Origin of the sequence: Streptomyces sp. V1I1 (genome assembly GCF_030817355.1) — a bacterium.
Lineage (GTDB): Bacteria > Actinomycetota > Actinomycetes > Streptomycetales > Streptomycetaceae > Streptomyces.
This window is the reverse complement of sequence record NZ_JAUSZH010000001.1, coordinates 1,530,000-1,643,692: the sequence shown is the minus strand read 5'-3', so window position 1 is coordinate 1,643,692 and position 113,693 is coordinate 1,530,000. Positions and strand designations below refer to the sequence as shown.

Genomic DNA, 113,693 nt, shown 5'->3' with positions numbered 1-113,693 from the left:
GACCGCGGGATACGTCGTCGCCGGCGTCTACGCGGTCGGCTGGCTGCGGGGCCGCAGAGACCGCTACCACCGGCTGGGTTTCACCCTTCCCTTCACCGTTGCCGCGGTGTTCACCCCGGTGCAGCTCATGCTGGGAGACTCCATCGCACGGTCGGTCTTCCACAAGCAGCCGGTGAAGTTCGCCGCGACGGAGATCGTCTGGAAGACCGACACCCATGTGCCGGAGTACTTGTTCGGACGCCTTCACCCGGACGGAACCATCTCCGGCGGCATCAAGATCCCCCAACTCGACTCCATCCTGGCCGGGTTCAGTCCCGGCACCAAGGTGACGGGGCTGACATCCGTTCCGGCGAGCCACCGGCCGACGGCAACTCAGGCCACCATCGCCCACTGGGCCTTCGACCTCATGGTCGTGATCGGCTCGCTGCTGGTGCTCATCGCCCTCTGGTACGGCCTGGTCTGGCTGCAGCACCGCCGGCTGCCCGCCTCCCCGTGGTTCTTCCGCAGCGCGGCCTGTGCGGGAGTCGCCTCGGTCGTCGCCGTCGAATGCGGCTGGATCACGACCGAAGTGGGCCGCCAGCCCTGGATCGTCTACCAGAACATGCGGGTCGCCGAAGCAGTGACGTCGACCCGGTCCACCAGCCTGTGGATCATGCTTGGTGTGGTGATCGTGGTGTACGTGCTGATCTTCGGCTCACTGCTCGCCGTACTGCTCAAGATGCGTACCCGCTGGAGGCTTGCCGACGAGCGCCGGGAGGCCGGGGAACCGGGCGAGGAACCCGAGACGGACACGCCGTACGGGCCCCGCTCCCGGCCGCCCGCCGCCGACGTACTCGCCTCCCGTGGCGCCGGGTCCGGAGCGGACGAGGACTGGCTCTCATGACCGCGAACCTCATCGCCGTCGTACTGCTGCTCGCGGTGGCCGCCTACGCCTGCGCCGGCGGCACCGACTACGGGGCCGGGTTCTGGGACCTGACCGCCGGCGGTGCGGAACGCGGCAAGCGCCCCAGATGGCTGATCGACCACGCCATGGCACCCGTCTGGGAGGTCAACAACGTCTGGCTGATCTTCGTCTTCATCATCATGTGGACCGGATTCCCGACGCTGTTCCAGACCGTGTTCTCCGCGATGTGGCTGCCGCTGGCGCTCGCCGCCATCGGCATGGTCCTGCGCGGCGCCGGGTTCGCGCTGCGCAAACCCGCCCGGCGTCTGGCCCGTCGGCGCATCTTCGGGGCGGTGTTCGCCGTCGCCTCGCTGCTCACCCCGTTCTTCCTCGGCGCGGCCGTCGGCGGCATCGCCTCGGGCCGGGTGGTGCCGGGAACCGAAGCCTCGGCGGAGGCCTGGTCCAACCCCACTTCCGTCCTCTTCGGGCTGCTCACCGTCGCATCGACGGCCTTCCTCGCAGCGGTGTTCCTGGCCAGAGACGCGGCACGCTTCGGCGCGCCCGACCTCGTCGGCTACTTCCGGCTGCGGGCCCTCGGCAGCCTCGCCGTCGTAGCCGTGCTGGGATTGGCAGCGCTCGCCGTCACTCACGGCGACGCCCCCTATGTGTGGAACGGGCTCACGGGCGGCCTCGGCCTCGCATTCGTCGTTCTGGCCGCAGTGTGCGCCGCCGCCACGGTCTGGCTCCTGCTCCGGGCGTCCGGTGCCTGGTCCCGCATCACTGCCGTCGGCGTGGTCGCGGCGGCCGTCATCGCTTGGGGGGCCGCCCAGCGTCCCTACCTCATCCCCACGTCCCTGACTGTGACGGAAGCCGCCGGCGCTCCCACGACGCTGCGCTGGCTCGGCGTCGTCACGCTCATCGCCGTGCTGCTCATCGGACCTGCCGTCGTCCTGCTCTACTGGCTGGACACCCACGGCGAGCTGGAACCCCTCACCGATGCCGACCTTCAGCGGAGCGCGCCCGGCCTCGGTGGCACGGCCGACGGCGACTGACCATCCGGCTGGTGTCATGCGGGGGCGGCGGCCACCCGGCCGGTCTGTACCGCGTCGACCAGGGACCGGTGGTCGCGCTCGTTCTGGTCCGCGTAACTCTCCGCGAACTCCGTCAGCGCACGGTCGAAACCGTCGCCGCCGCCCAGGTACGCGGCGATGGCGATCCGGTCCCCGGAGCGGGCGTGAGCACGGGCCAGGGTGGCACCGCAGAGCTCGCCGAACACCCGCATATCGTTCGGCACCATGATCTGGGGCACTGCGATGCCCTTCCAGTCGTGCAACTGGCGGATGTAGAAGTCCCGTCGGCGGCCGTCGATTCCCACGACCCGGTCCCAGCCCAGAAAGATGTCGCTGGCGGCCTGCATGAGGCGCTGTCCCGCGACCACGCGCTGCCCCTGGTTGTCGTGCCTGCTCTCGCCGACGTGCGCGGCGAGCACCGACCGGTCGGCCTCCTTGGCCTGCAGGATCAGCGGATCCTCGTCGTCCTTGCCCAGCAGCAGGAGGATCCAGCAACGGGTCCCGACGCTCCCGACGCCGACCACCTTGCGTGCGATGTCGACCACCCGGAACTGCCGGAGCAGGTGCCTCCGGTCGGTTTCCAGGGTACGGGCGTACCGGTCGACGAGCTCGCGGAGCTGCTGTTCGATCCGGTCGCGCTCGGTGCCGGGCATCATGTCCTCGATCGGTACGACCAACGGCGGATCGGCGGCGAACCGGCGTTCACCACCGACGATCCGGGTGAGCTTCTCGTACGCCTTGAGGTTGTCCCGGGTCCGCGCCTTCGTCATGGCCGCCGACAGACGTCCACGGGTGCTCTTGTCGAGCCTCTGGTCCACCACAGCCTGGATCTGTTCCATGTCGGCGCGGGCGTACCACACTTCGAGGTTGCCCATGCCGGCGAAGAGGCGCATCCGCTCGCGGTACGACAGTACGGCGGCCCGGACGATCGTCGCACGCTCCTCGTCGGTGTAGCCGTTCTCCCGGCCCGCGATGACCAGGCTCGCTGCCAGCCGCTTGACGTCCCATTCCCAGGGGCCGGGCAGTGTCTCGTCGAAGTCGTTGATGTCGAACATCAGCCGCCGTTCGGGGGAGGCGAGCAGCCGGAAGTTCAACAGATGGGCGTCTCCGCACAGTTGGGCCGTGATTCCCGAGCGTGGGGTGGAGGCCAGGTCGCCGGCCATGATCGCGGCAGCACCCCGGTAGAAGCGGAACGGCGACTCCGTCATGCGTCCGTAGCGGATGGGAACCAGTTCGGGCACCCGCGTGGCCGACTGCTCCTCGATCACGTCCACCGGGTCCGGCCGCCCCGCGGCGGGGGAGAAGCCGGCATGGCTCGATCTCGGCACCTGCTTGCGGGCCGCCTTGCCCCTGTCCGCCCGCTCCCGGGGCGACAGGTGCGCTACGTCGTCGGAGGTCCGGCTGCCCTTGCTCATCGCATGCACTTCCTGTCCGGCGGGGTCAGGCCAATTGTCCGTGACCAGGTACGTCTCGCATCTCGGGGGACTGCCGGAACGGGTGAAGGCGCGTGAGCCGACCGGGTGGCCGGACCGGTGTCCGCCCGACGGAGTCGCGTGCTGCCCGCCCGAAGCCGGTTCAATCCCCAAGGCGCCCCCGAATCCGAGGAGAGAACCCGCTCTGACTGACGACGAGATCCTTCTCGGCATCGGCTTGACCGTGGTACTCGCGGTCGGCTCCCAGATCCTGGCGAGCCGTCTGCGTGTCCCCGCGCTGATCGTGCTGCTGCCGGTCGGCTTCGCCGCGGGCGCCCTGACCGACGTCATCCATCCGGACCGGCTGGTGGGGCCGGACTTCTCCGCCCTGGTGTCGCTCTCCGTGGCGGTGATTCTCTACGACGCCGGTCTCGGACTGGATTTCCGCCATCTCACCGGCCCTGTCCGCAGTGTCGTGGCCAGGCTGCTGCTGCTCGGTGTGGTGCTCACCTGGGCGGCCACCGCAGGTCTCGGCCCGGCGCTCTTCGGCGTTCCGCTTGCGGTGGCCGTGATGCTGGGCGTGATTCTCGTCGTGTCGGGGCCGACGGTCGTCGGTCCGCTGCTCGACTACGTACGCCCGACGGACGAGATGCGCCGCATCCTGATCTGGGAGGGGTCGCTGATCGACCCGGTCGGCGGCATCCTCGGGGCCCTCGTCTTCCACTCCCTCGTCGCGAGCAACTTCGAAGTCGGCAAGGGATTCCACTTCGGCGCGCTCTTCCTCAGCATCGCCGTCGGTCTTGCGGGCGGCGCGGTAGGAGCCGCGTTGCTGTGGCTGACGCTGCGCACCCTCCGGCTCGGCGAGACGCTCGGCACGCTGGCGCAGCTCGCCACTGTGATCGCCGTGTCGGCAGGATGCGACATCGTGATCGACGACACGGGGCTCATCGCCGGCCCACGCGGTCACGCCGCGCGTCGGTGACACCGTCGTGCTGCTCGGCCCCGCGCCGCCGGGCCCGTGAGGCCGGTCCGACTCGCCCTGGACGGCTGATCCGTCGTACCCCGCGGCACCTACGTCCCGTTGCTGCCGGCCCGGTTCAGCGTCGCGTCCAGGGTGATGGCCGCGTCGATAAAGGCCAGATGGGTGAATGCCTGGGGAAAGTTCCCCAGTTGCCGCCCCGTCAGGCCGATCTCCTCGGAGTACAGGCCCAGATGGTTGGCGTACGTCAGCATCTTTTCCAGTACGAGTCTGGCCTGATCGGGCCGCCCGGCCCGCGCGAGCGCGTCGACGTACATGAACGTGCACAGGGAGAAGGTGCCTTCGGAGCCGCGCAGCCCGTCTGGCGAGGCCTCGGGGTTGTACCGGTAGACCAGGCTGTCTGAGACCAGCTCCCGGTCCATCGCGTCCAGCGTGGACTTCCATATTGGGTCGTCGGGGGTGATGAAGCCCACTGTCGGCATGCGCAGCAGCGCGGAGTCGAGCACATCGCTGCCGTAGTGCTGGACGAAGGTATTGCGCCCGGCATCCCAGCCCTGTGTCAGAACCTGCTCGTAGATCTTGTTCCGCTCACGGCTCCAGCGCTCGACGGCGGCGGGCCGGCCGCTGGCGGCAGCCAGCCGCAACGCGCGGTCGAAGGCGACCCAGGACATCACCCGGCCGTAGGTGAAGTCCTTGCGGCCGCCCCGGGTCTCCCACAGGCCCTCCTCGGCCTGGTCCCAGTGATCGGTGAGCCAGTCGAGGAGAGTGTGCAGCGAGGTCCAGCCCCCGTGGTCCAGCTGGATCCCGTGCTGGTGGGCGAAGTAGATGCTGTCCAACGCCTCGCCGTAGATGTCCAGTTGCAGCTGGTCCGCGGCGCCGTTGCCGATGCGCACCGGGGCAGAGCCCTGGTACCCCTCCCAGTGCTCCAGGGTCTCTTCGACGAGGTCGGACGAGCCGTCGACCCGGTACATGATGTTCAGCGGCCCCGTATCACTGGCATTGCCCGCCCTCTCTTTCACGCGGTCGCGCAGCCAGCCGATGAAGGAGGTCGCCTCCTCCTTGAACCCCAGTCCCAGCAGGGCGTAGACGGAGAACGAGGCGTCGCGGATCCAGGTGAAGCGGTAGTCCCAGTTGCGCTCGCCGCCCAGTTGTTCCGGCAGCCCCGCCGTCGGGGCCGCGACCAGAGCGCCGCTGGGTGCGTACGTCATCAGCTTCAGCGTCACGGCGGAGCGCTCCACCGCCTCCCTCCACCGGCCCGAGTAGCGGGACTGGCCGAGCCAGGACCGCCAGTAGCGGACGGTGTCGTCGAAAAGCCCCTGGAATTCGGTGAGGCGGATCTCGCGCGGCGGTCCGTCGGCGGACGACTCCATGACCAGACCCCGCTCCTGACCCGCCTGCAGGGTCAGCGAGAAGTGCAGGTCCTGTTCGCCTGTGAGGGAGTTCACCAGTCGCTCGTCCCCCGGTTCCCGGACCGCGTGCACGGTCAGCTCCAGTCCCTCCGAGGCGAACACCGCACCGTGGTCGGTGATGTGCAGCTTGTGGGGCTTACGGCCGTAGTCGAACCGGGGGGCGATCTCGATCTCGAAGGACATGCTGCCGCGCACGCACCGCAGCATGCGGACCAGACGATGGCGAGGGGTGGCCGTCCGCCCGGTCACCGGCATGAAGTCGACCACCTCGCCGGCGCCCGCCTCGGTCATGAACCGGGTCACGAGAACCGCGGTGTCGGGAAAGTACAACTGCTTGGTCGCGTAGGTCTTGTGGGCCGGGGCGACCGTGAAATGCCCGCCCTTTTCACGGTCCAGCAAAGCGCCGAAAACGCTTGGCGAGTCGAAGCGTGGACAACAGAACCAGTCGATCGTCCCATCGGTGGTAACCAGCGCCGCGGTCTGCAAATCACCGATCAGGCCGTGATTCTCGATCAGCGGGTAGTCGTCCATCGTGAGCCCCTTTCGGCTCGTGCCGAAAAACGCACCGCGTACGCAACCCTCAGTACGGCTCGCTCGCGTCGCGGATGTAGATCACCCATTTGCCGCCGCGCCGACTCGGTGTCACCCGGACAGCTTAAGCAAGTAATTCACCATGGGCCTGTCGAGCCGGCAGCGGCTCCTTTGAACGGCGACTGAACGGCGACTGAACGGCGACGGCTTCCTGTCTCTGCGCCCGCCGAGGAGCGGCATTACCGTGGACGCGAAGGCCTGACTTCAGAACTGAACCCGGAGGGTGTCCGTGCTGTCGAGCCTTGCGCCTGTGATCAGCAGGGGAAGGGTCCGCGGGTGCGGACGATGATGTCCTGGGCGACCGCGTTCCGGCTGCGGCAATACGCCAAGGCCAGCCTGTGGATCGTCCCGCTGTTCGGATTCGTACTCGGCGTGATTCTCGCGGAGTACGCCGTGGCCGTGGACGTAACGGATTGGCTGCCGACAAGCTGGCGCTATTCCGCGACAACGGCGAGCGGTGTGCTGAGTGCCATCGTCGGGGCCATGGTCGCCCTGCTCGGATTCGTCGTGACCATCGGTGTTCTCGTCGTCCAGCAGGCCACGGGAACGCTGTCCCCGCGGTACATGCGCCTGTGGTACCGGGACCGTCTGCAGAAGGCCGTTCTGGCCACCTTCACCGGGACGTTCGCGTTCGCCTTCTCCCTGCTGCGCAGCATCGAGTCGGACTCCGTCCCCGACCTGGGAGTCACCCTGGCCGGGCTGGCTGTCGCTGTCAGCCTGCTGCTTCTGCTGGTCTACCTCAGCCGGTTCACCCACAACCTCCGGCCGGTGGCAATCGCCGACCTGGTCGGACGGATGGGGGAGAAGATCCTCATCCGCCGGGCGGCCAAGACCGGCGGCTCCGCACTCCTCGACGATGAACACGCACTGCCGGGCGGCCCGGTGAAGCGCATCCGGTCCGAACGCGGCGGAGCCATCCAGGCGTTGGACATGGCCGGGCTGACGGTCGCCGCGGTCCGCCACGACTGCACCTTCGTGGTCACCCACCCCGTCGGGGACTTCGTACCGCCCGGCGCCACGGTCGTCGAAGTCCACGGCGGGACCTCGACGCCCGATCCGCGGCGGGTGACCGGACTCATCGCCCTCGGCCCCGAGCGGACCATCGAGCAGGACCCCGCCTTCGCCCTGCGCGTTCTCGTCGACATCGCCATCCGCGCCCTCTCCCCGGCCGTGAACGACCCCACGACCGCCGTCCAGGTGCTGAATCACATCGAGGCGTTCTTGTACACCGTCGGCAGGACGGAAATCCGCCGCCGCTACGTGTTCGGCGACGACCGTGGCCGGCCGCGACTGGTGGTGCCGAGCCGGGGCTGGGAGGACTACCTCCAGCTCGCCGTCACCGAAATCCGTGAGTACGGGGCGGGGTCCACCCAGATCTGCCGGCGGCTCCGTGTGCTGCTGGAGGGCCTGCTGGACACCCTGTCGGCCGAACACCTGCCGGCGGTCCGCACGGAGCTGGGGCTCCTGGACGAGGCGGTCGAGCGGGAGTTCACCGACCCTGTCCGCCGCGCCATGGCGAGGACGGGCGACCGTCAGGGCATCGGCGGCGGGCACCGACCGGAGACCGCACCGCCCGGCTGAGCGGGCCGCCGCATCCGGAGCGCCACGCCAAGACCGTGCACGTACCCGTGTGGCCCTGGACAGCTCGCGTGTGCCCGGTCCGCGGGGTCTGCTGGTATCCACCCATCCGTGCTGGGAGGACCTGCAATGCCCGACAACGGAGCGACCGGCCCGGACGGAGGCGCGGAGCACCCCGGGGCGCCGGGCGCGGACGACGCGCGCGCCGGAGTGGAGCAGCTGCGCACCCGCGTCGCGGCACTGGAGGCCGATCTGGCGTCCCGGGTCCCCCGGCACCGGTGGAGGTCCTTCCTCGCGGCGCTGCTCATCGTGATCGGCTGCGTCTTCGCACCGCTCGGCGCCGTTGCCGCGTGGACGGCGGACGAGGTCGGCAACACGAACCGGTACGTCGACACGGTCGCACCTCTCGCCTCCGACCCGGACATCCAGGCGGCCGCGGCGAACCGGGTCACCAACGCGGTGATGGAACACATCGACCTGGCGACCCTGCTGGAGGGTGCGAGCCCTGCGGACCGGCCCCTCCTGCAGAAGGCGCTCGGCAAGCTGGGCGGCGCCCTGGAGAACGCCGTCCGCAGCTTCGTCCACGACAAGGCGCAGGACATCGTCGCCTCCGACACCTTCAAGAAGATCTGGATCGACGCCAACCGCCGGATCCACGCGGCTGTGGACAAAGCCCTGACAGGCAGCGCCGACAGCGCAGTGAAGATCAACAACGACTCGGTGACCGTCGACCTCGGCCCGGTCGTCGACCAGGTCAAGCAACGCCTCGTCGACGAAGGAATGACGGTGGCCGCAAAGATCCCCGAAGTGCACACCGACTTCACGGTCCTGCGAGCCGACAACATCGGCAAGGTCAAGACCGCCTTCCAGGTCCTTGAGGTCGCCGGGTTCTGGCTGCCGGTGATCGCGGTCGTGCTGATCGCCGCCGGCGTTCTGCTCTCCGTCCACCGTCGGCGAACGCTCGTGATTTCCGCACTCGCCTTCGCCTTCGCGATGCTGATCCTCGGCCTTGTCCTGAGCGTGTTCCGCGTGGTGTATCTGAACGCACTGCCGGACAACGTCTCGCAGCCCGCCGCCGGGGCCGTCTACGACACACTGACGCGCTACCTGCGCACCACGGTCCGGATGACCGTGGTGCTCGGCGTAGTGATCGCGCTGGCCGCCTGGCTGACCGGCCACGGCCGACGGGCAACGTTCGTACGGCAGTCGTGGAATGCGGGCATCGGAGCGGTCCGTTCCACCGCCGGCCGCGCGGGTCTGCGGACCGGGCCGGTCGGCCCGTTCGTTCACCGCTACCGGGCTTGGATCACCTGGGTGCTGGTTGCCGCGGCTGTCCTGACGTACCTCCTGTGGAGCTACCCCACGGGCTGGGTCGTCGTCGGCATCGCGCTCGTGCTGCTCATCGCGCTGGCAGTGGTGGAATTCCTGGCAGAGGACGAGGCAGAGGGAAGCACACCGGAGACGGCACGACATGCATAGGAGGGATGTATGACCAGCCTTGAGGACATCAAGGCGCTGCTCGGGGAGCCGCGGTTCGCCTGGTCCGACCCGGAGCCCTGGTCGCAACTCGAGGGAGAGCTCGGGATTGTGTTTCCCGAGGACTTTCGTGAGTTCTGCGACGCGTACGGGCCGGTGCTGATCAACAATCAGGTCGCGACCAGTCACCCGGGCGTGGAGCGTGGGAAACTGGGGGACTGGATCAGAGGCGATATCGAGGCCTGGGCCGTCGCGCCGGAGAACGAGGCGTCCTATTCGGTGGGAACGGGGCCAGGGGAGATCTTTGCCTGGGGATCGGCCGCTTCAGGCGAGACGATGTTCCTCCGGGTTCCCAAGGACATGTCAGAGAACTGGGAGACTGTCGTCTATCAGAGCGGCGACGGAATCTTCGAGGAGCATCCGATGTCGTTCAGCGACTGGATGCTGTCGTATCTGAGGGGCGAGGACGTGACTGTCTGTTCTCGTGACTTCGCTCCCGACGGGCCCTTCTACGAGCCGATCGTCTGACCGCGATCATTCATGACGGCCTGGAAGTCGGTGGTCGCCGTGGGTGATCGTGGGGCAGTGTCCGCGAGACGGCGGGGGGTGCTCCCCACGCGGCGGGGTCAGCGGTCGGCGATGTCCTCGCGGAGGCCGTCGGAGAACTCCCACCACGACAGCGGAAGCCAGTCGCCGTTGACGAAGGCATCGACAGTCGCGCCGCGACCGCGGACAGTCACCGTCGTTCCGGGCGGGTACGTAGTGCCGGACAGGCCGGGTACGGGGACGAGCAGGGTCCCGAGCCGTTGTGCTGCCACTCCTCGCCCTCCCTTCCTTCCTTTTCCCGGCACGACACCAGGGAAGATATTCCTCTCGAGATTACCGGGTTGTCTGTCGGCGCAGGCCGGAGAATCATGAGAGATGGGTCACGCGAAATAGCGCGGGCGGGGAGGGAATCATACGTGCACGCCGAGCGGAGGTGGCAGCCATGAAAGCTGTCGTATACAAGGGACCGTTCACCGTTGCGGTAGAAGATGTTGAAAAGCCCAAAATTCAGCACCCGAACGACGTCGTCGTACGGGTCACCTCCACCGCGATCTGCGGCTCCGACCTGCACATGTACGAGGGCCGTACCGCGGCCGAGCCCGGCATAGTCTTCGGCCACGAGAACATGGGAATCATCGAGGAAATCGGCCAGGGCGTCACCTCGCTCAAGAAAGGCGACCGCGTGGTGATGCCCTTCAATGTCGCCTGCGGGTTCTGCACCAATTGTGTCGAGGGATTTACCGGATTCTGTCAGACCGTCAATCCCGGCTTCGCGGGCGGCGCTTACGGCTATGTCGCCATGGGGCCCTGGCCGGGCGGCCAGGCGGAATACCTGCGCGTTCCCTACGCCGACTTCAACTGCCTGAAGCTGCCGGAGGGAAACGAGAACGAGACCGACTTCATGCTGCTCGCCGACATCTTCCCCACCGGCTATCACGGCTGTGAACTCGCCCAGGTCCGCCCGGGCGAGAGCGTTGCCGTGTACGGTGGCGGGCCGGTCGGGCTCATGGCCGCCTACTCGGCCATGCTGCGCGGCGCGAAGAAGGTGTTCGTCGTGGACCGGGTTCCCGAGCGGCTGGAGAAGGCCCGGGAGATCGGCGCGGTTCCGATCAACTTCGCCGAGGGCGATCCCGTGGAGCAGATCAAGGATCAGACCGAGGGTGTCGGCACGGACAAGGGTGTGGACGCCGTCGGCTACCAGGCGATGGCGCACGGCACTGACCGCGAGGAGCCGGCGACCGTCCTGAACTCGCTCGTCGGCACGGTCCGGCCCACCGGAATGCTCGGGGTGCCGGGCCTCTACGTCCCGGCCGACCCCGGAGGCCCTGACGAGCAGGCCAAGCACGGCATGCTCCTTGTCTCGATCGGCAAGCTCTTCGAGAAGGGCCTGAAGATGGGGACGGGGCAGTGCAACGTGAAGCGCTACAACCGGTACCTGCGCGACATGATCATCGAGGGCCGGGCGAAGCCGAGCTTCGTCGTCTCGCATGAACTGCCGCTGGACCAGGCGCCGTCGGCGTACGACAAGTTCGACAAGCGGATCGAGGGCTACACGAAGGTCGTGCTGCACCCGTAGCGGCCTTACCGCCGCCGATGAACCAGCGCGCCGCGCCATTCGGGTCATGCGGCGCGCTGTCGGCAGTCCGCTCGTCCCTCCAGATCTAGAGCCAGTCGCGACGCTTGAAAATGAAGTACAGGCTCACACACACGACCGCCATCAGGCAGATCGCGAACGGGTAGCCGAAGTCCCAGCTCAGCTCCGGCATCGTCTCGAAGTTCATGCCGTAGATCGTGCCGACCAGCGTCGGGGCGAAGAGAATGGCCGCCCAGCTCGAGATCTTCTTGATTTCCTCGTTCTGCTCGAAGCCCGCCTCCGCCAGCGCCCGCATCTCCGCGTTCTGCTGCTGCGTCACCAGCGTCGCGTTCACCGTGAGGATTTCCGTGAGCGCCTGGCGGAAGCCGTCCACGCGCTCGCTCGTGTGCGTGACGTGGTCGGCGACGTCACGGAGATAGCGCTGCAGCTCCTCGTCCGTGTCGTACTTGGCGAAGCCCGCCATCAGGGCGTGCAGCATGCCGACCAGGGGACGGGTGGCGCGCTGGAACTCGACCATTTCGCGCGAGAGTTCGTAGATACGGCGGGACACCGCGGGGTCGCCGCTGAAGACCTCGGTCTCGATCTCGTCGATGTCGTTCTGCACGCCCGCCACCACCGGGGCGTAGCCGTCGACCACGGCGTCCAGGATCGCGTACAGCACCGCCTCCGGGCCGAGGGCCAGCAGCTCCGGCGTCTCCTCCATGCGGCGGCGTACCGCGGACAGGTCGGGGGCCGCGCCGTGGCGGACCGTGATCAGGAAGTCCTTGCCCAGGAAGACGTGCAGCTCGCCGAACTCGACCTCCTCCTGGGCGTCGAGATAGCGGGCGGCGCGCAGCACCACGAACAGGGTGTCGCCGTACCGTTCGAGCTTCGGGCGCTGGTGGGCCTCCAGGGCGTCCTCGACGGCGAGTTCATGCAGGTCGAACTCGGCGGCGAGCGAATGGACTTCGGCCTCGGTGGGGCGGTGCAGCCCGATCCACGCCATGCCGTCGGGGAACTCGCGCAGCTTGCGGAAGGTCTCGGCGAGCGAGTCGGGCGTCGCGACGCGGTTGCCCTCGCGGTAGAGCGCGGCCTGGACGACGCTGCCCTGGTCCTTGTGTACGGGGGCGGGGGCGGCAGGCTCGGCGGTCGCGGGGTCCTTTGACGGCGGGCTCGTGGGCGGCAGGGGCCGGCGGCGCCATTGGTGCTTCTTGGGGGACAGCGGCATCGCGGGTCTCACCTCCACATCGAACCCGTACCGTGCGCCCTTGCGGCCTCGGAGCAGGATATCCGCGTCGAATTGCCCCGGCATGACGGGGCAGCGAAAGGGCCCCCTCATTGCGGACAGGAGTTGTCCGCAAGCCTGAGTAGCGTGTGGCGCATGGCCTCGAAGACGACGTATCCCGTACTCGGCAACCGCGCCCTCAACCGCGCAACGCTTCAGCGTCAGCTCCTGCTGCGCCGCGCCCCCAAGTCCGCGATGTCCGTCAAGGGCGCCGTCGAGCACCTCGTCGGCCTCCAGGCGCAGAACGTGAAGCCGCCGTACTACGCCCTCGCCGCCCGGCTGGACGGCTTCGACCCCGCAGCGCTCTCCGCGCTGATGGCATCCCGCGAGGTCGCGCGATTGGTCACCATGCGTTCCACCATCCATACGCACACCGCCGAGGACTGCCTCACCCTGCGGCCGCTGGTCCAGGCCGCACGCGACAGGGAGCTCAAGCAGTTCCGGGCGGGCCTGGCCGGGGTCGATCTGGCCCGGCTCGGCGCCCTCAGCCGTGAGCTGGTCGAGGAGCAGCCCCGGACCATGAAGGAACTGCGCGAGGCGCTGCTGAAACAGTGGCCGGACGCCGATCCGTTCGCCCTGTCCGTCGCCGCCCGCTGCGTACTGCCACTGGTGCAGGTCACCCCGCGCGGCCTGTGGGGCAGTAGCGGCCAGGTCACGCTCACCACCGCCGAGCACTGGTTCGGCCGGAGGGCGGAGCCCGCGCCCGCGCCCGACGCCACCGTGCTCCGCTACCTCGCGGCCTTCGGCCCCGCCTCCGTCAAGGACATGCAGATCTGGGCCGGGCTGACCCGGATGCGGGAGGTCTTCGAGCGGCTGCGGCCGCAGCTGGCCGTCTTCCAGGACGAGCACGGCGTCGAGCTCTTCGACCTCCCCGACGGGCCCCGGCCGGACCCCGGGACCCCGGCGCCGCCCCGCTTCCTGCCCGAGTTCGACAATCTGCTGCTCTCGCACGCGGACCGCAGCCGCCTCGTGCCCGAGGAGTACAGGACGAGCACCTGGAAGGGCAACCAGGCGTACTCGACCCTCCTCGTCGACGGCTACCTCGCCGGGATCTGGCGGCTGACCGAGACCGACGAGACCGCGACCGTTACCGTCCAGGCCTTCGGGACGCTGACCCGTGCGCAGCAGGGCGCCGTGGCCGAGGAGGGGGAGCGGATGCTCACCGCCATGTCCTCGGCCGGAGCGCACGACATCCGCTTCGGGACCTTCAGCGAGTAGCGGGAATCAGCGGGAAGCGGGAGTCAGTCCGCGCGGCCCGTCGCCGCCACCGTCACGCCCAGGCCGATCATCGCGAACCCGCCCGCGCCGCCCACCATCGACAGCCGGCGCTCGGAGCGGGCGAACCAGGTGCGCGTCGACGCCCAGCGCGACGGCCACGACGAGGATGTACGAGCCGAAGACATTGCCCAGGGCGGTGGCCACCGCAGTCCGGCGGCCGTGGGCGAGAGCCCGGCCGATCACGAAGAGCACGCTCGGGCCCGGGATCACGATCACCAGGAGCGACATCGCGGCGAATGCGAGGAAACGGTCTGTCGACACCATGGGCTCATTCAACCTGACTGTTTGGGGGCGCGCCCAGAGCGGGGCGGCGGTTTGTTCCCCTCCCCGCCAGACCCGCCCCCTACGCCCTGCGGGCGTGGGGGGACCCCCAGTACGCCCTTCGGGCGTTGTCCTCAATCGCCGGACGGGCTTGAGAATCAAGCCCCCTCCGGCGATTGAGGAGCGGGGCCCGGGGCGGAGACCCGAGAACAAGCCGCGCCGGCGTTTGAGGCGTGGAAGCCCCGCGCCCGCCAGGGCGTAGTGGGGAGGGTCCGGGGCGGAGCCCCGGTTTCGGGAAGGGGCGGGGGCAAGCCCCCGGAGGCGGCTACGGCAGCAGCCGCGCGCGCCGCGCCGCCACCACCGCCTCCAGTCGGGTGTGCGCCCCCAACTTCCGCATCGCGGACCGCAGATAGCCCTTCACCGTCTCCGGCTTCAGACCGAGCCGCTCGGCCGCTGCCGCGTTCGTCGAGCCCGCCGCGACGCACGCCACCACGTCCAGCTCGCGCGGCGTCAGCGTGACCGTGTGCTCGCGCGGCCGGCCTCCCGCCGCGGTCGCCAGCCGGCCGCAGACCGACAGCAGCGTCTCCCGCAGCGCCTGGTCGACGATCCGCGGGGCCAGCGCCCGCAGCTCGCCGTGCGCCTCGCGGACCTCCTCCCACGCCCCGGCACCCGCCACCGGCTCCCGCGCCGCCGCCAGCAGCCGCTGCACCTCGTCCCGTACGACCAGCGCCTGCTCCACATCGCGCGCCGCCGCCACCGCGGCATCGAAGGTCCGGTCGCCGATCGCCGTCGGCTCACGCAGCGCGCCGTAGAGCACGCCCCGTACCTTGCGCCGTACGACCACGGTCACCGCGCACGGCCGGGACAGCGCCATGGACTTGCCGCCGAGGCCGTTGCCCGCGCAGATCCCGAGGCCCCGCAGTGCGCCAGTCGCCGCGCCGCTCAGTTCGGCGATCCGCAGCCGGCGTGCGTCGTGCAGCAGACCGCCGAAGGCGACCGGCAGCCCGGTCGTCCGGCGCAGCCGCAGCAGCGCCGCTCGCATCTCCACCGCATCGGCCGGCTCGTGCACGTCCTCTTCCTCCGTGCGGGGTCACCCCCGTACGGGGGTAGTGAGACCTGAGTCACTGATTACACGATGTCGGTAGCCGGTCCCGCAATAAGGAGGACCTCGCCGACGTGTCCATACCCAGCGATTCAGTTCGCGCATCCCAATGAGTGGCCGAGTCGTCGCGGGGCTCCGGGCGGCCAGTCCTCCTGAGCCACAAGCGGCAGCCACATGACAGCCACACCCAGAGCCCCTGGGCTTCCCGATCTTACGAATGACCGGAAACGAACCCACCAAGAAAGGTATGGACACATGACTTCAGGCAGCGCGGCGGAAGGTTTCCGGGCAGCCCGGGACTTTCTGCTGGAGCACCGGGAGGACTACGCGACGGCGTACGCAGGCTTCGCCTGGCCGCGGCCCGAGCGCTTCAACTGGGCGCTGGACTGGTTCGACGAGATCGCCACCGGCAACGACAGGACCGCGCTGCACATCGTCGAGGAGGACGGCAGCGAGATCACCGTCTCGTTCAGTGAGATGTCCGTACGCTCGAACCAGGTCGCCAACTGGCTGCGGGCCCAGGGCGTACGAGCCGGGGACCGGATCCTCGTGATGCTCGGCAACCAGCAGGAACTGTGGATGATCGCGCTTGCCGCGATGAAGCTGCGGGCGGTCGTCATCCCGGCTACCCCGCTGCTCGGCCCGCTGGACCTCAGTGACCGCATCGAACGCGGACGCGCCCGGCACGTCATCGTGCGGGAGGCGGACACCGCCAAATTCGCCGAGGTGCCGGGGGACTACACCAGAATCGCGGTGGCGGAGCGGGGCGCGGCCGGCGTGCCGGGCTGGCTCGAATTCGACGGGGCGTTCTCCACGCCGGATGACTTCGAGCCCGACGGTGTCACACACGCCCACGACCCGCTGATGCTCTACTTCACCTCCGGCACGACCGCCCGCCCCAAACTGGTCGAGCACACCCATCTCTCGTACCCCGTCGGCCACTTGGCGACCATGTACTGGATCGGGCTCAAGCCCGGCGATGTGCATCTGAACATCTCCTCGCCCGGCTGGGCCAAGCACGCCTGGTCCAATCTCTTCGCGCCCTGGAACGCCGAGGCGACCGTCTTCATCCACAACTACACGCGCTTCGACGCGGCCCGGCTGATGGCGGAGATGGACCGCGCGGGAGTGACCAGCTTCTGCGCCCCGCCCACCGTGTGGCGGATGCTGATCCAGGCGGACCTCGGCCAACTGCGTACGCCGCCGCGCGAGGTGGTCGCGGCCGGAGAACCGCTCAACCCCGAGGTCATCGAGACCGTACGACGCGAGTGGGGCGTCACCGTCCGGGACGGGTTCGGGCAGACGGAGACGGCCGTGCAGGTCTCCAACAGCCCAGGTCAGCTGCTGAAGGCTGGCTCCATGGGCCGTCCGAGCCCCGGCTACCGGGTGGTGCTCCTGGACCCGGTGACGGGCGAGCCGGGCGCCACGGAGGGTGAGATCTCGCTGGACCTGTCCGGTCATCCTGTCGGCCTGATGACCGGGTACCACGGGGACCCGGAGCGTACGGCCGAGGCGATGGCCGGCGGCTTCTACCGCACCGGCGACATCGGCGCGCGTGACGCCGACGGATACATCACCTACGTCGGGCGCTCCGACGACGTCTTCAAGGCGTCCGACTACAAGATCTCGCCGTTCGAGCTGGAGAGCGCGCTGCTGGAGCACGAGGCGGTGGCGGAGGCGGCGGTGGTGCCCGCACCCGACCCGGTGCGGCTCGCCGTGCCGAAGGCGTACATCGTGCTGGCGGAGGGCTGGGAGCCGGGCCCCGGCACGGCGAAGCTGCTCTTCGAGCACTCGCGCTCCGTCCTCGCCCCGTACAAGCGCATCCGCCGTCTTGAGTTCGCGGAGCTGCCCAAGACCGTCTCGGGGAAGATCCGCCGGATCGAGCTGCGGGAGCGTACGGCGGACGGCTCGGCGGCCGAGTACGACGAGGGGGACCTGCGGTGACGCTCTCCTACGCGCACGGCACCGGCACGACGGCGCTGCTCGGTGACACCATCGGCCAGAACCTCGACCGGGCGATCGCCGCGTACCCCGACCGCGAGGCGCTGGTCGACGTGCCCGCGGGCACCCGCTGGACGTACGCCGAATTCGGCTCGGCGGTGGACCAACTGGCGCGCGGGCTGCTCGGGACCGGGGTCGCCAAGGGCGACCGGGTCGGGATCTGGGCGGTCAACTGCACCGAGTGGGTGCTCGTGCAGTACGCCACCGCCCGGATCGGCGCGATCATGGTGAACATCAATCCGGCGTACCGGGCACACGAGCTCGAGTACGTACTGAAACAGGCCGGGATCTCGGTGCTGTGCGCCTCGCAGCAGCACAAGACCAGCGACTACCGGGCACTGGTGGAGCAGGTGCGCCCACGCTGCCCCGAGCTGCGGGCCGTCCACTACATCGAGGACGGCTCCTGGGACGTCCTCCTGGACGCGGCCGGTACGGTCACCGACGAGCAACTGGCCGCCCGCGAGGCCGAGTTGTCCTGCGACGACCCGGTCAACATCCAGTACACCTCGGGCACCACCGGCTTCCCCAAGGGCGCGACGCTCTCCCACCACAACATCCTCAACAACGGCTATTTCGTGGGGGAGATGATCGCCTACACCGAGCAGGACCGGATCTGTCTGCCGGTGCCCTTCTATCACTGCTTCGGCATGGTCATGGGCAATCTCGCCGCCACTTCGCACGGCGCGTGCATGGTCATCCCGGCTCCCTCGTTCGATCCGACGGCCACCCTCAGCGCGGTCGCCGACGAGCGCTGCACCTCGCTCTACGGCGTCCCGACGATGTTCATCGCCGAGCTGAACCTCGCGGACTTCGCCTCGTACGACCTGTCCACCCTGCGCACCGGCATCATGGCGGGCTCGCCCTGCCCGGTGGAGGTGATGAAGCGGGTCGTCGCAGAGATGAACATGGCGGAGGTGTCGATCTGTTACGGCATGACGGAGACCTCGCCGGTCTCCACCCAGACCCGGCGCGACGACGATCTGGAGCGCCGCACCGGCACGGTGGGCCGGGTGCTGCCCCATGTCGAGGTCAAGATCGTCGACCCGGTCACCGGTGTGACCCTGTCCCGCGGCGAGGCCGGTGAGCTGCGTACCCGCGGCTACAGCGTGATGCTCGGCTACTGGAACGAGCCGGAGAAGACCGCCGAGGCCATCGACGCGGGCCGCTGGATGCACACCGGCGACCTGGCGGTGATGCGCGAGGACGGCTACGTCCAGATCGTCGGCCGGATCAAGGACATGATCATCAGGGGCGGTGAGAACGTCTATCCGCGTGAGATCGAGGAGTTTCTGTACGGCCACGCCAAGATCGCGGACGTCCAGGTGGTCGGCGTCCCCGACGAGCGCTACGGCGAGGAGATCCTGGCCTGCGTCGTCCCCCGCGATCCGGGGGACCCGCCGACCCTGGACGAGATCGCCGCGTTCTGCCGGGAACAGCTCGCGCACTACAAGATCCCGCGCCGTCTCGAGATCCTCGCCGACTTCCCGATGACGGTGAGCGGGAAGGTCAGAAAGGTGGAGCTGCGCCGGCGGTACGGCTCCGCGGAGGAGCGCCGGCGAGCTCCCGGCGCATACACACCCGCGGCCAGTGGTCCAGGCCGTGCCGGGCCTCCGCGCGTCTGATCTCCCGCAGTCCTTCGGTGAGTTCGGCATCGGCCAGCGAGCGGAAGCCCAGGCGTGTGTAGTACGGCGCGTTCCACGGGACCTCGGCGAAGGTGGTGAGGGTGAGAGCCGTCAGCCCGTCGGCGGCCGCACAAGCGGCGAGGTGGTCGATCAGGGCGCTGCCGAGCCCCCGGCGGGCGGCGGCCGGGTGGACCGAGACCTGCTCGATATGGGCAGCGCCGTCGATCGTGTCGGAGATCAGATACGCGACCGGACGGTCGGCGGCGTCGGCCGACACCCAGGCGTGGCCCAGGCGGCGGTAGCGCTCCAGCAGGTCGAGTGCCGGGGGCTCGTCGTCGGCGATCACCGCCATGCCGAGGCCGCGGAAGGGCTCGCCGGCCGCCCTCTCGATGTCCTGGAGCAGGGGGAGTTCGGCAAGTGCGGCCGGTCGGATACGCATATGGGGAGTATGGCCCAGCCGTTTCAGGCGCCGCAGCCCGCGCCCCTGAGGCGTCGTGGCGTCGTGGCGAGAGCCGTGTCAGACGCCGGTGGAGACGAGTTCGTCCGCCGGGCCGTTGACCGGCTGCGGGCTGCCCGTGAGGTCCATGACGAAGAGCGGGATGCCGAGATCGTCCGCGCGGGACCTGGCGTCGTCCGCGTACCCCGCGAGTGAGAAGAAGACGCTCGACGCCGAGATGCTCAGCCCGTTCAGCCACAGGCACTCGACATCGCGCAGCGTGGCGGGGCGGGTGGACGGGTCGACCTGGGCGACCAGGCCAGGGCCGCGCAGATCTATTCCGGACGAGGGCCGGACCTCCGGCTGCACGACGTCCCGGAACCCCAGCCACTTCAGATAGAGCGCGGCCGCGGTCACCGCGTCCCGCGCGGTGCGGATCGTGACCGGGCGGAAAGAGGGGCGCACCACGGCTGTCGCGGTGCTCGGCAGCCGGATGTGCGACGGGCGTGCCGCCAATGACGCCGTCGAGTCGGGCGCGGCCGGGGCGGGGGCGCTCACCGGGCGGACCGGGACGCGCAGCACCGTGCCGCACAGGCAGCCGAGCTCCGGCTGGGGCCACTGGTCCTGGCGGCCGCACTCCTGGCAGCGGACCGTCACCCAGTCGTCCGTCCAGGTGCGGTGTGTGATCGGCTCCGCGGGGGCGGCGCGCAGCAGCGGCGGGGCGATCGGGGCGCCGCACGCGCACGGATAGACCTGCGCTGCGTACAGATGGTCGCGCCGGCAGGACGGACAGCGCACCCGCACGGTCTCGGCCACCGCGGGTCCCCCTTCCCCTCGTACTGGCGTACATCGTCCACCAAGCGCAAGGCCTTGGGGAGGGACTTCGGCCATCCCTTGACGCCGTTCCGTACGCATCCTACATTGCTTCCGTATAGCAGAACTATACTTCCGCATTACGGAATCAAAGCTCTCGAGTGACGCGAAAGAGTCCGACTCCGCCTGGCCGAAGCAGGAGCATCCATGCCTCGTATGACCGCTGCCCGAGCGGCAGTTGAGATCCTCAAGCGCGAAGGCGTCACGAACGCGTTCGGTGTGCCGGGCGCGGCCATCAACCCCTTCTACAAGGCCCTCCAGGCCGCCGGCGGCATCGACCACACGCTTGCCCGCCATGTCGAAGGCGCCTCCCACATGGCGGAGGGTTACACCCGCGCGGGCGCCGGCAACATCGGTGTCTGCATCGGCACGTCGGGCCCGGCGGGCACCGACATGATCACCGGCCTGTACTCCGCCATCGGTGACTCGGTCCCGATCCTGTGCATCACCGGCCAGGCGCCGACCTCCGTGATCCACAAGGAGGACTTCCAGGCCGTCGACATCGCCTCGATCGCGGGACCGGTCACCAAGGCCGCGACGACAGTCCTGGAGGCCGCGCAGGTCCCCGGCGTCTTCCAGCAGGCCTTCCACCTGATGCGCTCGGGCCGTCCGGGACCGGTCCTCATCGACCTGCCGATCGACGTCCAGCTGACCGAGATCGAGTTCGACCCGGAGACGTACGAGCCGCTGCCCGTCTACAAGCCGTCCGCCAGCCGCGCCCAGATCGAGAAGGCGATCTCCTTCCTCCTGGAGTCGGAGCGCCCGCTGATCGTCGCCGGCGGCGGCATCATCAACGCCGACGCCTCCGACCTGCTGGTCGAGTTCGCCGAGCTCACCGGCACGCCGGTCATCCCGACCCTGATGGGCTGGGGCACCATCCCGGACGACCACGAGCTCAACGCCGGCATGGTCGGCCTGCAGACCTCGCACCGCTACGGCAACGCGAACTTCCTGGAGTCCGACTTCGTCCTGGGCATCGGCAACCGCTGGGCCAACCGCCACACCGGCTACAAGCTCGACGTCTACACCAAGGGCCGCAAGTTCGTCCATGTGGACATCGAGCCGACCCAGATCGGCAGGATCTTCGCCCCGGACTACGGGATCGCCTCCGACGCCAAGGCCGCGCTGGAGCTCTTCGTCGAGGTGGCTCGCGAGCTGAAGGCCGCGGGCAAGCTCCCCGAACGCGCCGAGTGGGTCGCCGCCACGCAGGAGCGCAAGGCCACGCTGCACCGCCGTACGCACTTCGACAATGTGCCGCTGAAGCCGCAGCGCGTGTACGAGGAGATGAACAGGGCCTTCGGCCCGGAGACCCGGTACGTCACCACCATCGGCCTCTCCCAGATCGCCGGCGCGCAGATGCTGCACGTCTACAAGCCGCGCCACTGGATCAACTGCGGTCAGGCGGGCCCGCTCGGCTGGACGATCCCGGCCGCGCTCGGCGTCGCCACCGCGGACCCGGAGTCGCCGGTCGTCGCCCTGTCCGGCGACTACGACTTCCAGTTCATGATTGAGGAGCTGGCGGTCGGCGCGCAGCACCGGATCCCGTACGTCCATGTTCTGGTGAACAACTCCTACCTGGGCCTGATCCGGCAGGCGCAGATCGGCCTGGACATCAACTTCCAGGTCAACCTGGAGTTCGAGAACATCAACGCCCCGGAGCTGGGTGTCTACGGCGTCGACCACGTCAAGGTCGTCGAGGGCCTGGGCTGCAAGGCGATCCGGGTCACCGAGCCGGACCAGCTGCTGCCGGCCTTCGAGGAGGCCAAGAAGCTGGCCGCGGAGTTCCGGGTGCCGGTCGTCGTGGAGGCGATCCTGGAGAGGATCACCAACATCTCGATGAGCACGACGGCGGACATCAGCAATGTCGTCGAGTTCGAGGAACTGGCCACGGAGCCGGGCCACGCGCCGACGGCGATCAAGCCGCTGAAGGTCTGACGTACCTGACGTCGGGGGATGAACGGCCCCCGCCCTGACACACAGTCGGGGCGGGGGCCGTCTCGCATGCCCGGCCCGGGGACGCTGCGTGCGAGGGTGACCGCCCTGCTGGAGGCGGCGAGAACAGTCAAGGCCTGACCTTCTTTGTGAAGGTCAGGCCTTGGAGGAGGAGTTGTGGCCGCCCGACGGTGCGAGGCTGCCGAGACAGGTCGTTCGCACGGCCGGGCGGAGACTGCGTGGCGGAATTGCGTCACGACGGACGGAGTCCGGCGCAGCCGCTCGCTGTGACATGAGCGGCTCCGCCGCGTGCGAGAGGCCCCCCAGTGGCCGAGCGGTGCGAGGGCGGCACGTAGAAATGGTCTGCGTGGGGCGCTTCGGGCTGGGACCGCGGCGGCGGAGATTGCTCCCCGGGCTCCCTTCCTTCAGGTCAGAAAGAGAACCCGCGGACCTTCACCACCGCACTGGCATCGCCTGCCGCCGCGGTCCTCGCCTCCGCCCGCTCCACGTGACCACCCCTCATCCGGGTCCGCGGCGCGGGCTCGCGCCCGGGCATGATTTCCCGTCATGTCCCGGACGCAGCTCAGGTGTTGCCGTTCGCTCAGTCCTCGCGCAGGGCGCGGACCGCCTCCTCGACACGCTTGCCGTAGTCGGCGTCGGCGGCGTGGAAGTGGGCGAGGTTCTTCTCGATCACGTCGTCGCGGGTGACCTGCGAGAGGCCGCCCGCGATGTTGGCGATCAGGCGGGACTTCTCCTCCTCGGACATCAGCCGGTACAGCTCGCCCGCCTGGAAGAAGTCGTCGTCCTTGACGTGGATCGGGGTCGCGTGGGTGCCCGTCCAGCCCTGGACGGCGAGCGGGGCCGACAGGGCGGCGTCCGTCTGCGCGGGACCGGCGTACGAGTTGGGCTCGTAGTTCTTGTCGTGGCGCGAGCCGTTGCGCGTGGCCATCAGACCGTCGCGGCCGTAGTTGTCGGCAGACCCCCCAGGCACAGCCTTCGGTGCGTTCACCGCCAGCTGCGTGTGGTTGACGCCCAGGCGGTAGCGGTGCGCGTCCGCGTAGGCGAACAGCCGGCCCTGGAGCATCCTGTCCGGCGAAGGACCGATGCCGGGCACGAAGTTGTTCGGCGAGAACGCCGCCTGCTCGACCTCGGCGAAGACGTTGTCGGGGTTGCGGTCCAGGACCAGGCGGCCCACGCGCTGCAGCGGATAGTCGCTGTGCGGCCACACCTTGGTGAGGTCGAACGGGTTGAAGCGGTACTCAGCCGCCTCGGCGGCCGGCATGAGCTGGACGTACAGGGTCCAGGACGGGTTCACACCGCGCTCGATCGCCTGCAGCAGGTCCGTCTGGTGGCTGTTGCCGTCCTTGCCCGCGGTCTCTGCGGCCTGCTCGGACGATAGGCAGCGGATGCCCTGGTTCGTCTTGAAGTGGTACTTGACGAAGAAGGCCTCGCCGGCGGCGTTCGTCCACTGGTAGGTGTGCGAGCCGTAGCCGTTCATGTGGCGGTACGAGGCGGGGATGCCGCGGTCGCCCATCAGCCAGGTCACCTGGTGCGTCGCCTCGGGGGCGTGCGCCCAGAAGTCCCAGACGTTGTCCGGCTCCTGCTTGCCCGTGAACGGGTCGCGCTTCTGCGAGTGGATGAAGTCCGGGAACTTGACCGGGTCCTTGATGAAGAACACCGGGGTGTTGTTGCCGACGAGGTCGTAGTTCCCGTCCTCGGTGTAGAACTTCAGCGCGAAGCCGCGCGGGTCACGGACCGCGTCCGCGCCACCCAGCGAATCGGCGACGGTGGAGAAGCGGATGAACGTCTCTGTGCGCTTGCCGACCTCGGACAGGAAGTCCGCCTTGGTGAAGCCGGTGACGTCGTCCGTGACCTCGAAGTAGCCGTACGCGCCGGAGCCGCGGGCGTGCACGACGCGCTCCGGGATGCGCTCCCGGTTGAAGCGGGCGAGCTTCTCCAGCAGGTGCTGGTCCTGGAGGAGGAGGGGGCCACCGACGCCGGCGGTGGCGGAGTTCTGGTTGTCGGCGACCGGGGCGCCTGACTCGGTCGTAAGCACACGCTGCGTCATGGTGGCGGGATTGACCTTCCGTGCTGGAGCTGCTGGCGGTGCGAGGAGCGTAAATTCGACTCGAAGATCACGTCAACAGTTTGTTGAAAATGAAGGGTGGTGTTCCGGGCGGCGCCGGCGCCTGGGCGCGACAGGACAGGTGTCAGCGCCAACGCCGCCCGGAAATCTGGGAGTCAGACCTGCTGGCCGGAGAGACGCTCGACGGAGCGCAGCAGGGCGGAGTGGTCGAGGCCGCCGTCGCCCTGGGCGCGCAGCGAGCCGACCAGCTGGGCGACCACCGAGCCGACGGGCAGTGCGGCGCCGACATTGCGGGCGGCGTCGGTGACGATGCCCATGTCCTTGTGGTGCAGCTCGATCCGGAAGCCGGGCTTGAAGTCCCGGTTGAGGAAGTTGTCCTTCTTGCGGGTCAGCACGGTCGAGCCGGCCAGACCGCCATTGAGGACGTCCAGGGCCGCCTGGAGGTTCACGCCGGACTTCTCGAGGAAGACCACGGCCTCGGCGCAGGCCTGGATGTTGACCGCGACGATCAGCTGGTTGGCGGCCTTCACCGTCTGGCCGGAGCCGTGCGGGCCGCACAGCACGATGGTCTTGCCGAGGGCCTCGAGGATCGGCCTGGCGCTGTCGAAGTCGGCCTGCTCGCCGCCGACCATGATCGACAGTACGGCCTCGATCGCGCCGGCCTCGCCGCCGGAGACCGGGGCGTCCAGCACGCGGATGCCCTTCTCCGTACCGGCCTTGCCCAGGTCCACCGAGGTCTGCGGGGTGATCGAGGACATGTCGATCAGCAGGGCGCCCGGCCTCGCGTTCTCCAGGATGCCGTCGGGGCCGTACGCGATGGCCTCGACCTGCGGGGACGCGGGCACCATCGTGATGACGACGTCGGCGTCCTTGACGGCCTCGGCGATCGAGGACGCGGCGCTGCCGCCGGCCGCGGCCAGCCGGTCCAGCTTGTCCCGCTCCAGCGTGAAGCCGGTGACGTCGTAACCCGCCTTCAGGAGGTTCTCGGACATGGGGGAGCCCATGATGCCGAGGCCGATCCAGGCAATCGCAGGGCGGGCCGGGCGGGAGGAGCCAGCGCGGGCCGGGCGGGAGGAGCCAGCGCGGGCCGGGCTGGAGGAGCCAGCGGGGGCAGGGCGGGAGGAATCAGCGAGAGTGCTCATGAGGGTGCCTTCCTGAAAGCTTGTTGCGTCTGCGAGTTCAGCGGGCCGCTCGGGCCTCGGCCGGGAGCCAGTCGAAGGACTCCGCGCTCGGGCGGTCGCCGGCCTTGTACTCCAGGCCGATCCAGCCGTCGTAACCGGCCTTCGTCAGCTCGTCGAGCAGCTGTTCCAGCGGCAGCGAGCCGGTGCCCGGGGCGCCGCGGCCCGGGTTGTCCGCGATCTGGACGTGGCCGGTCTTGTCGGCGTACGCCGTGATGACCTGGCTGACGTCCTCGCCATTCATCGACAGGTGGTAGATGTCGAGGAGGAACTTCGCGTTGCCGAGGCCCGTCGCCACGTTCACCTTGTCGACGATCGCCATCGCGGCCGGGGCGCTCACCAGCGGGTAGAGCGGGGACTCGGGCTTGTTCAGGGTCTCGACCAGCAGGATCGCGCCTACCCGGTCGGCGGCGCGGGCGGCGAGCACCAGGTTCTCCAGGGCGAATGCGTCCTGGATCTGCGGGTCGATGCCCTCGACGCGGTTGCCGTACAGAGCGTTGAGGGCCTTGCAGCCGACCGAGGCGGCGAATTCCGCGGCCACGTCGATGTTGGCGCGGAAGCGGTCGGACTCCTTGCCGGGCACGGAGAGCGCGCCGCGGTCGGGGCCCGGCAGCTGCCCGGCGTAGAAGTTCAGGCCCACGAGCTGGGTGCCGGCGTCGTCGAGCGCCTTCTTGAGGGCGTCGAGCTCGGCCTGCGGCGGGACGGGGGCCTCGATCCACGGCCACCACAGCTCGACCGCGGTGAAGCCGGCGGCGGCCGCGGCCGCCGGGCGCTCCAGGAGCGGGAGTTCCGTGAAGAGGATCGAAAGGTTCACATCGAAGCGCTGGTCCGTGTATCCCATAAGGGGTGCGCTCCTTCCGTATTGCGGAAGTAAGTTTCTGCTTAACGGAAGATTGCCTGGCGGGCGGGAGTGCTGTCAAGGGCGGGCCCACAAAAAGAGCCTCCCGAGCGGGGGCGGAAGGCCTGTTCAGGCTTCCGCCGTCCCGGCTCGGGAGGCACTGGTGGATCTCGGGTGGGTACGGCCCGCGCGGCGGGGCGCGTACGGGCGCTACAGAGCGTCGACCGCGCTCACCTTCCAGCCCCCGGAGGTGAGCGTGAGGGTCATCCGTACCCGGTTCAGGTCCACGCGGGGGCCGGAAATCTGGGTGCTGCTGGTGACCTGGTTGACGAAGAGCAGCACGACGGCCCGGTCCGGTGAGGCCGACACCACCGATGCCGCCGGCGCGCCGCCGCCCGCAGGTTTCACCACCGTCGCCTTGACCACGCCCTTGTACTTCTTGGCGGTCGGGGCCACCACCTTCGTGGTCGTCCGCCGGTACTCGTCACGGAAGGAACCCGTGAGGTGGGCGCGCGCCGCGTCGAAATCCCGGTCCAGATGCCGGTGGTCGTACGACAGGATCACGGGAGCCGCCTTCTGCGCGGTCGCCAGTGCCTGTGCCCGCGCCCGTTCCGTCTGCCGGGCGTCCCCGTACTTCCACCCGAGCACCGTGACTGCGACCAGCCCCGCCACGACCAGGACGGCGAGCACAGCGGTTACGAGTCCGCGCCGCCGCCCCCCAGGGCGTTCCTCAACGGGGTCCTCCGTCTGCAGGACCCGTCCGACGCCCACCAGGGCCGGGACCTGCATGTCGTCGAGACCGGAGTCAGGAGCGGAGTCGCGACGAGAGTCGAGACCGGAGTCAGGACCTGAGCCGGGAGCGGATTCAGGACCTGAGTCGGGAGCGGATTCAGGACCTGAGTCGGGGCCGGTGCGCTCGGCGCGTCTGGCTGCGGCGCGGGCGGCCGCGGCCAAGGACCGGCTTCCGGGTGAGCCGGCGCGGCGGCTCCGCGTGCTGGGGTTCGCCACGGTGTCTCTCCTCACTGGTGGTACGGGGTGTGTCCGGGCGACGCGGTCAGCCGACGAACTCGACGTTGGACGTCAGCCAGCGACCGTTCTCGAGTACAAGGTCGAGCTGCAGCCGGTAGGTGCGAGCCTGCCCCTGGGGGGCGGCGGTGTTGGTCACCTTGCTGTCGGCGACCACCAGGACCCGGGCGGTTTTCTCGTCGGCCCGGGTGATGCCCGCTTCGAGCACCTGGCCCTCGGAGACCGACTTGTTCGCGGCCACCAGCTTCGTGAGCTCCGCGGTCTGCGCCGCGAACTGTTCCTTGAAGTCGCCGGAGGAGCCCTTCAGCACGGTCTGACTGTCCCGTGCGTAGTGCCGGTAGTCGAGCGAGGTGAAGTTCAGCGCCGACTGGCGTGCCGCGGCCAGAATGGCCTGATGCCGCTGCTCCTCCGCGCGCTGCTCGTACACCTGGACAGCCAGCCACACGCTCAGCACCGTTGTCACGGCCGTCGCCGCTGCGAGCGTCGCGGGCAGTGCCCTCCCGCGCCGTGCGGCCTCGACCAGTCTGATACCCAGTTCGCGCAGCCGCCGTGTCGCGTGCGCGACGCGACCGCCGGTCATGCCATCGGTCCGACGAGCAGCCATTGCCACGAGTCCTTTCCGAACACATTCTGTTCTCCGCCCGTCGAGCCGATCTCGACGAACGATCCGTCCGGGCCGGCTGCGGCGCCGGTCTCCGGGTCGTAGGGGGTGATGAACGCGGCCGGGCCGGCCCCGCTGGAACCCGAGGCTCCGGGCGCGTTCTGTGCGCCGCGGACCGAGGTCTTGCCGCCGCGCGGGGCCGTGCAGCGTGCGGCGGTGTTCGCCGGACGCTCGCTCGTGTCCGCGGGGTCGCGGCGCTGTGTCCCGTAGCCCTGCCGGCACGCCGGCGGCTCGTCGGCATTGACGACCATGCCGAAGTGGGTGGTGCCGTCGCCCGGGATCACGGTGAAGCTGCCCGCGACCACCACGGGAAAGGTGACGAGCGACTGCTCGACGCCCGGCAGCCGCGCCACCGTGATCTGGCCGCCGCTGATGAGATTGCCCAACAGCACCGGAAGATGCGTCCGGTTGGCCTTCAGCAGCGAGTTCAGCTCGTTCGCCGCGGGCGCGCCCGCGCCGGTCAGCCTGCGGATGTCACCGTCACTGGACTTCAACTCGGCGGTGAGGTCCGCCAGGTCGCGGGAGAACGACTTGATGGCCGAGCCCTTGTCGGACTGCGTCTTGAGGGCCACGCGCGAGTCCTCGATCAGCGTGATGGTCTGCGGGAGCGAGTCGGACGCCGACTCGATCAGCCGGTTGCCCGAGTCCACCAGCCGGCTCAGGTGCGGGCCGGTGCCCGCGAAGGCCTTGCCCAGCTCGTCGACCGTGATCCGCAGATCTTCCTTGCCGACGGATTTCACCAGGCGGTCCACACTCAGGACGAGGTCCGTGGACGGCAGCGGCACCCGCGTGTCACCGCGGGCGATCCTGCTGCCGTCCTTCAGATAGGGGCCGCTGGAAACGCGTGGCTGCAGATCGACGTACTGCTCGCCGACAGCCGAACGGTGCGCAACCACGGCCAGGGTGTCCGCCGGTATCCGCTGTCCGTCCTCGATGTCCAGCGCCACCGACACGCCGTCCGAGCCGGTCAGCCGCAGCTCGCCGACCCGGCCCACCGGCACTCCGCGATAGGTGACCTCGGCACCCTTGAAGATGCCGCCGGACGCGGCGAAGTCGGCCCGCACGGTGTACCCGCGGTCGAGGACCGCTTCGGACAGCCCCGTGTACTGGGCGCCGACGTAGGACACGCCGACGGCGGTGACGACGGCGAAGGCGACCAACTGCGCCTTGACGCTGCGTGTGATCACGGCTGCATCCCCTTCAGCATGAGCTCCGCGAGAGCGAAATCGACTCCGGGCGGGTAGCCGTCGGCGTTTTCGGTGTTTTCGGTGGGTTCGTCGTACGAGGCGTAGCCGCTGGTGCACACCGGTGGGCACAGCGGATCGCCGGGGGCCGACGGGTCGTTCGGAGTGCCCGGAACACCTGGCCCGGACGTCGGTGTGGAGGGTCGGGGCAGGCCGGGAACTCCTGGCACCTCGGGCACCTCCGGGACGCCCGGCACTTCCGGAACTCCGGGCTTCGCCGGGGGTTTGGGCTTCCCGTTCCCGTTCCCGTCGCCGAGGTTGCCGTAGATGCTCGCGAGATCCAGATCGGCGGTGATCTTGAGATTGACGTAGTCGCCCTTGATGGCATTCGTCGCACTGCGCGGGAACGGATACGTCGTCATGAGTTCCAGGGCGTTGGGCAGGTCGTTGCCCGCCTTGTTCAACTGCTCCAGGATCGGCCGCAGGCTCGTCAGATTCGCGACCACATCGTCCCGCGAGGCCTTGATCACCCGGGTGCCCGTCGTGCCCAGCTTCGACAGGGACGTGAGCATCCGTGTCAGGTTCTTGCGCTGGTCGGCCAGCACCTTCAGCGCGGGCGGCATGGTGTCGACGGCCTGGGCGACCGTCGTCTTCTCCTTGGCGAGTCGCTTGGACAGCCGGTCGATGCCGTTCAGCGCGCGGATGATCTCCGCGCGCTGGCTGTCGAGACCGCCGAGGAAGGTGTCCAGCTCGGTGAGCAGGGACTTGACCCGGTTCTCCCGGCCCGCCAGGGCCTCGTTCAGCTCCACGGTGATGGTTTTGAGCTGCGCCACTCCGCCGCCGTTGAGCAGAGCCGACAACGCGGCCAGCACCTCTTCGATCTCCGGGTTGCGGCCGCTGCGGGACAGCGGGATCCGGGCGCCGTCGGCGAGCTTGCCGACCGGCGCGGTACCCGCCGGGGCGGACAGCGCCACGTACTTCTCACCGAGCATGCTGGTCTGCCGCAGCTCGGCCACCGCGTTGGCGGGCAGTTTCACCGAATCGGCGACCCGCAGCCGCACCCTGGCGTGCCAGCCGGCCAGTTCCACCTTCTCGACGGCGCCCACCGTGACGTTGTTGACCTTCACGGACGACTGCGGAACCAGATCGAGGACGTCCCTGAACTCCACGGTGACCTTGAAGGCATTGCCGTCCGAGGCGGCGCCGCCGGGCAGGTCGACGTCGTACCACCCGTTGATGTCGCAGCCGGAAATCAACAGCGAGCCGACGGCCGCCCAGGCGGCTGCCCTCCCCTTGCGCAGCGCGCTCATGCACGGGCCTCCAGGATTCCGCCGAGGGTCTTGTCCACCGGTCCCGTGCCCGCGGTCGGCACGTTCGGCGACAGCTTCGGAAGGGAGTCGAACAGCTTCTCCAGATCCCGGCAGTCGGGGTTCTTCCCACCGGAGTCGCCGGTCGTCTTCAGGACCGAGCACAGCAGCGCGGCCGGGTCCTGGGGGTGGTCCGGGTTGTTACGGGTGTCGAGGGTGCCGGAGGACGGGTTGTAGGCGTTCTGCAGATTGGACAGCCCGGTGGGGGCGACCTCCAGCAGTTCGGCCAGCGCCGCCCGCTGGGTGACGAGCACCTTGGTGACCTTGCTCAGGCCCTTCACATCGGCCGTCAGCGACTTCTTGTTCGCCTTGACGAACTCCGTCACATCGCGCAGCGCCACGCCCAGGTGCCGCAGCGCCGCCGCGAGGTCCTTGCGCTCCCCGGCCAGCTGGTCGGCCACCTTGGCGAGGCTGTCGTTGAAGGAACGGACACTGTCGTCGTCGGCCGCCAGAACAGCCGTGAACACCTGAAGATTCCGTACGGTGCCGAACAGGTCCTTCCGGCCGTCGGACAGCGTGCCGACCGCCAGCGACAGATCCTCCACCGTCTGGTGCATCTGCTTCCCCTGGCCCTGGAGGTTGTCCGCGCTCACCCCGAGGAGCCGGGACAGCGAACCGTCCGTGTTGGCCCCGCGCGGACCGAGCGCCTCGGCCGTCGTGTGGAGGCTGTCGAAGACGCGGTCCAGCTCGACCGGGACGGCCGTCCGGTCCTCGGGGATGACGGCACCGTCCTTCAGCGCCGGCCCGCTCCGGTACACCGGCAGCAGCTGTACGTAACGGTCGCTGACCACCGAGGAGTTGATGATCGCGGCCTTGGCGTCGGCGGGGACCTTGCGCCCGGCCTCGTACTCCAGCTCCACCCGCACCCGGTTGCCGCTCGGCGTGATCTTCTTGACCTCGCCGATCCGGACACCGAGGACGCGTACGTCCGAGCCGGGGTAGATGCCCACCGTGCGCGGGAAGTACGCCGTGACCTGGACCTTCTCCGGACGCGGCCAGAGCGCGACGACCGAGGCGGCCACCAGTACCAGCGCGACGAGCAGCGCGACCCGGCGCAGGCGTGACTCGGGCAGCCGGACCCTGCGCAGGCGCCCCGCCGACAGCCGGACCCTCGCCGACTCCCGGATCCGGCGCAGGCGTGACGCGGGCGGCTCGATCCGGTGCACGTGCCCGGGCACACGCCCTCTCAGGCGGACGTTCATCGTGAGCCTCCCGTCCGCGGCTCCACCGGAGCGGCGACCATGTTCTGGATGTAGCTGTCGAACCAGCGGCCGTTGCCGAGAGTGTTGGTGAACACCCGTACATAGGGGGCGAGCAGCTTGACACTGCGGTCGAGGGAGGCCTGATTGCGTTCGAGCATGGTGACCACCGTGTTCAGGCCCTTGAGCGCCGGGCCGATCTCCTTGCGGTTGTCCTCGACGAGGCCGGAGAGCTGGATGCCCATCGCGGCCGAACTCTTGAGCAGCGTATGGATCGCCGCACGCCGCCTGGTGATCTCCCGGAACAGCTTGTCGCCGTCCTTGACCACCCGGGAGAAGTCGCCGGAACGTTCGGAGAGAACGCCCGTGACCCCGTTGGCGTGCTTGAGAAGTTCACGCAGGGCTTCGTCGCGGGACGCCACCGTACGGGAGATCCTCGAAAGCCCCTTGATGGATGCCTGCACGTCGGCCGGCGAGTCCTTGAAGGTGGCGGAGATGGTGTCCATGGCCTTCGCCAGCTGGTCCATGTCGACCTTCTCCGTCGTGGTGGTCAGATCACTGAACGCCGTCACGACGTCGTACGCCGGAACCGTACGGTTCAGCGGGATCTCGCTGCCCGGCGGTAGCTGCCCTGCCCCCTTCGGCTGCAGCGCGAGGTACTTGGAGCCCAGGATCGTCTTGATCCGGATGGCCGCGCCGGTCCTCGTGCCGAACTCCGGGTCCCCCTTGACCTTGAAGGTCACCTTCACATGGTCGCCGTCCAGATCGACCTCGTCGACCTTGCCGACCTTGACCCCGGCGATGCGCACCTCGTCGCCGGGTTTGAGGCCGCCCGCTTCCGAGAACGCCGCGCTGTACGTCTCGCCGTTGCCGATCAGCGGGAGGCTGTCGGCGTTGAACGCCGCGACGGCCAGCAGCGCGAGCGTGGAGATGCCGACCGCCCCGATCACCACGGGGTTGCGCTCACGGAAGGGGATCACTGGCCGCACCTCGCCCTCGCGACATGGAGCTCAGGGGTGAGCACCTGCCTGGTCTTCGGCAGCACGATCCGGCCGTCGAAGTCACAGAGGTAGAAGTTGAACCAGGAGCCGTACGACGCCGTCCCCGTCAACTTGTTCAGCTTGTTCGGCAGCCGTTTCAGCACGCCCTCCACGGTCTTCTCGTTCTTGTTCAGCGTTCCGGTGAGGTCGGTCAGCTCGGCGATGTCGTCCTTCAGCGGCGGGCGGGCGTCCTCGATCAGGCCCGAAGTTGCCTCGGTCAGTTGGCCGATGCTGGTCAGCGACTCGCCGATGGGCTTGCGGTCGGCGGACAGCCCGGAGATCAGCCGCTGCAACTGCTTGAGCAGTCCGGAGAAGCGGGCGCCGCGCTTGTCCAGCGTCTTCAGCACCTCGTTGAGGTTGTCGATCACGGACCCGACGAGCTTGTCGCGGTCGGCGAGTGTGGTGGTCAGGGAGGCGGTGTGGGCGAGCAGGCTCTTCACCGTCCCGCCCTCTCCCTGCAGGGTCTTGATGATCTCGGTGGCGAGCTGGTTCATGTCGTCGGGGCTCAGTGCGGCGAAGAGCGGCTTGAATCCGTTCAGCAGCGCGTTGAGATCGAGCGCCGGCTGGGTCCTGGCCAGCGGGATCCGGGCGCCGGGCGGCAGCGGCGTGCCGTTACCGGCGCCCTCCGTCAGCGCGATGTACCGCTGTCCGACCAGATTCCGGTAGCGGATGACGGCGCCGGTGCTGGAGAACAGCGGACGGTTCTGGTCGACCGTGAAGGTGACTTCCGCCAGCGTGCGGTCCTTGATGCTGCCGCCCTTGATCCTGATGTCCTCGACCTCACCGACCCGCACTCCGGCGACCCTGATGTCGTCGCCCTCCTCCAGGCTGGTGACGTCGCTGAACACCGCGCGGTACGTCTCCTGCGGGGTGAAGGAGAGGTTGACGATGGTGGCCGCGAGCATCGCCGTCACCAGCACCGTCACCACGGCGAAGAGAATGAACTTGATCAGCGGGGCCGTGGTCTGGATGGCTCCTGACTTCGTCATGCGACGCTCACCGCCGTTCCGCGGGCCATCGGGCCGAAGAGCAGTGTCGCGACGGCCGGCACCCGGTCGGCCGGAACTCCCATGACGGGCGCCACGAGTGAGCCGACCGCACGCTGCTCGGCCTCGGTGGCGGACACAGCACTATTGGTGCCGCCTCCCGAGCCGTGCGCCGACGTACCGTCATTGAGCTTTGTGTCCGGTGCGGGCACCCGGGGGTTGGGCAGCCCCCTGCAGTCGGGTCCTGAACGTTCTGCATAGCGCGGTTCCTCACCGGGTTTGTACGCGGGCCGAGGGCGGACGAATTCGAGGGTGATGCGCATCTCTCCGCCCCTGAAGGTCTCTTCGGCCGCCGCGTCCTGCTTCACCAGGCCGTCCAGGAGGCAGGGGTAGACCGGCGAGTAGCGGGCGAACAGGGCCAGCGTGGGGCGCGAGACGCGGCCGAGGGTGATCAGCCGTCCTTCGTTCTCGGTGAAGAACCCGTCCGCGGTGCCGGCGGCGTCGGCGGTCGCGGTGAGCGCGGAGGCCAGTTGGTCCCGCTGCTCGACGACAGTGCGGCTGGTGGTGACGGTGTTCCGCAGGATCCTCAGCAGATCGGGTGCCGCGTCCCCGTACACCGCGGTCACATCGGCGAACCGCGAGATGTTTTCCTTGATGGACGGCATGTGCGGGTTGAGCCGGCTGAGATAGCGCTCGAAACGGGTGAGGTTGGCGCCGATTTGGTCGCCGCGCCCGTCGAGCGCGGTGGCGAACGCCGACAGCGTGGCATTGAGTTCGGCGGGCCGAACGGTCCGCAGCAGCGGCAGCAGGTCGTTCATCAGATGCTGGAGCTCGATGCCGGCCTCGGTGCGGTCCTGGGTGATGACGTCCCCGGCGCGGATGTGCCGCCCCGCGGAGCCGCGCGGGGCGACCAGATCGACGTACTTCTCGCCGAACAGCGTCTTGGGCAGCAGCCGCGCGTGCACATCGGCAGGGATGCGGGAGACGTGCTCCGGCTTGAGAGCGATGTCGAGCGTCGCCTTCTCGCCGTCGGCCCGGACCTCGCGTACCTCGCCGACCAGCAGCCCGCGCAGCTTGACGTCGGCCCGCGGGTCCAGCTGGTTGCCCAGGGTGTCGGCCTCCAGCGTGATCCGTACGACGGAGACGAACATCTGCTGGTAGACGGCGACCGACAGCGACAGCAGAAGCGCGATGACCGCGATGAAGACGATGCCGTACAGCCGCAGTCGTGCGCCGCGTGTCGGGACGGGAATGGGAATGCGCATGGATCGTCTACCCCGCTATCCGTACGGTCGTGTTGGCGCCCCAGATCGCCAGGCTGAGGAAGAAGTCCAGGATGTTGATGGCGACGATGGAGGTCCGCACGGCACGGCCGACCGCGACGCCGACGCCGGCCGGGCCGCCGCTCGCGTAGTAGCCGTAGTAGCAGTGGACGAGGATGATCACGACGGCGAAGACGATCACCTTGCCGAAGGACCACAGGACGTCGACCGGCGGCAGATACTGCTGGAAGTAGTGGTCGTAGGTGCCCGCGGACTGCCCGTAGTAGCCGGTCGTGATGGTGCGTGCCGCGAAGTACGAGGACAGCAGCCCGATCACATACAGCGGGATGACGGCGACAAAGCCGGCGATCATGCGCGTGGTCACCAGGAACGGCAGCGAGGGGACGCCCATCACCTCCAGCGCGTCGGTCTCCTCGCTGATCCGCATGGCCCCGAGCTGGGCGGTGAACCCGGCCCCGACCGTCGCCGACAGGGCGAGACCGGCCACCAGCGGGGCGATCTCACGGGTGTTGAAGTACGCGGACAGGAACGCCACGAAGTTGGAGGTGCCCAGCTGGTTGAGCGCGGCGTATCCCTGCAGGCCGACCTCGGTGCCGGTGAAGAAGGACAGGAAGGCGATGACGCCGACCGTCCCGCCGACGACTGCCAGCGCCCCGCGACCGAAGCTCACCTCGGCGAGCAGACGCAGGATCTCCTTCTTGTAGCGGCGCAGGGTGCGGCCGGTCCAGGCCAGCGAGCGTCCGTAGAAGGACAGTTGGCCGCCCAGCTCCTCGAGCCGGTCCAGCAGCAGACGATTCATCAGCGGCATCGGTCAACCCCTCTGCGGAACGACCTGGAAGTACACCGCGGTCATCACGAAGTTCGTCACGAAAAGCAGCATGAAAGTGATCACCACCGACTGGTTCACGGCGTCGCCAACGCCCTTCGACCCGCCCTTCGCGGTCAGTCCCTTGTACGAGGCGACGATCGCCGCGATGGCGCCGAACACCAGGGCCTTAAGCTCGGCCGCCCATAGGTCGGACAGCTGGGCGAGGGTGGTGAAGGAGGCGAGATACGCGCCGGGCGTACCGTTTTGCAGGATCACGTTGAAGAAGTAGCCGCCGGCCACTCCGACCACCGACACAAGGCCGTTGAGGAGCACGGCCACCACCATCGAGGCCAGCACCCGCGGCACGACCAGGCGGTGGATCGGGTCGATGCCCAGCACTTGCATCGCGTCGATCTCCTCACGGATCTTGCGCGCCCCGAGGTCCGCGCAGATCGCGGTGCCGCCCGCTCCCGCGATCAGCAGCGCGGTGACGATCGGCGAGGCCTCCCGCAGCACCGCCAGCACCGAGGCCGCGCCGGAGAACGACTGGGCGCCGAGCTGGCGGGTCAGACTGCCGATCTGCAGGGCGATGACCGCCCCGAAGGGGATGGAGACCAGAGCGGTGGGCAGGATGGTGACGCTCGCGATGAACCAGGCCTGCTGGATGAACTCCCGCACTTGGAACGGACGCCTGGGGAAGGTCCGTACGACGTCCAGGGCCATCGCGAACAGGCTGCCGGAATGTCGCAGGGCGCCTGTGGGGGAAAGGCTCATGCGTCCGCCACCTCCACCTTGTGCAGCGCCGCCTCACGGCGGGCGATCGCCTCCCAGCGGGGCGGCCGGGTGATCCCGGGGCTCGGCAGCAGGCGGGGCGTCATCTCGTCGGCGCCCTTGGGAGCGCGCAGGTCCCTGTCGCCGAGCCGCGCCAGCTCCTGCTCGACCTGGGCGGCGTCCTTCTCCTCCGCCATGCCGATCGGCCCCTGCATCCGGCCGTTCAGGAACTGCCGCACGACCGGCTGGTCGCTGGTAAGCAGCTGTTCCCGGGGGCCGAACATCACCAGCTCGCGACGGAAGAGCAGTCCGATGTTGTCCGGGACCTGCCGGGCCGATGCGATGTCGTGCGTGACGATCAGGAAGGTCGCGTCGATCTGCGCGTTGAGATCGACGATCAGCTGATTGAGATACGCCACGCGAACCGGGTCGAGACCCGAGTCCGGCTCGTCGAAGAGGATGATCTCCGGATCGAGCACCAGGGCCCGCGCCAGCCCGGCCCGTTTGCGCATGCCGCCGGATATCTCGCCGGGCAGCTTCTCCTCGGCGCCGATCAGTCCGACCATGTCCATCTTTTCCAGGACGATCTGCCGGATCGCGCTCTCCGTCTTGCGGGTGTGTTCACGCAGCGGGAAGGCGATGTTGTCGTAGAGGTTCATCGACCCGAACAGCGCGCCGTCCTGGAACAGCACGCCGAACTGCTTCCGCACCTCGTACAGGTCGTGTTCACGCAGCTTGGTGATGTCCGTGCCCGCGATCCGGATCGCGCCCGCCTCCGGCTTCAGCAGGCCGACCAGCGTCTTAAGGAATACGGACTTGCCCGTGCCCGAAGGGCCGAGCATGACCGAAACCTCGCCGGCGGGCAGCGTCAGCGAAACGTCCTGCCAGATGACCTGGTGGCCGAAGGACTTGGTCAGCCCTTCCACACAGATCTCGACACCCATCCGGTTCACCCTTCAGCAGTGGAGCAGCTCCGACATCTGCTCTACGGGGAAGGGCGGCCCGTCCGTCGCGCCGAAGCACGAAATTTTTTACGGGCGCGAAATCAGGAGTGAACTTCGGCGTGCCAGGTGGCCGCGGGCAGCTACGGGCGCGGCAGGGACACCGGGGCGGACGGCGTGGCCAGGGGCACCGAGGCCGACGGCGTGGTCACGGGCACCTCCGGCACGGAGGGCACGGTCACCTCGGGCGCGACCGTCATAAGGGGCACGTCCGGCGCTTCGAGCACATCCGGCACTTCGGGCACGTCAGGTATGTCGGGGACGTTCGGCACTTCAGGGACGTCCGGGGTGGAGAGCGGCGGCAGCGGTGGCAAGGTGACCTCCGGCAGGGACGGCAGCGCGGGCAGTGTGCCTCCGGGCGCGTCCGTCCCGCTCGTGGTGGTCCCCGACGCCGCCTCTGCGGGGGTGCCGGCGGCCGACGGCTCCGCTCGGCCGTGGTCCGGTGTCCGCACGTCCGAGGCCTTCGACGGGGCGGGCCCGGCACCAGGCCCGTCCCAGTCGTGGGCGTACGGCAGGATGAACCCGGCGACGACCAGCGTCGCCGCCGTCGAGGCCACTGCCACCGCCTGCGCGTTCACGCCCGTCCGGGGCCGGTTTCGACCGCACAGCCACAGGGCCAGCGCCAGCGTGCCGGCCAGCGTATTGCGCAGCGTCCGCCGGGCTCGCGCCAGCAGCGACTCGACCGTCCGGTAGCTCAGCCCCATCTCGTGGGCGACCTGGCCGACATCGAGGTCCTCGGACTTCAGCCGGATCGCCTGCGCCTGCCGGGCGGGCAGTTCGTCGGTGCGCACGGCAAGCCACTTGGCCTCGGCCCGGTCACAGACCGCCTCGTCGACGGGCACCGGGCCCGTCGGTACGAGAGTCGCGCTGCCGCGCACCTCGGCCTCGCGGTTGACCTGCCGGTAACGGTCGACGCACAGCCGCATGGTCACTGTCGTCAGCCACGCGCCGAGCCGCTCGTCGTCCAGATGCGGGTTCTCGGCAGCGCGCAGCATGGCCTCGTGTACCGCGTCCTCGGCGTCCTCCATGCTCATGGAGCGGCGGCGGGCCACCTTGAGCAGCTGCTCGCGGTGGCTCCACGCGCGCTGCCACCGCTCGTGGGCAGCCGTGTCCGCCGGCCCGCCCGAGTACGCAGGCATGTCCGTCGCCATGAGGGCCCCTTTGCGCTCACCGCCGGTTCGGTGCTGTCCGGCGGATGGCGACATTACCGCCGGGTATCCGGAGTTGGGGAGGGGGTGGCGCTCATCGAGTCCTTACCGTTGCTGGTCAGCCAACCTGTCCGTTGCCGGCCAGCGAACCTGCGCCGGGCAGGACACTGTCGCCGGGCAGCTCGACACCGCTTGTGGGGACGGGAATCACGGGCTCCGCGGGCTTGGGGCCACCGCCCGGCGCGGTCTTCGACGGTGAGGGTGAGGGCGTGGGCGAGGACGGCCCGGGGGAGGCGTCATGCGGGGCGGCCGGGCGTGCGGGAGCCGTGGAGGCCGACGGCCGCGGCCGAGCCGGACGGGACGGCTCCGGGGCCGGGCGGGTGGCGGATCCGCCGAGGTCCGGCACCATCCGGTGCCCTTCGAGGAAGTACCCGAACCATGCCTTGACCGTGCGCAGATACTCGGCGGAGTGGTTGTAGCCGAGGATCGCGAGGTCCAGGTCGTGCGGGTCGGAGAGATCCCGCCCGCCCGCGCACAGGTAGCGGCCGGCCGAGAGGGCCGCGTCGTAGACGTTGCCCGGATCGCTACGTCCGTCGCCGTTGCCGTCGGAGCCCCAGGTGGCCCACGTGGAGGGGATGAACTGCATCGGACCGACGGCGCGGTCGTACGCCGTGTCCCCGTCGTGCACCCCGCCGTCGGTGTCCCTGATGAGGGCGAACCCGTTGCCGTCCAGCCGCGGGCCGAGAATCGGTGCGACGGTCGTGCCGTCCGCGGTCACCCGGCCGCCACGCGCCTGCCCGGACTCCACCTGGCCGATCGCGGCCAGCAGCTGCCAGCGCAGACGGCAGCCGGGCGCGCTGCCCGCGAGGTCCGACTCGGCCTGCCGGTATGCGGCCAGGACCGTGGCAGGCAGAGCGCCGCCGACCAGTGCGGCGGAGCCGTCGTCCGTGTCCCGTCCCCTCTCGCGGGCCCGCAGCGGCGGAAGCTCGGTGCGGTACGGGGTGTCGCCGGTCACGCTCTGCCCCGGCGGGGGCGTCGGACGCTGAGCCGGGGCCGAGGCGTGTGCCGCCGACCCCGACGCCCGTGAGGCGGTCAGCGCCGCCATGGCCGCCGTCGCGACCGCTGTTGCCTTGACACCCCTGCGCTTGCGCCCGGTCATCTTGCGCCCAGTCATCATGCAGACCCCTCCCAGTGCCGCCGAGCCGGAGATGAGGGCCGGCGCGGCTTCCGTCACCTGCTCTACGCGGGGACATAGCGGGTCCGTCGCGCACAGCTGCGCCTTTTCCCGGTCGGACGGCGACGTGTCCCGGTCGGGCCGGCGCCTTCCCGGTCCGGGACGGCGCCGACGGCGTGGAAGGGCACCGCTAACGTGGGCGCATGGAGCGATTGCGGGTGGAGTTCACCACCGAACCCTTCGACCTCGATGAAGCGCCGGCCCATGCGGTGGTCGCCCGCGAGGTCATCCAGGCGGCCGAGCTGGACGCCGTGGATGTCGGCCCGTTCGGCAATACGGCGGAGGGCGGCGCCGACGTGGTGCTGAGCGCGGTCGACGCGCTGCTGCGCCGGGCTCTGGAGGCCGGCGCCACTCGTGTCTCGTTGCAGATCAATGTGATCGGGGAGGGGGAGAAGTGACCCAGCCGGGAGATCACCCCCTCTTCAGCGCCGTGAAGCCGCTCGTCGATGCGATGGGCGCCGAGATATTGAGCCCCGAGCAGGCCAGTCCCGACGATGTGGTGCTCGCTTGGGAGGGCGAGGACGTGCTCGCCGTGCGGCTGCCGCAGCTGTCGGACTCCCTCGACCACATCCTGGCCGCCATGGAGCGCCGGCACGGGATGCCGCTGTCCGAGCTGGACCGGAAGACGAAGCAGCTGGTCGTACGGACACTGGAGGCGCGCGGCGCCTTCTCCGTACGGCACGGAGTGGAGACGGTGGCGGGCGCCCTGGGCGTCAGCCGCTTCACCGTCTACAACTACCTGAACAGGGAAAACGCCGCGAAGAACGGCTGAGAGCCCGCAGTCGTGAGCCGCCGTCCGGATGTCCGGACGGCGGCTTCCGTGTCGCCGAGTTTTCAACAAAGTGTTGACGTTATGTTGCCCGAGGGCGTTAGCTGTCCGCAGCCCTTCCATGCACAGCGAAAAACAGCCACGGAGGCTCCCGTGACTTCGAGTCCGCTGCCGGGTCTCGCCCGGTTCAACACCTCACAGGACAGCGCGGCCCTGGCCGCCCTGCACGAGGTGTGCGCCAGTTCGGCGTGGGGGAGCAAGCTACTCGCCCAGCGCCCGTACGCCACCGTGGAGGCCCTCTTCGACGCAAGCGACGCCGCCATGGCCGAGCTGAGTGCCGAGGACCTGGCCGAGGCGATGGCGGGGCACCCGCCGATCGGCCGGCCGAAGCCCGGGGACCCCACCTCATCCCGCGAACAGAGCGGGATGGCCGGGGCCGCTGAGGCGCTCAAGGCTGAAATGCTCGAACTGAACCTCGCCTACCAGGAGAGGTTCGGACATGTCTTTCTTATCTGCGCCACCGGCCGCACCGGTGAGCAGATGCGTGACGCGGTCCGCGAGCGGATGAGTAACTCGCCCGAGCAGGAGCGGGAAATCGTCCGCACCGAGCTGGGCAAGATCAACCGCATCCGGCTGACCCGCCTCGTAGCAGAAGGAGAGTGACGTCTTGAGCACCGAGACCACCGCATCGGTGTCCACGCACATCCTGGACACCAGCGTCGGACGCGCCGCCGAGGGCGTCGCCATCTCCCTCGCGGCCCGCAGCGGCCTCGACGCGGAGTGGGTGGCGCTCGGCGGATCGAAGACCGACGCGGACGGGCGCTGCAAGGACCTGCCGGCGCTGCCGGAGACAACGACCCACGTACGTCTCGACTTCGAGACCGAGGCGTACTTCGCCAACCAGCCCACCAAGCAAGCCGAGGCGCAGCAGGACGCCCCCCGCGTAAGGGACAGCGGTGCGTTCTTCCCGGAGGTGGCGATCACTTTCGCCGTCAGGCCGGGCGAGCACTACCACGTACCGCTGCTGCTCAACCCGTTCGGCTACTCCGTTTACCGAGGGAGCTAGCAGACATGCCCACGATTCTCGGCCAGAACCAGTACGGCAAAGCAGAGAACCGCGTCGTCAAGATCACGCGGGACGGCGACACCCACCACATCAAGGACCTGAACGTCTCGGTCGCCCTCTCCGGTGACATGGACGACGTCCACTACTCCGGCTCCAACGCCAACGTCCTGCCGACCGACACCACCAAGAACACGGTGTACGCGTTCGCCAAGGAGTACGGCATCGAGTCCGCCGAGCAGTTCGGCATCCACCTGGCCCGTCACTTCGTGACCAGCCAGGAGCCGATCCATCAGGCGCGCATCCGCATCGAGGAGTACGCCTGGGAGCGCATCGAGACCTCGGACAACAACTCCAAGTTCATCGGAGCCGACGAGGTCAAGCACTCCTTCGTCCGCAAGGGCCAGGAGACCCGCGTCACCCAGATCACCTTCGACGGTGAGAAGTGGCAGGTCATCTCCGGTCTGAAGGACCTCACGGTGATGAACTCGACGAACTCCGAGTTCTGGGGCTACGTCAAGGACAAGTACACGACGCTCCCGGAGGCGTACGACCGCATCCTCGCGACCGAGGTGTCCGCCAAGTGGCGCTACAGCTGGTCGTCCGACGAGGAGCGGATGCCGAGCTGGGAGAAGTCGTACGAGCAGGCGAAGAAGCACATGCTCCAGGCCTTCGCGGAGACGTACTCCCTCTCGCTCCAGCAGACCCTGTACCAAATGGGTTCGCGCATCATCAACAGCCGCAGCGAGATCGACGAGATCCGCTTCTCGCTGCCGAACAAGCACCACTTCCTGGTCGACCTCGAGCCGTTCGGCCTCAAGAACGATACCGCCGACGGAGCTGTCTACTTCGCGGCGGACCGCCCCTACGGCCTGATCGAGGCCACCATCCTGCGGGACGGCGTCGAACCGCAGATCCCGGTCGACATGACCAACCTGTAGTAGTCCTGCTGTATCCCCGACGCGTGCGCCGGCGTCAGGTCCCAGGGGGAGAGCGGGGGCATCTGCGCAACAACAGCACCGCGGACCCGGTCGTCACCCCGCTCGACCCCCGGGTCCGTTCCATCAATGGGAAGAACGAGGACCCGCCATGGCGGCTTCGCGCATCGTCATCGAAAACTGTGCCATCGCGACCGTGGACGCGAACGACACCGAGTACGCCTCCGGCTACGTCGTCGTCGCGGACAACCGGATCGAATCGGTAGGAGGGGGCAAGGCTCCCGCAGACCTGGAGAACGTGGCCCGCCGCATCGACGGCACCGGGCATCTCGTCACGCCCGGCCTGGTCAACACCCACCACCACTTCTACCAGTGGATCACCCGGGGTCTGGCCACCGACCACAACCTCTTCAACTGGCTGGTGGCGCTCTACCCGACGTGGGCGCGCATCGACGAGCCGATGGTGCGCGCGGCGGCACGGGGCTCCCTCGCGATGATGGCCCGCGGCGGTGTCACCACCGCGATGGACCACCACTACGTCTACCCGCAGGGCTCCGGCGACCTGTCCGGCGCGATCATCGGCGCGGCTTCGGACATGGGTGTGCGGTTCACCCTCGCCCGCGGCTCCATGGACCGCGGCAAGTCGGACGGCGGCCTGCCGCCGGACTTCGCCGTCGAGTCCCTCGAAGGCGCGCTCGCCGCCACCGAGGCGACCATCGACAAGCACCACGACGCCTCCTTCGACGCGATGACGCAGATCGCCGTCGCACCCTGCTCACCCTTCTCCGTCTCCACCGAACTGCTGCGCCAGGGCGCCGAGCTGGCCCGCCGCAAGGGCGTCCGGCTGCACACCCACGGCTCGGAAACCGTCGAGGAGGAGGAGTTCTGCAAGGAGCTCTTCGGGATGGGCCCGACCGACTACTTCGAGTCGACCGGCTGGCTCGGCCAGGACGTGTGGATGGCCCACTGCGTCCACATGAACGACTCGGACATCGCCGCCTTCGCCCGTACGGGCACGGGCGTCGCGCACTGCCCGTCGTCCAACGCCCGCCTCGCCGCCGGTATCGCCCGGGTCCCCGACATGCTGAAGGCGGGCGTCCCGGTCGGCCTCGGCGTCGACGGCACCGCCTCCAACGAGTCGGGCGAGCTGCACACCGAACTGCGCAACGCGCTCCTCATCAACCGGCTCGGGGCACACCGCGAAGCCGCCCTGAACGCACGGCAGGCGCTGCGCCTCGGTACGTACGGCGGCGCCCAAGTCCTCGGCCGCGCCGACCAGATCGGCTCCATCGAGGCCGGCAAGCTCGCCGACCTGGTGCTCTGGAAGATGGACACGCTCGCCCACTCCTCCATCGCCGACCCGGTGATCGCGCTCGTCTTCGGCGCGGCCGCCCCCGTCACGCTCTCCCTCGTCAACGGCAAGACCGTCGTCGAGGCGGGCCACCTCACCACGGTGGACGAGGACGCCATCGCCCGCTCCGCGCGGGACGAGGCACAGCGCCTCGCGCGCATCGCCGCGCAGGCCTGACCCGAAGGAAGTCCGGTCGAGGGGGACGGCCCTCGACCGGCGGCCGTGGACCCGAGCGGGGTCCATGGCAGCCGGTCCCGGCGGGGTGCGCACCGCAAATCGGTGCGCACTCCCCGGGACGGTGACTCGTGTCTTCACCACCCCGGAAGGCCTGCACACCTCGCGTTCGCACCACCTCCCTGACCCTCGCGTCACCGCCGACGTGTAACCGACCGGAGGAACCGCAGTGGCCGAACAGCCCAGGTTTCACAACGATGCAGGCGCCGCACCCGACCGGAAGCACCCGGTCGACGAGACGCTTCCGCCAGTCAAGATGTTCACCAGCGGCCTTCAGCATGTGGCCGCGATGTACGCGGGCGTGGTGGCCCCGCCCATGATCGTGGGTCCCGCCGTGGGTCTGAGCGCCAAGGAGACCGCCTTCCTGATGGGGGCGAGCCTCTTCACGGCCGGCATAGCCACCCTGCTGCAGACCCTCGGCTTCTGGAAGGTCGGCGCCCGGCTCCCGTTCGTCAACGGAGTCTCCTTCGCCGGTGTGACCCCGATGATCGCCATTGGCAAGGACCGCGGTGCCGACGGCATCACCGTCATCTTCGGCGCGATCATCGTCGCCAGCGTGCTGGGGTTCGTCCTCACGCCGTACTTCTCGAAACTCGTCCGCTTCTTTCCGCCCGTGGTCACCGGCACCGTCATCACGCTGATCGGTGTCTCGCTGTTGCCGGTCGCCTTCAACTGGTCGCAGGGCGGCAACTCCGCCGCCGCCGACTACGGTTCGATGAAGAACATCGGCATGGCGGCCCTCGCCCTTGTGATCGTGCTCGCCCTGCGCAAACTGCTGCGCGGCTTCCTCCAGCAGATCGCGATCCTGCTCGGTCTCGTCGTCGGCACCGTCATCGCCGTCCCGATGGGGATGACCAGCTTCGACGCCATGAAGAACGCCGACGTGGTCGGCTTCCCGACGCCTTTCCACTTCGGCGCCCCGCAGTTCGAGATCGCCGCGATCGTCTCGATGTGCATCGTGATGCTGGTCTGCATGACCGAGTCCACCGCCGACATGCTCGCTCTCGGCAGGATCGTCGACCGGCCCGCGGACCGGCGGATCATCGAGGGCGGACTGCGCGCCGACACCCTCGGCAGCGCGATCAGCCCGCTCTTCAACGGCTTCATGTGCAGCGCCTTCGCCCAGAACATCGGCCTGGTCGCGATGACGAAGGTGCGCAGCCGGTTCGTCGTCGCCGCGGGCGGCGGCATCCTGATCCTGTTGGGGCTGTGTCCGGTCGCGGCCTCGGTGATCGCACTCGTACCGCTGCCGGTTCTCGGTGGCGCGGGCATCGTGCTCTTCGGCTCGGTCGCCGCCAGCGGCATCCAGACGCTGGCCACCGCCGCCCTGGAGAAGGGCGAGAACGCGCTGATCGTCGCGGCCGCCGTCGGCATCGGGCTGATCCCGATCGCCGCGCCGGAGTTCTACCACGCCTTCCCGAAGGACGCGCTCGTCGTCCTCGACTCGGGCATCTCCACCGGCTGCATCGTGGCGATCGTCCTGAACCTGGCCTTCAACCACCTGGGGAAGAAGCGGAGTTCGGAGCCTTCGGTGGTTACCGCGACCGGCTCGGAGACGGTCGCGGTCCACTGATCCGTGCGCATCGGCGCCGTCTTCTGCGGTATGCGCAGCATCTGAACAACGGCGGAGGGCCGGGTGTCCGCGGCTGCGGGAACACCCGGCCCTGGGGGCCGTGGGCTGTGCCGGCTCTGCTCAGTCGATGTGGAAGCTGTCGCCGTAGACCTTCCAGTCCAGCGGCGTGTTGAGGTTGAAGTTGTTCTTCTTGACGAAGACCCGCTGGGCGGTGTCGACCCGGCTGGTGTCCTCGTGCGCCTCTTCTTGCTTCATCGCCCAGACCCGGGCGTCGAGGAAGGCATTGAGATACGTCTTCTCGTCGCCGCCCTGCGCCGGCGTCTTGGCCTTTGCGAGGGCCTTCTTGCGGATGTTGCTGAAGCTGGTCGAGTCGCCACCGTCGCCGTGCATCACGATGGCGTCGTAGTAGATGAACTGGCCGAGGACACCTATGCCGTCACTCTTGCCGCGCTTGACGGCCGGGTTGAAGTAGACCCGGTCGCGCTCGTCGTTCTGCGCCTTCTTGAACTCCGCGTCCTGGGCCGCCTTCTTCCAGTCCTTGGTGAAGTTCGGGTCGAGGCCCGAGTGCGAGTCGCTGCCGTCGACGTTTCGCAGCGCGGGCAGGTACCTGGCGAGTACGTTGCCGGGCTTGCGCTCGGTGTAGAGCTCGACCAGATCCAGCATGTCGCCGGTGCCGGAACAGAAGCCGATGATGCCGGCGGTGTAGCCGCGGCCGTCGCCGATGTCCTCGATGTACTTGTACTGCGCCTTCCAGTCCAGCGATGAGTTCTCCGCGCTGGACACGAGCTTCATGGCGATCTCCTTCTTCGCCGGGTCGTCAAGGCCGATGGCGGCCGGGGCAGGTGCCGGGGCGGGTGCCGCGGCGGCCGGGGCCTGGCCGGTGTGCTCGGAGGATGTGGCTGCGAAGGCGGTGGCCGGTACCGCGAGCAGGGTCACGCCGAGCAGGACACGGGGAAGGAACTTCAGCGGTCGTGTGGTGCGTGCATGGGGGGTGGGCACCTGTCCTCCAGAGGGAGTTCGACGTTCCGGTGGTCTGTTAGGAAGCTTTCCTATCAGAGTGCCCACGGAGACGTACACCCCTTCTCCATGCCGGAGTTCGGGCGCGCTCCTGCGACGCGAGTCTCAGCCCAGGAGTTCCGCGCTGCTCGCCGGCTCCACCCGCGGCTGCCCGTTGAGGCGGTGCCGCTCGATGGATGAGCGGCGATACACCTCCTCGCGGACCCGCTGGATCTCGCCGATCGGCCGGTGCTCCTCACGAGTGCGCCAGGGCGTGATCGACGTGCCGTCGGCGGCGGCCAGGTTCTCCTCGCCGCCGATGTCCTGCCGCGGGATGGCGATCGTCGCGACCGTCACCCACGGAGACAGCGGCTCGGGCCACTCCACCGAGGTGTTGTCCACCGGCATCCGTGCCAGATCGGCATTGAGCTGCACCTGCAACTCGAAGACGTGGTCCCGCTCGGCGGCCTCCGCCACCAGCGTGTTGCGGAACGCCTCGCCATCCGCCCGGACGTTGACGGTCAGATGCGTGACTGGGGAGGTGGGCACCGTGCGCACCTTCGCGATGTGGTCGCCGTACCGGAAGGCGCCCATGCTGTTGTACGTGTATGAGAAGAGGTTCTGCCGCGGGACCTGAGTGAAGGACAGCATCGCGAACAGCTCGTCCCACAGCCACTCGTCCGAGGTATTCAAGGTCCCCCGCCTGGTGAGGAATTCACCCATCCAGGACTTCCGCCGCGCCGGGTTCACCAGCGCGTCGGGCAGCTCACTGAACAGCTCCTCGATGACCATGTAGTCGTAGGCCGTGTTGGCGAAGAAGACCCGGTTGTTGATCAGGTTGAGGTCGAAGGTCGTCTCCGTGGCCTCGTCGGCGAGCAGGGAGTCGCCGGGCACCCCGAACATCTTGATCCCCATGCCGCATGCCGCGCCGAGCAACGAGTCGGCCCGCAGATGGCCGAGTCCGTTGGAGTACCGGACGACCGCGTCATAGGTGCCGGGCCCGGCGAAGATCCCCTGGTCGTAGGGCTCCGGCACCTCACCGACCGTAACCGTTGCCTTGACCAGTCCGTACGTCTTGCCGTGAGCCGTCCTGACCGAGCGCCCGACCCCCTGCCGCTCGACGGACTCCCGGGTGCGCCGGGCGACATTACGGACGACCTCGTCCAGCTCCTGCTGGTAGGTGGGCCGCTCGGCGGGGGTGTATGTCTCGTACCTGACGAAATCCATGGCGGGGTTCTCCTCTGGCGCGTCCTGCGTGGCCTGTGTCCTACGAGAAAAGTAGCCCGCTATTAAATTGTGCACAACATAACCGCCTGTGACGGTCCCCACTGTGGGATGCCTACCGTTGCGCTCGGCCTCGAGCGGCCGCTGCGCCCGGTGCTCCTGCTGCTACGCAGACGACGTGGGGTCCCACGCCATGAGGTTGCTGAACAGCTCCGCCTGCTCGATCGCGTCGTCCAGAGCGTGGTGGGTGTGCCGCCGCCTGGAGAGCAGCTCGCGCGGCATCGTGCCCTTGGCGACGGCGCGCAGCGGGAGCCGTGCCTTCGTCGCGTACAACGTCTTCATGTCCAGGCATCCGGAGTGCCCGAAGGGGCTCGCCCCGGTGAACCGGATCAGATACCAGTACAGGAAGGTCCAGTCGTACGAGGCGGGGTAGCCGCACATCACCGGCTGGGCGCCCGCGCTCACCTCGCGCACCCAGGTGCTGAACTCCGCCATCGCGGCGGCCGGTTCACTGCCCTCGGCGATCAGCCTGTCCCGGTCGAGTCCGCTGACGGCCAGCGCCTCGGGCACGAAGTCCTCGCTGATGGGCCGCAGTTCACGGTAGAAGGTGTACGCCTCGGGGGCGGCCGGCGCATAGCCGTCCGCATCCTGGCGGCCGGCCACGGCCGCACCGAAGCTGATCATCGAGTACGGGCCGGGGATCGGGCCGTCGGCCTCGATGTCGACGGAGATGCAGAGGCTGGGTTTCACACGACGTGCCATACCGGGAGCATCGCATCGGCGCTGCCCCCGGCACATCCGGATTTGATGAGCGGTCCGCTCACGCCCGGTCCGGCTGGGCGGTGGCAGGGGCGGTGGCGGGGGCCACGGGCGGGGCGGAGGCCGGGGCCTCACGGATGGCCGCCCGGCGGGGCGTCCGCAGCAGCCCCGCGGCCGGCGCCAGAGCAGCCGTCGCCACCGCCGACGCCGTGAAGAAGGCGAGCTGGTAGCCGCCGTTGAGTGCGGGGGTGGCGGAATCGCCCGCCCGCAACAGATCTTCCGTACGCCCAGAGGCGAGCGTCGACAGGACCGCGAGGCCGAGCGCGCCGCCCATCACCTGCGTCGTGTTGAACAGACCCGACGCGACCCCCGCGCGCTGCTCACGCTCATCGAGTGGGCCGACCGTAACCGCGTGCATATCGCGGAGGCGCGGGCCGAGTACGACGAAAAGCGCGGGGTGGCCTGAGCGCGAGGCCGCGCCGGTCGCGGTTCCCGCCCTACTGGCGGTCGGCCATATGCTCGACCGGGCTGGCACCCCCGCACCGGCAGCCCGCGCCGAACGTCTTCCGTCCCGCGCCGGCGGCCCCCGGGTCTCAGTCGCCTGGCTGCCAGTCGGGCCGGCGCCCGCTCAGGCCCACCACCCGGTCAATCAGCGGCGCGTCCTCAGCCACCTTCACCACCGGGCCGAACATCCCGTCCCGGCTCGGGTCGTCACCGGCCGGCTTCAGCAGGTCGTACGACACCCGCAGGCTCGCGTCGCCAGGGGCGTACCCCTGACCCGTCGCCCGGGCCAAATCCCAGCCGTGAATCACGAGTTCGTTCAGGGCGACCCGTCCGGCGACCGCGGCCGGGAAGGTGATGCCGCCCGCCTGGGTGTCGCCGTCCCACGCCCCGGGCTTCTGCCAGGCCTCCGCCAGCTCGTTCAGCCGCTGCGGAAGCACAGCACGCCAGTCGTCGTCGAGGACCGGCAGCACCGACCCCGGGTCGGTACTGGTACTCGGCCCGAAATCCTTCCGCGCGGCGTCCCGGAACGCGGTGGACAGCCCGACGAGATGGCCCAGCAGCTCCCGTACGGCGTACTTCGGGCAGGGCGTCGGGTCCGCGAGCCGTTCGTCGCCGATGGCTTCGAGCAGCTGCGCCACGGCGCGGGCAGCCGGGTGGAGGTCGGGGGAGGAGGTCTGCGTATTGGAATCCATACACACAGGACCGGACCGGTAGCCAAAACTCATCGCTCCCCGCCCAGACACAGGAATGATCGCCTGATCGGGGCATCCGCACGCGGCCGGACCGCCCGAGCCGCCCCGGGGCCCATACGCTCCCCGAGTGACCCGTGCCACTGACCTGAACACTGGACTTGACGACTTCCTCGCCTGGGCAGAAAAAGAACGCGGGGCCCCGGTGCCCGTGCGCGTCGCGGACGCCGTACTGACGCTTCTGGCCGTGCGCGGCGCGGACCGCAGGGCGGGCGTGCCCGAGCCGACCCCGCAGCTCCTGCGCCGCGTACTGCACGAGGACCTGCCCCCACTGCTCTGCGCCACCCCGACGGAACTCGCCGCCGTGCCCGGCGTACTCACCGCTCTCGCCGACTGCGTCCGGGCCGCGGGAAGACTGAACGCCAAGCGCCACACGCGTCTGGTCGCCGCGATCGACGACGCCATGCCGGAGTTCCGGCGGGCGATCGCCGATCCCCGGAACCTGACCTGGCCGGGTTGGTACGCGTCGCTGCTGCGCGCCGACGGTGTCGATCCCGACGACCCCGCCGCCGTACGGGCATGGCTCGCCGCTCATGAACGCGCACCCCACGCCGACCGGCCCGCCCTCCCCGCGCCACTGCACCGGTCCGACGTCGCGGCCCGCACCTTCGCCGTCCGCGTCCAGCTCACCGAGACACTGCTCGCCGCCTTCGCCCACGACGTCGAAGGTCCCTCACCGGCCGGACCGCTCCTGCCCCCTCCGCCGCTGGACGCCGACCGCCCGGACGAGGCGCTGGGGGAGGAGCTGGAGCGGATCGCGGGCGCGCTGATCGACCGCTGGACGGCCGCGGGCCTGAGCGACGCACTCGCAGGACCGTACGCCGGCCTCGCGCCCGGGCCGGAGTCGCTGCCGCACGTTGCCCTCGCTGACCGCCTGCTGGACGAACACCTCGACTACTACGGCGATTCGGGCACCCCGCTGCCACCGCCGCCTGCCCTCCCCGCCCCCGAGGGCATCCGCGGACTGCTGCATCGCGCACCGCTCCCGGCGGCTCTCGCGGCAGGCTCCGACGACCTGCGCGACCTCGCGGAACGGTGCGGATTTCCCGGGCCCGCCGCCGATGTCTGGACCCGGGGAACCCCGCAAGAGCTGACCGAACTGGGCGCGGACATCCTGACGGCGGTCGTGGAGCGCATCGCGGCCGCCGCGCCTGACACGGACAAGGAGCCCGCCCGCGACGACGCCCGCCGCGGCGTCCACGATGACGTCCAGGACTACGCCCTGGACGCGGCGCATCTCCTCTACTCGCTGTACGAGCGCGGCGGCACCGCCGACTCCGTGGCACGGAAGGCCGCCGAACACGGCTCCTGGCAGGTCGACCCGTCGCTCGAGGACGCGCCCGTACCGGTCCCCGACACCGCCCCCGCCGACTACGTGACGCCGTCACCGGACGAGCTGTCCGTCCTGCTCGGCATCCCCGGCCTGGGCGAGGAGGAACGGGCCGAACTCGACGGCCCTGCCCGCGCACTGTCGGACGTGGTCGATCAACTGGCCGAGACGGGCTGCGTCTTCCGCGCCGGCGACTCCTACGGCCTCACCCCGCTCGGCAACGCTGTCCTGCGTCACGTACTGGCCGCGGGCCAGGTCGCCGCGCCGGACGAGGAAACCGTCGCAGCCTGGGATGCCGCCGAGGTCATCACCGCCGTCCAGAACTGGCCGCCGAAGACAGCGGCCCGCACACTCGCGCAGTGGACGGCCGGCCACGGCGGCGGATCCTGGAGCGACCTGCTGAACGCCCTCGACATCGCGAAGCGCACGGACTTCACCGACGTCCGTACATCGACCCTCTTCACGTACCTCGACCTCGCCGCCGTCCCCGCCGAGGCCCTCCGCTCCGCCCTCACCCACCCCGTGACCGGCGCCTACGCACACCGCCTGCTGCACAGCCGCGGCGAGGCCGCTCCCTCGGACGCCGAACGCGTCCCGCAGAGCGCCCGTGCGGTGCTGATCCTCGAAGAACTGGAGGCTCGCTGGACCGAGGATCTGCGTATGTACGCGCGGGCCATGACGGAGGAGGAAGAACCGGACCTGACCGCCGTACCCTGGGCCCTCCCCGACGCCTTCGACGCGGCCGCGTCGACCTGGCCGGGCGGAGCGCTCTCCCTCATCCCGGCTCTCGCGGAAGCCCATCCCCCCACATCGGTAAGGGTGCTGGAGCAACTGGGTGGTGGCCACCCGGACCCCCGGGTGGCGGCACTGGCGTCCCGCACCGCGAAGGCGGCGAAGGCGGCGAAGGCGAAGCCCTGAGGCCTCATGCACAGGGTTCTCGCTGGTGGCGGGAGTCTTCGGCCTCGGGCTTACGCAGTTCCCCCGCCACTGTCCGACCGGTCCTGGAGCAGCCCGAGGACGCGCTCCGCCACGTGCCGGCGGCTGGAGGACCGGGTCAGCCGGCCGCCGGCCGCCAGCTGGCTCGCCAGGGTGGAGCACAGCCGGTCCCGGTCGGCCGCAGTCAGCCCGGGGGCGACGAGTTCGGCCAGAACCAGTGCAGCCGCGCAGGGTCCGTACAAGGTCCAGACGTGCGACGGCGTCGATGTCGTACTGGCGGTAGCCGGCCGGGCTGCGGCCGGTCGGCGCCACGATCCCCGAGTCGGAGTAGAACCGAATGGTCTTGACCGTCAGCCCGGTCCGCCGGGCCAGATCGCCGATCGAATAGAGCGTGTCGCCGTCCATGCACCCACCCTCACATCTCCCCCTACGGGAGACTCAAGCCCCCGCCGAGGTGGGGTGGGCGCCGTCGGCTATGGTGCCGGGCACAAGCACCGGGGAGGGTGGGAGTGGCGATGGCGTCCGAGGGTCCGATCGACCTGATCAGTCTGGAGGGCGAGGGCAACAGCGTGATCGTACGGATCACCGGGAGGCGGTCCGCCCAGGACCCGCCCCGCACCGACGCGCTGGTCGGAGAAATCCTCGTCGACACCGCTTTCGTACGTGGAAGCATCGCAACATGGATCTTCCCGGAGGACCTGACGGAGTGGCAGGAAGCCCTGGACGCGCTCGATTGCGGGGCGGACGTCGTATGGCGTGAGGACGAGCGCACGACCGAGGTGCTCATCAGCCGCGACCCGGACGGTGAGCGGGCCCACGTCACCATCGCGGACCGTTCGATGTCGCTTACGACCGTGACGGTCACTGTCGCTCTGGCCGACGCCTGGTTCGACGACGCCTACCACCGCCTGGACCAGGTTCGGAAGGCCTGGCCGTCGGAAGGCGCCTGAACGGCACTGTCCTTTATTGCCGGCAGAGGTTCGTGGCGATGGTCAGGAAGACGTAGTAGTTCGCGATGTCGCTGACCGTGGCACTGAACCAGGGGCTGGACTCGCCGGTCTTCATGACGTAGACCCTGCCTGCCTTGACGTGGATCTCCTGGACGTCGGGCCAGGGGAGTTGGCTTTTCCCGGTGGTGGCCATGCCGGTGCGGGAGACCGAGAAGCCACCGAAGTTGGTCGTCTGACCCTCCAGGATGGATTCCAGGACCGCCGGGCCCTGGGCGCGGACGATGGCCTCCTGCATCCAGGGTCCCCAGGTTTCGGGACCATCGTAGAATTCCGTGATCGTTGTGCCGGTGACGCCCGGGGCGACGACTGAGTAGGCGTATCTGACGGGGCCGGGGACATCATTGATGATCACCTGGGTGATCTCCTGGTAGAGCCTTATGGAATCCCAGCGGACGGCGATCATTCCGTCGCCGAACTGCCGGTGCACGATCATTCCGTTCTCGAACAGGTAGAGGCGCTTGGCGGCCTGCTTCCGGCTGAAGTTCGGGGTCCGGCGCAGCCACCAGAAGAACACCAGAGCGGGGATCACGAAGGCCACCAGCAGATTGACGAGCGTAAAGATGTAGAGGGCGAAGATCAGTTTGCCTAGACGCTTGGGGGCGAACGTGCCCTCAAGTGCGCCCAGGCGGTGACGGGCGGCCAGTTCGGCGACCTCGGGTGAAAGGGATGTCGTTGCTGTCATGAGCAGCCTCTGCTTCACGCTGGAGTGACGGGTGTCGGGCCGTTCGGGGCGCTGGAGTTCGCGTACGTCGGTCAGGTCAGCGCCGTGTCTGCGTGATGAGTTGAGCGAGCAGGTGGGTGCGGGGTGTCATCTGTGCGACCTCGACGTACTCGGTATCTGCGTGGGCGCCGCTGCCGACGGCACCCAGGCCGTCCAGCGTTGGGCAGCCTGCGCCCGCGGTGTAGTTACCGTCCGAGGCGCCGCCGACGGCGGCCCCCAGCAGCGGCTCCTGGCCCAGCTCCGAGGCGATTTGGGAGGCGAGGCTGAACAGTTCGGCGGAGGACTCCGGTTCCATTGGCGGCCGTTGCTTGCCGCCCAGCACCTTCAGCCGGGCTCCGTGCGTCCGGGCGGTCAGCCCCCGCATGAGATTGTCAATCCGGTCCTGCGTCGCCAGGGTCGGCACCCGCACGTCCACCGATACTTTCGCCAGCGCGGGCACTGTGTTGAGAGTGCTGCCGGCCGACAGCAGGGTGGGTGTGATGGTCGGGGCTCCCAGGACGGAGCAGGTGGTACCGGTTGTATCGGTGCTACAGATGGCACCGGTGGTACCAGTTGCACCGGTGGTACCAGTTGCACCGGTGGTACCAGTTGCACCGGTGGTACCAGTTGCACCGGTGGCACCCATCGAGGCTGCGAGACCGGCGATGGCCAGCACCTGGTGAGCGGCCTCGATCGCGGCGTTGACCCCCTTCTCCGGCTCCAGACCCGCGTGGGCGGCCTTGCCGTACACCACGACCTCATACCGTGAGGTCCCCATACGGGCGGTCTTGAGTGCGCCCTCTTCGTTCGCTGCCGCCTCCAATACGAAGGCGGCCGCGCAACCGCGCGCGGACTCCTCGATCAGCTCCCGGGAGGTCGGGGAGCCGACTTCCTCGTCCCCGTTGATCAGCACGCACACGCCGTCCGGGGACGGCAGGGAGGCCAGCGCGTGGAACATCTGCACCAGCCCCGCCTTCATGTCCAAGACCCCGGGGCCGCGGGCGATCCCGTCGGCCACCGACCAGGGGTGGGTCTGAAGCGAGCCCACGGGCCACACCGTGTCGTGGTGTCCCACCAGCAGCACCCGCGGCGTGCCGAAGGTCCACCGCAGGTGGGTCACACCGTCGATCACGATCGTCTCCGGCACGGCGCCCAGCAGTCTCGCGCCGAGGGCGCCGACAACCTCGGCGCTGCGGGCCAGTGCCGCGTGGTCGGCCGAGAAGGACTCACAGACCACGAGTTCCTCCAGATCGGCCAGCATCGCCGGCAACGCGATCGTGGCCCCCGCAGTCACCGGCCCCGTCCCATCTCAACCTGCTGTAAAGCCGGCACATCTCCTCCTTGGATCTCCTTCTCGGACCATGTGTGCGACGTTAGGAGCCGACAAGACATTCCACCAGCGACTAGATTGCATCGGAGCCATGCCTTGGAGGAATGTGTTTGACATCGACGCGCTGCGCCTGCTGGTGACCGTGGCCGACACCGGGTCGTTCACCAAAGCGGCGGTTCGGCTCAACTACACGCAGTCGGCGGTCTCTCGGCGGATTGCCTCGCTGGAGCAGCAGGCGGGTGGGCCGCTGTTCGAACGGCTCCCCCGGGGCGTACGGCTGAATCCCGCTGGTCGTGCGCTGCATCGTCACGCCGTGGACGTGCTTGAGCGTCTGTCGAGGGCGGAGCAGGAGCTGGCCGTGATCCACGCGGGTCACGGCGGGACACTGCGCGTAGGGGCGTTCGGGACCGCGAACGTCTCCTTGGTGCCCGCTGCCTTGCGGGCATTCAAGCAGGCCAGGCCGGATGTCGAGGTCATCGCGGTCGAGGGCCGGAGCGGTACGTTGATGCAGCGCCTTGCGGATGGGGCACTCGACCTCGCCGTGGTCAGCGACTATCCGTCCGGTCTACCCTCGGCCGACGGTGTCACAACGGCCGTTCTGCTGGAGGACGAGTTGTTCGTCGCCCTCCACCGCGAGCATCCCCTGGCGGGAGCCGGGACGATCGACATGCGCGAACTGCGCGACGAGGCCTGGCTCCAGGACGCGCCTGCGGGGGGCTCTCCCACGCTGCTCACCGATGCCTGCGCCCGGGCGGGCTTCGGGCCCAAGAAGATCATCAAGATCGCGGAGTGGACCGGGAAGTTCGGCTATGCAGCCGCCGGGCTGGGGGTGGCGCTTGTCCCCTCGCTGGCCGCCTGGGCGGTCCCGGCCGAACTCGTCCTTTGCCGACTCGGCGACCTCGCCCTGCGCCGGACCGTACATGTCGCGCTGCCCGCCGCCCCGCTGCCGGCGGCACTGAAGTTGCGGGATCTGCTGCACGACGCGGTTGATTGAACGGTGCCACTGAGTGGCCAGTGCGTCGACGAAGGCCATGCCGCGGCCCGACTCCTCGTCGGAGGGGTGAAGTTGAGGGTCGCAACCGCGCTGCCGACGTCGGGACGTCGTCAGAAAGACGTCTCCCGCACACTGGCCCGGTCCGAGGGAACGGTCGTCGCCGTGATCTCCGAGCGGTGCCGGTCACCCGCGAATGTCAGCGTCAGGGTGTCGGGCGCGCTCTGTGTGGTGCTCGCCGTGAAGCCCTGGTTCGGCACCGCCGAGATGAGGCACACCCCGCCGCTTCCGTAGCGCACGGTGGCCTTCCCACCCTGGGACGAGATGGTGTGCACACCCGAGCCGCCCTGTTCGCAGCCCTCGCCATCCGAGTTCGCTCCGGACGGCTCCTCGGGAGGCCGAGGAGTCGTGCGGGCCGCGGGGGTTGGCGACGCCGTACGGGGTCTGTCGGTCTTCCGGGGCGGCGTCCGCCCGGTCGCGGACGGGCTCGGGGTGGGCTCGGGGCTCGGGGAGGCGCTCGGGCGCGGTGTCACCGAGGCCTGCGGTGAGGCGGCCGCGAAATCCTTCGGCGCCGACTGCGCGACCGGCGCCGTCGGCCGGGTCGAGCCCACCACAAAATGGACCGTGATCATGACGGCCGTAACGCTGGCCGCCGTGCAGGACAGCCAGATGAGCACGTAACGCAGGTACCGGGGCACGACACCATCTTGGCGGACCCGCTAACGTGCCTGCTCATGGCCTCCGTACTTGTCGTCGAGGACGACCCAGTCATCCGGGCCGCGCTGATCGAGGTCCTCACCGGACACGGGTACGCGGTGAAGACCGCTCACCAGGGTTTCGAGGCGCTGCGGCAGATCACCCAGGGCCCGCCCGACATCGTCGTGCTCGACCTCGGACTGCCGGACCTGGATGGTCTCGACGTGCTGCGGATGATCCGCGGTATCTCACGCGTACCCGTACTGGTCGCCACGGCCCGCGACGACGACACGGAGATCATCAGACTCCTCAACGCCGGAGCCGACGACTACATGGTCAAGCCCTTCTCAGGCGGCCAGCTCGCCGCCCGGATCGCCGCCGTACTGCGGCGGTCCGGGCCTGGCGCGGACGACGGCGACCGTCAGCCGGTCCTGCAGGTCGCCGGTCTCAGGATCGACCCGCTCGCCCGGACCGCGCACCTCGACGGCGACGAACTCTCCCTGACCCGGCGGGAGTTCGACCTGCTCGCCTACCTTGCGCGCAACGCCGACCAGGTCATATCCCGGCAGCGCATACTCGCCGAGGTCTGGCAGCAGCCGTATCTTGAGGACCAGACGGTCGATGTCCACCTCTCGGCACTGCGCAGGAAGCTGGGCGAAAAGGCCGCGGATCCGCGCTATTTGCACACTGTGCGCGGTATCGGGATCAAGCTGGTCGCCTCGCCGTCATGAGACGCGCCCTCGCAGGTATCTCCCTCGCCGCGACGCTGATGGTCGCGCTGTCCTTCCTCATCCCGCTCGCCCTGCTCGTACGCGAACAGGCCCGGGACCGGGTGACCACCGCCGCCGAACAGCGTGCGGCCGCCCTCGCGCCGGTACTTGCCCTGACCACCAGACCCGCCGATGTACAGCAGGCCGTCGCGGGCCTGGGCTCGGACGACCAGCTCGCCGTACGGCTCCCGGACGGTCGGCTCGTCGGCACTCTGCATGCGCCGCCGGAGGCGCTGGACCGCGCGGTGCGCAAACGGGAGACGCTGGCGCTCGACACCGCCGAGGGATGGAGCTATCTCCAGCCCGTCGTCCTCGACCGGAACCGGGTGGCGGTCGTCGAGGCATACGTACCCGCCGGGTATTTGACCCGGGGCGTGTGGGCCTCGTGGGGCGTCATGTCGCTGCTCGCGCTCGGTCTGGTGGGCGGCTCGGTGCTGGTCGCCGACCGGCTGGGCGCCCGGGTCGTCCGCTCCACCAGGAGCCTGAAGCGTGCCTCCCTGGCCCTGGGGTCGGGGGACCTCGACGTACGGGTGGAACCGGACGGTCCGCCGGAGTTGCAGGAGGCAGGGGCCGCGTTCAACACCATGGCCGACCGGGTCGTGGAACTGCTCGCCATCGAGCGGGAGATGGTCGCGGACCTCTCGCACCGGCTCAGGACCCCGCTGACCGCGCTGTACCTGGAGGCGGACCTGCTGGGCGGTTCACCGGGCGCCCGGCGGATCACGGAGGCCGTCGCGCAGCTGGAGAGCGAACTGGACTCGATCATCACCGCAGCCCGCACCCCGCTGGCCGCCGGCCCGGCGAACGGGACGATTCCGGCACGCCCGAGCGAGGTGACCGAAGTGGTGGCGATGCGGCTCGACTTCTGGTCGGTGCTCGCCACCCAGCAGGACCGGCTGTACGAACGCTCTTTCACACCGCGCCCGACGCCCGTACGGTTCCCCGAGGACGATCTCGCCGCGGTCGTGGACGCGCTGATCGGAAACGTCTTCCGGCACACTCCGCAGGGCACTGCCTTCGCCGTACGCGTGGAGCGCACCGACCGCCATGTGCTGCTGACGGTGGAGGACGCGGGTCCCGGCGTTGCCGACCCGGACGCCGCACTCACCCGGGGTGTAAGCGTCGGCGGCTCCACGGGCCTCGGCCTGGACATCGTGGCTCGTGCGGCCCGCGCGGCGGGCGGGGAGCTGGAGATCAGCGGCGCGCCGATGGGCGGGGCTCGGGTGCGGGTGTCGTTCGGACTGGCGGGCGACGAGCGGTAGCGGGTCCTACCGGCTTGCGCCGAAGTTCTGCGTCCACCAGGGGCCGCCGTCCCCGAAGTGCACGCCGATGCCTATCTCCTTGAAGGAGCAGTTGAGGATGTTGGCGCGGTGGCCGGGACTGTTCATCCAGGCGTCCATGACGGCGGCCGCATCGGACTGCCCGCGGGCTATGTTCTCGCCCAGCGTGGACCAGAGATACCCGGCGGCGTCGACGCGGCTGCTCATCGTGGACCCGTCGGGCCCGGTGTGGGACATCACGCCACTGCGGGCCATGACATCGCTGTAGTCGTCCGCGGCCTCGGTCAGCTTCGCGTTCGAGGTGAGCGGCGAGCAACCGGCCGACGCGCGCTCCTTGTTGACGAGCGAGAGGACCTGGGCCTCGGCACCGTTCGAGGACCCCGAGCCGGACCCCGACCCGGAACCGGACCCGGAACTGCCGGAGGACGAGGCAGATCCGCCACCACCTCCGGACCCACCCGTTCCGCTCCCGCTCCTCGTCTGGATCCTGGGTTTCGGCGCGGCCTTGGGACTCGCCGTCTGCTTCGGCTTGGCGGAGGCCGGGAGGGAGGCGGACGGGCTCGTCGATGCCGTCGCGTTCGGGCTCCCCGAAGGCGAGGCAAGCGGCGACGCGCTGTCCGCCGCGGCATCGTCCTCGCCCGGCCCGGCCACGTCACCGGCGGCGTTCGTCTCCACCCGGCCGGCCGTTCCGCCATCGTTCCCGCCGACTGTGGCGAGGGTGGCTCCGACACCCGCGGTTACGGTGATCACGCCCAGGGCCAGCACGGCGCTGCGCGCCCGCAGCCCGCCCTTGGGACGGGCGTGAGAACGGGAGTTCGGGCCAGCGGCTCGTCGGGAACCCATACGTGCAACACCTCGGAAGGAAGACGGCTGAGCAAGCGAGATCCCGGCAGACGCAGCCGCGCCCACCGGGATCACGGTGGGGGGTTGACGAGAGCGTAAGCCGGTCCATGCGTCGAAAGACCCCGAGGAAGCGCTTCTTCAAGAAGCCATAAGAAAGCCATCAGGCTCCGGCAAGGTACGCCGGGCAGAGCCGCGGGGCTATGTACGGGTGCACCCCTTGTGAGCCAACACAGCTTGTGGCATACAGGTCTGGACCATTGCCGTCCGCCGCGGAGGTCCGACCGTGCAAAGTCCCCCCACCCTGCCCCCCACACTGCCTGCGTTGGCCTGCGCCGCCGCTCTCCTGCTGACCGCCTGCGGAGGCGAGGGCAAAGACACCGAGAACCCGTCACCCCCCGTCGGCGTGACGGCCCAGGCAGGCAGTGCCACCTCCGTGCATGTCATGTGGGAGCAGGCCACCGACAACAAGGCGGTTACCGGGTACGAGGTGTTCCAGCAGGGCGCCAAGGTCAAGACGCTGCCAGGCACCAAGCACATGGTCGACATCGACCGGCTGTTCCCGTCGACGGCGTACAGCTTCACCGTCCGCGCGCGGGACGCCGCCGGGAACCTCTCGAAGCCCAGCCCCGCGACAGCCGTCACCACCCCGGCCCCCACGCCGGAGGACAAGAAGGCGCCCACGGCGCCGGCCAAGCTGCTGGGCAAGGTCGACGGAGGCCGGGCGGTCACCCTGTCCTGGGCGAAGGCCACCGACAACATCGGGGTCACCTCGTACGACATCTACCAGGAGGACTCCCGTATCCACAGTGTGCCCGGGACCGAGACCACCGCCCGCGTCACCGGCCTGCGGCCCGGCACCGTCTACACCTTCACGGTGCGGGCGCGGGACGCCGCCGAGAACTCGTCGCCGGACAGCAACTCCGTGGATCTCACGACGGCTTCGGCACCGGGCAAGGGCCCCAGCACCGCGCCGACCGATCTCAAAGCGACGGCCCGCAAGGGAAACGTCGATCTCACCTGGACGCCGCCGCAGACTGGCGCGCCGGTCAAGGAGCATCAGCTGTACCTGAACGGGAAGTTGGCCACCACGATCGTCTGGGGCGCCGCGCCGCCGACTGGGACGGCGACGTACACCTTCATGGTCACGGACAAGCCCGGCACCCGTTACAGCGTCAAGCTCCGGGCGAAGCTGCCCGACGGGAAGTGGGGCGACTTCTCCGCGCAGCGCACGGTGGTCGTCGGCGGGCGGTGAGCGCCCCTCCGGTGTGAGCGTTCACGCCTGCTCAAGTGCCGCCCGCTCGACACGGTGTTGGTGGACGCGCAGGTGCAGGGTGGCCAGATCGAGCAGCGGGGTCGCGACCGACAGGGCGCGGGCGCGCCTCACGAGGTCGCCGAACACGTGCTCGACCTCAGTGGGACGACCGGCCACGACGTCGCGGTACATGGAGGGCGCGAACGGTGATTCGGCCCGGGTCACGGTCGAGGTGGTGGCGGCGAGTTCGGCATCCGGGACGGGGAAGCCCGCCGCCGCCGATACCGCGGCGGCCTCGGCCAGGATGGCGGGGCCGAGGCCGGAGCCACCGGGGACCGCGCTGACATCGCCGACCGTGCCGCGCATCAGGCAGGTCAGGGCACTCACGGTGGTGATGAAGACCCACTTGTGCCACATCGCCGCGACGATGTCCGTCGACACACTCGCGTCGATGCCCGCGTCGTCCAGGAGGGCGTGGATGGAGTCCACTCGTGGTGAGGGTCGGCCGTCCTGTTCGCCGATGGTCAGGGTCGCCAGTGGGGCGAGGCGGACGATGTCGCCGTCGTCGTTCACGGTGGTGACGACCTTGGCCACGCCGCCAAGAACCGGTCGGGCGCCGAAGCGTGCGTTGAGCTCTTCGAGATGGGCCATGCCGTTGAGGAAGGGCACGATGGCGGTCTGCGGGCCGATCGCCGGGGCGACATCGTCGATGGCCTGCTTGAGGGTGGTCGCCTTCACCGACAGCAGCACCAGGTCGTAGGGGGAGGAGAGTTCGACGGCGGTGACCAGCCGGGGTGTGATCACCTCATCCTCGCCCAGACCGGTGATGCGCAGACCCCGCTCACGCAGCGTCGCGGCGCGGCGCGGGCGGACCAGGAAGGTGACATCCCGTCCGGCCTGGGCGAGGCGGGCGCCGAAGTAGCCTCCCGTGGCTCCGGCGCCGACGACCAGGATCCTCATGAGCGTTGAACCTTTCGAAGATCCGTCGCGGACACGCCGATGCGTGGTGATCGTCGCAGGGTAGGTCAGAGTACTTCGGTGAGCGAACTGTTTGTGTTGACGGAGCATGAAGACGCCCCAGGTGCCGTGCGGTACCGGGGGCGTCCAGTGCGTTGAAGAGACTCAGCCGACCAGTTGCTCGTACGCAGACAGCGTCAGAAAGTCCTCGTAGTTCTCGTCGAGCGCCACCTTCAGCAGCAGGTCGTGCGCTTGCTGGACGGTGGTCCCTCGCGTCGGGCCGGAGCGTACGCGGGGCGCCTCCTCGCTACTCGCCAGTTGGCCGTCCGGCCCTCAGCCTGCAGCTCACTGTGCAGACGGAACGCCTCATTACCGACCGCACCCAGATCGTCCTGATGGACGACGAGGTCGGCGTTGCTCGCCGGCCCGCGGCTTTGGCCGGTAGGCCCTGCCTGGTTGAGCCGCATCTGCGTGGCTTGCTGCTGTCGTGCTTCCGACACCATCTGCGTCCACTCGGTCCTGAAACGTCATCGCGGACCCTGGCCTGATCATCTCCAACCATGCACGCTATCAACGGTGTTGGCTGGGTAGGTCCACGGCTACCGCACGCTGGCAGAGGTCTACGCCGGCCTCCTGAACAGCGGTGATGCGCTGACTGCTTGAGCCCGCCATGGTTCTTTGAGGATTGCGGGCAGTCGCGACAGGCTGGCTTGGGCTGCGGTAGCCGATGTCGGGCTCGGTGATGAGGTAGCGCGGGCGGGAGGGGTCGGATTCGGGTTTGCGGCGGAGGTTGGCGAGGTGGACGCGCGGGTAGTCGGTCTCCTTCTCATAGCGCGGTCCCCGTACCTGACGCGCCGGCCGCCATGGGGGAGGGGCCGGCGCGCCGCTGTCCGTTCAGGCCTGCTGCTCGCTGATGTTGACCAGCCAGGTGATGCCGAAGCGGTCCGTACACATGCCGAAGACGTCGCCCCACATCTGCTTCTCCAGCGGGACCGAGACCGTGCCGTCGCCGGAGAGTTTGTCCCAGTAGCCGCGCAGTTCGTCGGCGTCATCCCCGCTCACGCTCACGGAGATGTTGTTCCCGGGCTTGTGCTCCATCCCCGGCGGGGTGTCGGCGCCCATGAGCGTGAAGCCGCTGTCAGTCTCGAGCATACTGTGCATGATCTTGTCGGCGGCGTCTCCGGCCTCCTTCTCGCCGAAGTCACCGAATGTGTTCACCGTCAGGGTGCCGCCGAAGATCCCCTTGTAGAATTCCATGGCTTGCCGGGCGTCGCCGTCGAAGCTGATGTACGGGTTGAGTCGAGAAGGCACGGGATGTTCCTTTCGTGATGAGGCGTCAGCTCCGGCAGATTAAGCGGTGTTTTGCCGGAGGTCAGGGCGACTCCCCGGCCGTCGAACGTCGGCCTGATGTCGCCCGCTACGCCGTCCGGTAGCGCAGGAGGACGATCCCCGAGTGGAACGGCCGGGTCTCCACGAGGCACAGCTTCGGGGCCTCGGTCGCGTCCTCGAACAGCCGACAGCCGACAGCCGACAGCCGACAGCCGACAGCCGACAGCCGACAGCCGCGCCCGAGGACGAGGGCGACCGGCCGTGGGTTCGAGTCCCACCCGCCCCGCTGGAAACGGCCTTGACCTGAAGAAACGATCCTTCGCAGGTCGGGGCCGGGAACTTTCCTTCAACTGAGAGAATCCGCTGCTCACGACTTCGGCGCCTGGCATGTCCTCGGTAGGCGAGGTGCGCGTGACCTGCGATGAAGGCACCGATCCCGCCGATTCCAACTCCGGAGGCCCGGACGCCGTGATGTGTGGACACGAGGAATCGCTGGCCATTCAAGAGCCCTGGACGCGCCGATCGGCCCCTGGAGGCCCCTCGATGAGTCGCTCAGCGAGATACGAAACGTCGGCCTTCACAGCCTCAATGGGGGCGTGAAGGCCGACGTCACGCTGTGCGCCCGGAGCCACCGACGGTGTCGGGTGACAGTACGCGGCGTCTTGAGGAACCGGGAGTCCGGGCCGGCGGTCGAGCGGTCAGATCAGGGTGTTGTAGATGTTCCAGCCTGCGCCGATTTTGGTGCGACTGGCGAAGGGGGCGGTGGTACTGCTGGTGCCGCGGTAGAGCCAGAGGGTGCCGGTGGTGTCGCGGGCGATCAGGTCGGGCTTGTTGTCTGCGGTGAGATCGCCGGTGGCTACCAGTTGGTCGTAGATGTTCCAGCCTGCGCCGATCTTGGTGCGACTGGCGAAGGGCGCCGCCGCACTGCCGGTGCCGCGGTAGAGCCAGAGCGTTCCGGCGCTGTCGCGGGCGATCAGGTCGGGCTTGTTGTCGCCGGTGAGGTCGGCGGTTCCGGCGAGCTGGTTGTAGCTGTTCCAGCCGCTGCCGATTTTGGTGCGGGTGGCGAAGGGGGCGGTGGTATTGCCGGTGCCGCGGTAGAGCCAGAGGGTGCCGGTGGTGTCGCGGGCGATCAGGTCGGGCTTGCCGTCGCCGGTGAGCTCACCAGCGCCGGTGAGGGTGTTGTAGCTGTTCCAGCCAGCGCCGACGCGGGCGCGGGGTGCGAACGGGCCGCCGTCTACGTGGCGGTGGTACCACAGGACGCCGGAGGAGTCGCGGGTGACGAGGCCCCCGGCGGGCTTGTCTGCGGACAGCGGTGACAGTTTGGTCAGTGCGTTGTAGCCCTGCCAGCCGCTGCTGATCAGGCTGCGGGTGCGGAAGGGGGCGGTGGCGTTGCCCGTGGGGTGGTAGAGCCACAGTCGGCCAGCACTGTCGCGGCCCAGGAGCGTGTGACGCTCACGCACGGGAAGTCCGTCGACGGCGAAGGCTGCGTCTGCGGTCAGGTAGTCGCTGCCGTAGGAGTAGACCTTGTAGCGGGCGTGGGCGTTGATGTGCCAGCTTTCGGTGTCGGGCGCCGAGGTGAGGGTGTAGGTGATGTCGGTGTCACCGGGCGTCAGATCGCACTGGATCAGGACGATTCCCATGGTGAGCGACTCGGTCTTGTGCGTGCACTGGGCGGACTCGCCGGCCGTCACCGCGGTGACGCGGATGTCGACGTCGTGACTGCTCCAGCCGTACTGGTCCGGCGCGGGGCCGAACCACAGGTCCAAGTGCCCGCCGTCCACCGCGTGGACGTGCAGCGTCTGAGGCGAGGTCTTGCCGGCCTCGATGTCGGGGGTGTTGAACGCCAGGGTGTTCTGGGCGACGTGCTCAGGCGTCTTGACCGTGAACGTGCCCGCGCCGTGGGTACTGTCCGCGGGTGTGGCCCCGGCGGTCTGGGCGGCCTGAACGGCGGCGGTGAGGTCGGAGCCGGCTGGTGCGTAGACCGCGCCGTAGTAGCCCATGGTGTTGTTGGACGTCTCGGGTGAAATCGCGAGGATCGGTGCGGCATGGATGCCGGTGCCGGCGACCCTGCACAGGTAGACGGCCGTGGTCTGCGGGGCGGGCTTGCAGCCGTCCTGTGTCCCGAAGGTGAGACCTGCGGGCAGGCCGGCGCCGTCACCGGCAGGACCGGTCAGCGGCTTGGTGGCGAAGGCGTAGACCACGGTGCCGTCCAGGGACGGCAGGGTGCTGGCAGCGTTGGCCGCCCAGGATCCCCCCGACGGCCGCAGGACGACGTCGTTCACGTGAACGGCGTCGAAGTCCTGAGCGGAGGCCGGTCCAGCTGTGCCGGCCGCGGCTGCGACCAGTGCTCCAAGGGATCCTCCGACGGCCGCTATGCGGCCAAGTCGCTTACGTCTGAGCATGTGTGTCCTCGGGTGAATGGGGCGGCAGGTGTGCTGCCGCGATGAGGCAGTATCGGTGATCAGGCGTGTCGTCCGGCCAGCGGGTGTCTGCAAGACAGCGGCGCTGTGGGCCGATGCATTGTCAGGTGCCCGAGACATGGGGCTCGGGCACAACGCCCGGCGGGGGCGGTTCGGTTCGTCGGCCGGGGGAACTCCTGGCCGGACCAGGAGCCACCCCGTCGCGTGTCATGGCCTGCGGTGGCCGGTGGCGCCGCGGTGCGACGTGGACGTACGCCCCCCTCGCACCGCGGCTGGAGCTCATCTAGAAGATGCCAGTGATGCTGGTGTCCCATGAGCCGAGGCCCACCAGGCGGGGGCTTCGGTGCGTGGTGGGTCCGCCGGGGTAGAACAGGAGGCAGCCGGTGGGGCAGGTGGTCGTCTTGGCTGCGCCGACGTCGTCGACGTAGGGGACGGTCAGGGTGGGGTCGGCCGGTGTGGTGGCCCACACATCGCCATACGTCTCCCCGCTCGTAGGCTGGAACTGACGGTAGGTGATGTCCGTGCCGGCGTCCGGGTCGCTGTAGGTGGCGGTGCTGACCGTTCCCTGGGCGTTGCCGGGGGAGGCCAGGTGGGGGCGCTGCTGCCAGCCGGCGTTTCCGTATGTGGACCGTGTGCCCAGGGAGAAGACTCCGCTGGTGATCTGGCCGGGGTAGAGGTAGAGCTGGCCGGTGCCGGGGTCGCGGGCGACGAGGTCCTTGACGCCGTCGCCGTTCTGGTCACCGACAGCGAGGTTGGTGTAGTCCTTCCAGCCGGCGAGGCCGAGGTTGACACGGTTGTACAGGTCGAACGGCTCGGTCTGGTCCTGCGAATTGTTCTGTGCGTCGCCGATCGTGTTGCCGGTGTAGAGCCACAGGGCAGCGTTGGTGCAGCCATCGTCTTTGCATTCGATGGTGATGAGGTCGTTGCCGCCGACGTGGCCGGCCGTCGTGTTGCCGTCGATGTCGCCGGGAGCGATGATCTGCCGGAGGCGTCTCCAGTCTGTGGCGTCGTCCACGCTCGGGTGGGGCAGTTCGGTGCGGGTGTCGAAGGCGGGGGTGCCGAGGCCGGTGCCGCCGTAGATGTAGAGCTTGTTGTCGCTCAGACGCACCACGAAGTCCTCGTAGCCGTCGGGCTCCGCGGTCGGGCTGGCGAAACCGACGAGGTCGCCGCGGTGCGCGATGAGAGCGCCGCCCCAGCCGCCGATTCCGACCGTTTGGGCGGGGGCGACCTTGCCGGTGCCGTCCCCGGCGTACAGACGCAACTTGTTGGTGTCGTCGGTGGCGACCATGTCGCCGTAGCCGTCGCCGTTCAGGTCCCCGGGCAGGTCCGTGCGGGCAAAGCCGGTGCCCGGGTCCTTCCCCGGGGCGTAGACGAACTCGGACTTGGTCGTGCTGAGGGTGACCGCGTCCTTGATGTTGTCGAGGGGGGAGTGGTTGTCGGCAGTGTCGTAGGCAACCACGTGCAGGGTGCTGTTCGGCCAGCCGGTGGGGATCACGTCGATGGTGGCGGTGTGGCGGTCCGCTCCGACGTTCACCCAGGTACCGTTGTGGCAGCGGACGCTGGAGGCGGACAGATATCCGTCCATTGACCAGCAGAAGCCTGCAATGTCGTTGGCGGAGTTGTAGAGCTTCAGCTGGACGCTCTTGCGGGCCGGGTACTTGTCGGTGGCTTCATTGGCCGCTGTGCCGTCGGTGTTCGTCACGGTCACGGCTTCGGCGGGGCCGACCCGGTCCACGGTGAAGGCGCAAGGGGCCGAGTAGCTGCTGGTGGTTCCCTCTTGGTCCTTGGCGCGGACCTTCCAGGTGTATGACCCGTTGGCCAGCTTGGAGTAGGGCACGGAGACCGAGGCCGTCTGCCCGGTGGACACGGTGTCGGTGGAGGGACTGAAGGACACCGCGCTGCCGCCGGAGGTGGTCACGGAGAACTCGCCGGTGACCGTTCCGCCGTCCTGGTCCTTGAGTAGTGCCGTCAGAGCCAGCCCGCTGTTGCCGATCACGTCACCGCACGGAACCGGCTTGTTGCCGTCGCCACCCGGACTCCAGGACCCCTCATAGGCCTTGGCGCTGCTGACGGTGGGCTTGTAGTTGTAGGTAACTTCCAGAGCAGGGCTGTTGGTGAACCGCTTGAAACTCTCAGTGTTGTACTCGTAGCCACTGGCGGCGCGCATGCCGAAGGCCACGCTTCCCCAGCCGCTGTCGGCCGCCTGCTGGATGTAGTTCGTCAACGCGGTGGAGCTGTAATCGTGCCCCAGGTTCCCCGGGCAGAAGGTGGGGTTGCCGTGGGCGTAGGAGTCGGAGGCGAGCTTGGTGGCCCAGCTCGGCTGATTACTCCAGGTGGGTGTGGTGGTGATGCCGCCGGTTGACCACAGCTCTGTCGGCCCGGCGGCAGTGGCGTTGCAGCCCCAGGAGTGTGTCTCGACCACGGCGAAGGTCGCGTCGAGGATGTCGGCCTGCTCCAGGCCGTTGGTGTTCATCGCGAAGAACGACCGTGTGGCGCCAGTGCCGTTGTAGCCGACCCGCGGCTCGTCGCTGGGCGTGCCGGAGTGCCAGCCGGACCCGTTCGGGTACGCCTCACCTGGTGTCGCCGAATACACGACCGCCCACTTCTCCCGGTACCCACCGGTGAACGGCGGATCCACCACCAGCGGGAACTGGTCCGCGGTGGCTAGCAGCGTGGGGTCCGGGGTCAGCGTCAGCGTGTTGCCGGAGACATCGGCGCTCACCGGCGCGGTCTGCGGCTGGTCGGCGGTGTCCGCAGTGGCCAGGCGCGCCCCGCTGACCCTTGGCTGCTCATCGGTGGCGGCCGGCTGCTCCCACATCTTCGGGCGGGGGGCGCTGAAGACGACATTGCCGTCGGCGTCCTTGGCAGTCAGGTTGTCCCCGGCGTCGTCGGTAAGGGTGACACCCATGGTGGCGATACCGAGCTTGATGCTCTTGACTGCGGGGTTCGCGGCGGCCTGCCGGGTGTTGATGATCAGGTGTTCGGCGAAGCCGTCGACTTCGGCGATGACCTTCAGGTCTATGTCCGGCAGAACCGACTTGTACAGAGCGGTGTTGCCGTCCAGGACCGGCTGCGGAAGCGCGGTCGGCCAGGACAGCGACAGGCTCTTGCCGCCCTTGGTCATGGTCGCCAGCGGGCCGGTACCGCCGCCGGAGAAGGTGATGCCGAAGGCCGGTGAGGCGGGGCCGATCGTGCCGTCGCCGTGCCGGACGATCGTGGCGTCCGCCTTCTTCCACACGCCTTCGTAACGGGACCAAACCGGGGTGGAGTGCTGGCGGCGGGTGGTGGTGCCGTCGGGATTGGCGAAGACCTCCGCGGTCTCCTCCCGCCGGTCGAGGATCTCCACGCGTTGCCCGGTCTTCGCGGCGACATCGAACGCCTCCACCTCGGAGGCGGACGCCTTCGGCGGCGCGCTGGCGGCGGCGGCTCCGGGGGAAGGAAGGACCAGCGTGGTGACGGCCGTCAACGGGAGTCCGAGGGCGAGAAGAAACGCTATAGAGCGTTTTCTTCTGCAGCCCGTCGTGTACGGGTTTGTCATGGGGCGCCTTTCTGGAGCGCACGCGCAGGATGGCTGAGACCCGCAGATTACTCACACCTGTGCCGTATTTCGCAGCGAGGCCGCTGACGCCGCCGTCTACACAAGCGGACCGATGAATTCCTGCCCTTCTATTCTGAATTCTACCTAGTTGATCACTTTCTATTTGCCGTTATGTTCACCCTGGTGAGGACCTTGATCTCGTCTCGAGAACTTTCCTTGTACCGAAACGATCAGGGTCTTGTGTGCGTGCCATCGAGTCGGGTTTTATTTGCGCGTTCGGCACATGATGCGGGTCCTAGGGGTGGGGTTTTTAATGCTGTTCCGCCGTCGCTTTGGCATGCCGTTTTCGATTCACCCGCTATTGCGGTTGCGTCGTACGCAGGCCGCCTCGGTCGGCCTGCTCTACACGGCTCTGATCTTCTCGCTGCTGTCCGCGCCCGCCTGGGCGAAGCCCGGTGGCGAGTTCTCGCTGCGGCCGGTGCAGAAGACCGCATCGGTGCCAGGCAAGGACCTGACCGTCAACCGCTCGGTGATGCGCTCGCCCTCGCAGCGCCACCGCTGGCATCCGCCGAGGAAGATCGCCTGGCCGGCCGCCGGGCAGGCGGACGTCGTGCTGCCCGGCGCCCCGGGCACCATGACCAGGAAGGCCGCCGACCGTCAGCGAGTCCAAGCGGGGTCACTGCCAGTCCGAGTCGGTCGGCCGGCCACCGCCGCTGCCGGAACCAAAGCCGGCACCCGCACCGCGGGTACGGCGAGCCCGGACCGCGTGCGCGTGAGGCTCGCCGACCGCAAGACCACGCAACGGGCCGGGATCCAGGGCCTGCTGCTCTCGATACAACCGACCGCCACCACCACCCCACCCGGTGCGGCCGACGTCCAGGTCGACTACGCGAGCATCGAGTCGGCCTTCGGCGCTGGCTGGTCCTCCCGGCTGCGCCTGGTCCAGCTTCCTGCCTGCGCGCTGACCACCCCGGGCAAGGCCGAGTGCCTCAAGGGCGTGCCGCTGGCGACCAACAACAACACCGCCGCCCGCACGCTCACCGCGACCGTAGCGTTCCCGGCCGCCCAAGGCAGCGGCAAGCAGTCGTCTGCGGCGGCGGGCACCACTGCTGGGAGCAGCATGATGGTGCTGGCGGCCGCGGCCAGCGCGGATGGCGGTGAGGGATCGTTCAAGGCGACCTCGCTGTCCCCGTCCGGGTCGTGGTCGGCCGGCGGGAACTCCGGTGCGTTCGGCTGGAGTGCGCCGCTGGGCGTGCCGTCCGTCCCGGGCGGTCTGCAGCCGAAGGTGGCGCTGTCGTACAGCTCTTCTGCGGTGGACGGCCGCACGTCGTCGACGAACAACCAGACATCGTGGATCGGTGAGGGATGGGACTACTCGCCGGGGTTCATCGAGCGCAGCTATGCCGGTTGTGAGAACGACAAGCAGGGCGGTAACAACACGGAGAAGGTCGGCGATCTGTGCTGGAAGTCGCAGAACGCAACACTCTCCCTGAACGGCACGTCTACCGCCCTGGTGTGGGATGCGGGTAAGAGCGTATGGAAGCTCGCCGACGACGATGGCTCACGCGTCGAGCGGATCCTCGGCAGCTCCCCGAACGATGTCAACGGTGACGAGGACTACGAGTACTGGAAAGTCACCTCGCTGGACGGCACCCAGTACTGGTTCGGCAAGAACCGCCTGCCCGGGTGGACCAACGGCAAGGAGGAGACGAACTCCGTCTTCACTGCTCCGGTCTACGGCAACCACAGCGGCGAGCCCGGCCACGGATCGGACTTCGCCTCGTCCGCGGCAACGCAGGGCTGGCGCTGGAACCTCGACTACGTCGTTGACCCGCACCACAACGCCATGGCCTTGTACTACTCCAAGGAGACCGGTTACTACGCGCAGAACCTGAAGGTCGATGACCCGGTCTCATACATCCGTGGTGGGTACTTGAGCCGCATCGACTATGGCCTGCGCGCCGGTGCCGTTCCTGCGACGGTCAATCCGGCGGGCCGGGTGATGTTCGGTGTGGCGGAGCGGTGCCTCGCGAACTGCGGCACTTTCGATGCGGACCACGCCACGAACTGGCCGGACGTCCCGGTCGACTTGGACTGCACCGCGGGTAAGCAGTGCTTGAAGCCGTCGCCGTCGTTCTGGTCCCGGAAGCGGCTGACCGACATCAACACCTTTGCCCTGCAAGGCAGCACAATGCAGCCGGTCGATACTTGGACGCTGGCCCAGTCCTTCCCGGCCACAGGTGACGTCTCAAAGCCGGCGTTGTGGCTGGAGTCGATCCAGCACACCGGCAAGGCCGGCGCCCTCGCGGACCTGACGTTGCCGAAGACCACCTTCGGCGGGACGCCGATGCCGAACCGTGTGGACTCCGCCGAGGGACGGCCGCCGCTGAACAAGTACCGCATCACCCAGATCACCAGCGAGACCGGCGGCCAGACCCTCGTCACCTACAGCCCCACCGAGTGCACGTCCACCAGCCTGCCGTCCTCCCCGGACCAGAACACCAAACGCTGCTACCCGTCCTGGTGGACCCCGGACGGCGCGGTCGACCCGGTAAAGGACTGGTTCCACAAGTACCTGGTCACCCAGGTCATCGAGGACGACACCACCGCTGGCACCGGCTCGCCGTCGAAGACCACCACCTACGAGTACGACAACGGACCGAACTGGCGCCGCGAGACATCCGAGTTCGCCGTTGACAAGCATCGCAGCTGGAGTGTCTTTCGCGGCTACGGCACGGTCCGCACCCTGACCGGCGCAACCAACCGCACCAGGTCCGAGACCAGCTACTTCCTCGGCATGGCCGGTGACACTCTCGCTGACGGCAGCCCCAGGCCCGCGGCCAAGATCAACGGCGTCACCGACCGCGACGACTTTGCCGGCCGACCCGCGCAGACCCGCACCTACGACAAGGACGGGACCGGCGGCAAGGTGGTCGCCAAGACCACTTACACCCCGTGGGAATCCGACCCGACCGCCACCCAGAACATCACCGGCATCACTGATCCCGACAAACCGAGCACCCCCGGCCCTGTGCTGCCGGACGCCATCGCGCGGCATGCGGGCACGGTCACCGAGGCCGCCAGCACCCTGCTGGACGACGGCACGACCTGGCGCACCCTGACCACCACCCGCGACTACGACCCGGTCTACGGTCTGGTGACCGCCGAGGGCGACGACGGCGATACCGCCCGCGGCGTGAAGCCGAAGTGCACCCGCACCTACTACGTCACCCCCGACACCACCAACTGGCTGATCTCCTACCCCTCCCAGGTCACCACCGTCGCCCAGGCACCCTGCGCGCTCGGCTACCTCTATCCCGCCGTCACCGGATCCACCCGCACCTCCTACGACGGTCAGGCATCCGGCGTCGCCCCCAACCCGGGGCAGGCCAACGTGACGAAGACTGAGCAGGCATCCAAGCTGGACATCAACGACCAGTTGGTGTGGGAGACCACCACCCAGACCGCTTACGACCAGTACGGGCGAATAGTCTCCGCTGCGGGTCAGGATGGTCGGCCGGCCACCACGGCCTACACCCCCGCCACCGGTGCCCAGCCCACCACTGTCACGGTCACCAACCCCAAGGGACCCGGCACCACCACCGCCCTAGACGGGCTTCGCGGGCTCACCTTGAAGGTCACTGACCCCAACCAGCGCGCCGCCACCGGTGAATACGACGCGCTCGGCCGCCTCACGAAGGTCTGGAGCGCAGGCCGCGCCACCACCGCCAACCCCAATGCCACCTTTGCGTACAACATCTCCGCCACCGCACCGTCCACGGTGACGACGAAGAACCTGTACGAGAACGGCACCTGGGGTACCAGTGTCGCGATCTACGACTCGCTGCTGCGTGAGCGCCAGACCCAGATGGATGCGATCGGCACCACCGGCCGGACCGTCACCAGCACCTTCTACGACACCCATGGCCGCGCCTTCCAGGCCGATGCCCCCTTCTACAACGACCAGGCCGTCTCCACCGCGCTGCTCACGGTCACCCCGAACCAGATTCCCACCTCGGTCCTCACCGAGTACGACGGCCGAGGCCGTCCCACGGCCACGGTCACCCTGTCGCTGAACGTGGAGAAGTGGCGCACCACCTTCGCCTACGGCGACACCTGGACCTCCACCGTCCCGCCGGCCGGCGGCACCGCGACCCTCGCCATCAACGACATCCGCGGCCGCGCTATTGAGGGACGCCAGTACAAGGACCGCAACCCGCTCATCGGCGCAGCCGCCAGCCAGTACGAGAAGACCACCTACGCCTACGACCGGGCCGGCAACCTCGAGAAGGTCACCGACGCGTCCAGCCGCAACTCGTGGACTTACACCCACGATCTGCGTGGCCGGCAGACCGCCACCACCGACCCCGACAAGGGCGCCAGCAGCATGGCCTACGGCGCCGACGGCCGCATCCAAACCACTACGGATCCCCGCGGCACTCTGGCTACCACTTACGACGAACTCGGCCGCAGGACCAGCCTGCGCACCGGCTCTGTCACCGGCACCAAGCTGGCCGAGTGGACGTATGACACCGCCACCGGCGGCAAGGGCCTGCCCGCCTCCTCCACCCGCTACGACACCTCCCTCACCCCGGCAGCCGCCTACAAGACCGCCGTGACAGGCTACGACTCCGCCGGCCACGCCACCGGCACGACGGTGACGGTGCCGTCGGTGACCGGTGAGGAAAAGCTCGCCGGCACCTACACCATCGCCACCACCCTCACCCCGGTCAGCGGACTGCCCGCCACCGCCGCCTACAGCACCGGCAACACCAACGCCACCACCGCCCTGCCCGCCGAAACCGTCACCAACCACTACGGCGCTCAAGACCAACTCGGCATCGTCGACGGCACCCTGTCCCAGGTCTACCTGCGCGGCGCCAGCTACACCCCGTTCGGCGAACTCGCCCAGGCCTCCCTCGGCAACCTCGGCACCCGCGTCATCCAGACCCTCGGCTACGACACCGTCACCCGCCGCCTCGCCACTTCAATCGTCGACCGCGAGACCTCCAACCCCCAGACCCTGTCGAACATCAAGTACACCTACGACACCGTCGGCAACGTCACCCGGATCCGCGACGACCAGAACGACGGCACTATCGCCGACGACCAGTGCTTCGCCTACGACTGGGCCCGCCGCCTGTCCGAGGCCTGGACCACCGCGGATGCCTGCACAACCAAACCGGTCAACGGAACCGGCACCCCGGCCCTCGGCACCGTAGACCCGTACTGGACCAGCTGGACCTTCACCAATACCGGCGACCGCGCCACCGAAACCCAGCACAAAGCCGGCCCCATCACCGCCGACACCACCCGCACCTACACCTACCCCACCACCACCGGCGCCGCCCAGCCGCACGCCGTCCGCACCATCACTGCCAACGGCGGCGCCACCGGGGCAGACACCTACCAGTACGACGCCACCGGCAACCTCACGAAGAAGACCCCCGCCACCGGAGCCGTCCAAGACCTCACCTGGAACCAGGAAGGCAAACTCGCCACCTCCACCATCTCCGGCGCAACCACCAAGTTCCTCTATGACGCCGAGGGCACGCGCATCCTCAAGCGGGAACCAACCGCCACCACCCTGTATCTACCCGGCGGCCAGGAACTCGTCCTCACCAAGTCCACCGGCACCCTGGCCGGCACCCGCTACTACACCGTGCCCGGCGGCTCCGCCATCCGCACCAGCAGCGACGGCAAGGTCCGCCTCCTGGTCGCCGACCACCACGGCACCAACCAACTGTCCGTCAGCGCCACCACCCTCGCAGCCAACCGCCGCAAGCAACTCCCCTACGGCGCCCCCCGCGGCACCGCTCCCACCTTCTGGCCCGGCCAGAAAGGCTTCGTCGGCGGCGACATCGACACCATCACCGGCTTCACCCACATCGGCGCCCGCGACTACGATCCAGCGACCGGCCGTTTCATCAGCGTCGACCCAGTAATGGATCTGACGAACCCCCAGCAGATGCAGGGGTACTCGTACGCCAACAACACCCCGGTCACCTCCTCCGACCCCAGCGGTCTGTTCTGCGACGGCTGCAGCGTCGGCAACCCCGACACGGTTTGGACGCCCGGCAATGGCCCCGGCTGCACGCACTACGCCTGCTACGACGACGACGGGAACGTAGACACCAGCACTCCCGTCAAGGGCGGCGGCGGCTCGGCCCCACCGGGAGCTCCGCCCGCGCAGGGACAGCCCACAATCGGGGGTGTCAAGATCCTCACTCCGAAGGAGATGGCAGCTCGGGGAATCCTGACACCTTGGAACACCTACCAAGACGCCATCCACATCTGGGCAGTCGGTCTCTGCCAAGGAAGTTCCGCGGAAGACAACGGCGCGTTCTGTAAGGCGGCGAACGAAGTTGGCCTACTCGACCCGAAGCAGCCATGGGTCGGAGTCGCCATCGCAGTTATCGGCGGCTGCGCTCTGGCAGCGACGGCCTGCCTCCGCCTCGCTGCCGAGACCGTAGAGAACGAGATACAGGTCGCCGCGGGAGGATCCCTCGGCGCTGGCGCAACCCTAGCTGCATTCGGCAGCAAACTGAGAGGCCTGTACGGCAGACTCGAAGCCGAAAGTGCTCAGGCTGCGCCCGGCGACACAGCGGCGCTGAGAAGGCTCCTCGGCAGCTGCAACTGTTTCCTCGCCGGCACTGACGTCCTCATGGCTGATGGTTCCACGAAGGACATTGAAGACATCGAGGTCGGAGACGAAGTCCTCGCGACGGACCCTGAGACGGGAAAGTCCGGCAGCCGCAAGGTCTCACGCCTGGTTCGCACCGAAGACGACAAGTATTTCAATGAACTGACGATCGCGACCGATGACGGACCCCAGAAGCTCATCGCCACGCATGAGCACCCCTTCTGGTCCCCCTCCGAGAAGCGGTGGATCGAAGCCGGTCAACTCCAGCCAAACGCGACACTCCTCACGGACGATGGCGCCACCGTCACCGTGACGAACAACCGCCCGTTCACCAAGCATGCGCGTACGTACAACCTCACAGTTGAAGACCTCCACACGTACTATGTGCTGGCGGGCGAGACGCCGGTACTGGTTCACAATTCCGGTGGATGCCCTTCGCTGAAATCTCTGCACCCGGACAGTTCGCTCGATAAAAGCTCGCTGGATTTCTGGCACAAGCAAGACACCCAAGACATTGTCTTCTCCTTGCGTTCCGGTAGGGATGAGTCGCTGAAGGTGAAACCAGATGGAACCATCATGAACGGAAACACCCGGGTCGCCGTTTTGCGCTCACGCGGATACGACGTCGATTCGCTTCCGCGTGATCCGTACGGCGGTAAGCCAATGACGGACGAAGACTTCTGGGATATGGATCAATGAAGATTCGTGATCAAGTCCAGTCGGCCTTGGAGTCAGATGCGAGGGAGCTGTTCCTGCGTACGCTCGGGCATCGACTTGGGATCTCGGCGCGCGAGATCTTCGCTAGCGACACTCCTGGCAGCCTGAGTCAGGCCCGAGCCTGCAACGAGATGATGATCGCTATCTGGTCGCAGCTCGACGTTGCTAAGTCGGCAGGCGTTGCGGGGTATCCGGACTCGGAATTTCTGACGATCCTCTTGAGCAAGGCCGACACCGGAGATGCGCGGTCGTATCTGAGGAGTGCGCTTGAGAGTGCGCTGACTTTCGTCGACGGCATTACCGGCGCAGAGTAATTCTGATAGGCAAGAAATCTCGCTCGCAAATGTCGAGCGGGTGTTTAGGCGGAAGCCCCGCCGGGATCTTCTTGGGTTCTAGCGGTCGTCGCAACGCCCCAGCTCAGGGGATGCGATGGACTTCGAGATCCGTGGGGATCGCAAGCCGCAGGGGCCGAGGGCGCTGCCCAGGGTGTCGATGGCCTGGCGCTGGAGGCGGAGTCGTACGTGGGCGTAGACGCCGGCGGTGACGCCGATGTGGGCGTGGCCGAGGAGTTCCTTGATGACGAAGAGGTCGACGCCTTGTTCCAGGAGGAGGGTTGCGGTTGAGTGGCGGAGGTCGTGGAAGCGGATCGTCCGGAGTTCTGCGCTGTGGAGGAGGCGGCGGAAGCGGCGGGTGAGGTTGGTGGGGTCGAGCGGCTTGCCCTTCTGGGTGGTGAAGACGAGCCCGTTGTCCGTCCATCCTGTTCCGGCCGCCCGGCGCTCTTCCTGCTCCCGTTCCTGGTGGATCTTGAGGGAGTTGATGCATTCGGTGGGGAGGGCGATGCGTCGCTCGGAGGCCAGGGTCTTGGTGTGCAGGATGGTCAGCCCTTGGCTGCGGGTGCGCTGGAGGGAGCGGTGGATGGTGGCGGTGCCGCCGTCGAGGTCGAGGTCTTCCCAGTGGAGGCCGAGGAGTTCGCCTTTGCGGAGTCCGGTGCGCAGAGCGAGTTCATACAGGGCGTGAAGCCGGTCGCTGTTGGCCGCCTGGAGGAGTTGCCGGGCTTCGGTGGCGGTGAGGGGCTGGAAGCGCCTGGGGCGGGGCGTGGTCGTTTTGACGTTCCGGGCGACGTTGCGCGGGAGTTCGATCTCGCGGACGGCGTGTTCCAGGGCGGACTTGAGGACCGCGTGGACGTACGTCACGGTCAGCGGCGAGAGCCGCTTCTCGCAGCACTGGCCGATGGCACAGCAGGACCGCTGAACGGAGTCCCGTTCCTGAACGCAGCACTGACAGGTGGTGCGGAGCCCGTCGAGGAAGGTGCGGACGTCGCGGGTGGTGAGCCGGGCGAGCTTCTTGGCACCGAGGCCGGGCTTGAGGTGGAGGCGGATGGAAGTGGCGTAGCGGGTGTGGGTGTTCTCCCGCAGGTGGTGAACGGCGACGCCGTCCAGCCAGTACGTGAGGTAGGCGCTCACGGTGCTGTCGGCCGTCGCGACGGGGAGTCCGCGGTTGCTGGCGGCGATCTTTTCGGTGAGCTTGGTCAGCGCGTCTTTACGGGTAGCGCCGTAGACACGGACGCGCTTGCGGGTGTTGCCGGGGGCCAGCACGTATCCGGCGGCTTCCCACCGTCCGTCCTTGCGCTGGTAGACGGTCCCGTCTCCGTTCGCACGGGTGCGGGAGCGGCGGGACGAAGCGGGGCGGGCAGTGGTCATCAGGCGGCTTCCTGTTCCAGGCGGGTACGGATGAAGTCGGTGAGCGAGTCCGTGGGGATGCGGCGGGCGCGGCCAAGGGTGATCGAGGCGAGTTGGCCGGAGCGGAGCAGGTCGTAGACGGCGGAGCGGCCGAGCTGGAGATGAGCCATGAACTGGGGCACCGCGAGCAGATCCAGCACCGGTGCCGCCTCCGCGTGGAGGACGGCGAGCGGGGGCGAGGCCATCAACAGCCCCCTTCGGCCGCGAACTGCCGTTCCAGTTCCTTGCTGTGCCAGACGCGGGCGGCGAGGAGTGCGGCGCCAGCGCTGTAGCCCGAGCCGAGGTAGTCCCAGTGGCCGACGACGAGCGTGGTCGTCGGGTCGAGGTCGGGCATGCCGGCGTGGGTGCGGGCCTGTTCGGTGCGCCAGGCGCGGCGGGCGTCGCGCAGTGCGCCGAGAGTGGTGGAGTAGTGGCGGGACTTGGTGGAGAAGTGGCCCCGGAAGCCGAGCATGTGCGCCCACTTCCGGAGCTTGAGGTGGGCGAACTCCGGCAGGCGGCCCAGTTCCCAGCAGGTGCGGATCATCTGCCGCACGTGCCGGGCGACGGCGAGCCGGGGCAACGGCCCGGCCTGCCCGGTGCCGTCGCAGGCGGTGCACGGGAGCGGGGTGCCGTGGGGCAGGAGGGTGGCGCCGCGTCCCTGGCAGGGGCGGCAGAACAGGGCGCGGTCGAGGGCGCCGGAGGCATCAGCGGACTTGGTGGCGTACTTCGCCACGTAGGCGGCCACGGCCTGGTCGGTGAATTCGGCACCGGTGCCGAAGGCCGTGATCTCGCGTACGTCGAGCTGTTCGCCCCAGCCGAGTTCGCGTTCCCCGACCGCATCCGACTCGACCGTGACGCGGACCCGTGCGGCGGCGGCACGTACGGCGTCGGTGAGCACGGTGACGGTGGCGTACGGCGGCGGGGGCTGGCTGGTGCCGTCCGGGCCGTCGAGCCGGATGACGGCGTGGAAGTGGACCCGGCCACGCTGCTGGTACTCGGCGACCTTGGCGAAGGAGATCCGCAGGACCGCGTGGGCGGCCTTCTGGGTCATGCCGAGTCGGGCGGCGATCTCGCGGCGCAGGTAGGTGGTGAAGCGGGCCCACAGGGCGGAGGCGTGGGCGTTGAACAGGACCGCGCCCGCGTAGTCGTACGTCGCGGGGTTGAGCGGCGTCCCGATCTGGGCGTCCGTGGGGTCGTGGAGCTTGCGGCAGCGGCAGGGACGGATATCGCCGCCGGGGGTGGTGAGGCGGTTGTGGACGGGGCCGAAGGACGGCGGGGTGAGGGTGGCGAAGACGCGGGGGTGGGTGCGGACGGTGTCGGGTACGTTCTTGCCGCCGGAGAGGCCGGCGCGGATGAGGTGGTAGGTGTCGGCGGCGTAGATGCGGGAGCAGGCTGGGCAGCGGGAGGCGCGGCGGTTGCCGCAGGTGGTGAGCAGGCTGCCCGTCGGTTCGGCGGAGGATGTGTAGGAGCGCAGCACCTCACCCGTCGCGGAATCGACGGTGGTGGTGTGGCCGGTCAGGCGGACGGGTTCGGTGCAGCCGCCGAGGCGCTCGATCTGCTGTTGCGCGCGGTCGAAGTCGGGGTGGTTGACGAGGTGGAGCAGGTCCCGCACGGCGGGGCTTGCCACGTGGCGCAGGTCCAGGGTGACCATTCGGGGCGTGTCCCTTCTGTTCGGGTGGGTGGCCCCGAGCAGCAACCAGCCGGATCTGTAGGCGCGTTGGTGCTGCTCGGGGCATGGCGAACCAGACCCGTTGGCGGGCGTGGGTTCAGAGAGGGGGATTTGCCCGGGGACGGCTGGGGCTCAGAGCTGAGCGAGTGCGGCGGTGGCCACCGGCAGGGCGACGCCCATGCGCGTGCCCAGGTGGGCGGCGGTGATGGGAGTTCCGTGCTCGGCGCGGTGGGTGTCCGCGATGCGCCGGGCTGAGTCGATCAGGGCGACCGGCAGGGCCGGGCCGGAGGCGGGCCGGGTCGTCTTGGCGACGGCGACGGGCAGAGCGGCCGGAGCCGGAGCCGGAGCGGGCGTCGGGGGCTCGGGTACGGGTACTTCGGCGGTCACCGGTTCAGAGATGGGGGCGGCGGCCTCCAGGTGCGGGGTGGGGCGGGTGAGAGTGTGGAACTGGGCGAGGAAGGCTGGGCCGACGTGGCCCCAGCCGAGCAGCAGGAGCGGGGCGACGGTGTCCAGGCAGGCGCGTCCGTAGCGTCCGGTCAGCAGCGGTTCGGCGGTGTTCAGGGCGAGGGTGAGCAGGCCGCACAGGTGCAGCAGCCGGGTACCGGCCTTCAACTCCGTCTTGGGCACGCTGCGCAGGGCCAGGAACCGCAGGGCGACCAGGAGTCCGACGACGGACAGATCGACCATGGGGGCGATCAGTGGGGCGATCGGGTGGGGCACACCGAGCCGCAGGGCGAGTGCCCAGACGTTGCCGAAGGAGAAGACGAAGGCCAGCGCCGCGATGACCGCCATGACCACGGTCACGTGCGCCGGGTGAACCGTTCCTCCGCCATATCCTCAACCTCCTTTCTGGCGTGGGTCGTTCGGTCTACTTGACGAGCGGGACAGGCGCGCCGCCCGGTCCTTCGTCGTCGGGGAACGTCCGGCCGGTCGAGTCGAGGAGGGCGTCCAGGCACAGGTCCGGGTCGGCGGTCAGATCAGAGGTGCCCTCGGCGACGCGGGCCGCGTCGGCGTCTGCGACGTATGGGGTGCGGATGCGGGTGTAGCCGGGGCGGCCCTGCATCGCCATCACCGCGACGCCGACGTAGGCGGGGTCCTGCAAGGTGACCGGGCTGGCGTCGGGCCAGTTGCGGATGTCGTCGCCCAGCGCGGCCACCGCGGCTTCCGGGTGTCGGTGACGTCGATGCGTAGCGCGGCCGGGCTCTCGGCACGGCGGAGGTGGAAGTCCCGCCCGGGTACGTGCCCGACGTACGGCGTTCGCGACCAGCTCGGCCGCGATCAGCGTGATCGTCTCGTTGGCGGTGGAGCCGTACGGGTGGCCCCATTCGTGCAGCCGGTGCGAGACGAGCCGGCGGGCAAGGCGCGCGCCGCGGGGAGTCGAGGTGAACTGCATCGTGCACTCATGGGTGGTGGCGGGGTCGTGAACGAGTCCCGTGGGCGGGGTGGTTGCCGGATTCCTGCGGCCAAGGGTTCCGTCCCTCCCGTGCCATTGACCAGCAGTGACGCGCTGACCGGTGGGCGGTGTACGTGGGCTTGCAGTTCGTGTACGTGGGGTGCACCGTCCCCGTCCGTGGCGGCACACCACACACCCTGACCTTGGTCGGGAACAAACCACATCGGTCCGTAGTTCCGCAGGTCATGACCACCAAGCACGAAGTCCTGCGCTACACCGCCTTCTCCGGCGACCCCGAGGGAGGCAACCCCGCCGGGGTCGTCCTCGATGCCTCAGGACTCGGCGACGCCGACATGCTCTCCATCGCCGCCGACCTCGGGTACAGCGAGTCCGCGTTCCTGTCCGCGCCGCCCGCGGGGCTCGGCGGGGAGCCCGGGCGGGCGTTCACCATCCGGTACTTCAGCCCCAAGGCGGAGGTGCCGTTCTGCGGTCACGCCACGGTTGCCACCGCCATCGCCCTCGGCGAGCGCATCGGGACCGGCGACCTGGTGTTCGCGACGTGTGTGGGGACGGTGCCGGTGACCGTGAGCGAAGAGGGCGGGGCGCTGCGGGCCACACTCACCACGGTCGAGCCGCACAGCGAGGACATCGCGGACGCCGACCTCGCCGAGGCGCTGGCCGCGCTGGCCTGGCCGGCCGCCGATCTGGATCCCGCGCTGCCGCCCCGTATCGCCTTCGCCGGCGCGCGGCATCTGGTGCTCGCGGCCGCGACCCGTGAGCGGTTGGCGGATCTGGCGTACGACTTCGAACGCCTCGAAGCCCTGATGCACCGCCTCGATCTGACCACGGTGCAGTTGGTGTGGCGGGAGTCGGAGAGCGTCTTCCACGTGCGCGACCCGTTCCCGGTGGGCGGCGTGGTGGAGGACCCGGCGACGGGCGCGGCGGCCGGCGCGTTCGGCGCGTACGCCCGGGAACTCGGCCTGGTCCCCGAGGCGGCGGTGCTCACTCTCCACCAGGGCGAGGACATGGGGCGTCCGGGGGTGCTGACCGTGGAGCTGCGCGAGGGCGACCCGCGGGTGCGGGTGACGGGGACGGGCACACGGATCCCCTGACGCGGGCCGGCCGCCCGCGGCGGGACCGCCGACGCCGCGGCCCGTCCGGTTCCGAGCCACGTCAGGGCACCCTGTGGTCACGGGCGGCTTTCGCCCAGGGGCGACGCACGCCCGGAAAACAGGATGAACCGCTGGCCCGACGGCTGTTACGTTCACGGGGCGCGGGGCGGCTCCCGAGTGTGCTTCCTTCTCACTTCTTCTCATGAATCAGCGTGCTCACTTCCCGCCCCGCGCGACACCCGGTCATCCGGAAGGGGGAGAAAGAGACTTGTCCAGCACCACGGTCACCACCCGTACCACCACCCGCCCGCGCAGCCTCGCCGCCGTGCTTCTGTCGCGCCGCGGCGCCGTCTACCCGCCCGCTCCGGCAGCCGCCGCAATCCCGGCCGGCGGCGACGTGGCCCTGCTCGAAGCCGACCTCGTCGACCGCGGCTACCTGCTGGCACCGCTGCTGCGCGCCGCGTTCGCCGCACTCGACGCACCCACCCTCGGCGCGGTGGGCCGAGAACTGCTCGGCGACATCGACCGCGCCCTCGGCGCCGACCGCGAGCATGTGCCCCTGCTGCGCGATTTCCCCGACACCACACCGCACGACACATACACGCACTACGTCGACCGCGTGCTCACCGTGCTGTTCCAGCGCCCCGAGCAGCCGTGCGTGCTCTGCGGCACGGTGGAATCCGTCGTGCCCGTCTCGCCGTGCGCCCACCTGGTGTGCGGCGCCTGCTTCGACGGCGCGGACTTCTCGGCGTGCCCCGTGTGCGAGCGCCGCATCGACCCGTCCGATCCGTTCCTGCGCCCCAAGCGCCCGCGCCGACAGCTGTTCCGCCGTGCCGCGCCGCCCGAGCGGCTGCGCCTTCTGTCGTACGGCGGCGACCTCGCGGCCCGTCAGGCCGACGCGGCCCGTGAACTGGACACCCTGCTCTCCCGCACCGGCGCTCTCAGCCCCCAGGACACCGACGACCTGGAAGCGCTGCTTGCCGCCAGGACCCGCGACGACCTCGACAGACTGCCGACCACCGTGCCGGGCCGGGAGACGAAGGCCCGCCTCGTCGTCTGGCTGCTCGCCGATCCCGCGGCCACGCCGACCACCCTTCCCGTCATGGCCCGGCTCATCGACACCGCCACCGATGTGCTGCGCGTGCTCGCGGTCCGCTCCGGCGGAGACGCCGGACTCGTCGAGATCCCGCGTTTCGCCGCCGTACCCCGGCCCCTGCGCCGCGCCCTGCTGTCCGTCCTCGACACACTGGACCCGGCACAGGCCGCCCAGGACATGCGGCGGCACCGGCGGGCCTGGATCCACGCGGCGGAACTCCTGCACCCCTTCGAGCACACGGACCGGTTCCCGCGCGCGGCACTCGCCTTCGCCGCGCTGCGCGGCACCCGGCTCGGCGACGATGCCTTGTCCGCCGCTCTGCGCACGGCCGCGGAGACCGTCGACGCCATCGACGTCACCGGCCCGGCCGTCACGGCCTCCAGCTGGAGCGGCCAGGTCGAGGCCGCCCTCGCGGCCCGCGACATCGCAGGGGCGCTCACGCTGCTCGAGCGGCGGCCGGGCGAACTCGTCCGCCGCCTCGACCACCTGCTGCGCCTGATCGGCGAGGGGGACGAGGACGGCGCCAGCGCCGTCGTCTCCGCGCTGGAGCGGGTGGTTCCGCGGGTGGCGCCGGCCGTCCTGCTGTCCGCGCTCGGGGCGATCCGCACCCGGATCCGGGAGCGCGTGGCACGGGTGTTCTTCCCCAAGGGCGCGGCGGCGAAGACCCATGTGATCGACGACGAGAGGCCGACGCTGCCCGCCGCCCTCGTGCGGACCGTGGTCGACGTGCTGACGGCGGAGATGCTGCGCCGGGCGGGGAACGCGGCACCCGTAGAGGTCGCGGTCGTCGACGCCGCGCTGGACGCTGTCGTCGCGCCGTTCACCGAACGGACCGCGTCCCGAGCCCTGGTGACCCTTCCGCGCGGCAGCGAACTCGCCGTACCGGACGGCAGGACGCTGCGCCTGTTCCTGCACTGGATGGAGAGCCCCACCTCGGGAAGGACCGACCTGGACCTGTCGGCCGCGATGTTCGACGCGGACTGGCGGCAGGTCGGGGTCTGCGACTACACCAGCCTGCGGTTCGCGAGCCATGCCGCGGTGCACTCCGGCGACCTCCAGGACGCGCCGCCTCCGCTCGGCGCGAGCGAGTTCGTGGACCTCGATCTGGAGCGGCTCGGCGCAGCCGGCGTCCGATACGTTGTCGCGGTCGTCTACTCGTACAACAACGTCCCCTTCGGCGACCTGGCGGAAGCCTTCGCCGGGCTCATGCTGCGGGACCAACCCGGGAACCGGGGGCCGGTCTTCGACCCGCGCTCCGTCGAGCAGCGCTTCGACCTCACCGGGAGCAGCCGCGCCTGCGTGCCGCTGCTCATCGACGTGCAGGCACGCACCATGCGCTGGCTCGACGTCGTCAAGGGGGTCACCGGTACGCACCACGCCGTGTGGCGGCACGCTGACGCGCTGGCCACCCTCGCCCACCGGCTGACGGACCTGTTCGCCTCGGGCTCGCGCGTCGGCCTGGGCGAGCTGGCGGTGTGGCAGGCCGCGGCCCGGGCGGCCACGGTCGTTGTGCGCCACACGGACGGTTCGCGGAGCGTGTACCGACGGCGGGACGGCGAGGACGTGGCGGACTTCGCTGCCCGGATCGGCTCGCCCGACACGGACGCTCACGCGGGCGAGGGCGACGATGGTGACGGGCCGTCGGCGGGACCGCGGCTGGCATACCTGCTCCGAGGAGACCTGGAACTGCCCGACGGAAGCGAGGTGTTCGCCCTGTATCCGCTCAGCCAGGACGCTGCGCGGGTGCGCCTGCTCGCTGCCGCCGACATGGTCACGGCTCTCGATCCTCGATCCTCGATCCTCGGTGACCGGTGACCGGTGACCGGTGACCGGTGACCGGCGACCGCGCGAAGTGGCTCCATTCCGCGCCGCGCTCCTTCTTCCGGGCGCTGAAGCGGGAGCGGGTGATCTTTCGGGATCCAGCCGAGCTCCCGACGAACAGATTCTCATCGGCAAGCTCCCGTCCGTACTGCTCACTTGCCTGTGACAGGCTTGTTACCGGAAGTGTGACTTCTGTCGCGGCCTGACGTGGTCTAGTCCTGATCGACTCGGCGAATGCGTAGTGCCTCCCTCACCCTTCCCATCGTCGTCGCCGGCGTCCTGCTGCTCACGGCTTGCGGATCGCAGAGCGACGGCTTGAAGCAGACGCAGGAGGACTCCCCGGGTCTTCCCGGCAAGTCCTCCTGCGGGGCTCAGACCTCCGACACGCCGGCCGCGCCCGGCACTTCGGCCCTGCCTGAAGATCCTTCCGGTCTGGAGAAGGACGGAGTCAAGATCACCGGCTTGAGCGGCGGCGACCGTGTTTGCGCCGAGTTCGAGGTCACCAACCACGAGACCGAACCCTTCACCTACACGATCACCTTCACGTTCCTGTCGGATTCCGGAGAGGCGCTGACAAGTACGAAGCAGACAGTGCCGTCCGTCAAGTCCGGTCGGACCGTGAAGCGCACCGTCGCCATGGGCGGGCTTCCGTCGGACGCACGCGGCCAGGCACGCGTGCAGATCGCCGAGGTGAGGAGCGTCCCCGCCGACGAAGCACCCTCCGAAGGGGGCCCCTGCCCGCCCTCGGGAGTGCGCGTGTACGCCGATGATGGCGATGCCGCCATGGGACTCCGCGTCGTGAGTCTCCACCTGGAGAACTGCGGCACTGGAACCAGCCGGCTCAACGGCTACCCGCAGCTCCAGCTCCTCGACGAGGGCCACAAGCCCGTCAACAGCGTGAAGATCCTCCATGACGGCAGCGCTGTCGCCACCGGCACCGGAGCCGACGGCGTGCCCCAGCTGCTGGTCTTGAAGCCCGGCGAGCGCGCCTACGCAGGTCTGGTCTGGCGCAACACCGTCGAAGCCGGTGTCGGCAATCCCGTGAACGCCCCATACGTGAGGGTGTGGGCGAAGCCCGGTGCCGACCCGGTGATGGTGATCCCGGAGCTCGACCTGGGCACGACGGGGAAGCTCGGTGTCGGCCCCTGGAAGAAGGACGAGACGAATGGGCCGGTCACCGGCGGCGCGTCCGGCATGCAGTCGCCTGAACCTCCATCCCTGTCCGCAAAACTGCCCGACGGGAAGTGGGGCGACTTCTCCGCGCAACGCACGGTGGTGGTCCGCTAGGGCGCTGCTGTCACGTACAGGTGCGTACAAGACGGTGCCCCGTCACCGATCGCTTCCGGTGGCGGGGTCGTCGTTGTGTGGGCTCAGCCCTGCGCGGCGAACTCCACGAATGCTGTCCAGCCCTCGGAAGCCACGAGCAGGGTTGGCCCTGCCTTGTCCTTTGAGTCGCGGACGTGGATGGTGCCGGGGCAGGCCGCGACCTCGACGCATTCGCCGCCCTCGCCACTGCTGTAGCTGCTCTTGAACCAGGCCGCCTCGGGAACAGTCTGCACAGGCGCTTCGACGTTCATCTCTCTCCAAGCAACTTCTCGATAAGGGCCAGCGATTCGCGCGGAGTGAGCGCCTGCGCCCGGAGAATCCCGTACTGCTCCTCGATCTCCCGGACCGGCTGTCGCTCCGTGTAGAGACGGCTGTCCTTGTGCGCCTCAACGTACGCGATCCTCCGCCCTTCCCTCGTCTCGATCAAGGTGAACGGACCAGCCAAGCAGGCATGTTCCTCGCGGTCGGTCAGCATCACCTGCAGCTCGACATTGCGACGCTGTCCGCAGAGCAGCATCTGTTCCAACTGACCATGCATCACACTTCTTCCGCCCAAGGGGCGGTGCAGCACGGATTCCTCGACGACGAAGCTGATGGTAGACAGGGGCGTCCGCGAAAAGATCTCCTGTCTGGCGAGGCGAGCGGCGACCCGCTGGACGACGGTTTCCTCCTCCAGTAGCGGGCGCCGCATGGCGAATACCGCCCGTGCGTACTCCTCGCTCTGCAACAGCCCGGGCACGGCATGCGTTGCGTACACGTGCAGCTCAACCGCCTGCGCTTCTAACCGCGCCGCGTCCCGGAAGAACGCCGGGTACTGCGCCCGCGCCACCTCCTCCTTGCTCGCCCGCAGTAACCCGCCCGCGTCCAGCACCTCGTCCGCCTTGTCGATGAACCTCGGCGGCGGAATCCGGCGCCCCTGCTCGAACGAGGCGATCGTTGATGCCGAGTACCCCGTCATTGACCCGAACTCCGGCCGTTCCAGCCCCGCCCGTACCCGGCACAGCTTCAACTGCTGCCCGAAGAGGTGCAGGATGCCCGATCCCGCCTCGTACTCGTACTCCGGCTGCTGCTGATCGTCCATGACCCCCGCACCTCCCGTACCGTCCCGCCCAGACATCCACGCATCACACCTGCGCGGCCAACGCACCACCCCTGAGCCGGTCACGCTCTCAGCCGCGTACACGCCGCCCCATGACGCGTACAGCCCGTGCCCGTCAGCGAGTCTCTCCTGGTCAACGCTACGCACGCACCGCCACCGTTTTCGCCATGAACCGAGCAATTACCCCTCACGTGACACCCCAACAACCCCCCACCCCCACACGCGAGTTCTCCATGCAGTTCACCTCCACCCCCCGCGGCGCCCGCCTCGGCCGCCGGCTCGTATCGCACCGGCTCGACGACTGGGGCTACCCGTGCGACTCCGCCCCCAACGAGACGGTCACCCTCATCGCCGCCGAGCTCACCGCGAACGCCGTGCGCCACGGACACGTCCCCGGCCGGGACTTCCACCTCCGCCTCACCGCGACCGCCGCGGCCACCCTCCGCCTCGAGGTCGCCGACACCCGCAGCGAGCGATGCCCCACCCCCGCTGCCTTCGAGGCGCCGCCACCCCTCGACGAGGAGTCGGGCCGCGGCCTGTACCTCGTCGCCCAGCTTGCCGATCGCTGGGGCGTCACTCCCCGTGTCGGCGCCCCCGGCAAAGACGTATGGGCGGAACTCGCATTGAATACCGCGTAGTTCTCTCCGAATCAGGGCTACGGGGCCGACCGCGCGGCCGGGATCGTCCGCCACTGAAGTAGCGGTGCCGGATTCGGGCAGGATGGGCTCCCATGACGGGTGGGAGAGTCGAGCTCACGGAGCTGCTGCAGCGTGCCGGGCTGGAAATCATGGGGGACTGGCAGACCGAGGACGTACTGCCGTTTGAGGACGTCCTCGCCGTCCACGCGAGAGACGCGGCGTGCGCAGTTCGCGACAGCACAACGCCCCCGGTGCTGCGCGGTACCGGGGGCGTCCAGTGCATTGCAGAGATTCAGCCGCGCAGTTGCTCGTACGCCGACAGCGTCAGGAAGTCCTCGTAGTTCTCGTCCAGCGCCACCTTCAGCAGCAGATCGTGCGCCTGCTGCCAGTTGCCCGCCGTGAACGCCTCCTCGCCGATCTCCTCGCGGATCGCGGCCAGTTCCTCCGCCGCGACCTTGCGAGCCAGGTCCGCGGTGGCGAGCTCGCCGTTCTCGAAGACGACGCCCGCGTTGATCCACTGCCAGATCTGGGAGCGGGAGATCTCCGCGGTGGCCGCGTCCTCCATCAGGTTGAAGATCGCGACCGCGCCCAGGCCGCGCAGCCACGCCTCGATGTAGCGGATGCCGACCTGGACGGCGTTGCGCAGGCCCTCGTACGTCGGCTTGGCGTGCAGTGAGTCGATGGCGATGAGGTCGCCGGCCGCCACCGAGACGTCCTCGCGCAGGCGGTCCTTCTGGTTGGGCTTGGAGCCCAGTACCGCGTCGAAGGAGGCCATCGCGATCGGGACCAGGTCCGGGTGGGCGACCCAGGAGCCGTCGAAGCCGTCGCCCGCCTCGCGGTCCTTGTCGGCCTTGACCTTTTCGAAGGCGACCTTGTTGACCTCGGCGTCGCGCCGGGACGGGATGAAGGCGGCCATGCCGCCGATGGCGTGGGCGCCGCGCTTGTGGCACGTACGGACGAGGAGTTCGGTGTACGCGCGCATGAAGGGGGCCGTCATCGTCACCGCGTTGCGGTCCGGGAGCACGAACTTCTCGCCGCCGTCACGGAAGTTCTTGACGATCGAGAAGAGGTAGTCCCAGCGGCCCGCGTTGAGGCCGGCCGCGTGATCGCGGAGTTCGTAGAGGATCTCCTCCATCTCGTACGCCGCGGTGATCGTCTCGATCAGGACGGTCGCGCGGACGGTGCCCTGCGGGATGCCGATGTAGTCCTGGGCAAAGACGAAGACGTCGTTCCAGAGGCGGGCCTCCAGGTGCGACTCCGTCTTCGGGAGGTAGAAGTACGGGCCCTTGCCGAGGCCGATCAGGCGCTTGGCGTTGTGGAAGAAGTACAGGCCGAAGTCGACCAGCGCGCCCGGGACCGGGCGGCCGTCGAACTGGAGGTGGCGCTCCTCGAGGTGCCAGCCGCGCGGGCGCATCACGACGGTCGCGAGCTCCTCGTTCGGTCCCAGGGCGTACGACTTCCCGGACTTCGGGTCGGTGAAGTCGATCTTCCGCTCGTAGGCGTCGATCAGATTGAGCTGGCCGAGGACAACGTTCTCCCACGTGGGAGCAGACGCGTCCTCAAAGTCTGCGAGCCAGACCTTGGCGCCGGAGTTCAGCGCGTTGATGGTCATCTTGCGGTCGGTCGGACCGGTGATCTCCACCCGGCGGTCATTGAGTGCCGCGGGGGCCGGCGCGACCTTCCAGGAGTCGTCCGCACGGATCGCCGCGGTCTCCGGGAGGAAGTCCAGGGAGGAGGTACGGGCGATCTCGGCGCGGCGCTCGGAGCGACGGGCGAGAAGCTCGTCGCGCCGCGGCGTGAACCGCTGGTGCAGCTCAGCCACGAAGGCGAGGGCCGCGTCGGTGAGGACCTCTTCCTGCCGGGGCAGGGGCTCGGCTTCGACGATGGCCAGCGGGGACGGCGCTGGTGCGGACATGAGCTGTCACTTCCTTCAGCGGGCGGTGCCTGGCGGCCGCCGGGCGTACAGACGCGGCACTCGGTGCCGCATGACCGAGGTGCGGTCGCGGGCGCCGTCTGGGGGTCGGGCGCTTCTGACCAGTGGATAGTAGTTTTCTCATGGTGGAAGTTCAATGGTTTGTTGATATCGAGATTCTCTGAGTCGACAGACCATGGCGCAGAGTGCCACGCCGTTCACTCAAGGTGCGTCAGATCCTCTGCCGTGTCGATGTCGTACGCCTCTGCGATGTCGCCGCACTCGATCAGCGCGAGCGAGGACTCGTGCGCCTTCAGATACGCGCGTGCGCCGCGGTCGCCTACCGCGCTCGCCGCGATGTCCTTCCAGTGGTGCGCGCCGAACAGGACCGGATGGCCGCGCTCTCCTTCGTACGCGGCGGCCGCGAGCGAATCCCGGGAGCGGTACGCGGCGCGGATGCGGGCCACTGCCGCCGCACCGATCCCCGGCTGGTCCACGAGAGAGACGAGCGCCGCGTCCGCCTCCGTGGCGTCGAGCGACTCCAGGCCCGCGCGCAGCGAGGAGCCCATGCCTGCCTCCCACTCCGGGTTGTCGACCAGTACGCAGCCGGAGAGGTCGGCCTCCTTCCGTACGCGATCGGCCGCCGCGCCCAGCACCACATGCACGGGTCCGCAGCCGCCCTCGCGCAGCATGCGCACCGCGTGCTCGACCAGCGGCCGGCCCCGGTGCCGGAGCAGCGCCTTCGGGCGCCCGCCGAGTCGTCGCCCGCCGCCCGCCGCGAGCAGCAGTCCGGCGACGATCGGTTCCTTCGGTGGTTGTGCCATAAGGACTCCTTACCTCATATGCGGTCGAAGTACCGAGCCGGTGGCGGTCCGTCGGCAAGGGCATGCAACCGCCCGGGTCACGCCACTCGTCCGACGTGGAGAGCGAGGCGTGCGCTTGGATAAGGTGCACCTCTGATACTGAAGTTGGCCATGGGGGACAAGAGTTGATGAGTGGGCGTGCGCACGACGGAGCGGTCTTCCAGCCGCTGGGCGAAGAAGATCCGCAGAATGTCGCCGGATACCGGCTGTCCGCTCGGCTCGGTGCCGGTGGCATGGGCAAGGTGTACCTGTCGTACACGCCCGGCGGCCGCCCGGTCGCCATCAAGGTGATCAGGCCGGACTTCGCCCAAGACGCCGAATTCCGCCGCCGCTTCGCGCAGGAGGTGCAGGCCGCACAGCGCGTGCAGGGCCTCTACACCGCGCCGGTCATCGACGCCGATCCCGAGGCCAAGCAGCCCTGGCTCGCCACGGCTTACGTCCCCGGGCCCTCCCTCGCCGACGCCGTCATCCAGCACGGCAAGCTGCCGGTGGAGACCGTGCTGCTGCTGGTCGCCGGGATCGCCGAGGCGCTGCACGTCATCCACGGCGCGGGCATCGTCCACCGCGACCTCAAACCGGCCAACGTCCTGCTCGCATCGGACGGGCCGCGCGTCATCGACTTCGGTATCGCCCGGGCCGCCGACGCGACTTCGCTCACCAGCAGCGGCGTCACCATCGGCACCCCCTCCTTCATGGCCCCGGAGCAGGCGGCCGGCAGCCAGGTCACCCCGGCCACCGACATCTTCGCGCTCGGCCAGATAGCGGCGTACGCGGCGACCGGCAAGGCGGCCTTCGGCGAAGGCACTTCGCACGGCGTGCTCTACCGGATCGTGCACGAGGAGCCCGACCTCACCGAACTGCCAGAGCAGCTGAGCGAGTTGGTGACCCGCTGCCTGGCGAAGGACCCCGAGACCCGGCCTTCTGTCGCCGACCTCCTCGCCATCTGCCAGTCCGCCAATGCGGAAACGGTGCTGCGCCGGCCCGAGGAGTGGCTGCCGGGCGCCGTCGCCGCCGAGATCACCACGCGCAAGGCGGCGCCCGCGCCGCCGGTGACCCCGCCCGCCGGGCAGGCCCCGGCTCCGGTGCAGCCTCCGGCCCACCCGCCGACGCAGGCCGCTGCTCAGGCTCCCGTCCAGCAGCCGCCCCACTACGCGCCCACCCAGACCGCCGGCCAGGCCCAGATGCAGTCGCCCGCTCCGGTTCCGCCGCCCACGACGGCGTCCACCCCGGCGACCCCGCCGCCCGGTTTCGGCCCGCCGGCCCAGTCGCCGACCTACGGTTATCCGCACGCGCATGCCACCCCGCACGCGCAGACGGCACCCCAGTACGTCCGGCCCCCGCAGCCGTACCAACCGCAGCCGTACCAAACGGTCTCCGGGCCCCTCGCACCCGCCGCGCCGAAGAAGAAGGGCAGCACCCTCGCCATCGCCGTCGTCGCCACCCTGGTGATCGGTGCGCTGGCCGGCGGCGGCGTGTACCTCGCTCTGTCGGGCAAGGACAAGGGCAACGAGTCGCAGGGCCAGGACAAGGCCGGCAGCTCGCCGGACGCGAGCGGGGACGGCACGCAGGACCCCGGCACCCCGGGCGGCGACCAGTCCTCCAAGCCCGCCGAACCGGTCGCGGATCCGACGCCCAAGACGTACAACGGCCTCAACGTGACGGACGACTACGGCATCAACCTCGGCGACGAGCCGGTCAAGCCGATTGAGGGTGACAGCGCCAACACCATCGACTTCGAGCACGAGTACTACCTCGGCTCGATCGATGCCAAGAACGCGAAGCTGGTCCTGCTGCGCACCGGCCAGAACGCCGACCTGGCGACCTGCCGGAGCGAGACCCGGTTCGCCACCACACTCAAGATCGAGAACCTGTCGAAGGGCGCGAAGTTCTGTGTGCTGAGTGAGACGGGGAACGTGGGCCTGGTGACCTACCAGGGGAGGTCGCCCGAAGGGGATCCCAGTCACTACATCACCGTTGATGTCACGGTCTGGCGCGGTGCGATCGACTCCGTACAGCCGACGTCCTGAATTACGTCCACGGAGTGGCGCCCACCGCATCGGATGGCGTTAACTTGCCCGCGACCCCGGGCGGCTGACCGACGACCGACGGGTTTTCGAGCTGGCACAAAGGTGTGCGAGGGGGAGAGCTTTGTTGCGGAGCGTGGGGCAGACGCGGGTGACAGGGAGCGGCGAGGACCCGAGGTCGGCGGAGCTGCGCGCTGCCGTCTCCCGGCTCCGCCGCGAACTCGCCGGTCACCCGGCGGAGTTCCCCGACCGGGGCATCGCGGAGGACGAACTGGCCGTTCTGGCGGCGATGGTGGCGGCCGACGACCCCGAAATCCCGCGGATGCGCCGCTCGCTGCTGCTGATCGCGGGCGCGATCGGCTCGGTGAGCGCGCTCGGGCCCGCGCTGATGGTGCTGCGAAACGCGGTGGACCTGTTCGGCGAGGTGCCGCCGCAGCGGCGGGTTTGACTGCCGAGTGACGGGCCGCCAGTCCGGCAGCCGATTCGTCCTCAATCTCCCCCCAGACTTCGTCCGGGGGGACCCCCAACGGGCTTGATTCATTGTCCTCAGAGTGCGATGCGCCGTTCGTCCGCGGCGATGGGGAAGTCGTTGATGCTCGCGTACCGGCGTCGCATCAGTCCCTTCTCGTCGAACTCCCAGTTCTCGTTGCCGTAACTGCGGAACCACCGGTCCTCGTCGTTGCGCCACTCGTATTCGAAACGGACGGCGATGCGGTTGTCGGTGAATGCCCACAGCTCCTTGCGCAGGCGGTAGTCCAGCTCGTACAGCCACTTCTCGCGCAGGAACTCCACGATCTCCGCGTGCCCACAGAGGAACACATCGCGGTTGCGCCACTCGGAGTCCTCGGTGTAGCCGAGGGCGACCCGCTCGGGGTCCCGGCTGTTCCACGCGTCCTCGGCGGCCCTGACTTTCTGCAGCGCGGTCTCGGCGGTGAAGGGCGGGAACGGCGGCCTCGTGGCGGTCATGACTCTCCCATCGACAGCGGGAGAACGTGCGTTCTCCCCGGTGTGCAGTAGCGTAGGAGAACGGTGATTCTCACGCAAGGCGAGGGTTGGCATGGAAGCCGCAGCACTGGAGGTCCGCGTCCTCGACGCAGCCGAGTCGCTCCTCTACGGGCGGGGACTGCAGACGGTCGGCATGGACGAGATCCGGAACGAGTCGGGGGTGTCACTCAAGCGCCTCTACCAGCTCTTCCCCTCCAAGGAGCGCCTGGTGGAGGCCTATCTGCGCCGCCGCGACGCGCGCTGGCGGGCATCGCTGGCGAGCTATGTCGACGCCCGGCCCGCCGAGGAGAACAAGATCCTGGCGGTCTTCGACTGGCTGGAGTCGTGGTTCGATGAGCCCGACTTCCGTGGTTGTGCGTTCGTCAACTCCTTCGGGGAGCTGGGAGCCACATCGGAAGGGGTCGCGACCGCCGCCCGCGATCATGTCGATGCGCTGCGGCGGTATCTGGCGGGCCTGGTGGCTTCGGCGGGCCTCTCCGCCGGGCTGGCCGAGCCGCTCCTCCTGCTCGTGGAAGGTGCGACGGTGACGGCCGCGATCTCCGGGAACAGCGCGACGGCGGGGCGGGCCCGGGAGGCGGCGCGCACGCTGGTGGAAGCGGATCGCTCGCAGGACGCTCAGGATGCCACGGTCTGAACGCACCTGCGCCGGCGACCATGGGTCGCCGGCGCGGTCTGCTGTTCTTGGGCGTCAGCCCTGCGCGGACGGGTTCGCCAACGCCGCCGAGAGGTCCTGGGCGACTTCCTGGAGGATCGGGACGATCTTCTCGGTGGCCGCCTCGGTGACCCGGCCCGCCGGGCCCGAGATCGAAACCGCCGCCGCCGTGGGGGAGTTGGGCACCGAGACGGCGAGGCAGCGAACCCCGATCTCCTGCTCGTTGTCGTCCACCGCATAGCCGGTGCGCCGCACCTGCTCGAGCGCGTCGAGGAAGCCCTCGGGCGTCGTGATCGTCTTCTCCGTGGCGGCGGGCATGCCGGTCCTGGCGAGCAGCGCCCGCACCTCGTCCGGCGGGGTGTGTGCGAGCAGCGCCTTGCCCACGCCCGTGGAGTGCGGCAGCACCCGCCGGCCGACCTCGGTGAACATCCGCATGGAGTGCTTGGACGGCACCTGCGCGACGTACACGATCTCGTCGCCGTCGAGCAGTGCCATGTTCGCCGTCTCGCCGGTCTCCTCGACCAGGCGGGCGAGGTAGGGCCGGGCCCAGGTGCCGAGCAGCCGGGACGCGGACTCGCCCAGGCGGATCAGCCGGGGGCCGAGCGCATAGCGGCGATTGGGCTGCTGGCGTACGTAACCGCAGGCCACGAGCGTGCGCATCAGCCGGTGGATCGTGGGCAGCGGCAGGCCGCTGCTGGCGGAGAGCTCGCTCAGCCCGACCTCGCCACCGGCGTCGGCCATTCTTTCGAGCAGGTCGAAGGCGCGCTCCAGGGACTGCACGCCACCGCTGTGAGCGGTCTTGGCGGCGTCGGTGGCGCTGGCGCTGGACGTCGGCACGTGGGCGGGTCCTTTCGGGCAGGCAGGCAAGTCAGCAGCCTACCGGGCGGCTGCGGGCGGCACATCGCTCTGGTCAAAGGCGTCTTTGCCGGTCAGGGGGCGTTTGTCCGTGTGTCGGCGGTCACCTTCGGCGATCTCTCGATGGCCCCTTGTCCAAAGCTACCTTCTGCCTCATGAAATTCCAGTTTCACTTTGTGGAAATATCCAAGCGTGATCATCAAGGGCGGCCGCCCAGGAAGGGTCTTGACGGGCCGGACTCCGGAGTGAAGACTTCTTCAACAGTTCGTTGAATTTTGCTGTGCGAATTCGTGTACGGAACGGAAGTGAGGGGCACGGGTGTCCGATATGGACGTGAACCTGGTACTGCGCTCGACGCGCGTGATCACCCCGGAGGGGACACGCGCCGCATCCGTCGCCGTCGCCGCCGGGAAGATCACGGCGGTGCTGTCTTACGACGCCGAGGTGCCGGCTGGCGCCCGGCTCGAGGACTTCGGGGACGATGTCGTACTCCCCGGACTCGTCGACACCCATGTCCATGTGAACGACCCCGGCCGCACCGAGTGGGAGGGCTTTTGGACCGCCACCCGCGCGGCCGCGGCCGGGGGTATCACCACTCTGCTCGACATGCCCCTCAACTCCCTCCCGCCGACCACCACAGTCGGCAACCTCCGTACCAAGCAGGACGTGGCGCGGCCCAAGGCGCACGTCGACACCGGCTTCTGGGGCGGCGCGATCCCGTCCAATGTGAAGGACCTTCGGCCGTTGTACGACGCGGGGGTCTTCGGCTTCAAGTGCTTCCTCTCGCCGTCCGGCGTCGAGGAGTTCCCCGAGCTCGACCAGGACCAACTCGCCCGGTCGATGGCCGAGATCGCCGGCTTCGGCGGACTGCTGATCGTGCACGCCGAGGACCCGCACCACCTGGCCGCGGCGCCACAGGAGTCAGGACCGAAGTACGCCGACTTCCTCGCGTCCCGGCCGCGCGACGCCGAGAACACCGCGATCGAAGGCCTGATCGCGCACGCCAGGCGCCAGGGCGCCCGTGTGCACGTACTGCATCTGTCCTCCTCCGACGCGCTGCCGCTGATCGCGGCCGCCAAGCGCGAGGGCGTCGAGATCACTGTTGAGTCCTGTCCGCACTTCCTCACCCTCACGGCCGAGGAAGTCCCGGACGGGGCAACGGAGTTCAAGTGCTGCCCGCCGATCCGCGAGGCCGAGAACCAGGACGCCCTCTGGCAAGGCCTCGCCGACGGCACCATCGACTGCATCGTCTCCGACCACTCGCCCTGCACCACCGAGCTGAAAACCCCCGACTTCGCCTCCGCCTGGGGCGGCATCTCCTCCCTCCAGCTGGGCCTGCCCGCGATCTGGACCGAGGCCCGCAAGCGCGGGCGCACCCTCGAAGACGTCGTCCGCTGGATGTCCGCGGCCCCCGCGCGGCTCGCCGGACTGGATCAGAAGGGCGCCATCGAAGCCGGCCGCGACGCCGACTTCGCGGTCCTCGCGCCCGACGAGACCTTCACCGTCGACCCGGCCGAACTCCACCACCGCAACCAGGTGACGGCGTATGCGGGCAAGACCCTGCACGGAGTCGTCAGGTCGACGTGGCTGCGCGGCGAACGCATCGTGGAGAACGGCACCCTGGCCGAGCCGACCGGCCGGCTGCTCGAAAGGAACAACTGATCGTGTCCATCCCTTCCTTCACCGGTGACGCCCGCCCGTTCGGCGGCGGCGACCCGTACGCCGACTACCGCACGGCCGACTTTCCGTTCGTCCACTACGCCGACCTCGCCGACCGGCGGCTCGGCGCGGGCGTCATCGCCGCCAACGACGAGTTCTTCGCCGAGCGCGAGAACATGCTGAAGCCCGAGGCCGCGGAGTTCGACCCGGAGCACTTCGGCCACAAGGGCAAGATCATGGACGGTTGGGAGACCCGCCGTCGCCGCGGTGTGAGCGCCGCGCAGCCCCACCCGACCGAAGACGATCATGACTGGGCGCTCGTACGGCTCGGCGCGCCCGGTGTCGTACGCGGCATCGTCATCGACACCGCCCACTTCCGCGGCAACTACCCGCAGGCGGTGTCGGTCGAGGCGGCATCGGTGCCGGGGTCCCCGTCGCCCGAGGACCTGATCGGCGGCGACGTGAAGTGGACAACGCTCGTCCCCCGTACGGCCATCGGCGGCCATGCGGCGAACGGCTTCGCGGTCGACGTCGAGCAGCGCTTCACGCATCTGCGCGTCAACCAGCACCCCGACGGCGGCATCGCCCGCCTGCGGGTCTACGGCGAGGTCGCGCCCGACCCGGCGTGGCTCGGTGCGCTCGGCACGTTCGACGTCGTCGCGCTGGAGAACGGCGGCCAGGTCGAGGACGCCTCCGACCGCTTCTACTCCCCGGCCACCAACACCATCCAGCCGGGCCGCTCCCGCAAGATGGACGACGGCTGGGAGACCCGCCGCCGCCGGGACAAGGGCAACGACTGGATCCGCTACCAGCTGGTGGAGCAGTCCGAGATCCGCGCGGTGGAGATCGATACGGCGTATCTGAAGGGCAACAGCGCGGGGTGGGCGGCGGTTTCGCTCCGCGACGGTGAGAAGGGGGAGTGGGCGGAGATTCTGCCGCGGACGCGTCTGCAGCCGGACACGAATCATCGCTTTGTGCTGGGTGCGGTGGCGGTGGGGACGCATGTGCGGGTGGACATCTATCCGGATGGCGGGATTTCGCGGCTGCGGGTCTTTGGTTCTCTGACGGAGGAGGGGGCGGGTCGCCTGGTGGCGCGTCACCAGGAGCTGGGCGGCTGACCCGGGGGTTTTCCCCCACCCCGCCCGTTTCCCTGAACTGGGGCTCCGCCCCGGACCCCGCGCCTCAATCGCCGGCGGGGCTGAACATTCGGCCCGACCGGGGCTCCGCCCCGAACCCCGCTCCTCAATCGCCGGAGGGGCTTGATTTGTCCGGGCGGGCTCAAGTTCCGGCCGGACGGGCGGAACTTCAAGCCCGTCCGGCGATTGAGGACAACGCCCGAAGGGCGTACCGGGGTCTGGGGGCTTGCCCCCCACGCGGCGGAGCCGCAAATCGATACAGCGGGAAGGGGCGGGGTGGGGAACAGGCCGCCGCAGGCGTTACGCCGCGTGGCCGCCGTCCACCGACAGTTCCGCGCCCGTCACGTACGCCGCCTCGTCGCTCGCCAAGTACGCCACCATGGAGGCGACTTCGGAGGCGCTGCCGAAGCGCCCCAGCGCCGTCCCCGCCTTCTGCGGCTCGGCGTACGGGCCGTCCGCCGGGTTCATGGCCGTGTCGATCGGGCCCGGGTGGACCAGGTTCGCCGTGATTCCGCGGCTGCCCAGCTCCCGGGCCAGCGCCTTGGTCAGACCCGTCAGCGCGGCCTTGCTCATCGCGTAGAGCGTGCCGCCCGGGCCCGGTACGTACTTCGTCATGCAGCTGCCGATGGAGATGATTCGCCCGCCGCGACCCATCCGCGCTGCCGCCGCCTGCGAGACGAGGAACACCGCCCGCACATTCACGTCGAGTACCTCGTCCACATCTGCCGGCGCGAGGCTTTCGACCGGACCGAGCCGCCCGACGCCCGCGTTGTTGACCAGGATGTCGATGCTTCCGAGCCGGTCCACGACCTGGCCGACGACCGCGCGGGCCGCCTCCGCGTCCGCCGCGTCGGAGCGCAGCGCGAGGCCTCGCCGCCCTGCCGCCTCGATCTTGCGGACCACCTCCTGGGCGGCCTCCTCGTCCCGCACATAGGTGATCGCCACATCGACCCCCTCCTGTGCCATCTGCAGCGCGATCGCCGCCCCTATGCCGCGGCTGCCACCGGTCACCAAAGCCGTCCTGGACATCCGTACCCCTTATGTCAGTAGTGGTTACGACTTCAAGGAAAGCGGCCCCGCCTCCTCGGGTCTGGCGGCAAACGGACGTTGAATCCGTGTGTGTCCCTCCACCCACAGCCCGGCCCGACCGATGAATTCCCGGCGCGGGCTAGGTCTGAGCTGATGGACCGGAATACCGAACTCCAGCACCGCACTCCCGAAAGCACTTCCGAAAGCAGGCAACTGCCATGGCACAGCTCTCGATCACCACTTTTGTCACGCTCGACGGCGTGATGCAGGCCCCCGGCGGTCCGAACGAGGATCCCAGCGACGGCTTCGACCTCGGTGGCTGGTCCGTACCGTACGGAGACGAGGACTTCGGCCGGTTCATCACCGAGGTCTTCGACCGGGCCGGCGCCTTCCTGCTCGGCCGCCGTACGTACGAGATCTTCGCCGGCTACTGGCCCAAGGTGACCGACCCCGACGACCCGGTCGCTTCGCGGCTCAACACCCTGCCGAAGTACGTCGCGTCGACCACGCTCGACGAGGCCGACTGGGAGGGCACCACCGTCATCGGCGGCGACCTCGTCAAAGAGGTCGCCGCGATCAAGGAGCGCACGGACGGGGAGCTGCAGATCCACGGCAGCGGCGGCCTTGCCCAGTCCCTTATGAAGCACGACCTGATCGACACGCTCAACCTGCTCGTCTTCCCCGTCGTGCTGGGAAAGGGCCGTCGTTTCTTCGCGGACGGCGCGGTTCCCACCGCGTTCCGGCATGCCGCATCGCGCACCACGGGCACCGGCGTGGCCATCCACACGTACGAGCTGGAGGGCCGCCCCCAGTACGGCACGTACGAGCTCGACGAAGGCGCGTAGCACTCAAGCTGATGCTGCTGGGCCGCCGCGCGGACGGCCGGACCGCTTGCTAGGTTCGTGCGCCATGCGATCATTGACGTACGACATGGAGTTCCGCGAGCGTGCCAAGCGCGCCCAGAGCTGGGGCTTCGGTCTGCTCTCGGTCGCCGCGTTGCTGTGGGTGTGGTTCGCCGTGCTGCTGCTCATGCCGTACGAGATCGAGGGCAAGTACGGCGATACGGAGTGCGAGGCGCGGCTCTTCACGGACCAGTCCACCGCCAACAGGGGGGCCGGGAACGGCTCGAAGTGCACGGCGGAGCGGGACTGGCCCGAACTCCTCGGGGTCATCGGGCTGTCCGTGCCGGTCTCCGTCGTCGGGGCCGCGCTCTACACGGGGGGCAGCGTCAGCAACCGCATGAGCGAGCACGCGGCGGAGGTCGCCCGGCTGACCGAGGCCGCCGACCGGAAGTGACCCAGATGTCGCGCACCGCAGCCGTCGGGCACAGGCTGGAGGAGAGGGAGCTTTCCCGGGGGCCAGCAGACCGGAGCAGCCGGAGCAGCCGGTGAAGCCGGTGAAGCCGGTGAAGCCGGTGAAGCCGGTGAAGCCGGAGCAGCCGGTGAAGCCGGAGAAGGAGGAGCGCAGTCATGACGGCGACGACACGGAACGACACTCCCATCGCGATCGAAGGGGGCGGTGTGGAGCTGCGGATGCAGGACGTGGGGGGAGAGATGACCGTCGCCTTTGTGCGGTTTCCCCAGGGCACGGACATGGGGCCTGCGATGAAGGGCATGCCCGAGGATCTTTGTCCCTGCCCCCACTGGGGTTACCTGTTCAAGGGGCGGCTGAAGATGCGGACGCAGCACGGCGACGAGATCTACGAAGCAGGACAGGCCTTCTACTGGCCGCCGGGTCATGTCCCGGAAGCGCTCGAGGACTGCGAGTACATCGACTTCTCACCGACCAAGGAGTTCAACGACGTGGTCGATCACGTCAAAGCGCAGATGGGTTGACCTGTACCGGGTCGGGAGTCCGACATGAAACTCCTGCTTCTCGGCGCGACCGGGCCCACCGGCCTGCAAGTGGCCGCCCAGGCCGTCGACGAGGGCCATCACGTCACCGCGCTCGTCCGCAGTCCGGAAAAGCTTTCGCAGCCCGACGACCGGCTGACCGTGCTTGTCGGTGATGTCACCGACGGACAGGAGGTCGCCAAAGCCGCTGTGGGCCAGGACGCGGTACTGAGCACGATGGGATCGGGGAAGAGCCTGACGTCCGACATCGTCGGCCGGACCGTGGACGCGATCATCCCCGCCCTGCATGAAGCGGGAGTCGGCCGCCTGATCTTCCTCTCCGCCTTCGGCGTCGGCCGGACCTACGCGCAAGCCTCGCTGCCGCAGCGGCTCTTCTACCGCACCATGCTGAGGAAGCTCTTCGCCGACAAGGAGCAGGCGGACCGCAAGCTCCTCGCCAGAGCCCTCGACGTGACGCTCGTCTACCCGGTGACGCTGACCAACCAGCCCTTCACCGGCGCCTACCGCGTCGGTGAGCGTTTCGACTTCAAGGGCATGCCCCGCATCAGCCGAGCGGACGTCGCCCACTTCATGCTCTCGCAGCTCAACGACCCGACCTGGTCCGGCCGCATCGCCATCCTCACCGGTTGAAACCGGCCCCGGTGCCTAGACGCGATTGCCGCCGCGGTCCGAGGCCACCAGCAGCGCGAGTCCCAGCACCGCCAGCACGATGTTCGCGAAGATCTCGTAGCCGTCGAGGAAGTCCAGGTACCGCACCACCACCCAGATGCGGAACCAGCCGGTGAACTCATGGACCAGACCGGCCACGCCCCAGACCATCAGGACGAAGCCGACCGCCTCGAAGATTTTCCTCATGCGGCGAGCCTCGCGGGGACGCGGCGGAGCCCGCGTCGGCCGTCGGCATGCGGTGCGCACGCCGAAAGTCTGAGCCTGCGCGACTTTGGTAGCTTCCCTCGTCCAGGCGGCCACCGCGGGGCTCCCACCTGCGTAGATTTATCGATATGACGCGCACGGAGTACCCCTGGCTGCTGCCCTCAGCCATGTCCGATCCCCTGGACCCGGACCGCCCCGGCGATGGCGGCGGCCGGGGCAGGACCAGGCCGCGCCGTACCGTACGCGACTGGGTCGTCGACACCCTCGCGTTCGTCCTCGCCGCCATCGTCGGCCTGCTCGCCTCCGAGGCCGGCCAACAGGCGGGCAACTCCGAACTCGTCGTCTTCGCCGATCAGCTGGTGGGCGCCGCGGCTTGCTGTGCGCTGTGGGCGCGGCGGCGCGCGCCGCTCGGGCTCGCCATCACCCTGCTCGTCGTGTCCGTGCTGTCGCCGGTCGCCGCCGGCGCGATGCTGGTGGCTCTGTTCAGCCTCGCCGTGCACCGCCCCTTCAAGCCCGTCGCGGTCGTCGGGGCCCTCGCCTTCGCGGGCTCGGCCGTCGCCGCCGCCGTCCGCCCCGATCCGACCATGTCCTACCTGGCCTCGCTCGTCACCAGCGTGATCCTCATCCTGCTGGTGATCGGCTGGGGCATGCTCGTACGCGCCCAACGCCAGCTCGTCGTCGCGCTGCGCGAGCGCGCCCGGCGGGCCGAGACCGAGGCCGAGCTGCGCGCCGAGCACGCCCAGCGGCTCGCCCGCGAGGCCATCGCCCGCGAGATGCACGATGTGCTCGCCCACCGGCTGACCCTCCTCAGCGTCCACGCGGGCGCCCTCGAATTCCGGCCGGACGCGCCACCGGCCGAAGTCGCCCGGGCCGCCGGAGTGATCCGCGACAGCGCGCACGAGGCGCTCCAGGACCTGCGCGAGATCATCGGCGTGCTGCGCGCACCCGGCGACGGCGACGGGGCCGACCGGCCGCAGCCCACGCTCGCCAGTCCAACGCGGAGATCGCCGCGACCCTCTATATGAGCGTGCCCGTGAAGGCCCATGTCTCCCGCATCCTGGCCAAACTGGACCTCAACAACCGTGTCCAGATCGCTCTGTTGGCGCATGACGCGGGCCTGCTCGACGAGGAGGGCCCACGTAGGCTGGGGTGATGACGACTGTCGATCTGGGGGAGTACGGAGCGGACTTCACCGCGAACCCGTATCCGTACTATGCGCGACTGCGCGAGTCGGGACCCGTCCACGAGGTGCGAATGGCGGGCGGCGAGCAGTTCTGGCTGATCGTCGGTCATGAGGAGGCGCGGGCCGCGCTCGCCGACCCGCGGCTGTCCAAATCGCCTGCCACGGTCGGCACGATGATGCTCGACGAAGAGGTCGTCGGCCCGAATCTGCTGGTCCTGGACCCGCCCGACCACACGAGGCTGCGCAAGCTGGTGGCCCGTGAATTCACCGGGCGCCGGGTGGAGAGCCTGCGTCCGCGCATCCAGCAGATCACCGACGAGCTGCTCGACGAGATGCTGCCGGCCGGGCACGGCGATCTGGTGGACGCGCTGGCCTTCCCGCTGCCGATCATCGTCATCTGCGAGCTGCTCGGAGTCCCGGCCGCCGACCGCGACGCGTTCCGCAAGTGGTCCAACGAGGTCGTGGCCCCGACCGGAGCGGGGGCCGAGGAGGACGCCATCCGTGGACTGGCCGCGTACCTGGACGAGCTGATCGAGGACAAGCGCTGCGCCGGTCCCGCCGACGATCTGCTCTCCGCCCTCATCCGCACCCGCGCGGAGGACGACGACCGGCTCTCGGCCGCCGAACTGCGCGCACTCGCCTATCTGCTGCTGATCGCCGGCCATGAGACGACCGTCAATCTGATCTCCAACGGGGTACGGGCCCTGCTCACCCACCCCGCCCAACTGGCCGATCTGCGCGCGGACTTCGGGCTGCTCGACGGAGCGGTCGAGGAGATGCTCCGCTACGACGGCCCGGTGGAGAACGCCACCACCCGCTTCGCCTCCGAGCCGGTCCCCGTGGGCGACCAGGTGATCCCGGCCGGGGCGACGGTGCTGGTCGGTCTGGCCGCGGGCGACCGCGACCCGTCCCGCTACCCGGCCCCGGACAGCTTCGACATCCACCGGGACACCCGGGGCCATCTCGCCTTCGGGCACGGCATCCACTTCTGCCTGGGCGCGCCGCTCGCCCGCATGGAGGCCCGGATCGCGGTCCGCACCCTCCTGGAACGCTGCCCGGACCTCGCACTCGACCCGTCCGAGGGCCCGCTCGACTGGCTGCCGGGGCTGCTGATGCGCGGTGTGCGCAGGCTCCCGGTGAGCTGGTAGCCCCGACCGCGACCCCGCTGACCCCCTTCACCGACCGTCCAAGGAGCCGCACCGTGCCGGGACTTGACCTCGCGATGGCCCAGAAGGTCCTCGACAGCCAGCCGTTCAGCCGTCTGCTGGGGGCGCGGATCACCGCGTTCGGCAATGGACAGGCCGTGCTCGAAGTCGACGTCCGGGAAGAACTGCTCCAGCAGAACGGCTATCTGCACGGGGGAGTGATCGCGTACGCCGCCGACAACTCGATCACCTTCGCCGCCGGTACGACGCTCGGTCCCGCCGTGCTGACCGGCGGCTTCTCCGTCCAGTACATCCGCCCGGCCACCGGCGTGACACTGGTGGCCCGGGCGTCCGTCGTGCACAGCGGCCGCCGTCAGGCCGTTGCCCGTTGCGATCTCTTCACCGTGAACGCCGACGGCGACGAGACGCTCTGCGCCGTCGCGCAGGGCACCGTACTGTCCGCACCGTCCGCGCAACAGTCCTGAGAACGCCCCAGGAGTCAGTCTGCCGGGATCTCCTCCAGCCGAACCGGCCTGTGCTCCCGCCGGGACAGCTCGCACGCCTCCGCGATCCGCAGCGCCGTCAGCGCCTCGCGGCCGTCGCAGGGGTTCTCGGCCTCGCCCTGCACCACCCGGACGAAAGTGTCCAGCTCCGCCTCGTACGCGGGGGCGAACCGCTCCAGGAACCCGGGCCATGGCTTGGTGGCCGGCGGCGGGCCCTGCGGCTCGGTCGAGGTGATCGGCGTACGGTCGTCCAGGCCGACCGCGACCTGGTCGAGCTCGCCCGCGAGTTCCATCCGTACGTCGTAACCCGCGCCGTTGCACCGGGTGGCCGTCGCCGTGGCCAGCGTGCCGTCGTCCAGCGTGAGCAGCGCGGCCGCCGTGTCGACGTCGCCCGCGTCGCGGAACATCGCCGGGCCCGCGTCCGAGCCGGTCGCGTACACCTCGACCACCTCGCGCCCGGTCACCCAGCGCAGGATGTCGAAGTCATGGACCAGGCAGTCCCGGTACAGGCCGCCGGAGAGCGGCAGATACGCGGCTGGCGGCGGGGCCGGGTCGGAGGTGATGGCCCGTACGGTGTGCAGCCGGCCGAGCCGCCCGGAGCGCACCAGCTCACGGGCCGCGGTGTACCCGGCGTCGAAACGGCGCATGAAGCCCAGTTGCAGCAGGGTGCCCGCCGACTCGACCTCGCGCAGCGCGGCGAGCGTGCCCGGCAGATCCAGGGCGATCGGCTTCTCGCAGAAGGCGGGGAGCCCGGCGCGGGCGGCGCGGGCGATGAGTTCGGCGTGGGCGGCGGTGGCGGAGGCGATCACCACGGCGTCCACGCCCCAGGCGAAGATCTCGTCCGCGCTGGGCGCGGCCGTGGACCCAGTGCGCTCGGCGACCTCGGCCGCCCGTGCCGGGTCGGCGTCCGCCACGACCAGCGAACCCACCTCCCGGTGGCGGCTGAGCACGCCCGAGTGAAAGGTACCGATACGTCCCGTTCCGATGAGTCCGATGCGCATGGCCCAAAGGTGGCGGGGGGCCGCCTCCCTGTCAAGACTTTGTCCTGACAACCGAACTTCACGACTTCCCGTCAACATTCCCTGCGACTACTCTCGCTCCGTGCCCAAGCAGCCCAGACACGTGACGGACCCGTCTCTGTCTCTCCAGCTGAGCGTGGACCGCACCAGCCCGGTCCCGCTCTACTTCCAGCTGTCGCAACAGCTGGAAGCGGCCATCGAGAGAGGGACCCTCACCCCCGGCAGCCTGCTCGGCAACGAGATCGAGCTGGCGGGCAGGCTCGGCCTGTCCCGCCCGACCGTCCGCCAGGCCATCCAGTCCCTCGTCGACAAGGGCCTGCTGGTCCGCCGCCGCGGCGTCGGCACCCAGGTCGTGCACAGCCAGGTCAAGCGCCCGCTGGAGCTCAGCAGCCTGTACGACGATCTCGAGGCGGCCGGCCAACGCCCGGCCACCATCGTGCTGCGCAACGCCATCGAGCCTGCGAGTGCGGAGGTCGCGGCCGCCCTAGGTGTGGCGGAGGGCAGCGACGTCCAGCTCGTCGAGCGGCTGCGGTACGCCCATGGCGAGCCGATGGCCAGGCTGCGCAACCATCTGCCCGCGGGCCTCTTCGACTGCGACACCGAACGTCTTGAGGCCACCGGCCTGTACCGGATGATGCGGGCCGCGGGGATCACCCTGCACAGCGCCCGCCAGTCGGTAGGGGCGCGGGCCGCCACCGCCATGGAGGCCGAACTGCTCACCGAGGTGACCGGCGCTCCGGTGCTGACGATGGAGCGCACCACCTTCGACGACACCGGCCGCGCGGTCGAGTTCGGCTCGCACATCTACCGCGCCTCGCGCTACGCCTTCGAGTTCCAGCTGCTCGTCCGGCCGTAGCCGTAGCCGTAGCCGTGGCCCGGCCGCGACCCGGACCGCCGCGCCGTGGGGTCACGTAAGAATGTCATTCGCGTAAGAATGTTCGGACAAAGTCTTGACTGGGTCCCTCGACCGCCGTAAAAACTCACCCAGCCGCAACCGGGCGGCCGGGAGAGAAGGCGGATCCACCATGCGTACCACCCGCAGGGCAGCAGCGCTGCTCGCCGCATGTGCCCTGGTCGTCGTCGCCGGATGCAGCAGTTCCGGTGGCAAGGAGGCGAAGGACAGCCCCTCCAAAGGCGGCGGCGAGCCCGCCACCACCCAACGGCTGAAGATCGCGATGGTGACGCACTCCGGCGAGGGCGACACCTTCTGGGACATCGTCCAGAGCGGCGCCAAGGTCGCGGCCCGCAAGGACAACGTCGAGTTCCTCTACGCCGCCAACAAGGAGGGCAAGGAACAGGCTCAGCTCATCCAGACCTACATCGACCAGAAGGTCAACGGCATCATCGTCACCCTCGCCAAGCCGGAAGCCGTCAAGGACGTCGTCAAGAAGGCCGTCGCGGCCGGCATACCCGTCGTCACGATCAACTCCGGCGCCGAGTTCTCCAAGGAGGTCGGCGCACTCAGCCACATCGGTCAGGACGAGACGGTGGCCGGCGAGGCGGTCGGCGAGGAGCTCAACAAGCGCGGCAAGAAGAAGGCCATCTGCGTCATCCACGAGCAGGGCAATGTCTCGCTCGAAGCCCGCTGCGCCGGTGTGAAGAAGACGTTCAAGGGCACCGTCGAGAACCTCAACGTGGAGGGCACCAACATGCCCGCATCCACTTCCTCCATCGAGGCGAAGCTGCAGAGCGCGAAGGACATCGACGCCGTCGTCACGCTCGGCGCACCCTTCGCCGCCGCCTCCGTCAAGGCCAAGGAGGGCGCGGGCTCCAGCGCCGAGGTCAACACCTTCGACCTCAACGCCGAGGTGGTCAAGCAGCTCAAGGCCGGCGAGATCGGCTTCGCCGTGGACCAGCAGCCCTACCTCCAGGGCTACCTTGCCATCGACGAGCTCTGGCTCAACAAGACCAACGGCAATGTGATCGGCGGCGGCAAGCCGATCCTCACCGGCCCGGCCCTCGTCACCGAGAAGGACGTGCCGGCGCTGGAGAAGCTGACCGCCGACGGCACCCGATGACGTACCCGGCGTACCCGATGCCCACCCGCCGACCTGCTGTGACACATACTTGGGCGGCCGGGGAGAGCTGTGACGACTCCCGGCCGCACCGAGAAGTACAGCGAGTACGGCAAGAAGGGCACGGCGTCGTGGCTAGGGCAAGGACAGGGGTACGCGCGCTCGGCGCGGTGCTGGCAGCGGTACTGGGAGCCTCCCTCGCGGGATGCAGCAGCACGGGCGGCAAGCGCGCGGAGGACGCCCGCAAGGCCCAGGCCGCGGCCGGCAAGTCCGCCGTCACCACCCCCCGCTGGACCTTCGCCATGGTGACCCACTCGGGCGACGGCGACACCTTCTGGGACATCGTCCAGAGCGGCGCCGAGCAGGCCGCGGCCAAGGACAACATCAACTTCCTGTACTCGCACAGCGACGAGGGCCAGCAGCAGGCCCAGCTCGTCCAGGCGGCCATCGACAAGAAGGTCAACGGACTGATCGTCTCGCTCGCCAAGCCCGACGCCATGAAGGGCGTCATCGCCGAGGCGGAGAAGGCCGGCATCCCGGTGATCACCGTCAACTCGGGCTCCGAGCAGTCCAAGGCGTACGGCGCGCTCACCCATATCGGCCAGGACGAGACGATCGCCGGCGAGGCCGTCGGCGACGAACTCGACAAGCGGGGCAGGAAGAAGGCCCTGTGCGTGCTGCACGAGCAGGGCAACGTCGGCCATGAGCAGCGCTGCGCCGGTGCGAAGAAGACGTTCGGCGGGGAACTGCAGAACCTGTACGTCGACGGCACCAACATGCCCGACGTACAGGCGTCCATCGAGGCGAAGCTCCAGTCGGACCGCTCCATCGACTCCGTCGTCACGCTCGGCGCGCCGTTCGCGGACGCCGCCGTGCAGGCGAGGAAGACCGCGGAGAGCAAGGCCGAGGTGGACACCTTCGACCTGAACGCCAAGGTCGCCGCCGGTCTGAAGGCCGGGACGCTCGGCTTCGCCGTGGACCAGCAGCCGTACCTCCAGGGGTATCAGGCCGTGGACCTGCTGTGGCTCTACAAGTACAACGCCGATGTGCTCGGCGGCGGGCGGCCCGTCCTCACCGGACCGCAGATCATCACCAAGACGGACGCCGCAGAGCTGGAGGAATACACAGAGCGGGGGACCCGATGAGTGCGACCGCACCACCTGCCGGCACCCGGCAGCCCGACAAGGGTGACGAGCGGCTGCTGCGCACCTCGCCGTTGCGCAAGCTGATGGGCCGGCCCGAGCTGGGCTCGGTCGTCGGCGCCGCCGCGGTCTTCATCTTCTTCTCGATCGTGGCGGACTCGTTCCTGCGGGCATCCAGCCTCTCCACCGTCCTGTACGCGGCGTCGACCCTCGGCATCATGGCCGTGCCGGTCGCGCTGCTGATGATCGGCGGCGAGTTCGACCTCTCGGCCGGCGTCCTGGTGACCAGCTCCGCGCTGATCTCCGCGATGTTCAGCTACCAGATGACGGCGAACGTCTGGGCCGGCATCTTCGTCTCGCTGCTGGTGACGCTCGCGGTCGGGGTGTTCAACGGCTTCATGCTGACCCGTACGAAACTTCCAAGCTTCATCATCACGCTCGGTACGTTTCTGATGCTGACCGGCCTCAACCTCGGCTTCACCAAGCTGATCAGCGGCACGGTCTCGACCAAGTCCATCGGCGACATGGAGGGCTTCGCCTCGGCGAAGAAGCTCTTCGCCTCCCAGCTCACCCTCGGCGACGTCACGCTTAAGGTGACCATCCTGTGGTGGTTCGCACTGGTCGCGCTGGCCACCTGGATTCTGCTGCGTACCCGATTCGGCAACTGGATCTTCGCGGTCGGCGGCGGCGCCGACGCGGCCCGCGCGGTCGGCGTCCCGGTCAACAAGACCAAGATCGGCCTGTATGTGGGCGTCGCCTTCGCCGCCTGGGTCTCCGGCCAGCATCTGCTGTTCTCGTTCGACGTGGTGCAGTCCGGCGAGGGCGTCGGCAATGAGCTGACGTACATCATCGCGGCCGTCATCGGCGGCTGTCTGATCACCGGCGGCTACGGCTCCGCGATCGGCTCGGCGGTCGGCGCGTTCATCTTCGGCATGACCAGCAAGGGCATCGTGTACGCGGAGTGGAACCCGGACTGGTTCAAGTTCTTCCTGGGAGCGATGCTCCTTCTGGCCACCCTGCTCAACGCATGGGTCCGCAAGCGTGCGGAGGCAAGCAAATGACGGCCCTCGTCGAGCTGGACAACGTCAGTAAGTACTACGGCAACATCCGTGCCCTGGAAGGTGTCTCGCTCGAGGTCCACGCCGGGCAGATCTCCTGCGTCCTCGGCGACAACGGCGCGGGCAAGTCCACCCTGATCAAGATCATTGCGGGTCTGCACCGGCACGACGCGGGCACCTTCCTCATCGAGGGCGAGCAGGCGAGCCTCGCCAACCCGCGCGAGGCGCTGGACCGGGGTATCGCCACGGTCTACCAGGACCTCGCCGTCGTACCGCTGATGCCCGTCTGGCGGAACTTCTTCCTCGGCTCCGAGCCGACGAAGGGTGTCGGTCCCTTCAAGCGTCTCGATGTCGAGCTGATGCGCGAGACCACCCGGTCCGAACTGCTGCGCATGGGCATCGACCTGCGCGATGTCGACCAGCCGATCGGGACGCTGTCGGGCGGTGAGCGCCAGTGCGTGGCGATCGCCCGGGCCGTCTACTTCGGCGCGAAGGTCCTGGTGCTGGACGAGCCGACTGCCGCGCTCGGGGTGAAGCAGTCGGGCGTGGTGCTGAAATATGTGGCGGCGGCACGCGACGCGGGACTGGGCGTGGTGCTGATCACCCACAACCCGCACCACGCGTATCTGGTCGGCGACCGCTTCGTACTGCTCAAGCGCGGCAAGATGTCGGGCAGCCACACCAAGGACTCGGTGACCCTGGACGAGCTCACCCGCCAGATGGCGGGCGGCAGCGAGCTGGAGGACCTGCGCCACGAGCTGGAGCGTGCGCCGACGCCGACGCACCTGGGCGGTCATCCGGTGAAGGACGAGCCGCCCGCGGCCTAGTGCCTGCCGGGGCTCCGCCCCGGACCCCCGGTCCTCAAACGCCGGACGGGCTTGATGGTGCGGCCCTGCCGACTTTTCCAGCCCGTCCGGCCATTGAGGACATGCGGCCGAAGGTCGCATACCCGGGGTCCGGGCGGAGCCCCGGGGCGGGCGGCAACCCGCACGCGCACCGGCGGGCGCGGTGCCTGGCAGAATCGCCGGTGAACCACCCACCCGCCTCCGAGACCCCGCAGGGACATGAGCACCTACCGCGACTTCACACACCGCGGCTCCGCGCGGGCCACCGTCCTGAAGACCATCGGCACCCGCGAGCGGCGCTCGCACCTGACCGCGCCCCGCGTCCCCACCGTCGGCATCGACATCGGCGGTACGAAGGTGATGGCGGGCGTCGTCGACGCCGACGGGGTCATCCTGGAGAAGATCCGCACCGAGACGCCGGACAAGTCCAAGAGCCCGAAGGTCGTCGAGGACACCATCTGCGAGCTCGTCCTTGACCTGTCCGACCGGCACGATGTGCACGCCGTGGGCATCGGCGCGGCCGGCTGGGTCGACGCCGACCGCTCCAAGGTCCTCTTCGCCCCCCACCTCGCCTGGCGCAACGAGCCCCTGCGCGATGCCCTGTCGGCCCGGCTCGCCGTCCCCGTGCTGGTCGACAACGACGCCAACACCGCCGCCTGGGCAGAATGGCGCTTCGGCGCGGGCCGCGGCGAGGACCACCTCGTCATGATCACCCTCGGCACCGGCATCGGCGGCGCGATCCTCGAGGACGGCCAGGTCAAGCGCGGCAAGTACGGGGTCGCCGGCGAATTCGGCCATATGCAGGTCGTGCCCGGCGGCCACCGCTGCCCCTGCGGCAACCGCGGCTGCTGGGAGCAGTACAGCTCGGGCAACGCTCTCGTACGGGAGGCCCGCGAGCTCGCCGTGGCCGACTCCCCGGTCGCGTACAGCCTCATCGACCGGGTCGGCGGCAACGTCGGCGACATCACCGGACCGATCATCACCGAGCTCGCCCGCGAGGGCGACGCCATGTGCATCGAGCTCTTCCAGGACATCGGCCAGTGGCTCGGCGTCGGCATCGCCAATCTCGCCGCCGCCCTCGACCCCTCCTGCTTCGTCATCGGCGGCGGCGTCAGCGCCGCCGACGACCTGCTCATCGGCCCCGCCCGGGATGCCTTCCGGCGGCATCTGACCGGCCGCGGCTACCGCCCCGAGGCTCGCATCGTCAAGGCCCAGCTCGGCCCCGAGGCAGGTATGGTCGGCGCCGCAGACCTCGCGCGGCTTGTGGCCCGCCGCTTCCGCCGCGCCAACCGGCGCCGGGTGGAGCGCCACGAGCGGTACGAGCGCTATGCGCAGGCCATCCGTAACTCCAGCACTGCCCGCCCCACCCAGGAACCGTAGCCATGACCGTGCCCCGCCAGTCCACGTCCCCGGACGAGAGCGCCCGTCCCCCCGAGGGCCGGCGCCATATGCTCCGTCGCCGTTGGCTGACGGCCATCATCATCGTGCTGCTCGTCGGCATCCCGGCCGGCTATCTGGTCATCTCCGCCGAGCAGAGCCGCGACAGCGGCCGCGACAAGGAGTCGGAGTCCTCGGCGACCGGCCTGCGCGAAAGCTGGCCGTCGCATATGAAGCGCCGTGTATTCGAGGTGCCGATCCCCGAGAAGTCCACGGATGTCGCCTACTACGAGACGAGCAACTGGAAGACCAGCCGGTTGTACGTGCAGTTCCGCACCACGTCCGCCGGGCTCGACCGGTTCCTGAAGGGCGTGGGCACCAGCCGTTCCCAGCTCGACGACGGTGTGGTCACCATCAGCGCGCGAGACGCCGAGACGGTCGGCTGGGACTTCAGCGCGGGAAGTGACTGGGCGGGCACCACGCATGCGCAGAAGGACCCGCGGCCCTCGCAGGACATCACCGTGGACATGACTTATCTCTCCCGTCCCAAGGTGTATGTCGTATCGACGGCGACCCCCTGACCGGAGGCTGGACCTCCACTCATTACCGTGGGACAGGTGAGTGAGACGCAGACGCCCCCGAAGACCCTGCAGT

General features: G+C 69.2%; 100 protein-coding genes and 5 pseudogenes (1 of these 105 only partly in view). 51 read left to right on the top strand and 54 right to left on the bottom strand.

Going from position 1 to position 113,693, the window contains the following annotated elements; all coding sequences use genetic code 11:
- Positions 1-883, top strand: the 3' portion of a protein-coding gene (locus QFZ67_RS08025; RefSeq protein WP_307660402.1) for a cytochrome ubiquinol oxidase subunit I. 602 nt of this gene lie to the left of the window's left edge; only the last 883 of its 1,485 coding nucleotides appear in the window; its start codon lies beyond the left edge, outside the window; its stop codon occupies positions 881-883.
- Complete coding sequence (locus tag QFZ67_RS08020) at positions 880-1,935, top strand: cytochrome d ubiquinol oxidase subunit II (RefSeq protein WP_307660401.1); 1,056 nt, start codon at positions 880-882, stop codon at positions 1,933-1,935. Before QFZ67_RS08025 ends, QFZ67_RS08020 begins: the two co-directional genes overlap by 4 nt.
- 14 nt (positions 1,936-1,949) lie before the next feature.
- On the opposite strand, the gene QFZ67_RS08015 is transcribed toward QFZ67_RS08020, so the two are convergent.
- Entirely contained in the window at positions 1,950-3,368 is a 1,419-nt protein-coding gene (locus QFZ67_RS08015; protein WP_307660400.1) for a DUF2252 domain-containing protein, read from the bottom strand.
- Positions 3,369-3,570: 202 nt separating this feature from the next.
- On the opposite strand from QFZ67_RS08015, the pseudogene QFZ67_RS08010 reads away from it, so the two are divergent.
- Positions 3,571-4,317 (top strand): annotated as a pseudogene (locus QFZ67_RS08010) (cation:proton antiporter); the annotation flags it as partial.
- A gap of 119 nt (positions 4,318-4,436) precedes the next feature.
- Here the strand turns inward: QFZ67_RS08010 and QFZ67_RS08005 are convergent.
- The gene (locus QFZ67_RS08005) at positions 4,437-6,284 is read right to left on the bottom strand and encodes a glycoside hydrolase family 15 protein (protein ID WP_307660399.1); all 1,848 of its coding nucleotides are present in this window, start codon (positions 6,282-6,284) and stop codon (positions 4,437-4,439) included.
- A 345-nt stretch (positions 6,285-6,629) separates the two neighbouring features.
- Here QFZ67_RS08005 and QFZ67_RS08000 point away from each other — a divergent pair, with 345 nt between their 5' ends.
- From QFZ67_RS08000 to QFZ67_RS07990, 3 genes are all read left to right on the top strand, one after another.
- Complete coding sequence (locus QFZ67_RS08000) at positions 6,630-7,925, top strand: DUF2254 domain-containing protein (protein WP_307665764.1); 1,296 nt, start codon at positions 6,630-6,632, stop codon at positions 7,923-7,925.
- 126 nt (positions 7,926-8,051) lie between these two features.
- On the top strand, positions 8,052-9,401 hold the full coding sequence (locus QFZ67_RS07995; RefSeq protein WP_307660398.1) for a hypothetical protein: 1,350 nt from the start codon (positions 8,052-8,054) through the stop codon (positions 9,399-9,401).
- A gap of 9 nt (positions 9,402-9,410) precedes the next feature.
- Positions 9,411-9,926, top strand: coding sequence for an SMI1/KNR4 family protein (locus tag QFZ67_RS07990; protein ID WP_307660397.1), 516 nt, complete (start codon positions 9,411-9,413; stop codon positions 9,924-9,926).
- 98 nt (positions 9,927-10,024) lie between these two features.
- On the opposite strand, the gene QFZ67_RS07985 is transcribed toward QFZ67_RS07990, so the two are convergent.
- Positions 10,025-10,216 (bottom strand): hypothetical protein, encoded by a 192-nt coding sequence (locus tag QFZ67_RS07985; protein WP_030931808.1) that lies wholly within the window; start codon positions 10,214-10,216, stop codon positions 10,025-10,027.
- 170 nt (positions 10,217-10,386) lie between these two features.
- Between QFZ67_RS07985 and QFZ67_RS07980 the strand changes: the two genes are divergently transcribed.
- Positions 10,387-11,520, top strand: a complete 1,134-nt coding sequence (locus QFZ67_RS07980; protein WP_307660396.1) for a glutathione-independent formaldehyde dehydrogenase — start codon at positions 10,387-10,389, stop codon at positions 11,518-11,520.
- An 85-nt stretch (positions 11,521-11,605) separates the two neighbouring features.
- Here QFZ67_RS07980 and QFZ67_RS07975 read toward each other — a convergent pair whose 3' ends face one another.
- Positions 11,606-12,745: a magnesium and cobalt transport protein CorA gene (locus tag QFZ67_RS07975; protein ID WP_307660395.1), complete on the bottom strand. Its 1,140-nt coding sequence runs from the start codon at positions 12,743-12,745 to the stop codon at positions 11,606-11,608.
- A gap of 153 nt (positions 12,746-12,898) precedes the next feature.
- Between QFZ67_RS07975 and QFZ67_RS07970 the strand changes: the two genes are divergently transcribed.
- On the top strand, positions 12,899-14,020 hold the full coding sequence (locus QFZ67_RS07970; protein ID WP_307660394.1) for a winged helix DNA-binding domain-containing protein: 1,122 nt from the start codon (positions 12,899-12,901) through the stop codon (positions 14,018-14,020).
- A gap of 23 nt (positions 14,021-14,043) precedes the next feature.
- On the opposite strand, the pseudogene QFZ67_RS07965 reads toward QFZ67_RS07970, so the two are convergent.
- Together QFZ67_RS07965 and QFZ67_RS07960 are read right to left on the bottom strand one after the other, a co-directional pair.
- Positions 14,044-14,344, bottom strand: a pseudogene (locus tag QFZ67_RS07965) (hypothetical protein).
- A gap of 322 nt (positions 14,345-14,666) precedes the next feature.
- Positions 14,667-15,410 carry a response regulator transcription factor gene (locus QFZ67_RS07960; RefSeq protein WP_307660393.1) on the bottom strand — a complete coding sequence of 248 codons (744 nt, stop codon included), beginning with the start codon at positions 15,408-15,410 and terminating at the stop codon, positions 14,667-14,669.
- Between the two features lie 288 nt (positions 15,411-15,698).
- On the opposite strand from QFZ67_RS07960, the gene QFZ67_RS07955 reads away from it, so the two are divergent.
- Positions 15,699-17,387, top strand: a complete 1,689-nt coding sequence (locus tag QFZ67_RS07955; protein WP_307660392.1) for an AMP-binding protein — start codon at positions 15,699-15,701, stop codon at positions 17,385-17,387.
- The gene (locus QFZ67_RS07950; RefSeq protein ID WP_307660391.1) at positions 17,384-19,066 is read left to right on the top strand and encodes an AMP-binding protein; all 1,683 of its coding nucleotides are present in this window, start codon (positions 17,384-17,386) and stop codon (positions 19,064-19,066) included. Before QFZ67_RS07955 ends, QFZ67_RS07950 begins: the two co-directional genes overlap by 4 nt.
- On the opposite strand, the gene QFZ67_RS07945 is transcribed toward QFZ67_RS07950, so the two are convergent.
- Both QFZ67_RS07945 and QFZ67_RS07940 read right to left on the bottom strand, forming a co-directional pair.
- On the bottom strand, positions 18,951-19,505 hold the full coding sequence (locus tag QFZ67_RS07945) for a GNAT family N-acetyltransferase (protein ID WP_373429965.1): 555 nt from the start codon (positions 19,503-19,505) through the stop codon (positions 18,951-18,953). The genes QFZ67_RS07950 and QFZ67_RS07945 overlap by 116 nt on opposite strands.
- Before the next feature lie 78 nt (positions 19,506-19,583).
- On the bottom strand, positions 19,584-20,318 hold the full coding sequence (locus QFZ67_RS07940; RefSeq protein ID WP_307660390.1) for a hypothetical protein: 735 nt from the start codon (positions 20,316-20,318) through the stop codon (positions 19,584-19,586).
- A 213-nt stretch (positions 20,319-20,531) separates the two neighbouring features.
- Between QFZ67_RS07940 and gcl the strand changes: the two genes are divergently transcribed.
- Complete coding sequence (gene gcl / locus QFZ67_RS07935) at positions 20,532-22,310, top strand: glyoxylate carboligase (protein WP_307660389.1); 1,779 nt, start codon at positions 20,532-20,534, stop codon at positions 22,308-22,310.
- 598 nt (positions 22,311-22,908) lie between these two features.
- Here gcl and QFZ67_RS07930 read toward each other — a convergent pair.
- From QFZ67_RS07930 to QFZ67_RS07855, 16 genes are all read right to left on the bottom strand, one after another.
- Positions 22,909-24,375, bottom strand: a complete 1,467-nt coding sequence (locus tag QFZ67_RS07930) for a catalase (protein WP_307660388.1) — start codon at positions 24,373-24,375, stop codon at positions 22,909-22,911.
- Between the two features lie 173 nt (positions 24,376-24,548).
- A complete protein-coding gene (locus tag QFZ67_RS07925; RefSeq protein ID WP_307660387.1) occupies positions 24,549-25,535 on the bottom strand; it encodes a 2-hydroxy-3-oxopropionate reductase in 987 nt (328 codons plus the stop codon).
- A gap of 37 nt (positions 25,536-25,572) precedes the next feature.
- On the bottom strand, positions 25,573-26,412 hold the full coding sequence (locus QFZ67_RS07920) for a TIM barrel protein (protein ID WP_307660386.1): 840 nt from the start codon (positions 26,410-26,412) through the stop codon (positions 25,573-25,575).
- A 207-nt stretch (positions 26,413-26,619) separates the two neighbouring features.
- Positions 26,620-27,417, bottom strand: a complete 798-nt coding sequence (locus QFZ67_RS07915; RefSeq protein ID WP_373429964.1) for a hypothetical protein — start codon at positions 27,415-27,417, stop codon at positions 26,620-26,622.
- Positions 27,418-27,463: 46 nt separating this feature from the next.
- Positions 27,464-28,039, bottom strand: coding sequence for a hypothetical protein (locus tag QFZ67_RS07910; RefSeq protein ID WP_307660384.1), 576 nt, complete (start codon positions 28,037-28,039; stop codon positions 27,464-27,466).
- Entirely contained in the window at positions 28,012-29,283 is a 1,272-nt protein-coding gene (locus tag QFZ67_RS07905) for an MCE family protein (RefSeq protein ID WP_307660383.1), read from the bottom strand. The genes QFZ67_RS07910 and QFZ67_RS07905 overlap by 28 nt, the downstream gene beginning before the upstream one ends.
- Positions 29,280-30,590 (bottom strand): MCE family protein, encoded by a 1,311-nt coding sequence (locus tag QFZ67_RS07900; protein ID WP_307660382.1) that lies wholly within the window; start codon positions 30,588-30,590, stop codon positions 29,280-29,282. The genes QFZ67_RS07905 and QFZ67_RS07900 overlap by 4 nt, the downstream gene beginning before the upstream one ends.
- Entirely contained in the window at positions 30,587-31,849 is a 1,263-nt protein-coding gene (locus QFZ67_RS07895; RefSeq protein ID WP_307660381.1) for an MCE family protein, read from the bottom strand. The genes QFZ67_RS07900 and QFZ67_RS07895 overlap by 4 nt, the downstream gene beginning before the upstream one ends.
- Positions 31,846-32,826: an MCE family protein gene (locus QFZ67_RS07890; RefSeq protein WP_307660380.1), complete on the bottom strand. Its 981-nt coding sequence runs from the start codon at positions 32,824-32,826 to the stop codon at positions 31,846-31,848. Before QFZ67_RS07890 ends, QFZ67_RS07895 begins: the two co-directional genes overlap by 4 nt.
- Complete coding sequence (locus QFZ67_RS07885) at positions 32,823-33,875, bottom strand: MCE family protein (protein WP_307660379.1); 1,053 nt, start codon at positions 33,873-33,875, stop codon at positions 32,823-32,825. Before QFZ67_RS07885 ends, QFZ67_RS07890 begins: the two co-directional genes overlap by 4 nt.
- Positions 33,872-35,137: an MCE family protein gene (locus QFZ67_RS07880; RefSeq protein ID WP_307660378.1), complete on the bottom strand. Its 1,266-nt coding sequence runs from the start codon at positions 35,135-35,137 to the stop codon at positions 33,872-33,874. The genes QFZ67_RS07885 and QFZ67_RS07880 overlap by 4 nt, the downstream gene beginning before the upstream one ends.
- A gap of 7 nt (positions 35,138-35,144) precedes the next feature.
- Positions 35,145-35,963, bottom strand: coding sequence for an ABC transporter permease (locus tag QFZ67_RS07875; protein ID WP_307660377.1), 819 nt, complete (start codon positions 35,961-35,963; stop codon positions 35,145-35,147).
- A gap of 3 nt (positions 35,964-35,966) precedes the next feature.
- Positions 35,967-36,737 carry an ABC transporter permease gene (locus QFZ67_RS07870; RefSeq protein WP_307660376.1) on the bottom strand — a complete coding sequence of 257 codons (771 nt, stop codon included), beginning with the start codon at positions 36,735-36,737 and terminating at the stop codon, positions 35,967-35,969.
- On the bottom strand, positions 36,734-37,678 hold the full coding sequence (locus tag QFZ67_RS07865) for an ABC transporter ATP-binding protein (RefSeq protein WP_307660375.1): 945 nt from the start codon (positions 37,676-37,678) through the stop codon (positions 36,734-36,736). The genes QFZ67_RS07870 and QFZ67_RS07865 overlap by 4 nt, the downstream gene beginning before the upstream one ends.
- Before the next feature lie 140 nt (positions 37,679-37,818).
- Positions 37,819-38,886 (bottom strand): sigma-70 family RNA polymerase sigma factor, encoded by a 1,068-nt coding sequence (locus QFZ67_RS07860; RefSeq protein WP_307660374.1) that lies wholly within the window; start codon positions 38,884-38,886, stop codon positions 37,819-37,821.
- Positions 38,887-39,001: 115 nt separating this feature from the next.
- Positions 39,002-40,060 carry a lytic transglycosylase domain-containing protein gene (locus QFZ67_RS07855; protein WP_307660373.1) on the bottom strand — a complete coding sequence of 353 codons (1,059 nt, stop codon included), beginning with the start codon at positions 40,058-40,060 and terminating at the stop codon, positions 39,002-39,004.
- A gap of 200 nt (positions 40,061-40,260) precedes the next feature.
- On the opposite strand from QFZ67_RS07855, the gene QFZ67_RS07850 reads away from it, so the two are divergent.
- From QFZ67_RS07850 to QFZ67_RS07820, 7 genes are all read left to right on the top strand, one after another.
- Positions 40,261-40,515, top strand: coding sequence for a hypothetical protein (locus QFZ67_RS07850; RefSeq protein WP_307660372.1), 255 nt, complete (start codon positions 40,261-40,263; stop codon positions 40,513-40,515).
- Positions 40,512-40,889: a helix-turn-helix domain-containing protein gene (locus QFZ67_RS07845; protein WP_307660371.1), complete on the top strand. Its 378-nt coding sequence runs from the start codon at positions 40,512-40,514 to the stop codon at positions 40,887-40,889. The genes QFZ67_RS07850 and QFZ67_RS07845 overlap by 4 nt, the downstream gene beginning before the upstream one ends.
- 150 nt (positions 40,890-41,039) lie before the next feature.
- Positions 41,040-41,549 carry a 2-oxo-4-hydroxy-4-carboxy-5-ureidoimidazoline decarboxylase gene (gene uraD / locus QFZ67_RS07840; RefSeq protein WP_307660370.1) on the top strand — a complete coding sequence of 170 codons (510 nt, stop codon included), beginning with the start codon at positions 41,040-41,042 and terminating at the stop codon, positions 41,547-41,549.
- Positions 41,550-41,553: 4 nt separating this feature from the next.
- Positions 41,554-41,952 carry a hydroxyisourate hydrolase gene (gene uraH, locus QFZ67_RS07835; protein ID WP_307660369.1) on the top strand — a complete coding sequence of 133 codons (399 nt, stop codon included), beginning with the start codon at positions 41,554-41,556 and terminating at the stop codon, positions 41,950-41,952.
- A gap of 5 nt (positions 41,953-41,957) precedes the next feature.
- The gene (pucL, locus tag QFZ67_RS07830; RefSeq protein ID WP_307660368.1) at positions 41,958-42,890 is read left to right on the top strand and encodes a factor-independent urate hydroxylase; all 933 of its coding nucleotides are present in this window, start codon (positions 41,958-41,960) and stop codon (positions 42,888-42,890) included.
- Between the two features lie 148 nt (positions 42,891-43,038).
- Positions 43,039-44,415, top strand: coding sequence for an 8-oxoguanine deaminase (locus tag QFZ67_RS07825; protein ID WP_307660367.1), 1,377 nt, complete (start codon positions 43,039-43,041; stop codon positions 44,413-44,415).
- 226 nt (positions 44,416-44,641) lie between these two features.
- The gene (locus tag QFZ67_RS07820) at positions 44,642-46,045 is read left to right on the top strand and encodes a nucleobase:cation symporter-2 family protein (protein WP_307660366.1); all 1,404 of its coding nucleotides are present in this window, start codon (positions 44,642-44,644) and stop codon (positions 46,043-46,045) included.
- Positions 46,046-46,165: 120 nt separating this feature from the next.
- Here QFZ67_RS07820 and QFZ67_RS07815 read toward each other — a convergent pair whose 3' ends face one another.
- The 5 genes from QFZ67_RS07815 to QFZ67_RS07795 all read right to left on the bottom strand — a co-directional run bounded on the left by QFZ67_RS07815 (position 46,166) and on the right by QFZ67_RS07795 (position 50,220).
- Positions 46,166-47,044 (bottom strand): chitosanase, encoded by an 879-nt coding sequence (locus tag QFZ67_RS07815; RefSeq protein WP_373429963.1) that lies wholly within the window; start codon positions 47,042-47,044, stop codon positions 46,166-46,168.
- Between the two features lie 123 nt (positions 47,045-47,167).
- Positions 47,168-48,268 carry a catalase family protein gene (locus QFZ67_RS07810; RefSeq protein ID WP_307660365.1) on the bottom strand — a complete coding sequence of 367 codons (1,101 nt, stop codon included), beginning with the start codon at positions 48,266-48,268 and terminating at the stop codon, positions 47,168-47,170.
- 162 nt (positions 48,269-48,430) lie between these two features.
- Positions 48,431-49,027, bottom strand: coding sequence for a 3'-5' exoribonuclease domain-containing protein (locus QFZ67_RS07805; RefSeq protein ID WP_307660364.1), 597 nt, complete (start codon positions 49,025-49,027; stop codon positions 48,431-48,433).
- 58 nt (positions 49,028-49,085) lie between these two features.
- The gene (locus QFZ67_RS07800) at positions 49,086-49,442 is read right to left on the bottom strand and encodes a hypothetical protein (protein ID WP_307660363.1); all 357 of its coding nucleotides are present in this window, start codon (positions 49,440-49,442) and stop codon (positions 49,086-49,088) included.
- Positions 49,443-49,617: 175 nt separating this feature from the next.
- Positions 49,618-50,220 carry a TIGR03086 family metal-binding protein gene (locus QFZ67_RS07795; protein ID WP_307660362.1) on the bottom strand — a complete coding sequence of 201 codons (603 nt, stop codon included), beginning with the start codon at positions 50,218-50,220 and terminating at the stop codon, positions 49,618-49,620.
- Positions 50,221-50,347: 127 nt separating this feature from the next.
- On the opposite strand from QFZ67_RS07795, the gene QFZ67_RS07790 reads away from it, so the two are divergent.
- Positions 50,348-52,525: a hypothetical protein gene (locus tag QFZ67_RS07790; protein WP_307660361.1), complete on the top strand. Its 2,178-nt coding sequence runs from the start codon at positions 50,348-50,350 to the stop codon at positions 52,523-52,525.
- A gap of 50 nt (positions 52,526-52,575) precedes the next feature.
- Here the strand turns inward: QFZ67_RS07790 and QFZ67_RS07785 are convergent, their stop codons facing one another.
- Positions 52,576-52,785, bottom strand: coding sequence for a hypothetical protein (locus QFZ67_RS07785; RefSeq protein WP_307660360.1), 210 nt, complete (start codon positions 52,783-52,785; stop codon positions 52,576-52,578).
- Positions 52,769-52,948, bottom strand: a pseudogene (locus tag QFZ67_RS07780) (MerR family transcriptional regulator); the annotation flags it as partial. The pseudogene QFZ67_RS07780 and the gene QFZ67_RS07785, both read right to left, overlap by 17 nt.
- A 110-nt stretch (positions 52,949-53,058) precedes the next feature.
- On the opposite strand from QFZ67_RS07780, the gene QFZ67_RS07775 reads away from it, so the two are divergent.
- Complete coding sequence (locus tag QFZ67_RS07775) at positions 53,059-53,493, top strand: DUF5959 family protein (RefSeq protein ID WP_307660359.1); 435 nt, start codon at positions 53,059-53,061, stop codon at positions 53,491-53,493.
- Between the two features lie 13 nt (positions 53,494-53,506).
- Here the strand turns inward: QFZ67_RS07775 and QFZ67_RS07770 are convergent, their stop codons facing one another.
- Positions 53,507-54,235, bottom strand: coding sequence for a DUF6585 family protein (locus tag QFZ67_RS07770; protein WP_307660358.1), 729 nt, complete (start codon positions 54,233-54,235; stop codon positions 53,507-53,509).
- A gap of 76 nt (positions 54,236-54,311) precedes the next feature.
- A complete protein-coding gene (locus QFZ67_RS07765) occupies positions 54,312-55,514 on the bottom strand; it encodes a M20/M25/M40 family metallo-hydrolase (protein ID WP_307665759.1) in 1,203 nt (400 codons plus the stop codon).
- A gap of 160 nt (positions 55,515-55,674) precedes the next feature.
- Between QFZ67_RS07765 and QFZ67_RS07760 the strand changes: the two genes are divergently transcribed.
- Entirely contained in the window at positions 55,675-56,577 is a 903-nt protein-coding gene (locus QFZ67_RS07760) for a LysR family transcriptional regulator (protein ID WP_307660357.1), read from the top strand.
- Positions 56,578-56,687: 110 nt separating this feature from the next.
- On the opposite strand, the gene QFZ67_RS07755 is transcribed toward QFZ67_RS07760, so the two are convergent.
- Positions 56,688-56,909, bottom strand: coding sequence for a hypothetical protein (locus QFZ67_RS07755; protein ID WP_307660356.1), 222 nt, complete (start codon positions 56,907-56,909; stop codon positions 56,688-56,690).
- 73 nt (positions 56,910-56,982) lie between these two features.
- Between QFZ67_RS07755 and QFZ67_RS07750 the strand changes: the two genes are divergently transcribed.
- From QFZ67_RS07750 to QFZ67_RS07740, 3 genes are read left to right on the top strand one after another with little or no spacing between them, the layout of a single operon-like run.
- On the top strand, positions 56,983-57,255 hold the full coding sequence (locus tag QFZ67_RS07750) for a hypothetical protein (RefSeq protein WP_307660355.1): 273 nt from the start codon (positions 56,983-56,985) through the stop codon (positions 57,253-57,255).
- Between the two features lie 53 nt (positions 57,256-57,308).
- The gene (locus tag QFZ67_RS07745) at positions 57,309-58,001 is read left to right on the top strand and encodes a response regulator transcription factor (protein WP_307660354.1); all 693 of its coding nucleotides are present in this window, start codon (positions 57,309-57,311) and stop codon (positions 57,999-58,001) included.
- A complete protein-coding gene (locus tag QFZ67_RS07740; RefSeq protein ID WP_307660353.1) occupies positions 57,998-59,302 on the top strand; it encodes a HAMP domain-containing sensor histidine kinase in 1,305 nt (434 codons plus the stop codon). Before QFZ67_RS07745 ends, QFZ67_RS07740 begins: the two co-directional genes overlap by 4 nt.
- 6 nt (positions 59,303-59,308) lie before the next feature.
- Here QFZ67_RS07740 and QFZ67_RS07735 read toward each other — a convergent pair whose 3' ends face one another.
- A complete protein-coding gene (locus QFZ67_RS07735; protein ID WP_307660352.1) occupies positions 59,309-60,163 on the bottom strand; it encodes a CAP domain-containing protein in 855 nt (284 codons plus the stop codon).
- 322 nt (positions 60,164-60,485) lie between these two features.
- On the opposite strand from QFZ67_RS07735, the gene QFZ67_RS07730 reads away from it, so the two are divergent.
- On the top strand, positions 60,486-61,415 hold the full coding sequence (locus QFZ67_RS07730) for a fibronectin type III domain-containing protein (RefSeq protein WP_307660351.1): 930 nt from the start codon (positions 60,486-60,488) through the stop codon (positions 61,413-61,415).
- Positions 61,416-61,436: 21 nt separating this feature from the next.
- On the opposite strand, the gene QFZ67_RS07725 is transcribed toward QFZ67_RS07730, so the two are convergent.
- From QFZ67_RS07725 to QFZ67_RS07705, 4 genes are all read right to left on the bottom strand, one after another.
- Complete coding sequence (locus QFZ67_RS07725; RefSeq protein WP_307660350.1) at positions 61,437-62,375, bottom strand: ketopantoate reductase family protein; 939 nt, start codon at positions 62,373-62,375, stop codon at positions 61,437-61,439.
- A gap of 891 nt (positions 62,376-63,266) precedes the next feature.
- Positions 63,267-63,683 (bottom strand): VOC family protein, encoded by a 417-nt coding sequence (locus QFZ67_RS07715; RefSeq protein ID WP_307660349.1) that lies wholly within the window; start codon positions 63,681-63,683, stop codon positions 63,267-63,269.
- A gap of 716 nt (positions 63,684-64,399) precedes the next feature.
- The gene (locus QFZ67_RS07710; protein ID WP_307660348.1) at positions 64,400-65,983 is read right to left on the bottom strand and encodes a VCBS repeat-containing protein; all 1,584 of its coding nucleotides are present in this window, start codon (positions 65,981-65,983) and stop codon (positions 64,400-64,402) included.
- 421 nt (positions 65,984-66,404) lie between these two features.
- Entirely contained in the window at positions 66,405-69,659 is a 3,255-nt protein-coding gene (locus QFZ67_RS07705) for a VCBS repeat-containing protein (protein ID WP_307660347.1), read from the bottom strand.
- Positions 69,660-69,942: 283 nt separating this feature from the next.
- Between QFZ67_RS07705 and QFZ67_RS07700 the strand changes: the two genes are divergently transcribed.
- Positions 69,943-77,001: a polymorphic toxin-type HINT domain-containing protein gene (locus QFZ67_RS07700; protein WP_307660346.1), complete on the top strand. Its 7,059-nt coding sequence runs from the start codon at positions 69,943-69,945 to the stop codon at positions 76,999-77,001.
- Positions 76,998-77,333: a hypothetical protein gene (locus QFZ67_RS07695; protein ID WP_307660345.1), complete on the top strand. Its 336-nt coding sequence runs from the start codon at positions 76,998-77,000 to the stop codon at positions 77,331-77,333. Before QFZ67_RS07700 ends, QFZ67_RS07695 begins: the two co-directional genes overlap by 4 nt.
- A 78-nt stretch (positions 77,334-77,411) precedes the next feature.
- On the opposite strand, the gene QFZ67_RS07690 is transcribed toward QFZ67_RS07695, so the two are convergent.
- The 6 genes and pseudogenes from QFZ67_RS07690 to QFZ67_RS07665 all read right to left on the bottom strand — a co-directional run.
- Positions 77,412-78,719, bottom strand: a complete 1,308-nt coding sequence (locus tag QFZ67_RS07690) for a site-specific integrase (RefSeq protein WP_307660344.1) — start codon at positions 78,717-78,719, stop codon at positions 77,412-77,414.
- Positions 78,719-78,943: a helix-turn-helix domain-containing protein gene (locus QFZ67_RS07685; protein WP_307660343.1), complete on the bottom strand. Its 225-nt coding sequence runs from the start codon at positions 78,941-78,943 to the stop codon at positions 78,719-78,721. Before QFZ67_RS07685 ends, QFZ67_RS07690 begins: the two co-directional genes overlap by 1 nt.
- Positions 78,943-80,388 carry a replication initiator gene (locus QFZ67_RS07680; protein WP_307660342.1) on the bottom strand — a complete coding sequence of 482 codons (1,446 nt, stop codon included), beginning with the start codon at positions 80,386-80,388 and terminating at the stop codon, positions 78,943-78,945. The genes QFZ67_RS07685 and QFZ67_RS07680 overlap by 1 nt, the downstream gene beginning before the upstream one ends.
- 150 nt (positions 80,389-80,538) lie before the next feature.
- Positions 80,539-81,210, bottom strand: a complete 672-nt coding sequence (locus QFZ67_RS07675) for a DUF2637 domain-containing protein (RefSeq protein WP_307660341.1) — start codon at positions 81,208-81,210, stop codon at positions 80,539-80,541.
- A gap of 64 nt (positions 81,211-81,274) precedes the next feature.
- A complete protein-coding gene (locus QFZ67_RS07670; protein ID WP_307660340.1) occupies positions 81,275-81,508 on the bottom strand; it encodes a hypothetical protein in 234 nt (77 codons plus the stop codon).
- A gap of 47 nt (positions 81,509-81,555) precedes the next feature.
- Positions 81,556-81,799, bottom strand: a pseudogene (locus QFZ67_RS07665) (ATP-binding protein); the annotation flags it as partial.
- Positions 81,800-82,044: 245 nt separating this feature from the next.
- On the opposite strand from QFZ67_RS07665, the gene QFZ67_RS07660 reads away from it, so the two are divergent.
- From QFZ67_RS07660 to QFZ67_RS07650, 3 genes are all read left to right on the top strand, one after another.
- Entirely contained in the window at positions 82,045-82,911 is an 867-nt protein-coding gene (locus QFZ67_RS07660; protein ID WP_307660339.1) for a PhzF family phenazine biosynthesis protein, read from the top strand.
- A gap of 268 nt (positions 82,912-83,179) precedes the next feature.
- The gene (locus QFZ67_RS07655; protein ID WP_307660338.1) at positions 83,180-85,822 is read left to right on the top strand and encodes an MXAN_6230/SCO0854 family RING domain-containing protein; all 2,643 of its coding nucleotides are present in this window, start codon (positions 83,180-83,182) and stop codon (positions 85,820-85,822) included.
- 240 nt (positions 85,823-86,062) lie between these two features.
- Positions 86,063-87,115, top strand: coding sequence for a DUF4232 domain-containing protein (locus QFZ67_RS07650; protein WP_307660337.1), 1,053 nt, complete (start codon positions 86,063-86,065; stop codon positions 87,113-87,115).
- A gap of 83 nt (positions 87,116-87,198) precedes the next feature.
- Here QFZ67_RS07650 and QFZ67_RS07645 read toward each other — a convergent pair whose 3' ends face one another.
- Together QFZ67_RS07645 and QFZ67_RS07640 are read right to left on the bottom strand one after the other, a co-directional pair.
- A complete protein-coding gene (locus QFZ67_RS07645; RefSeq protein ID WP_307660336.1) occupies positions 87,199-87,405 on the bottom strand; it encodes a DUF397 domain-containing protein in 207 nt (68 codons plus the stop codon).
- Entirely contained in the window at positions 87,402-88,235 is an 834-nt protein-coding gene (locus QFZ67_RS07640) for a helix-turn-helix transcriptional regulator (RefSeq protein ID WP_307660335.1), read from the bottom strand. Before QFZ67_RS07640 ends, QFZ67_RS07645 begins: the two co-directional genes overlap by 4 nt.
- Before the next feature lie 185 nt (positions 88,236-88,420).
- Between QFZ67_RS07640 and QFZ67_RS07635 the strand changes: the two genes are divergently transcribed.
- Complete coding sequence (locus QFZ67_RS07635; protein ID WP_307660334.1) at positions 88,421-88,891, top strand: ATP-binding protein; 471 nt, start codon at positions 88,421-88,423, stop codon at positions 88,889-88,891.
- 292 nt (positions 88,892-89,183) lie between these two features.
- Here QFZ67_RS07635 and aceB read toward each other — a convergent pair whose 3' ends face one another.
- Positions 89,184-90,806 (bottom strand): malate synthase A, encoded by a 1,623-nt coding sequence (gene aceB / locus QFZ67_RS07630; protein ID WP_307660333.1) that lies wholly within the window; start codon positions 90,804-90,806, stop codon positions 89,184-89,186.
- A gap of 215 nt (positions 90,807-91,021) precedes the next feature.
- The gene (locus QFZ67_RS07625) at positions 91,022-91,627 is read right to left on the bottom strand and encodes a nucleotidyltransferase family protein (protein ID WP_307660332.1); all 606 of its coding nucleotides are present in this window, start codon (positions 91,625-91,627) and stop codon (positions 91,022-91,024) included.
- 167 nt (positions 91,628-91,794) lie between these two features.
- Here QFZ67_RS07625 and QFZ67_RS07620 point away from each other — a divergent pair, with 167 nt between their 5' ends.
- Positions 91,795-93,693 carry a serine/threonine-protein kinase gene (locus QFZ67_RS07620; protein ID WP_307660331.1) on the top strand — a complete coding sequence of 633 codons (1,899 nt, stop codon included), beginning with the start codon at positions 91,795-91,797 and terminating at the stop codon, positions 93,691-93,693.
- A 121-nt stretch (positions 93,694-93,814) separates the two neighbouring features.
- Positions 93,815-94,138 (top strand): DUF5955 family protein, encoded by a 324-nt coding sequence (locus tag QFZ67_RS07615; RefSeq protein WP_307660330.1) that lies wholly within the window; start codon positions 93,815-93,817, stop codon positions 94,136-94,138.
- Positions 94,139-94,236: 98 nt separating this feature from the next.
- Here the strand turns inward: QFZ67_RS07615 and QFZ67_RS07610 are convergent, their stop codons facing one another.
- Positions 94,237-94,656, bottom strand: a complete 420-nt coding sequence (locus QFZ67_RS07610; RefSeq protein WP_307660329.1) for a nuclear transport factor 2 family protein — start codon at positions 94,654-94,656, stop codon at positions 94,237-94,239.
- A 91-nt stretch (positions 94,657-94,747) separates the two neighbouring features.
- On the opposite strand from QFZ67_RS07610, the gene QFZ67_RS07605 reads away from it, so the two are divergent.
- Complete coding sequence (locus tag QFZ67_RS07605) at positions 94,748-95,329, top strand: TetR/AcrR family transcriptional regulator (protein ID WP_307660328.1); 582 nt, start codon at positions 94,748-94,750, stop codon at positions 95,327-95,329.
- Positions 95,330-95,383: 54 nt separating this feature from the next.
- On the opposite strand, the gene QFZ67_RS07600 is transcribed toward QFZ67_RS07605, so the two are convergent.
- The gene (locus QFZ67_RS07600; RefSeq protein ID WP_307660327.1) at positions 95,384-96,184 is read right to left on the bottom strand and encodes an IclR family transcriptional regulator; all 801 of its coding nucleotides are present in this window, start codon (positions 96,182-96,184) and stop codon (positions 95,384-95,386) included.
- Between the two features lie 336 nt (positions 96,185-96,520).
- Between QFZ67_RS07600 and allB the strand changes: the two genes are divergently transcribed.
- Both allB and alc read left to right on the top strand, forming a co-directional pair.
- Positions 96,521-97,864, top strand: a complete 1,344-nt coding sequence (allB, locus tag QFZ67_RS07595; RefSeq protein ID WP_307660326.1) for an allantoinase AllB — start codon at positions 96,521-96,523, stop codon at positions 97,862-97,864.
- Complete coding sequence (gene alc / locus QFZ67_RS07590; RefSeq protein WP_307665758.1) at positions 97,864-98,979, top strand: allantoicase; 1,116 nt, start codon at positions 97,864-97,866, stop codon at positions 98,977-98,979. Before allB ends, alc begins: the two co-directional genes overlap by 1 nt.
- Positions 98,980-99,297: 318 nt before the next feature.
- Here alc and QFZ67_RS07585 read toward each other — a convergent pair whose 3' ends face one another.
- Positions 99,298-100,026, bottom strand: coding sequence for an SDR family oxidoreductase (locus QFZ67_RS07585; RefSeq protein ID WP_307660325.1), 729 nt, complete (start codon positions 100,024-100,026; stop codon positions 99,298-99,300).
- Positions 100,027-100,244: 218 nt separating this feature from the next.
- On the opposite strand from QFZ67_RS07585, the gene QFZ67_RS07580 reads away from it, so the two are divergent.
- The 4 genes from QFZ67_RS07580 (at position 100,245) to QFZ67_RS07565 (ending at position 102,509) form a co-directional block, all read left to right on the top strand.
- Entirely contained in the window at positions 100,245-100,871 is a 627-nt protein-coding gene (locus tag QFZ67_RS07580) for a dihydrofolate reductase family protein (RefSeq protein ID WP_307660324.1), read from the top strand.
- Between the two features lie 64 nt (positions 100,872-100,935).
- Positions 100,936-101,322: a hypothetical protein gene (locus tag QFZ67_RS07575; RefSeq protein ID WP_307660323.1), complete on the top strand. Its 387-nt coding sequence runs from the start codon at positions 100,936-100,938 to the stop codon at positions 101,320-101,322.
- A 173-nt stretch (positions 101,323-101,495) separates the two neighbouring features.
- Complete coding sequence (locus tag QFZ67_RS07570; RefSeq protein WP_307660322.1) at positions 101,496-101,861, top strand: hypothetical protein; 366 nt, start codon at positions 101,496-101,498, stop codon at positions 101,859-101,861.
- Positions 101,862-101,885: 24 nt separating this feature from the next.
- A complete protein-coding gene (locus QFZ67_RS07565) occupies positions 101,886-102,509 on the top strand; it encodes an NAD(P)-dependent oxidoreductase (protein WP_307660321.1) in 624 nt (207 codons plus the stop codon).
- Between the two features lie 15 nt (positions 102,510-102,524).
- Here the strand turns inward: QFZ67_RS07565 and QFZ67_RS07560 are convergent, their stop codons facing one another.
- A complete protein-coding gene (locus QFZ67_RS07560) occupies positions 102,525-102,734 on the bottom strand; it encodes a hypothetical protein (protein WP_307660320.1) in 210 nt (69 codons plus the stop codon).
- Between the two features lie 146 nt (positions 102,735-102,880).
- On the opposite strand from QFZ67_RS07560, the pseudogene QFZ67_RS07555 reads away from it, so the two are divergent.
- From QFZ67_RS07555 to QFZ67_RS07540, 4 genes and pseudogenes are all read left to right on the top strand, one after another.
- A pseudogene (locus tag QFZ67_RS07555) lies at positions 102,881-103,744 on the top strand (sensor histidine kinase); the annotation flags it as partial.
- Between the two features lie 29 nt (positions 103,745-103,773).
- A complete protein-coding gene (locus tag QFZ67_RS07550; RefSeq protein ID WP_373429962.1) occupies positions 103,774-103,905 on the top strand; it encodes a hypothetical protein in 132 nt (43 codons plus the stop codon).
- Positions 103,905-105,083 carry a cytochrome P450 gene (locus tag QFZ67_RS07545; protein ID WP_307660319.1) on the top strand — a complete coding sequence of 393 codons (1,179 nt, stop codon included), beginning with the start codon at positions 103,905-103,907 and terminating at the stop codon, positions 105,081-105,083. The genes QFZ67_RS07550 and QFZ67_RS07545 overlap by 1 nt, the downstream gene beginning before the upstream one ends.
- 74 nt (positions 105,084-105,157) lie before the next feature.
- Positions 105,158-105,565 carry a PaaI family thioesterase gene (locus QFZ67_RS07540; RefSeq protein WP_307665757.1) on the top strand — a complete coding sequence of 136 codons (408 nt, stop codon included), beginning with the start codon at positions 105,158-105,160 and terminating at the stop codon, positions 105,563-105,565.
- Positions 105,566-105,579: 14 nt separating this feature from the next.
- Here the strand turns inward: QFZ67_RS07540 and QFZ67_RS07535 are convergent, their stop codons facing one another.
- Positions 105,580-106,584: a Gfo/Idh/MocA family oxidoreductase gene (locus tag QFZ67_RS07535; protein ID WP_307660318.1), complete on the bottom strand. Its 1,005-nt coding sequence runs from the start codon at positions 106,582-106,584 to the stop codon at positions 105,580-105,582.
- A 154-nt stretch (positions 106,585-106,738) separates the two neighbouring features.
- On the opposite strand from QFZ67_RS07535, the gene QFZ67_RS07530 reads away from it, so the two are divergent.
- The 7 genes from QFZ67_RS07530 (at position 106,739) to QFZ67_RS07500 (ending at position 113,620) form a co-directional block, all read left to right on the top strand.
- Positions 106,739-107,458, top strand: a complete 720-nt coding sequence (locus QFZ67_RS07530; RefSeq protein ID WP_307665756.1) for a GntR family transcriptional regulator — start codon at positions 106,739-106,741, stop codon at positions 107,456-107,458.
- A gap of 169 nt (positions 107,459-107,627) precedes the next feature.
- The gene (locus QFZ67_RS07525; protein ID WP_307660317.1) at positions 107,628-108,620 is read left to right on the top strand and encodes a sugar ABC transporter substrate-binding protein; all 993 of its coding nucleotides are present in this window, start codon (positions 107,628-107,630) and stop codon (positions 108,618-108,620) included.
- A 128-nt stretch (positions 108,621-108,748) separates the two neighbouring features.
- Complete coding sequence (locus QFZ67_RS07520) at positions 108,749-109,762, top strand: sugar ABC transporter substrate-binding protein (RefSeq protein ID WP_307660316.1); 1,014 nt, start codon at positions 108,749-108,751, stop codon at positions 109,760-109,762.
- Positions 109,759-110,820 carry an ABC transporter permease gene (locus QFZ67_RS07515; protein WP_307660315.1) on the top strand — a complete coding sequence of 354 codons (1,062 nt, stop codon included), beginning with the start codon at positions 109,759-109,761 and terminating at the stop codon, positions 110,818-110,820. Before QFZ67_RS07520 ends, QFZ67_RS07515 begins: the two co-directional genes overlap by 4 nt.
- Complete coding sequence (locus tag QFZ67_RS07510; protein WP_307660314.1) at positions 110,817-111,644, top strand: ATP-binding cassette domain-containing protein; 828 nt, start codon at positions 110,817-110,819, stop codon at positions 111,642-111,644. The genes QFZ67_RS07515 and QFZ67_RS07510 overlap by 4 nt, the downstream gene beginning before the upstream one ends.
- Positions 111,645-111,881: 237 nt before the next feature.
- Positions 111,882-113,042: an ROK family glucokinase gene (locus QFZ67_RS07505; protein WP_307660313.1), complete on the top strand. Its 1,161-nt coding sequence runs from the start codon at positions 111,882-111,884 to the stop codon at positions 113,040-113,042.
- A gap of 2 nt (positions 113,043-113,044) precedes the next feature.
- A complete protein-coding gene (locus QFZ67_RS07500) occupies positions 113,045-113,620 on the top strand; it encodes a hypothetical protein (RefSeq protein ID WP_307660312.1) in 576 nt (191 codons plus the stop codon).
- Positions 113,621-113,693 lie beyond the last annotated feature (73 nt).

What these genes read in the sequence shown, in the direction of transcription:
- QFZ67_RS07990 (WP_307660397.1), top strand. Translation starts at nt 9,411, where the DNA reads ATGACCAGCCTTGAGGACATCAAGGCGCTGCTCGGGGAGCCGCGGTTC.
- QFZ67_RS07875 (WP_307660377.1), bottom strand. Translation starts at nt 35,963, where the DNA reads ATGCCGCTGATGAATCGTCTGCTGCTGGACCGGCTCGAGGAGCTGGGC.
- QFZ67_RS07540 (WP_307665757.1), top strand. Translation starts at nt 105,158, where the DNA reads ATGGCCCAGAAGGTCCTCGACAGCCAGCCGTTCAGCCGTCTGCTGGGG.
- QFZ67_RS08005 (WP_307660399.1), bottom strand. Translation starts at nt 6,284, where the DNA reads ATGGACGACTACCCGCTGATCGAGAATCACGGCCTGATCGGTGATTTG.
- QFZ67_RS07695 (WP_307660345.1), top strand. Translation starts at nt 76,998, where the DNA reads ATGAAGATTCGTGATCAAGTCCAGTCGGCCTTGGAGTCAGATGCGAGG.
- QFZ67_RS07560 (WP_307660320.1), bottom strand. Translation starts at nt 102,734, where the DNA reads ATGAGGAAAATCTTCGAGGCGGTCGGCTTCGTCCTGATGGTCTGGGGC.
- QFZ67_RS07795 (WP_307660362.1), bottom strand. Translation starts at nt 50,220, where the DNA reads ATGGATTCCAATACGCAGACCTCCTCCCCCGACCTCCACCCGGCTGCC.
- QFZ67_RS07945 (WP_373429965.1), bottom strand. Translation starts at nt 19,505, where the DNA reads ATGCGTATCCGACCGGCCGCACTTGCCGAACTCCCCCTGCTCCAGGAC.
- QFZ67_RS07765 (WP_307665759.1), bottom strand. Translation starts at nt 55,514, where the DNA reads ATGCTGGCCGATCTGGAGGAACTCGTGGTCTGTGAGTCCTTCTCGGCC.
- QFZ67_RS07860 (WP_307660374.1), bottom strand. Translation starts at nt 38,886, where the DNA reads ATGGCGACGGACATGCCTGCGTACTCGGGCGGGCCGGCGGACACGGCT.
- gcl (WP_307660389.1), top strand. Translation starts at nt 20,532, where the DNA reads ATGACCGCTGCCCGAGCGGCAGTTGAGATCCTCAAGCGCGAAGGCGTC.
- QFZ67_RS07975 (WP_307660395.1), bottom strand. Translation starts at nt 12,745, where the DNA reads ATGCCGCTGTCCCCCAAGAAGCACCAATGGCGCCGCCGGCCCCTGCCG.
- QFZ67_RS07725 (WP_307660350.1), bottom strand. Translation starts at nt 62,375, where the DNA reads ATGAGGATCCTGGTCGTCGGCGCCGGAGCCACGGGAGGCTACTTCGGC.
- QFZ67_RS07825 (WP_307660367.1), top strand. Translation starts at nt 43,039, where the DNA reads ATGGCGGCTTCGCGCATCGTCATCGAAAACTGTGCCATCGCGACCGTG.
- QFZ67_RS07680 (WP_307660342.1), bottom strand. Translation starts at nt 80,388, where the DNA reads ATGGTCACCCTGGACCTGCGCCACGTGGCAAGCCCCGCCGTGCGGGAC.
- aceB (WP_307660333.1), bottom strand. Translation starts at nt 90,806, where the DNA reads ATGTCCGCACCAGCGCCGTCCCCGCTGGCCATCGTCGAAGCCGAGCCC.
- QFZ67_RS07620 (WP_307660331.1), top strand. Translation starts at nt 91,795, where the DNA reads ATGAGTGGGCGTGCGCACGACGGAGCGGTCTTCCAGCCGCTGGGCGAA.
- QFZ67_RS07865 (WP_307660375.1), bottom strand. Translation starts at nt 37,678, where the DNA reads ATGGGTGTCGAGATCTGTGTGGAAGGGCTGACCAAGTCCTTCGGCCAC.
- QFZ67_RS07900 (WP_307660382.1), bottom strand. Translation starts at nt 30,590, where the DNA reads ATGAGCGCGCTGCGCAAGGGGAGGGCAGCCGCCTGGGCGGCCGTCGGC.
- QFZ67_RS07770 (WP_307660358.1), bottom strand. Translation starts at nt 54,235, where the DNA reads ATGACAGCAACGACATCCCTTTCACCCGAGGTCGCCGAACTGGCCGCC.
- QFZ67_RS07760 (WP_307660357.1), top strand. Translation starts at nt 55,675, where the DNA reads ATGCCTTGGAGGAATGTGTTTGACATCGACGCGCTGCGCCTGCTGGTG.
- QFZ67_RS07920 (WP_307660386.1), bottom strand. Translation starts at nt 26,412, where the DNA reads ATGGGATACACGGACCAGCGCTTCGATGTGAACCTTTCGATCCTCTTC.
- QFZ67_RS07690 (WP_307660344.1), bottom strand. Translation starts at nt 78,719, where the DNA reads ATGACCACTGCCCGCCCCGCTTCGTCCCGCCGCTCCCGCACCCGTGCG.
- QFZ67_RS07635 (WP_307660334.1), top strand. Translation starts at nt 88,421, where the DNA reads ATGAACCGAGCAATTACCCCTCACGTGACACCCCAACAACCCCCCACC.
- QFZ67_RS07510 (WP_307660314.1), top strand. Translation starts at nt 110,817, where the DNA reads ATGACGGCCCTCGTCGAGCTGGACAACGTCAGTAAGTACTACGGCAAC.
- QFZ67_RS07515 (WP_307660315.1), top strand. Translation starts at nt 109,759, where the DNA reads ATGAGTGCGACCGCACCACCTGCCGGCACCCGGCAGCCCGACAAGGGT.
- QFZ67_RS07580 (WP_307660324.1), top strand. Translation starts at nt 100,245, where the DNA reads ATGGCACAGCTCTCGATCACCACTTTTGTCACGCTCGACGGCGTGATG.
- QFZ67_RS07775 (WP_307660359.1), top strand. Translation starts at nt 53,059, where the DNA reads ATGGCGTCCGAGGGTCCGATCGACCTGATCAGTCTGGAGGGCGAGGGC.
- QFZ67_RS07740 (WP_307660353.1), top strand. Translation starts at nt 57,998, where the DNA reads ATGAGACGCGCCCTCGCAGGTATCTCCCTCGCCGCGACGCTGATGGTC.
- QFZ67_RS08020 (WP_307660401.1), top strand. Translation starts at nt 880, where the DNA reads ATGACCGCGAACCTCATCGCCGTCGTACTGCTGCTCGCGGTGGCCGCC.
- QFZ67_RS07625 (WP_307660332.1), bottom strand. Translation starts at nt 91,627, where the DNA reads ATGGCACAACCACCGAAGGAACCGATCGTCGCCGGACTGCTGCTCGCG.
- QFZ67_RS07525 (WP_307660317.1), top strand. Translation starts at nt 107,628, where the DNA reads ATGCGTACCACCCGCAGGGCAGCAGCGCTGCTCGCCGCATGTGCCCTG.
- pucL (WP_307660368.1), top strand. Translation starts at nt 41,958, where the DNA reads ATGCCCACGATTCTCGGCCAGAACCAGTACGGCAAAGCAGAGAACCGC.
- QFZ67_RS07895 (WP_307660381.1), bottom strand. Translation starts at nt 31,849, where the DNA reads ATGAACGTCCGCCTGAGAGGGCGTGTGCCCGGGCACGTGCACCGGATC.
- QFZ67_RS07500 (WP_307660312.1), top strand. Translation starts at nt 113,045, where the DNA reads ATGACCGTGCCCCGCCAGTCCACGTCCCCGGACGAGAGCGCCCGTCCC.
- QFZ67_RS07570 (WP_307660322.1), top strand. Translation starts at nt 101,496, where the DNA reads ATGACGGCGACGACACGGAACGACACTCCCATCGCGATCGAAGGGGGC.
- QFZ67_RS07650 (WP_307660337.1), top strand. Translation starts at nt 86,063, where the DNA reads ATGCGTAGTGCCTCCCTCACCCTTCCCATCGTCGTCGCCGGCGTCCTG.
- QFZ67_RS07535 (WP_307660318.1), bottom strand. Translation starts at nt 106,584, where the DNA reads ATGCGCATCGGACTCATCGGAACGGGACGTATCGGTACCTTTCACTCG.
- QFZ67_RS07800 (WP_307660363.1), bottom strand. Translation starts at nt 49,442, where the DNA reads ATGCACGCGGTTACGGTCGGCCCACTCGATGAGCGTGAGCAGCGCGCG.
- QFZ67_RS07955 (WP_307660392.1), top strand. Translation starts at nt 15,699, where the DNA reads ATGACTTCAGGCAGCGCGGCGGAAGGTTTCCGGGCAGCCCGGGACTTT.
- QFZ67_RS07660 (WP_307660339.1), top strand. Translation starts at nt 82,045, where the DNA reads ATGACCACCAAGCACGAAGTCCTGCGCTACACCGCCTTCTCCGGCGAC.
- QFZ67_RS07645 (WP_307660336.1), bottom strand. Translation starts at nt 87,405, where the DNA reads ATGAACGTCGAAGCGCCTGTGCAGACTGTTCCCGAGGCGGCCTGGTTC.
- QFZ67_RS07545 (WP_307660319.1), top strand. Translation starts at nt 103,905, where the DNA reads ATGACGACTGTCGATCTGGGGGAGTACGGAGCGGACTTCACCGCGAAC.
- QFZ67_RS07885 (WP_307660379.1), bottom strand. Translation starts at nt 33,875, where the DNA reads ATGACGAAGTCAGGAGCCATCCAGACCACGGCCCCGCTGATCAAGTTC.
- QFZ67_RS07810 (WP_307660365.1), bottom strand. Translation starts at nt 48,268, where the DNA reads ATGGATTTCGTCAGGTACGAGACATACACCCCCGCCGAGCGGCCCACC.
- QFZ67_RS07980 (WP_307660396.1), top strand. Translation starts at nt 10,387, where the DNA reads ATGAAAGCTGTCGTATACAAGGGACCGTTCACCGTTGCGGTAGAAGAT.
- QFZ67_RS07685 (WP_307660343.1), bottom strand. Translation starts at nt 78,943, where the DNA reads ATGGCCTCGCCCCCGCTCGCCGTCCTCCACGCGGAGGCGGCACCGGTG.
- QFZ67_RS07995 (WP_307660398.1), top strand. Translation starts at nt 8,052, where the DNA reads ATGCCCGACAACGGAGCGACCGGCCCGGACGGAGGCGCGGAGCACCCC.
- QFZ67_RS07930 (WP_307660388.1), bottom strand. Translation starts at nt 24,375, where the DNA reads ATGACGCAGCGTGTGCTTACGACCGAGTCAGGCGCCCCGGTCGCCGAC.
- QFZ67_RS07880 (WP_307660378.1), bottom strand. Translation starts at nt 35,137, where the DNA reads ATGCGCATTCCCATTCCCGTCCCGACACGCGGCGCACGACTGCGGCTG.
- QFZ67_RS07910 (WP_307660384.1), bottom strand. Translation starts at nt 28,039, where the DNA reads ATGGCTGCTCGTCGGACCGATGGCATGACCGGCGGTCGCGTCGCGCAC.
- QFZ67_RS07870 (WP_307660376.1), bottom strand. Translation starts at nt 36,737, where the DNA reads ATGAGCCTTTCCCCCACAGGCGCCCTGCGACATTCCGGCAGCCTGTTC.
- QFZ67_RS07605 (WP_307660328.1), top strand. Translation starts at nt 94,748, where the DNA reads ATGGAAGCCGCAGCACTGGAGGTCCGCGTCCTCGACGCAGCCGAGTCG.
- QFZ67_RS07585 (WP_307660325.1), bottom strand. Translation starts at nt 100,026, where the DNA reads ATGTCCAGGACGGCTTTGGTGACCGGTGGCAGCCGCGGCATAGGGGCG.
- QFZ67_RS07700 (WP_307660346.1), top strand. Translation starts at nt 69,943, where the DNA reads ATGATGCGGGTCCTAGGGGTGGGGTTTTTAATGCTGTTCCGCCGTCGC.
- QFZ67_RS07855 (WP_307660373.1), bottom strand. Translation starts at nt 40,060, where the DNA reads ATGATGACTGGGCGCAAGATGACCGGGCGCAAGCGCAGGGGTGTCAAG.
- QFZ67_RS07505 (WP_307660313.1), top strand. Translation starts at nt 111,882, where the DNA reads ATGAGCACCTACCGCGACTTCACACACCGCGGCTCCGCGCGGGCCACC.
- QFZ67_RS07550 (WP_373429962.1), top strand. Translation starts at nt 103,774, where the DNA reads ATGAGCGTGCCCGTGAAGGCCCATGTCTCCCGCATCCTGGCCAAACTG.
- QFZ67_RS07610 (WP_307660329.1), bottom strand. Translation starts at nt 94,656, where the DNA reads ATGACCGCCACGAGGCCGCCGTTCCCGCCCTTCACCGCCGAGACCGCG.
- QFZ67_RS07705 (WP_307660347.1), bottom strand. Translation starts at nt 69,659, where the DNA reads ATGACAAACCCGTACACGACGGGCTGCAGAAGAAAACGCTCTATAGCG.
- QFZ67_RS07925 (WP_307660387.1), bottom strand. Translation starts at nt 25,535, where the DNA reads ATGAGCACTCTCGCTGATTCCTCCCGCCCTGCCCCCGCTGGCTCCTCC.
- QFZ67_RS07805 (WP_307660364.1), bottom strand. Translation starts at nt 49,027, where the DNA reads ATGGCACGTCGTGTGAAACCCAGCCTCTGCATCTCCGTCGACATCGAG.
- QFZ67_RS08000 (WP_307665764.1), top strand. Translation starts at nt 6,630, where the DNA reads ATGATGTCCTGGGCGACCGCGTTCCGGCTGCGGCAATACGCCAAGGCC.
- QFZ67_RS08015 (WP_307660400.1), bottom strand. Translation starts at nt 3,368, where the DNA reads ATGAGCAAGGGCAGCCGGACCTCCGACGACGTAGCGCACCTGTCGCCC.
- QFZ67_RS07850 (WP_307660372.1), top strand. Translation starts at nt 40,261, where the DNA reads ATGGAGCGATTGCGGGTGGAGTTCACCACCGAACCCTTCGACCTCGAT.
- QFZ67_RS07745 (WP_307660354.1), top strand. Translation starts at nt 57,309, where the DNA reads ATGGCCTCCGTACTTGTCGTCGAGGACGACCCAGTCATCCGGGCCGCG.
- QFZ67_RS07640 (WP_307660335.1), bottom strand. Translation starts at nt 88,235, where the DNA reads ATGGACGATCAGCAGCAGCCGGAGTACGAGTACGAGGCGGGATCGGGC.
- QFZ67_RS07970 (WP_307660394.1), top strand. Translation starts at nt 12,899, where the DNA reads ATGGCCTCGAAGACGACGTATCCCGTACTCGGCAACCGCGCCCTCAAC.
- QFZ67_RS07735 (WP_307660352.1), bottom strand. Translation starts at nt 60,163, where the DNA reads ATGGGTTCCCGACGAGCCGCTGGCCCGAACTCCCGTTCTCACGCCCGT.
- QFZ67_RS07575 (WP_307660323.1), top strand. Translation starts at nt 100,936, where the DNA reads ATGCGATCATTGACGTACGACATGGAGTTCCGCGAGCGTGCCAAGCGC.
- QFZ67_RS07565 (WP_307660321.1), top strand. Translation starts at nt 101,886, where the DNA reads ATGAAACTCCTGCTTCTCGGCGCGACCGGGCCCACCGGCCTGCAAGTG.